This window comes from Aneurinibacillus thermoaerophilus, assembly GCF_019603355.1.
In the GTDB taxonomy this organism is placed as follows: Bacteria; Bacillota; Bacilli; order Aneurinibacillales; family Aneurinibacillaceae; genus Aneurinibacillus; species Aneurinibacillus thermoaerophilus.
In genome coordinates, this window is sequence record NZ_CP080764.1 from 1257163 (window position 1) to 1372505 (window position 115343).

Genomic DNA, 115343 nt, shown 5'->3' on the forward strand with positions numbered 1-115343 from the left:
TTTTCGCGGTGCTATTATCACCATGCGCGGCGCAAAGCTCAGCAAGCAGAAGTCATCGTAACGAATCACTCACTTTTATTCACCGACATGAATTCGGAGCATCGAATTGTTCCATCGTATAAGTATGCGGTTATTGATGAAGCGCATCACTTTGACGACGTAGCAAGTCGTCATTTAGGGGATACTATCTCTTCCTACCAACTGGAGGGTATGCTGCATCATCTGCACCCGGATCGCGGTGTGGGGCTGCTTGAAGAAGTAGAAGAGGCGGTACGGGCTTGGAGTATAGCTGATTATGAGGAAAGCAAACATCTTATTGAGGCGGCGTATCAGCAAATTCGCGAAGGAAAAGAAACGATCCGTGAGATGTACAATTTGCTTTATCAGTGGTCCCACCAGCGGGCGAAAGAAAGTGAAGAAATCGGGCATACGGTGCTTCGTTATAAACAGGAGCACTTAACGAGCCGCTGGGGACGCGCCGTTGTTTCTGCCGTGCGTAACAGCGTGGACTTATTGCTTGCCATCGGCAAGAGGTTGGAGGCGATTTACGCAAACATTCAAAGCGATGACGCGCCGATTGGCATGAAAGGACTTTTGACTGATTTAAACGGGGCTGTGCAGGATTGTCTCGAATACGCGGAGCTATTGCATCATATGTTGCTTACAGAAGATGAAGAGCATGTCTATTGGATTGAACTTGACACGCGCACAACCCGCAAAACGATTTATTTGCACCGCGTGCCGATCGATGTATCGAGCACGTTGCGCGAGCGTTTTTTCAACAAAAAAGAATCTGTCATTCTTACTTCGGCTACGCTAAGCGTCAATTCTTCTTTTGCTTACGCGACGGAACGGTTCGGGCTTGCGGACTTGCTCGCGGAGAACAAAGTAAGTACCATCGTGCTTTCCTCTCCGTTTAACTATAAGCAACAGATGCTCGTTTGCATCCCGAGTGAGGTACCGAATATCAAAGGTTCCTCGGAAGAACAATTTATCCGCGCGCTAATAGATTCACTGGCACGGGTGGCCGTTGCAACGAAAGGGCGAATGCTTGTCTTGTTTACTTCATATGCGATGTTGCGCGGCGTATATGAACATTTGAAAGAAAGGTTAAAAGAAGCGAACATTACTGTTCTGGGACACGGGGTGGACAGCGGTAGCCGCAGCAAATTAACCAAGCAGTTTCGCTCCCTGGAAGCCTGTGTATTGCTTGGCACGAGCAGCTTTTGGGAGGGTGTTGATATTCCTGGCGACGATCTATCCTGCCTTGCAATTGTTCGCCTTCCATTCGTCCCGCCGAATCATCCGCTTGTTGAAGCGCGTAACCAGCAGCTGGAGCAGCAAAACAAAAATGCTTTCATGCAGTTGTCCGTGCCTCAAGCGCTCATCCGGTTTAAGCAAGGATTCGGTCGCCTTGTGCGGACAGGAACGGACCGGGGGGTCGTGCTTATCTATGATCGACGCGTTATCGATGCTCGCTATGGCCGGCTATTTCTTCAGTCGTTACCTGAGACAAACGTAATTGTGAAGCCAACGGAAGATTTATTACCCGAAATTTCGGATTGGCTCGCAAGAACAAAAAGCGCAGAAAGAAACAGCAAGGAGGAAGCGACCGAGCCAAAACAGTGGGGGTAAGGTAAGAAGGAGAGGACAAAAAGTGAAAGTGCCAAAAATATCCGAAGCCGTTGTTAGAAGGCTTCCCGTTTATTTGCGTTATTTGAACAATTTAAAAGCAATGAACGTTCGTACCGTTTCATCGCAGCAGCTTGGCGAAGCGCTTGATTTAAACCCGGCACAAATTCGCAAGGATCTTGCCTGCTTTGGCGAGTTCGGCCGCAAGGGGATTGGCTATGAGGTTAACTATCTTGTGGAAAAAATCAAAAGCATTCTTAAGCTTGACAAGCAGGTTAACGTTTTGTTGGTCGGAGCGGGGCATCTTGGACATGCGATTAGCAATTACAACGCTTATTTAAAAGATAGTATGCGAATTGTCGCTATTTTTGATGCAGATCCGCATAAAATCGGTAAAAAAATCGTAAATATGATGATTCAACCATTGGAAGAATTGGCGAATACGGTAAAAGAAAAGAATATCCGCATTGCCATTATTGCGGTGCCAGCGGACGCAGCACAGGCGGTGGCCGATCGCCTTGTCGCCGCCGGTATTACTGGCATTCTAAATTTCGCACCAACGAATTTACGCGTGCCGGAAAACGTTCGCGTCCATGATGCGGATGTAACGATGGAACTGCATAGCTTGGCGTATTATTTATAAAAAATAGAGTAAGGAGGGAAGGCGCGCTTCCCGCGCGCCTCACATATTATGAAAACAATTATCATTCATGCAACAGTGCTTACAGTGAATAACACGAATGAAGTCATCTATGACGGAGCCATCGCATTTGAAAATGGGGTTCTTACATATGTAGGGCCAACGCCGGAAGAATTGGACACATACGGTGAAGTGATTGACGCGCAGGGTCGGATTGTTATGCCGGGCCTTGTGAATACGCATGGGCATACCGGCATGTCGCTTTTGCGTGGATATGCCGATGATCTGCCGCTACAGGAGTGGCTGGAGACGAAAATGTGGCCGCTGGAAGCGCAATTTACCGAAGAACATGTGCGCTGGGGCACTTCTTTGTCTATTGTTGAGATGCTGAAGACGGGTACGACGACATTTGTGGACATGTATGATCATATGGACATAGTAGCTGAGCTTACCGTCGCATCCGGCATGCGTGCCCGTTTGTGCCGCGGCGTTATCGGACTTTGCCCGCCGGAAGAACAAACGAGAAAACTCGAAGAGGCGAGTGCTTTTGCCGCGAAGTGGAACGGTGCGGCAAACGGGCGCGTTATGACAATGATGGCGCCGCACGGAGCTTACACTTGTCCTCCGGATTATATTGAGCGGATTGTGGCACGCGCCCATGAATTGGACTTGCCGGTGCATATTCATATGTCCGAGACGGAATGGGAAGTACAGCAAAATGTGAACGATTACGGCACCCGTCCGGTAGAGCATCTGGAGAAGCTTGGTGTATTTAACAGGCCGACGCTCGTTGCGCACGCTGTTCATTTAACGGATGAGGAATTGGATACGCTGGCGAAATATGATGTAAAAGTATCACACAATCCGATCAGTAATTTGAAGCTGGGCAGCGGTATTGCACGCGTGCCGGACATGATGGAACGGGGGATTTGTGTTTCGCTTGGAACGGATAGTTCTGCAAGCAATAATAACCTTGATTTATTTGAGGAAATGAAAATGGTGGCGCTTTTGCACAAGGGTCACCGCCAGAATCCGGTGCTCGTTCCGGCGACGGAGGCGCTGCGTATGGCAACGATTTATGGCGCAGAAGCGGTTTTTATGGAGGATCGAATTGGATCGTTGGAAGTCGGCAAACAGGCAGATTTTATTATTCTCGACTCCGGCAGGGTGTTTTTCCATCCGTCGCATGATCCGATTTCGCATGTGGTATACGCGGCGAGCGGGCGGGATGTAAAAGACGTATTCGTTCAAGGCGTGCAACTGGTGAAAGACGGCAGATGTTTGACGATGGATGAGGAAGCGGTTATTGAAAACGCAAACCGGATGTTTGCCAGACTGGAGAAAAAGTAAGGGAAAGAAAAAATTCCCCGCCGTTTGCGGCAGGGACAATGGAAGATGGATAGGTAGGGGAATTAAAATGCGAATCCTTGCCTGTGGTTTAAGGCCGTTCCATTATGATCCAAGAATGAAGGTTCGGCTGACGGAGAGATGCAAAATCATCTTCTCCCGCATGGCGAAACGGGGAGGAGAGAAGCATCCATGAAGGATTTCGTTCATCCGACAATAGCCTGGCCACTTCTTCCGGCAATTGTTCAAAAAGACGCGCAAGGTGCGGTTGCTTCACACCCGCTCACCTCCTCCTGCGCTTACGCTTAGTATTTCCGGGGGGGAAAGGCAGTATGTTTAGCATTTTTTGATTCCCCTGCCGCGCTCCGGCGTGGAACATCTTTGAAAATACGGAAAACAGGTAAGGGTAAACTTATGAAAAAGTTTTGGCTATATGGGCTGTTTGTTTTACTTGTTGCGGCATTGTGCGTGGCGACTTTCATTTATTTGCATCTGCGCGGACAGCAACATGCCATTATTGAGCGTGGAACGGAACTTGCGTTGACACGGACGCAGATAAATGAGGTCACTTCCGTTGACGTGTATTACGGAACAGAAGATTATATTGTTGTCAGAGGAAAGACGCAAACAGGAGAAAAACTTGTGGCCTGGTTTCAGGGGGAGCAAGGGGAAGTGGAGAAAATGTCCCGTCTCATCCCTGAAGAGAATGTTATCGAAGCATTAACTAAACAATACCCGAACTTCCAGCTTATCCATATCATTCCAGCCAAGCAGGGGAAGCAGAAGATGTGGGAAGTATTATTTGAAGATGGAGACAATAGTTTGAACTATTACTACATTGATATGTATACCGGTAAATTTTTGAAGGTATATCGAGTGCCCATTGCAGAAGGTGATTTTTAACATAACACGCGAGAAGTCCCCTTCCTCCACGCCTCCGGCGTAGGTGGGGGATGAATCGCGCTTCTTTTTCCCTTCTATTCGTTGTATAATAGGAATGTACGTTCGTAGTGAGAAAGAAGGGGATTCGAATGATTCGAACTGCAAAAGTCGCTTTTACTGCATCCCGCTCCACCATAGATGCCCTGTTTGCTTTAAATCGCTTCTCGGCAGAGGTGTGGAATATGTGCTTGGCTGAAGCGAAAGTCTACCACCAGCAAACCGGGCAGTGGATCGGTAAAACCGAACTACAAAAACGCTTGAAGCGTCGTTTTCCAATGCACAGCCAGAGCATACAAGCTGTGTGCCACAAATATCTTTGGGCGCGAGATAGCGCACATCAGGCCCGAAAGGAAGGGTACACGAACGTCCGCTATCCATATAAGCAAAAGAAGTATTTCAACACAAAGTGGGCGGCGGACGGTTTTACCATTCATCCCAACGGGCGCATTTCGTTGAGTCGCGGCATCTGGGAAGGCAAGCGTCAAGCACCGCTCGTTGTTCGTGTGACTCAGTTACCCGCTGGAACTGTAAAAGAGATTGAACTCGTCTACGACCGGGGCCTGCATCTGTGTCTTACCTACGACGATGGCAAGAAAGCACCGAACCCGCCGGGTTCGCATACATGCGCCATTGACCCGGGTGAAATTCATACGCTTGCAGCCGTCGCAACAACTGGAGACAGTCTCATTGTGACCGGACGAAAAATCCGAAGCATTCACCGCCTGCGTAACAAGAAGCTTGCAGAGCTTCAGCGAAAAATGAGCAAGTGCCAGAAATACAGCCGTCAGTGGAAGCGGTACAATCGGGCGAAACAATATCTTCTTTCTAAAAGTAAACGCCAGTTACAGGATGCCTTGCACAAAACGACGAAACAGTTTGTCGAATGGGTGGTCGCCCAGCAAGTGAACGAAGTCTACCTTGGAGACGTCGAAGGTGTCCAGCGAAAGAAGAAAAAGAAACGTTCTCGCTGCCACAATCAGCGAATGAGCCAGTGGCAGTTTGGGAAAGTAAAGAAGTACCTAACGTACAAACTGAAGGCGGAAGGCATCATGCTCCACAAGCGCGAGGAACGTTATACATCGCAAACCTGTCCGGTTTGCGGGGCGAAAAAGAACGTGCGTGGGCGTATGTATCGCTGTTCGTGCGGCTATACCCAACATCGGGACATTCACGGTGCGGCGAATCTACTGTCCAAAGTGTTGTATGAAAATCAGATTCAGTCCTTGCCGTTTGAAATTCAGAAACCCACGTATCTACGGATCGCCTAAGCGAGAAGTAGTAGATGGTTTGTTCCGACCCACGCCCGTAAGGATGTGTTGCTGAATGATTCCCCTCGCAGACGGCACGTGTCTGTGAGATCAGCGACAACCCGCTGATCGCCTGTTCTATCGAGGTGGATAGTTCAGAAACCCCCACTTCAACCTATGGTAAATGGGGGAGGTTCATCATTATTCCGGAAAAAAAAGCTTGTCCAAATGGGGATATATTTGTGATATACTACGTGATATACAAAGTATATATCACTTCTGTAGAAAGGGGTGGGTAGGGAATGAAGGTACGTGCATTACCCATCTTTTTATCCGTTTTAGTGAGCAGCTTGCTGTTATTTGGGGGTTGGTATGTCTTTCAAAATCAATTTGTGAAAAAACCAATCTCCAATGAAATTGCAGCAATGCAAAGCGTAAAGCTAAACAACATTACTGTCGGCCGTGATGCCATTACCCTTAATGTTTCGTTTAATGATCCGGAGAAGTTTGCCGAAGATTATAAAACGATAAAGAAAATTGCATCGGATAAGGCAAACGGAAAAACGGTAAAAATAGAATGTTATTCTCCAAATATTTCCTTGCAGAAGATTTGGGAGGAGAACGCTTTTGCCGTTGCGGAGGCGATGGAACTTCACACATATTCAAAAATTCCCATCGCGCTTGAAGAAATGAAAAAAAAGCATCGTTTAAAGAATGCAACTTCTTATATGGACGAGCAGAATGTGTACATTTATTTGAATGACGGCAAAGGTCCGTATTATGCGGTATTGCCGCGCGAGCGAGAGGTGAGCCGGAATGGTTAAAGAGATCATCATCGGTGCGGTACCGGTTATCATCGTGTTTCTTGTATTTCTTGGTATCAATGTAGCTCCGTTAATTATTGTAGCGATGGTTATTAGTTTTATTGCGTTTCTGATAATGAGACAAGGCGGCATGCCTATTGCACAGAAGAAAAGCGCGCTGGATACGCCAAAAACGACAGTAAAATTTAAGCAAATCGGCGGACAGGAGCGCGCGAAGAAAGAGTTGATGGAGGCGCTTGATTTCCTGATTCACAAAGATGCGTTAAAAGAATACGGAATTCGTCCGCTGAAAGGCATACTTTTGACCGGACCTCCAGGCACCGGGAAAACGTTGATGGCCAAAGCGGCAGCGAATTATACGAACTCTGCGTTCGTCGCGGCTTCCGGCTCCCAGTTCGTTGAAATGTACGTCGGAGTCGGCGCGCAGCGCATTCGCGATTTGTTTAAAGAGGCAAAGCAAAAAGCCGAAAAGAATAATCAGGACAGCGCGATTATTTTTATCGACGAGATTGACGTGCTGGGCGGGAAACGCGAAGGGAACCAGCATCGCGAATATGACCAGACGCTTAACCAGTTATTAACAGAGATGGATGGTATTACGACTTCTGAAAATCCACGCATTCTGATGATTGCGGCTACCAACCGGGTGGACATGCTAGATGACGCGCTTTTGCGCCCGGGACGTTTCGACCGGCAAATTGTAGTCGATCTTCCGGATATGAAAGCGCGTAAGCAAATTCTCGAGATTCATGTGAAAAATAAGCCGCTCGCAGACGATGTGGATATTGAAGCGATCGCACGCGATACGTTTAATTTTTCCGGTGCTCAGTTAGAAAGTGTAACCAATGAAGCGGCGATTTATGCATTCCGTGAGAAAAGCAAAGTAATTACGCAGCGTCACTTTGCTCAGGCAATTGATAAGGTAATGATGGGTGAACAGACGGACAGAGAATCAACTGCGGAAGAACGGGAACGTGTGGCCAACCATGAGCTCGGACATGCGATTGTCTCCGAAGTTGTTCGTCCGTTATCCGTGTCCCAGGTATCTCTGCGTCCGCGCGGCCAAGCGCTGGGATATGTGCGCCAAAGTCCGCAGCAGGATCGCTACCTGTACACCTTGGAGAACCTTGAACAACAGATTATGATTGCGCTCGGTGGCGCGGTGGCGGAAGAGATGATTTACGGCGGCCGTAGCACCGGTTCCCGTAACGATTTTGAACAGGCGCTTCGTTTGGTGAACACAATTATTGACAGTGGCTTGTCGGAGCTTGGCATTGTAAAAATGGAGATGGTCAGCAAAGAGGCGCTGCATGAAGAGCGTCAGCGCATCTTGAATGATTTATTAGAGCGTACGCGCCAAATTTTGAGCGATTATTTCCCGGTCTTTTCTCATGCGCTACATCATTTACTGCGCGAGGAAGTGCTTAACGGTGATCAATTTCGCGCGATGCTCGAAGAAGCGCGCGCCTTGCCGAAACAAAATAAAATCGAGGAATTGGAGGCTCACCGCCTTAAGGCATAGAACAAAGAAGAAAGGCTAATTCAATCGGATTAGCCTTTTTTCTTTGCTGGTTCAGATGTTTTACGGGTCAGCCTGCTGTGACACAAAACGGTTGTTTCTGCTACATGAGCAGGAAAAGAAGAAATGAGTAGTGTCTACAAGTCTCTCTTACTACTTGTATTTTTCTGCAAGAGAGTTACAATGAAAAGGTATTGAAAAAATAAAATTGTTGCATATTTTGTTGTGGCAGTAGAGGAGGGTTTATTTATGAAAGTAGCGAAGCGCGTGGCGCAAATTACGCCATCTAAGACGCTCGCCATCACCGCTAAAGCGAAGGAATTGCGGAGTCAGGGGTATGACGTGGTTGGCTTGGGAGCAGGCGAACCGGATTTTAATACACCAAAGCATATTATCGATGCTGCTGTACAGGCGATGGAAGAAGGACAGACGAAATATACGGCCGCTGCCGGCATTCCAGAGTTGAAAAAAGCAATTTGTGAAAAGTTAAAACGCGATAATCATCTTACATACAAACCATCACAAATTGTCGTATGCAATGGTGCAAAGCATGCTTTATATAACTTATTTCAAGCAATTGTTGACCCGGGCGACGAAGTTATTGTCCCGATTCCATACTGGGTGAGCTATCCGGAAATGATTACGCTTGCTGATGGGGTTCCGGTATTCGTAGAAGGAAAAGAGGAAAATGAATTTAAAATTACGCCGGAACAGTTGCGCCAGGCGATCACAGATAAAACGCGCGCAGTTATTCTTAACTCTCCGAGCAACCCGACCGGAAGCGTTTATGCTCGCGAGGAACTGGAGGCGCTCGCGCAAGTATGCATTGAAAAGAAAATTCTCATCGTATCCGATGAAATATACGAAAAACTTATTTATGACGGAGAAGAACATGTAAGTATTGCAAGCCTGAGTCCGGAAGCGTATGAGCTGACGATTGTGATCAATGGTATGTCTAAACCGTATTCCATGACCGGCTGGCGCATCGGTTATGCCGCAGGAAACGAAGAAATCATCAAAGCGATGGCGAATCTCTCCAGCCACAGTACATCCAATCCGACAACATTTGCGCAGTATGGTGCATTAGCAGCGCTCACAGGAACGCAGGAGCCGCTTGAAATGATGAAAGCGGAGTTTGACAAGCGCCGCAAAGCGGTTGTCAAACTGATGAACGAAATCGACGGCATTCATTGTGTGGAGCCGAAAGGCGCTTTTTATCTTTTTGCGAACGTAAGCGAAGCCATGAGAAAAGGCGGATATAACGATGTGGACGAATGGGCGCAGGCGTTGCTTGAAAAAGAGTACGTAGCCCTTATTCCGGGTTCCGGTTTTGGCGCGCCGAATCATATCCGTATTTCTTATGCCACTTCTTTGGAGCAATTGGAAAAAGGCATTGCCCGCATCAAAAAATTTGTAGAAGGCAGGTAAGCAAAAAGCTCGGAGCCGACTGTTACGGCAGTCTCCGGGCTTTTTTTGAGAAAAAAAGCGGCGGGCAGAAAACCCTCCGCTTTTGGATTTATAGCAGTTTGAATGAAGTTTTAATTTGGGCGTACATATCATTTAACATATCGGAAATTTCTGTTACTTCCTGATCGCCCACAAAAAGCGTTTCAGATGGAAACAAGGCTGCATACACTGTGCTGTCCCGTTTGGCCAATTTTAAATAAAGGGACTCGTTATAGTCTTCGCTATTCCATACTTTCTCGGGAATTTTTACAATTTCTAATAATTCAAATGAGTGCTTGGTATCCGAAAAAATGACAGCCGGAAATCCATCCCAGTTTTTATCCGTTTGTTCTGTGCGATACTTTCCTTCCCATGAAGCAGGCATATGAAGCGAAAAGCCCATCTCTTCATTGGTGTATACGTTTTTCTCTTTTGCTTCTTCAGCGGAAACGACAGAGACCGGAGTAGTCTGTTGCCCGGTTGGTTGAGATGAGGGAATGTCATCTGCGCGCACGTCCGGTTGTATGATGGCAAGGGCGCTTGCCGTACCGAGCACGCAAATCCCTAGCATGAAGGCCAACAGCTTCGTAGAAAGTTTCATCGCTGCATCTCCTACTTTCTAAATGAAATGTCAAATGTCACTTAACTTTTACCACCGGTTTATTGTTTTCATGCTGCATTTCCCCTTTTTCTGCGCTATACTTTCTCTGGAAATACTTATGATATAGTTATTGTAACAGGTTATTTTTATTTTTTCCTCCGCCTTAAGGCCGAGAGAATAAAGGAAATTCTTACGGCAAAGGAGGAAAGACAGCGTCTTTTGAACCGACTCTACCCATAAGCGAAAAACAAAACTTTTGCAAGACTAAACTTGTCGCGCCAGTCCTGCTATAATCGTTCATACATGAGAGGTGGATTTCAATGAGTGATGTCATAGCGAGGATGCTTGCGGCTGGTACGACTTCGCTTTCCAATCTGGTTTTGCAAAATTACCGGAAGCTCGGTCTTTCTGATGAGGAGATGATGCTAGTTATTCATCTCCTTGGCTTTAAGGCAGAAGGTAAACCATTTCCGACGATTGGTGAACTAGAGGAGAGAATGTCCGCTGACGCCTCAGTCATTATCAAAATGCTGCAGCGTCTGGTGCAACAGGGATATCTTTCAATTGAGGAAACGGTCGATCCTGTAACTGGGGTGCGTTCTGAATGGTACTGTTTTACGCCTTTATATAAAAAAATTGCCGCCTGTCTAGAGAAAGGACAGACAGATAGAGAAAAGCAAGAACGCAGAGATATTAAAAATTTGTACGCGATTTTCGAAGAGGAATTTGGGCGGCCCCTGTCGCCGATTGAATGCGAGAATTTGGCGATGTGGCTTGATCAGGATGGGTATAGTGAAGCGCTTATTATGGCGGCGCTTCGAGAAGCGGTTATTTCCGGCAAACTGTTTTTCCGTTATATTGACCGGATTTTATTTGAATGGCACCGTAACAACATACGGACGCCACAGCAGGCGCGCGAGTACAGCCTTAAGTTCCGCAAGCACCAGCATCGCGGCGAACGTTCTGGAACTGTTTTACAACAAGGTATATCGGGGGCGACCGCGGACGCGTTGCCGCAGGAATTTTCTTTTTACAACTGGTTGGAAGAAGAAAATGATTCATAGATGAGAGCGGTTAATTAACGATGATTTTCCACTGATTTTTATTTAGTAAAGAACGGTCGATGTCATACATATTTGGAAACGATGTGGGAGGCGGACGAATGAGCAACCTGGATGATTTGTTTTTATATACAAATCCGACGCGGCGTGACGTGAAAAATATTTATCGTGAGGAAAAATATGCACGGGGCATTCTGTTGAAAAATGGTGATATGATCGTCTGGAACGGTGATATTATGCATACAAAAGTGATGCCGTTTATTACCGAAACAGGTGTTCATTTTAGCCTGTTCAATGATAAGCTGGAGATTTGCTGGCAGTTCGAATCATGGGCGGAGATTCAGAGGCGACTGGTAGCAGCTAAGCCGTATTTTGACAACTTAGAGTTTCCAGAAGATGGGCGGATTGTGATTGATACGCGCTATTATACACATACTGATGTGTCGTTTCCGGAAATCCGTTATTATCAATTGTTTGAAGAAGGTTTTGAATTAGCGCCGTTAGAATAGAGAAATGTAAAAACCCGGAATTCATCGACCGAGTGGTCTTACCCCTGTCAAGTAGACAGTGTTAAAAAAGCCTATATTTTTATGCGTCCATTTTTTCCCGATATTCGATCGGCGACAGATAGCCGAGTTTTTTCTGGAACCGTTCACTGTTGTAAAAAGTCATATATTGCCCAATGGCTTGATGAAGTTCGTCCATTGACGTACACTTATCCATGTACAACTTTTCTGTTTTGAGATGCGAAAAGAACGATTCGATGCAGGCGTTGTCTAGGCAGTTTCCTTTGCGAGAGTGGCTGCCCACCATGCCCCACTGCTCGATTCGTCTGTTGTACGAACGAGACGTGTATTGGAATCCTTGATCGGAGTGGATCATGGTTCCAGTCACGTTTCTTTTTCTTTTTGCTTTATCCAATGTATCCAGGACAAGCTTGAGGTCATTTCGTTCGGAAATATGATAGGCAACAATTTCGTTATTATATAAATCCTGTATGGCAGACAAGTAAAGAAACTGGTTTTGGAAAGGAAGATACGTAATGTCGGTTACCCATTTTTGATTTGGTGCTTCTGCCTTAAACTGGCGTGCAAGAAGGTTTGGGTACACTACGGATGGTTGTTTGCCAAAGAAACGTCTCTTCTTACGGATCACCGACCGAAGGTCGAGATCTTTCATTAAGCGGTAGACACGTTTGTGATTGACATCGTATCCTTCTTTTCGTAAAGCAACGGTCATACGTGGATAGCCATAAAACGGACATATGGTATATATGGCTATGATGTGCGCCTTGAGCTCCTCTTCTAACTGTTTACGTCTCGCTTTATGTTCCCCTGGTTTCAGCCATTTATGGTATCCCTGACGGGATACCTTTGCAATCTCAAGCAACCAACATAAACGGTAGGTAGAGCGCAGGGTATGGATGATTTCAAATCGCTTCTCTTTTGGAATCACTCCTTGTGTAGATTTGGATATCGCTTTTTTAGGTAATCACGCTCCGCTTTCACATACGCCAGTTCTTCCTCTACACTTTTAAACTTCGTCTTTGGTCGTCCTTTTCTCCAGGCTGTTGATTCCCCTCTTTTATCTTTAAAATCTTCTCCGTTGCGGTACTTTTTCACCCATCGCTTCACCTGTGTATTGCTTCGAATCTCCAGTCGCTCTGCCACTGCTTGATAACTCATTCCCTCTTCTTCATACAGTCGAACCGCTTCCGCCTTAAGCTCCGGTGTGTAGTGTTGAAACTTCTGTCCCTTTTTAGCCATAAAAAATCCCCTCCAGTTAACAGTGAAAATCCATTGTAACACAGGGCTTTTTTACACTGTCAACCACAAGGGGATAATATCAGAGTTTAGTCAGAATCCGGGTTTTTTCTTTTGCCCGTGGCATGCCCACGAGTTTTTCTCATGAATTAGTTGCCATTGATTGCTTGTTGTCGGCGCATACGAATGGCAGCCTGGGCAGCAGCGATGCGCGCGGCGGGAACACGTGGCGGGAGTGAGGAAATAAAGTTTATGCCAACGTTCTGAAGGAACAGTACAGAATGTTTTTCACTAGTGTGCTCGCCGCACACGCCGATGGGCAGATTTGGTTTACGTTTCCGGCCCTTTGCAATGGCAATTTCAATCAGCTTGCCTACGCCTTCTTCGTCAAGATACACGAACGGATTTTCTGGCAAAATATTGTGATCCAGATAGTGAGCTAGATATTTGCCTTCTGCATCGTCGCGGCTGAATCCGTAAGTAGACTGCGTCAAATCATTTGTGCCGAAGGTAATAAAGTCAGCGTATTCAACCATTTTATCAGCGGTTATGCAAGCGCGCGGCAACTCAATAAACGCTCCGATCGGAATATCGATTCGATCGCGGTAGACGCTGAATACCTGTTCGAGCGTTTCTTCCACGGTTTCGCGTACAGCTTTCATTTCGCGCCAGTCACTTACAAGAGGCACGATAATGTTCGGGTAAACGGTCATGCCTTCCGCTTTCAGTTCAAGCGCCGCTTCCGCAATGGCACGGGTCTGGACTTCGTAAATTTCCGGATACGTGATGCCGATTCGGCAACCACGGTGCCCAAATGAAGGATTCAGTTCGTGCAGCATTTCGATCCGTTGCTGTAGCGCTTCTTTTTCGGCGAGCAGTTCTTCATCACCTGCTAGGCGCGCCCGTTCGATTTCGAGCGCAACGGTTGTCGGATGCGGCAAGAACTCGTGCAGCGGCGGGTCAATGAGACGTATTGTAACTTGCTTGCCTTCCATCGCCCGAAAAATGCCGATGAAATCCGATTTTTGTAGCGGAATCAGTTGCTGTAGCGCTTTTTTACGCTCGCGCGAAGTGCGGGCAAGAATCATCCGAGTAACCCGTGGCAGGCGTTCCGGGTCCATAAACATTAATTCCGTGCGGCAGAGTCCGACTCCTTCAGCGCCCATTTTGCGCGCCAGTTTGGCTTCCTGTGGCGTATTGACGCTGCTGTAGACAGCAAGCGTTTTATATTCATTGGTCCATTCGAGAAGGGTGCAGAATTCTTTCGAGAATTTTGGTGGTACCAGCGGAACTTCCCCGAGGATGACACGCCCGGTGGAGCCGCAGATGGTAATGACGTCACCTTCTTTGAGGATAACGGTTCCGGTGTGAAGCTCGCGCCGTTCCATATCAACGGTAAACGATTCGCAGCCGACGACCGAAGGCGTGCCCAAATCGCGTGCTACAACCGCCGCGTGACTGGTTACGCCGCCGCGCGTTGTCAGCACGCCAGCGCTGGCGAGGATGCCATGAATATCTTCTGGGGTCGTTTCCTGACGGACAAGAATGACAGAATGACCGGTACGGTGCTGCCGCTCCGCTTCTTCCGCATCAAACACAATAATTCCCGTGGCCGCTCCGGAACTGGCATCGAGCCCTTTGCCGATAATGTTAAGTTCGGCATTCGGATCGATTGTGTACTGCATGAGCGGTGCAAGCGATGCTGGGTCAACTCGCATAATGGCTTCTTCACGCGTGATAAGCCCTTCATTTGCCATATCGACTGCGATTTTAATATTTGCTTCGGCGGTTCGTTTGGCGGAACGGGTCTGCAGGATGTACAGCTTGCCTTCTTCTACCGTAAATTCGATATCCTGCACGTCACGATAGTGTTTCTCAAGGTTATAGGCAATTTCTTTGAATTGCTCGAATGTTTCGGGCAGCCGCTCCTGGAGGACGGTTAGCTGCTGTGGTGTGCGGATGCCAGCCACAATATCCTCGCCTTGCGCGTTAAACATGAATTCGCCGAACAGTTCGTTTTCTCCGGTGGAAGGGTGACGGGTAAACGCGATGCCTGTACCGGAGTTTGGCCCCAGATTGCCGAACACCATTTGTTGAATGGTAACGGCCGTTCCAATATATTCCGGAATTTTTTGAATTCGTCGGTAAATCATCGCGCGCTGGTTGTACCAGGAATCGAATACTGCGCCGATGGCGGTGATAAGTTGCTGTTTTGGGTCTTGCGGGAATTTATGTCCTGTTTCTTTGAAAACAATTTCTTTGAAAATGAGAATCAAATCAAGAAGATGGTCGCAGCTTAATTGTGAATCCTGCTCTACGCCTGCCTGTTTTTTTATTCGTTCCAGTTCGTCTTCGAATTGTCTTTCATCCACGCCCAGGACGATGGAGCTAAACATTTGAATAAACCGGCGATAGGAATCATAAGCGAAACGCTTATTTTCCTTATGCGCTGCCAGAGCGGCGACCGTATAATCGTTTAGACCGAGATTGAGGATGGTATCCATCATACCGGGCATGGAAATGGATGAGCCGGAACGGACCGATACGAGCAGCGGGCTACTCGGATGACCGAAGCGCTTGCCTGCTGTTTCTTCAAGCGTATGCAGCGCCCAATAGATTTCCTGTTCAATCTCTGGATGGATGTTTTTTCCTTCCTCATAAAAGCGACGGCAGGCGCTTGTTGTAATGGTGAAACCCGGAGGGACGGGGAGCCCAAGCCCGGTCATTTCGGCCAGATTGGCTCCTTTCCTTCCGAGAAGATCATTCATTGTTGCATTGCCTTCGTGAAACAAGTAGACGTATTTTTTACTCATCATTGTCGCCTTTAAGTGGCGGGCACCTCCGATTCAAGTAGCCAATTTGTACATTTTGCTTCCTTTTTACACTATTATAATTACGTATCATAGCGAATACGCCATGACTTGTGAACAAATATTGACTTTATTTTCAGGCATTTGCTACGATATAAAGCGACGAATTCAAATCGTTCTTTATAAAATAATGCTTATTTTTCAGAAAATTAAAACCTGAGCTTCTTGTCAGCAGAAGGCTTGTCCGATATACATAATTCACTTCGAGACAGACAAAAAAATTCCTGCCAAAAGCGGTGCATGATCGTACAGAAATTCAGGGGAGAGTGAAGGATACGGTGGACATGGTAGTTTCTGTTTCGTGGTTAGCAGAACATTTGCATGATGAAAAGCTGGCGGTGGTGGACTGTCGATTTGTGCTGGGACAGCCAGAGAAAGGAAGGGACGGATATAAAACTGAACACATTCCGGGTGCGATTTATTTCGATCTGGAACAGGATTTATCAGCGCCGAAAGCTGTACACGGTGGACGTCATCCCTGGCCGGATGCGGACGTGTTCGCGACTAAGCTTGGCCAAGTAGGGATAGACAATGATACAGCGATTGTGTTGTACGATGAGCAACAAGGGGTGATGGCTGCTCGTGCATACTGGGTATTGCGCTATGTTGGGCATGAAAAGCTGGCGCTTCTTAACGGCGGATTTCCGGCGTGGAAAGCAGCAGGGTATCCAGTAACCGCGGAAATGCCGAAGCGTAGTTCTGCTACATACGTACCCCGCGTCAGGAAGGATTTGCTTCGCAATGTGGACGATGTGCGTCGCCATGTAAAGGGCGGGCAAGCTCTCTTGGTTGATTCACGAGCACATAACCGTTATACCGGGGAAGTGGAAACGATAGATCCGGTTGGCGGCCATATTCCGGGCGCAGTGAATTATGAGTGGCAGTGTGTTGTTGACGAAACCGGGAAATGGAAGGATGAGAAAGTGTTGCGTGAGCATTTTTCCGAATTGCCACGGGATCGGGAAGTGATTGTCTACTGTGGTTCAGGTGTCACCGCCTGCGCGAATTTGTTTGCGCTTGAACGTTTAGGATACGAAAATGCCAAGCTGTATGCTGGCAGCTGGAGCGATTGGATTTCTTACCCCGACAACCCGGTAGCTACGGGCAACGGATGAAAAATCAGGAGACGGGCACTCTGAGTACAGATCTTTATTCGATTCAAGCGACGCCAATCATCCGAACGAAATCTTCGCTCGGCAATTATAAATAACGATAAGATAAAAAGCTTGCCCTTGACGTTACGTCAGGGGCTATAATTTTTGGTAAGCAAGGAGTTAGAAAGAGATGACATACGAACCATTGATTACGAGTTTGTTTGAAAGGAAAGAAATTTCTGTTGAACGAGAGGGAGAAATCGAATGAGGAACTCGAACAAGTTAGCCAATCCTGAAGCTGTTCAGGGTAAAAGAATGGGTTTGCCCAAATGGGGGGATTTCTGGTCTTTATTAAGTAAGCACAGGCCAGCTCTTTGGATTATAATCGTTGCTGTTGTGCTAGGTCTCGGGGAGACGCTTCTTTCCTTGCTTATTCCTTTGTTTACGATGGATATGGTGAATCAATTGTCAGCAGCAAGTCTGCAAGGAACTACAATTGTTTCAATGATAAGCGTCTTTTTATTTCAGGCGTTGATGTCAGGTTGTTCGATTTACACGATGTCTTATGTCGGTCAATATGTCGTAGCCCGGTTGCGCAGTGAGGTATGGCAACGGGTGCTGAAGCTACCTGTTTCGTTTTTTGACCGCAATACTTCAGGGGAAGTGATGAGCCGGATTACCAACGATACGAATGTCATCAAAGATTTTATTACAGCTCATGTTATTTCCTTCTTTTCCGGACTCCTTTCCATTATCGGAGCCGTCATTTTATTGCTCATGATCGATTGGAAAATCACGCTGTTTATGTTGCTCGCTGTGCCTGTAGCCTTGCTCATTTTATGGCCGATCGGTGCCAGAATGTTCGGGGTTTCCAAGAAGATGCAGGACGAAACCGCGCTGTTTCAAGGGGATCTTGGCCGCGTGTTATCGGAAATTCGCCTTGTCAAAGCGTCTCTGGCAGAACCGCTGGAACGAGAGCGGGGGGATAAGAGAATAACCCATCTGTTTCGTTACGGTTTGAAGGAAGCCAGGATTACGGCAATTTTGTCACCTCTAATGATGAGTATTATGATGCTTCTGCTTGTTATGTTGATCGGCTATGGAGGAGTGCGGGTTGCTGAAGGATCGTTAACCGGCGGTGAATTGGTAGCGATTATTTTGTATATGTTTCAAGTTGTTGTTCCTTTCACGCAACTGGCTTCGTTTTTCACTCAATTCCAGAAAGCGATGGGGGCTTCTGAACGGATCATTGAAATTTTACGGGAAGAACTAGAGGAGTCACACCCGCAGGTGATCGAGCAACCGCTGCGTGAGCAAGCGAGTGATCGGCAAAAGTCGCTCCGGTTTGATACAGTCAGCTTCGGTTATGCTCCGGACAAGTTCATCTTACGTGATTTGTCTATGACGATAGAAGCAGGACAAATGACTGCCTTCGTCGGTCCGAGCGGAGCAGGGAAGACGACGTTGTTCTCGCTGATCGAGAGATTTTATGAGCCGTCAGCAGGAACTATTTTTTATGGTTCTATGCCTCTCTCATCCTTACGTATTCAGGATTGGCGAAGTCGTATTGCGTATGTGTCACAGGAAAGTCCGATGATGGGCGGCACGATCCGCGACAATTTGACGTATGGCCTGGAAGAAGTTGACGAAGCAAAAATGAAAGAAGCGGTGGAACAGGCGAATCTGAGCGCGTTTATCAGCTCGTTGGAGAAGGGATATGACACGGAGGTCGGAGAAAGAGGAGTAAAATTATCGGGTGGGCAACGCCAACGCCTTGCGATTGCCCGGGCGATATTGCGCGACCCGGAAATATTGCTCCTTGATGAGGCAACAGCCCATCTGGACAGTGCTTCTGAGCAGTTGGTGCAGGAAGCGCTACGAGTGTTAATGCAAGGTCGAACCACGCTGGTCATTGCCCACCGTCTATCCACAGTACGCAATGCAGACAAGATCTTTGTTCTTGAAAAAGGAGTGATAACAGGGCATGGTACTCACGATGAACTGTTAGTAACTCACGAATTCTACAGAAAGCTGGTGCAACAGCAATTTGATCAAACCGGATGAACTCCGGTTTTTTTGTTAGAACCTTTTTTCCTGTTGTTCTAAAAAATCTTGAATATCTCGCTCAAGTTCTGCCGTTGTTGCGTACGGCGTATCAAGCTGGAGCATTCGCCGCAAAATCCGCACAGTCGCTGGAGTAAGCGTCAATTCTTCTTCCCAGATTCGCTCCGCCTCTCCTGCTTTGGCTTCATACGTACTGTATAGCATAAACAGCATAAAATGGCCGAGCGCGTATATATCGCTCCGTGGGTGGACTTCGCGTTTCAGCCTTTTTTCCGGCCAGTAATGGTCATTCGTTGTTTCCAGGTAAGAAGGGGAGTCGTCCAGATAGCGGGCAAGTCCGAAATCAAGCAGATATATTCCGTCGTCGTTCCAGATGACATTTGGAATGCGTACGTCACGGTGGATGATTCGCCGTTCGTGCAGGTGTTTTATAAGCGCGAGAAGTTCGAGAATGATTTCCCAAGCTTCACGTTCCCCGAATTTCCGGTTTTCCTCAAATAGCAAATCCTCCAGTGTCTTTCCCTGTATATAGTTCATTACGTAATAAAGCTGTCCGTTTTCTTCAAATGAGTCAAATAAACGGGGCATTCGCGGATGGCGCAGCGCGGCAAGCATATTTATTTCATATTCATACAGCGTTTTGCCTTTAGGACTGTTTAGACGGCTTGGACGCATCTGCTTCAGCACTCTCTTTTCTTTTGCTTTATGGTCAAAGACAAGGTAGGAAATGCCGTAGCTACCCATCCCCAGCACATGAATAATTTCATAGTTGCCTTTAATAACAGCGCCGGACGGGTGTGGCCGATCCAGCCACCATTCTTTGATTCGTTGCCGCCATCGTTTGATTATATTCACTGTTCCATACCCCTTTTTTTGAAGCTTGACTTTTGGAGTTTGTTCAGAGTACTTCGCTTTTCTATCTTGTTTATACGTAAATTAGGATTTACAGGTTTCAATCAGCGCGGAATGCCTGGGAAATATGATACATTTTGCTAGATAAAAACGAAAACTTTTTGCTTTTTCCATGACAAGATTAGACAAAATCTATGGGACGCTATTTGTATAATAAATATAACAATAATAGAAAAAGAAGGAGGGGCTTTGTTGTGTTTCGTAATGAATTTTTGCAAGTTGTCTGGGAGAAGGGGTGGGTTGATGTGCAAGAACTGGCCAGGCTGCTAAATACGACAGAGGATTTAATTGAAGCAGAGGCAGGGGTGTGTGCGGCGCACGGTTGGATTCGTATGCTAGATTCTCTTATCGTGGCAACGCCTGCGAGTTTTTTTATTTTCATGATGCAATTTATTTTGACACTCCACATGGCTGAAGCCGTGGGATTCTTAAGTCATTAGCGTCCACAGTTCGTTTTGGACAATACCAGAACCTCATACCATGACGTTCAAAGGAACATGTGACCTACTACCAGCAGGATGAGCACCGCTCATGGATTTGATTCTATAGGAAATGGTTGCTCTAAGTCATCCCATGAAGGGATGGTTGAGCAGCACCGCCTTTTATTCCACAATTCAAACGGTAGGCTTTTAGACGGCATTTTTGTAAGCATAAAGATAGACGGAAAATTCTATTTTTAGACAGTATGGCCTGTCTCTTTTTCCCCTATTTTTTCATAATATGGAATATAAAGGTGAAGGAAGGAGGGACAGGTCATGGAGATCGACATTACCGCGATTACGGCACTTGGCATGGCGCTAACTCCCGTTGTTGCACAGTACTTAAAAGTTCCTAAAAAATTGCGTTCTTTTCTCACCGTTATATTAATCACACTTTTAAATATGGGGAATGCTTGGTTGTATGGCGATGACAATTTGCTTGCAGCAAGCAAGGAAGGAATCATTGCAGGATTGATGGCGGTTGGGATTTATTCCACGGGCAAAAACGCAATCGAGCAAACACAGCAAAGGCGCAGGAAATTATAATGTGAAGCGGACATAAAACTCCTTTCTAGGTACAGACTACGAATAGTACCGGATGAGAAAGGGGTTTTTTTATGTGGAAATGTCCTTATTGCGGAAGTGAATATGGGATGCCTTATCGAGACAGTAATTTAACGGGAATGCTTTGTCTTGAGGAAAGATGCGGCCGGTTTCATACGATGACGGAGGAAGAAAGCCAGAGGGAAGAAAGGCATGTCTATGAGTCCGATATGTAAGCGTTTGTTGGTATCGTTTGCTAAATCGGGTACAATAGAAAGAAAGCTGAAAGGAGCGAAGATATGAGCAAACTAACGTTCGTAAGTCGCGAGCAAGACGGGCTTAGTATTCACGTATTGCCCACAGAAAAATTTAAAACGACGACCATTCTTATACATATTCAATTGCCGCTGCAAGAGGATCTTGTTACAAAGGGAGCATTATTGCCGAACGTGCTCCAGCGCGGGACAGCAACCTATCCCAATCCAGCCCAACTGCAGCGGCATCTGGATTCATTGTACGGTGCTATTTTTAGTGCGGGTGTTATGAAGCGTGGGGAGAAGCAAATTCTCCAGTTTTACCTTGAAATCGCGAACGAAAAGTTTCTCGCCGATTCCCGACCATTGCTTGAAGACGGCATGCGTTTCCTGGGGGAAGTGTTGACGCGTCCGTTGCTTGAAAACGGAGCATTTACAAAGAAAATAGTGGAGTTGGAAAAAGAAACTCTTGCTAAGCGGATTGAAGGGCTCATCGATGATAAAATGCGGTATGCCAACCAGCGGTTGACGGAAGAGATGTGCAAAGATGAGCCGTATCGGTTGCTGGCATACGGGATTCATGAACAAATCCCGGGAATCACTCCGGAAGATTTGTACGGATTTTACCAAGAGGCGCTTACTTCTTATCCGATTGACATGTATATTATCGGGGACGTGAATCCGGAGGATGCGGTAGGACTTATACGGAACTACATTCCGCTGACCCTTTCCAGGGTGAAGCAGCTTGCGCCGACCCCATACAAAAAAGAGGTACGGGAAGAGCGGATCGTAACAGAAGAAATGAACGTGGTGCAAGGCAAGCTTAATATCGGGATGCGCACTCAGATTAGCTACGCAGATGACAATTATGTGCATTTGATGATGTATAACGGGGTGCTGGGCGGCTTTCCGCACTCCAAGCTGTTTATGAATGTGCGTGAAAAGGCGTCGCTTGCTTACTATGCAGTGTCACAGTTAGAGACACAAAAAGGGCTTTGCATGATTATGTCTGGAATTGAGACAGCGAACTATGATAAAGCGCTTGCCATTATTAAAGAGCAGCTGGAAATGATGAAGCAAGGCGAAATTACGGACGTCGAGCTGAACCAGACGAAAGCGACGCTGTCAAACCAGTTGCGTGAAACCCAGGACAGCGCTTCTGCTATCGCCAGCATGGATTACAGCGGACGTTTGGCGGGACGCCACCGTACGTTAGAAGAGACGCTTGCCGCCATTGAAAGTACGACGAAAGAAGATATTGCGCGCGTAGCACAAAAGGTAGAAATTGATACCATTTATTTTTTACGTGGAAAGGGGGAGACGAAGTAAATGAAAACTCGCCATTATGATCGGTTGAATGAGACAATTTATTATGACCGTTTGGATAACGGTCTTGAGGTTTACATTTTGCCTAAGCAAGGCTTCAGCAAAACGTACGCTACGTTTACAACCCGTTATGGATCGATCGACAATGAATTTCGTGTACCAGGAAAAGAGAGAGTAAAAGTGCCGGATGGCATTGCTCATTTCCTTGAGCACAAAATGTTTGAAGAAAAGGAAGGGGATGTGTTTACAGAATTTGCCGCGCACGGGGCGTCCGCGAATGCGTTCACCAGCTTTGATCGCACAGCCTATTTGTTTTCCAGTACACAGGATGTGTCTCATAATGTGGAGACATTATTGAATTTTGTGCAGAGCCCATATTTTACTGATCAAAGTGTAGAGAAGGAAAAAGGCATCATCGGTCAGGAAATCCGCATGTACGATGACGACCCGGACTGGCGGGTATACTTCGGACTAATATCAAATTATTATCATGACCATCCTGTGAAAATCGATATCGCAGGCACGGTTGAGTCCATTAGCAAAATTACGAAAGAAATGTTGTACGAGTGCTATGAGACGTTTTATCATCCGTCCAACATGCTGCTTTTTATTGTAGGTGCGGTAAACCCGGAGGAAATAATGGAACTTGTGCGACAGAATCAGGCACAAAAAACGTACGGTCAGCAACCTCCGATCGAGCGTTTTTATCCAGAAGAGCCGGAAGGTGTAGCCAAGAAGCGCTCGGTAGTCCATCTTCCGGTTGGCATTGCGAAGTGCTTGTTCGGTTTTAAAGACAAGAGGGCTGGGCTGGAAGGCGAAGCGTTGTTAAAACGGGAAGTAGCGACCGAAATTCTGCTTGATGTGCTCTTTAGCCCAAGTTCGGATTTGTATCAGAAGTTATACGAACAAGGACTGATTAACAGCGGGTTTGGCGCCGATTATTCAGGTGAGACGCAGTACGGATTTTCTATTATTGGGGGCGACACGAAAGATCCGGATGCGCTTGTTTCCATTGTTGAAAGCGAGCTGAACGATGCGCTTGCACGCGGCATTGCCGAAGAGTCTTTTATTCTTTCAAAAAAGAAGAAGACAGGCGAATTTCTTCGTGCGCTGAATTCGGTGGAATTTATCGCTAATTCATTTACAAAATACCGGTTTGCCGGGACGGATTTATTCGCGCGTGCAGACATGCTAGAAACGATGACGCTGGATGATGTAAACGCACGCTTTAGGGAGCATATTGATTTCGAACAGTTTTCTGTATCGATCGTGACATCGCCTGAAAAACAGTAAAATATACGGGAAAGGAAGAACATGATGAAAGAACGCAAGCAGGCGTGCGTGACTGGAGCAAGCCGCGGCATTGGAGCTGCGATTGCCCTTAGACTTGCACGAGCCGGCTGCAATGTTACGCTGCATTATCATTCTTCAGCGCGTGAAGCGGAACAGGTAGCTGAGCAGTGTCGCGCTGAAGGGGTGGAAGTAACGCTTGTGCAGGCAGATTTGACAGCAGTAGATGGAGTTGAACAACTGTTTGATCAGATACTCAAATCACCAGATGTTCTCGTATTGAATGCAGGGCTTAGTTCTTACGGTCTGATTCAGGATGTGACGCCAGATGAGTGGGAGAAGATGATGAATGTGCATGTACGGGCGCCGTTTTTCTGCGCCCGTCTTGCGCTTCCACATATGCTGCGCCAGGGATGGGGACGCATTATTACCATATCTTCTATCTGGGGAATAACGGGCGCAAGTTTTGAAGTGTTGTATTCGACTGCTAAGGGTGCGGTCGTCTCGTTTACGAAGGCGCTGGCGAAAGAAGTGGCGCCTGCAGGGATTACTGTTAACTGCATCGCTCCCGGTATGGTTCGCACGGAAATGATGACGGGTGCGTTCAGCGAAGAAGAGCTTGCGGGGATTGTAGAAGAGATTCCGGCTGGCCGCATGGGCACACCGGAAGAAATCGCCGCGCTTGCCGCGTTTCTTGTCGGCGATGAAGCTGGGTATATCAACGGTCAGGTTATTAGCCCGAACGGGGCATGGTATTGCTAAAATGAAAGGAGCTATGCATAAAACTGTCCCAAGCTGTGCATCTTAAACGTGAAGGGCAAATATGCCCTTGTATACGCAAAACGAAGGAGGAAGACGATATGTCAGTCTTGGAAAACTTTCAGGATTGGAAAACGTTTTTGGCGCAACGCGTGACCCAGGCGGCAAGTGCTGGAATGGAAAAACAAACAATGGAAAATATAGCATATCAAATCGGCGAATATCTTTCCAATCATGTTGACCCGAAAAACGAACAAGAACGCCTCCTGAAAGAGTTGTGGGATGCCGGTACGGAAGAGCAGCGTCATGCGATGGCGGGCGCTATGATTAATTATGTACAGAACAGGAAGCAATAACGTATTTTTTATCTTAATCCCCTCTTCGTTGAGGGGATTTTCTATTTCTATCTGTTTTTTATTCATTTGCTGTTTTTTGTGTTGGAAGAATTTTATTTTTTAGTGTAGAATAGTGTCGTTACGGAAGAAGAATCAAGCAGGGAAAGGGCGTTTTACTCAAGATGGAAACAGAAAAACAAGATTGGTATCTTGAATACGAAATTCACAAAAATCGGCCCGGATTGTTAGGGGATATCGCTTCCATTCTTGGGATGCTGAAAATTAACATCGTGACGATTAACGGTGTCGAATCGCTGAATGGGAAGATTAATCGCCGACGCGGTTTACTGATTCGCACTGATGATGCAAAAAAAATCGAATTATTGGGCAGCATACTGGAGAAAGTTGAAAATATAACACTGCGCAAACTGCGTCAACCTACAATTTTGGACTTGCTTGCCGTGCGCCATGGACGCTACATTGAGCGTGACGCGGAAGACAAGCGGACGTTTCGCTTTGTGCGAGAAGAAATTGGGGTACTGGTTGACTTTATGGCTGAGATTTTCAAGCGGGAAGGTAACCAACTTATCGGCATTAGGGGCATGCCTCGTGTGGGCAAAACCGAATCAACGGTGGCGGCGTGTGTGTCTGCCAACAAGCGCTGGACATTTATTTCTTCCACGCTCTTGCGCCAGACTGTACGAAATCAGCTCACGGTGGAGGAAATGAACGGAAGCAAGCATGTGTATTTAATTGATGGCATTGTGTCAACCATGCGCAGCACCGAACGCCACGCGATGCTCATGCGTGAAGTTTTACGTATGCCGTGCACAAAAGTTATTGAACATCCGGATATTTTCGTGCGGGAAACCGAATATGAATTGTCTGATTTCGATTATATTATCGAGTTGCGTAACGATCCTGATGAGGAGATTACATATGAAAATATAGAAACAGGATTCTCCGGGTTCGACATTCCGTAGGGAGTTCCCGGAGTGGCAGGAGGTGGATGATTTGTCTGAGCTCGCAGAAGTTTTACGAAAAGCCAGACAGGCAAAAGGAATGTCGCTTGCTGAAATACAAGAGACAACTAAAATACAGCGCCGCTATCTGGAGGCGATTGAGAACGGAAATTTTGATGTGTTACCGGGGCATTTTTATGTCCGTGCGTTTATAAAAAGCTATGCCGAAGCGGTTGGACTTAATCCTGATGAATTAATTAGTCAGTATAGTTCCGAGCTTCCAGACCCGCCAAAGGTAGAGGAGTCTCCCCCACCGCTAAGGCAAAATCGGCACGGGCGTAAGGAGCGAGACGGCGCCAGCAGCAAATGGATGTCGCGTATTTTGCTTTATTTGTTCGCCATTCTTGTCATCGGGGTGATTGCGGCCGGAATTCATTATGCCCTGAAGAATCAGGGAGCCAATCCGGCTCTGCCACAGACGGAACCGAAAGAAGGGACGACTCCGGCAAAGAAAGAAATTATCGTTCCGCCACCGGATACGCCTGAAACGAAGCAACCGCCTCAGCAGCAACAGCCGCCGGTTGCGAACGGAAAGCTTACACCTGCACCGAAAACCGGCTCAGTTATTAATTATGAATTGACAGGTGCCGACAAAATTGTTGTAAAAGTAACGGCCAAGAAGGGCGATCACTGGATGGATGTATCCGGAACGAACGGTCGAGTTGGCATGAAAACGCTGAAAGAAGGTGAAAGCCAAACGTTTGAAGTGACGGAAGGAAACATGGCGCTTATCCGTGTTGTACGGGCGCGCGATGTCGAAGTGTTCGTCAATGGACAGCCTGTCGATACATCGGAAGCGAAGAAAAGCGGTACACAAAGAATTAAGATTGTTCGTAAATAGTCCCTGAAGTATCAGGGGCTTTTCTTTTGACACCTTTTTTTCAGTATATTATACTGATAAATGGAAAAATGGACGCTTGTGTCTACTGGACGGAGGAAATAGAGTGGATAAAACAGCAACAACAGAGAAAGTAGCGATCATCACGCTCGGATGCGAGAAGAACCTTGTTGACTCCGACATTATGTCACAGTTGATTGATGAGCGAGGCTACCTTCTTGTGGACGATCCGCAGAAAGCCGATGTCGTGATTGTAAATACGTGCGGCTTTATTGATGCGGCGAAAGAAGAGTCGATTAATACGATTCTCGAAGTTGCCGATCTGAAAGAACACGGGAACTTGAAATCTTTAATTGTAGCCGGCTGTCTTACGCAGCGCTATAAAGAAGTATTAATGCAGGAAATGCCAGAAATTGATGGGATTGTCGGAACCGGCGATTTTGATAAAATCACCCGGATTATCGAGGAATCGCTGGAGGGCAAAAAACCAGTTTTTGTTGGAAATCCGGTTTTTTCCTATGAGAATGCAACACGTCGCAGAGTTGAGAAAGGAACATATTCCGCGTATATTAAAATTGCGGAAGGTTGTGATAACAAGTGTACATTCTGTATTATTCCGCAACTTCGGGGCGCGTTCCGGAGCCGCACCATTGAATCCATCGTGGACGAAGCAAAAGAACTTGCTGCTCAAGGTGTGAAAGAGGTTAATCTGATTGCTCAGGATTCCACAAATTATGGGTTTGACATTTATGGTGAACGTGTGTTGCATAAGTTGTTGCGCAAAGTATCGGAAGTCGAAGGGATCGAATGGATTCGCCTTCACTATGCATATCCAGGATATTTTACCGATGAATTGATCCAAGAATTCGCGACCAATCCGAAAGTATGTAAATATATCGACATGCCACTACAGCATAGCGAAGACCGGGTGTTGAAACGCATGTTGCGCCCAGGACGCCAGCGTGATGTGCGTGAGCTTATCGCCAAAATCCGGTCAGCTGTGCCGGATGTGGCGCTTCGTACGTCCATCATTGTCGGTTTTCCGGGAGAAACGGAAGAAGAGTTTGAGAATCTTAAAGCGTTTTTACGGGAGATTCAGTTTGACCGTTTGGGCGTCTTTACGTATTCACAGGAGGAAGGAACGGCGGCCGCAAGATTGCCGGAACAGATCCCGGCGGATATTATCGAACGTCGAGCCAACGAATTGATGGAAGTTCAACGGGAGGTGGCCAGCGAACGCAACGGACGTTTTGTCGGTAAAGTGATTTCTGTGCTGATTGAAGCATATGATGGCAAGAATGATGTATACATTGGCCGTTCACAGTATGATGCGAGCGAAATTGACGGCGAAGTGTTTGTCACCGGCTATAAAGGCGAACTGGGACAAATCGTTCCGGTGCGTATCACCCATTCGTACGACTTTGATCTTGCGGGGGAGGTTATCTAGTTGAACCTGGCCAACCGGATTACGCTGGCACGAATTTTTCTTGTGCCAGTAGTTATGATTTTTTTGCTCGTGCGGTTTGATGATTTCGGATCGGTTAAAGTTGGAGGCGTGCAGATTACATACAGTGAAATGATCGCCGCGCTTATTTTTATTGTTGCCGCCGCGACGGATGGGCTTGACGGCTACATTGCCCGCTCCCGCAAAATGGTAACCAACTTGGGAAAATTTCTTGATCCGCTCGCTGACAAGCTTTTGATTTCCGCGGCTCTCATTTCGCTTGTGGAAATGCAGCGGCTGGACGCTTGGATAGCCGTGGTCATTATTAGTCGTGAATTTGCTGTAACGGGACTGCGTCTGGTAGCCGCGGCAGAAGGATTGGTTATTGCTGCAAGCAGGCTTGGCAAATGGAAGACGGTATTTCAGATTATCGCCGTAGCCGCGCTTATTTTGCAGAATTTCCCGTTTGAAACATGGCATTTTCCGTTTGCCACAATTATGGTTTGGGCGGCCGTGATTATGACAATTGTTTCCGGTGTGGAATACTTTGTAAAAAATAAAAAAGTGATTCCGCTCGCGTAACGTTCACCCGCCATTTTCGGCGGTTGATTTATTTGGGAGGCGTTTTACATATGAGAGCAGAAATTATTGCGGTCGGAACGGAGTTATTGCTTGGGCAAATCGCCAATACAAACGCCCAGTTCCTCTCGCAAAAGTTAGCGGAAATTGGAATCGGTGTCTATTACCATACTGTCGTCGGCGACAATGCTGATCGGCTGTACGTACAGATTCAAGAAGCGCTCAACCGTTCGGATTTGCTTATTTTTTCTGGAGGATTAGGGCCTACCAAAGATGACCTGACAAAAGAGACAGTTGCCAGAGCTGTCGGGAAGCCATTGGTGCATGACGAACAGGCGCTTGCGCGCATTATCGCTTACTTTAAACAGCGCGGCATGACGATGACGGAGAACAACCGTAAGCAGGCGCTTGTGGTGGAAGGAAGCCATGTATTGCCGAACGACCATGGCATGGCACCGGGGATGGTTATTGAACATAAAGGTAAACATCTCATGATGCTACCAGGGCCTCCGCGTGAATTGCATCCGATGTTTAACACGTATGGAATCCCCTACCTTTTGTCACTGATGGGTGGCAAAAACGTGGTGCACTCCAAAGTGCTTCGTTTTTTCGGTATTGGTGAGTCGGCCCTTGAAGAAGAGTTGATAGATTTAATTGATTCTCAAACGAATCCGACGATTGCGCCGCTTGCGGCTGAAGGGGAAGTCACGATTCGCTTGACCGCTAAAGCCAAAAGTGTGGTGGAAGCAGAGACGATGATCCGTTCCGTTGAAGAACAAATCGAAGCGCGCGTCGGACAATTTATTTATGGATATGACGATGATTCGCTCGCTTCGGTGCTGGTGCGTGAGTTAAGCGTACGTGGTGAAACGGTGGCATTTGCGGAGAGTGTGACAGGAGGTTTGGCGAGTCATTTACTCACTTCTATTCCGGGCAGTTCGGCCGCGCTGAAAGGTTCTATCATTTGCTATACAAATGAAGTAAAGGAAAAGCAACTAGGCGTGCCGCGGGATGTGCTTCAGACCACGGGAGCGGTGAGTGGCGACGCAGCGCGTATTATGGCGGAGCAAGTGCGTCTTAGAATCGGAAGTACATATGGAATTGCGATTACAGGAGAAGCTGGCCCACACGCGTCGGAGAAGTCTATAGGTCTCGTCTATATTGGCGCAAGCGATGGAAAACATACGAATGTCAGGGAACTTCGCCTATCCGGTCAGCGTGCCGCAATCCAGCTTCGTGCGGCAAAACATGCAATATTTACAATGCTTGAACGAATAAAAAAAGGTGGTTTTTAATATATGGCAAATTTTTCAGACTTCGCTTTACACAGGACGATTCAGCAAGCCATTTACGATATGGGCTTCGAAGAACCGTCGCCAATTCAAGAACAGTGTATTCCGAAAATTCTTGAAGGATACGATTTAATTGGACAGGCACAGACCGGAACGGGGAAAACCGCCGCGTTCGGTTTGCCGCTAATTGAGAAAGTAACAAACCGTAACGCTGTGCAGGCGATTGTCCTCACACCGACGCGAGAGTTGGCGATTCAGGTGTCCGGAGAACTGCGCAAAATCGCTAAATATAAGCGGATACGTACGCTTCCTATTTATGGTGGACAGTCCATTGGACACCAGATTCGTGCGCTGAAGCAGGGGGTACAGGTCGTCATTGGCACGCCGGGACGAGTGTTGGATCATTTGCGTCGTAAAACGTTACGTTTGGATCAGATCAGCATGCTGGTGTTGGACGAGGCGGATGAGATGCTCGATATGGGCTTCCAGGATGATATTGAGGCAATTATTAAAGAAACGCCATCTGATCGCCAGACGCTCCTTTTTTCGGCGACTATGCCACAGGAAATCCTGAGGCTTGCTCATAAATACATGAGCAACCCGAAGACGGTATCCATCAGCCGCAAAGAAGTGACCGCTCCGACGATTGAACAAGTGTATTACAAAGTATTTGAACGCAGCAAGCTTGAAAGTTTGTGTCGTATTCTAGACAGTGAAGAAATTGAACTCGGCATTGTATTTTGCCGTACGAAGCGCGGTGTGGATGAACTTACGGAAGCGCTTCAAGAGCGTGGATATCTGGCAAGCGGTTTGCATGGTGATTTAAGTCAGGCCCAGCGCGACAAAGTTATGCAGGCATTCCGCGACTCTACAATTGAGCTGCTTGTGGCGACTGATGTTGCAGCGCGTGGTATTGATGTGGGAAATGTGTCCCATGTCGTGAACTATGATATTCCGCAGGATCCGGAAAGCTATGTACATCGTATTGGTCGTACCGGCCGCGCCGGTCGGAAAGGCATCGCGATGACACTGGTAACCCCGCGCGAGATGAAGCAGTTGCGTACGATTGAAAAAATCGCGAAAACGACATTGGAGTCCCGTAATGTACCTTCATTTGAGGAAGTGATGGAACGCCAGCAAAGCATTTGGAAAGAACAGTTGATCTCCCTGTTAGAAAGCGATAGCGATTTGGCGCCGTTTATGGAAATGGTCGAGCAGCTGAAAGAAGAATACACGCTGGAAAAAGTGACAGCGGCCGCCCTTTCGCTTGCATTTGCACCGTCCGTTTCTTCGGTGGAAGAAGAGATGTACGACTTTGGCGAAACGGGTGCTTCCAAGGGAATGGTTCGCTTCTTTATGAACGTCGGCCGTAGCCTTGATCTCCGTCCTCCGGATTTGGTGAAAGAGATTTCCGAGCTGGTTGGTATCCCGAGTAAGGCAATTGGTCGGATTGATATTTTTGATAACTTCACGTTTATTGAAGTAGCGCAAGATATCGCACCGTTCGTGTATGAAGCGTTGCGTCATTCCCGCATCAAAGGAAAACGGGTGAATATTGAACCCGCCAAACCGCGCACCAAGCGATAAAACAAAGCTGAAAAAGCGCAAGCCCTCCCGCTTGGCATACTTGTCAGACAGGAGGGCTGTTTTATTGGATGAAGAACAGCAACGCTCGCGAGCTTTTTTCAGTGAATCATTGACCGCTTATCGGCAGGAAGCGTATGCCTGCGCTGTCACTGTTTTAATCGCTTCGTACGTAATATCAGTCAGCTGTTCTAATTCTTCCAAGCTCATCGAAAGAATCGGCATTAGCACGATTACCGGGCCTAGCGGGCGGATGATGGCGCCGTTTTGCCGTGCGTGCAGAATAACGTTATGCTCTACTTGCATATGCATGGGGAATGTTTTTTTGCTATCTTTATCTTGTACAAGTTCGATCCCGACCATCATGCCGCGTTGCCGCACGTCGCCGACGTGTGGAAGAGTGTGGAATTTTTCTAAATTCTGCGCAAGACACTCGATTTTTGCCACAAGGGAATCGATAAGCTTTTCGCGCTCGATAAGTTCAATGTTTTTAAGCGCGACCGCACAGGCAAGCTGATTTCCGGTATACGTATGTCCGTGGAAAAACGTGCGCAACTCTTCCGGTTCGCCCAGAAACGCTTCGTAAATTTCTTCCCGCACGAGCGTGGCCGCCAGAGGTAAGTAGCCGGCTGTCAATCCTTTGGCTACGCAGAGAAAGTCCGGCTCTACATTTTCTTGCTCGCAGGCGAATAGAGTGCCTGTACGACCGAAACCGACCGCCACTTCGTCGGCGATCATAAGTACGTTATAGCGGGTGCAAAGTTCGCGCACGCCGCGTAAAAACCCGTCTGGAGCGGTAATCATGCCGGCGGCTCCCTGTACAAGCGGCTCGATAATGAGCCCGGCAATTTCCTCATGATGTTCTCTTAACATCGTGTCCAAAGCTTTCAGGCACAACATTTTACACGCTTCCGCGTCGTTGTTTTCCGTAAGGCGGTACGTATACGGTGCCGGGGCTTCCAGACGTTCGAATAGCAGCGGCTTAAAGATATGGTGAAATGTTTCCATGCCTCCGACGCTAACCGAGCCGATCGTATCTCCATGATATGCTTCGCGCAGGGATATGAACTTGTTCTTTTTTCCGGCATACCGAATCGGATCTTTCAGCTGCCAGTATTGGTAGGCCATTTTCAGCGCGATTTCTACTGAGGTAGACCCTGAATCAGAGTAGAAAACTTTTGTTAGTCCTTTCGGGGTAATTTCTACTAACTTTTTTGCCAGCAGAATGGAGGGGACGTTTGCTGCTCCGAGCAGCGTTGAATGCGCTATTTTTCCCGCCTGCTGAATCAATGCCTCGTTCAGTTCTGGGTGGTTGTGGCCGTGCACGTTCACCCAGAGCGAAGAGTAACCGTCCAAATATTTGTTTCCTTCTACATCGTACAAGTAGCTTCCTTCGCCGCGTTCGATAATGAGCGGCTTTTCCCGGCGGTACGTTTTCATCTGGGTAAATGGATGCCACACATACTCTTTGTCCCACATCTCAAGGCTTTGAACTTCTTTTTTCTGCACAATTATCCCTCCTATTGTGATGATTGCGATACTATTATTTCTGCCCGTCTCAGACGTTCAAGCAGCAACGTAAGACGCAAGCTGCGCCCGATTTCAGGAAGTCGTTCACGTATCCGCTCAGGCTTAAAGTCCGTTATGTCAGGCAGCATACCGAGCACGGGCAGGTTCGTGAGGCTGCTTATGATTCGCACATTATCTTGCATCATTTCGCTTGGATTGTCCGGCATACGGTTTACAAGCAAGCCGAGGATCGGGATGCGGCAGGCCCGGGCATACTCAACGGTTAATATCGTATGGTTAATAGTACCAAGACCCGGATGCGTCACAATCAGCAGGGGTAGCCGGAGGTCGCGAATCAAATCCGCGGTCATGTACACCTCTTGCTTCTCTTCCATAATGGGTACTGCAAGCCCGCCTGCGCCTTCCACCAGTACAACATCATGCTTTTTCCTTAAGGTAGACAATTGCTGAGCGATGTGCCCCGGATTAATGCGTGTTCCGGTTTGGCGGGCCGCAAGATGGGGCGAGACGGCGGGCTCCATACAGTACGTACAGAGCGTATTCTGTTCATACGGGAGAGAATGAAGCGAACGGTAAAACGTCACATCTTCCGCAACAAGTCCTCCATCGCCCTGCACGCCTCCGCTTTGGATTGGCTTGTAAGGCACCGCGTCGTATCCGCACATGGATAAAAAAGCTGTCAGGCAGCCTGTAACCATTGTTTTGCCAACTCCCGTATCTGTTCCGGTGACGAAAAACGAAAGCCCCTGTTTCATGCTTTCACCGTCCAAGTAAAACGTCCTTTTAGCGGAGCGATTTGTTTATATACTTTGACAGCAATAATGGAGGCTATGATACAGAGTAAAAGATCGCCAGGCACTGCCAGCAGGAATCCGTAGAGAAACGTTTGCCAGAGCGTGAACGTTTTGCCTGCAATTATGTTCATGGCAATGTAGAGATAGGCTGTCCCCATCATGTATACGATGAATAGCCCGGCGAAATGGGCAAGGATGAAATCACGCAGATTCGGGTTCGTTTTTTTTTCGACAAAATGCCCAATTGTATAGGCGGCAATAGCAAATCCAACAAGGTAACCGAACGTAGGCTTCAGCACATATCCGAGTCCGCCGCCTTCGGTAAATACGGGTGCTCCGGCCAATCCAACGGCCAGATATACGAGTTGGCTGATCAGCCCGAGACGGCTACCAAGCAGTGAGCCGGCAAAGTAGACAAACAGAATTTGCAACGTAAACGGGACGACCGGCACGGGAATTTTGATGAATGCACCGATGGCGGTAAGCGCCGCGAACATGGCAGCGAGGATGAGGCCTGTTGTTGGAAGACCTGTTTTTTGTTTCATAGTTGCATTCCTCCTTCATGTAATCATTTTTTAGAAAAATGTTTCACCACGGTATGTATGTCGAAACATCAAAGGAAATGGACGAAGAACCGTGTTATTGTCAGAGTAAAAGCAATTCCTATCAATTGTCAACCTTTTTAATTTTTTAGTTAACAAATATATGGAAATAAATTCAAAATAAACTTGTGAAGCGAATGAGTGTTCGTAAAAAATGCTTGGCAAACATCTAAAAAAGAGGTAAAATAAATTACGTTGATAGGATGCTTATCAGTAGAATTGATATAAATATGAACGAAGGGAGCGATGGCTTTGTCCGATCGCAAAGCTGCTTTAGATATGGCCCTGCGCCAAATTGAAAAACAATTTGGCAAAGGTTCGGTAATGAAATTAGGAGAAATGGCTGCGACACAGCAAGTTGCCACTGTATCAAGCGGTTCAATTGCGCTTGATATTGCGCTCGGTATCGGTGGATACCCACGCGGTCGCATTATTGAGATATACGGTCCGGAGTCTTCCGGTAAGACGACGGTTGCACTACACGCCATCGCTGAAGTGCAGAAAACGGGCGGCACCGCCGCCTTCATTGATGCGGAGCACGCACTTGATCCGGTATATGCGCGCAAGTTGGGCGTAAATATCGACGAATTGCTTCTGTCTCAGCCGGATACGGGAGAGCAGGCGCTGGAGATTGCGGAAGCGCTCGTGCGCTCCGGTGCAATCGACATCATTGTCGTAGACTCTGTCGCCGCGCTTGTTCCGAAAGCGGAAATCGAAGGCGAGATGGGAGATTCACATGTCGGTTTGCAGGCTCGCCTGATGTCTCAGGCATTGCGCAAATTAGCTGGCGCAATTAATAAATCGAAAACGATTGCTATTTTTATCAATCAGCTCCGTGAGAAAGTGGGCGTTATGTTTGGTAACCCGGAGACAACACCGGGCGGACGCGCTCTAAAATTCTATTCGAGCGTGCGGCTTGATGTCCGCCGTGTTGAAACACTGAAACAGGGGAACGACATGGTAGGGAACCGCACGAAAATTAAAGTCGTGAAAAATAAAGTGGCGCCGCCGTTCAAAACGTGCGAAGTGGATATTATGTATGGCGAGGGAATTTCTCGCGAAGGAAGTTTGCTTGATATTGGAACTGAGCTGGATATTGTCAGCAAGAGCGGGGCTTGGTACTCCTACAATGATGAACGACTCGGTCAAGGCCGGGAGAACGCTAAACAATTCCTTAAGGACAATCCGGATATTGCGCACGCTATTGAGATGAAAATTCGCGATCATTTTGAATTGAACCAGAGCGTATCCTTGCCAACTGCGGAAGAAGACAACAAGGACGAAGAGTTTGTACTGGATTTCGAATAGGTGACGCATGTCTCTATTTAAAACGAAAGAAAGTTTAATTGCTTTATTTGTGTAAAGCTTTTAAACTTTCTTTTTTTTCTCATGGTATGGGAAAGCATATGCTGCTTTGTTTCGGTCGTTAAAGAATAAAAGAGTGCCTTTAGTAGCAAGTTGCTACCCACTGGTTTTCTCTTAGCTTGATTCTATCACAGAAAGGAGGGGCAGGGGGGAATATCGGACAACGGAACAGGCAGGAACTTGTTCTTGTCCGAAGCCTATTCCTTCCCCACCTATAGAGGTAGGGATCTCCTGCGCGAATACGATGAATGAAGAGGTACGGAAGGTGGCCGTTATTACACGGCTGGAACGCCAAAAAAAGAACCGGCACCGGATCAATGTGTATTTGAATGGAGAATATGCATTTGCTATCCATGAAGACGTTCTGATCAAGTACCGGCTAAATAAAGGGTGTGAGCTGGACGAGGCGGAGATGAGAGATGTGTTGGAGGCCGAAGAAAAGAACAGGGCCGAGCAGTATGGTTTACGATATATCAGCCACAGGCCACGCACGACGGAAGAAGTCCGGCAGCATTTGCTAGCGGGAGGCTTTCCACGTGAAGTGGTTGAGGAAGTAGTACAGGGCTTTATTCAAATGAAGTATTTGGATGATGCGCGGTACGCCCAACAGTGGGTTGAAGAGCGAATGCGGCTTAAGCCTCGGGGACGTCATCTGCTTCGGCAAGAACTGCAAAGGCGTGGTGTCGACGCGCGTCTGATAGAGGAAGCTTTTCATAATATGGAACAGGACGTGGAGGAGTCTGCTTGTCTGGAAGTCGCGCGGAAAAAATATGCTCGCCAGCATTTTGCATCGTATACGGAAATGCGGAATAAAATTGGTCCTTTTCTTCAGCGTAAGGGGTTTCCGCTCGACATTATCGCAAAAACGCTTGAAAAGCTGAAGAATGAGCGGCTAGAGAGAGAAAGATAACATCAATTGCTCATTCTTGACATTCTTGCGGTATGATGGCAAAATAAATTTGTATATTCTTCTTTATCGTGGTCCTCTATTTTTTCGCTAGCCTCGATTTGGAATATACACATATGTTTTACAGCGGAGAGATTGGGAAGCGATCTCGTTTTTTAACTAAATCGGTACTTGCTACAATTGTAACAAGACAAAAGACCTCAGATGCAAGGAGGTGACAGAAAGATGAACTTAGTACCTGCAATTCTCATTGCACTTGCATCTCTGGTGGTCGGAGCGGGAATTGGTTATTTTGTTCGTAAATCGTTGGCGGAGGCGAAGATTTCAAGCGCGGAAGAAGCCGCCCGCCAAATTGTAGACCAAGCCGAAAAAGAAGCGGAAGCACTGAAAAAGGAAAAAGTGCTTGAAGCGAAGGACGAAGTTCACAAACTGCGAACGGATGCCGAGAAAGACTTACGTGAAAGACGGAACGAGATCCAGCGCCTTGAGAAGCGCGTGTTGCAAAAAGAGGAATCGCTTGACCGGAAAATGGAGCTTTATGAACGGAAAGAAGCGGAGATTGAGCGCCGTGAGCAGGCGGTTAATGAAATGCACGCCAAAGCGGAAGAGTATCTGCAAGCTCAGGTAATAGAACTGGAACGTGTGTCCAATCTGACACGCGAAGAAGCGCGCGAAATTATCCTGCAGCAGGTAGAACAGGAAGTGCGTCATGAAGCGGCCATGATGGCTAAAGACATTGAACAGCAGGCGCGGGAAGAAGCGGACAAGAAAGCGCGCGAAATTATCACCACCGCAATTCAGCGTTGTGCTGCGGATCATGTGGCTGAAACGACCGTTTCGGTTGTCTCGCTACCAAACGATGAAATGAAAGGCCGCATTATCGGTCGAGAGGGACGAAATATACGCGCTTTGGAGACGCTTACGGGTATCGACTTGATTATTGATGATACTCCGGAAGCTGTTATCTTATCGGGTTTTGATCCCGTTCGTCGTGAAATTGCGCGAACCGCACTGGAGAAGCTTGTGGCAGATGGACGCATCCATCCTGCGCGCATTGAAGAAATGGTGGAGAAAGCGCGCCGTGAAGTGGATGAACGTATCCGTGAGTACGGCGAGCAAGCGACGTTTGAGACGGGGATTCACGGGCTTCATCCTGACCTTATCAAAATTCTGGGCCGTTTGAAGTACCGTACAAGTTATGGACAGAACGTGCTGAAACATTCCATTGAAGTTGCCCATTTGTGCGGCTTGATGGCTGCGGAACTAGGCGAAGACCAGACGCTGGCGAAGCGAGCCGGTCTTCTGCATGATATCGGCAAGGCGATCGATCATGAAGTCGAAGGTTCACATGTTGAAATTGGGGTCGAATTAGCGAAAAAGTATAAAGAACATCCTGTTGTTATTAACGGAATTGCCTCACACCATGGGGATTGCGAACCAACATCGGTTATTGCGATGCTGGTGGCCGCGGCAGACGCTTTGTCCGCCGCTCGTCCAGGGGCGCGCCGCGAAACACTTGAGACGTATATTCGTCGTCTAGAGAAACTTGAAGAAATTTCCGAGTCGTTTGAAGGCGTGGAAAAATCGTATGCGATTCAGGCAGGACGCGAAGTCCGCATTATGGTGAAGCCGGAGCAAATCGATGATTTGGAAGCGCATCGGTTGGCGCGCAACATTACTAAGAAAATTGAAAGCGAGCTCGACTACCCGGGACACATTAAAGTTACGGTTATTCGGGAAACCCGGGCAGTTGAATATGCAAAATAAGAGACAAAAGCTTCTCCGAGCGATCGGCAGAAGCTTTTGTTTGCATCGGCCCATGAAAGGAGAGACTACATGAGATTGTTGTTTATCGGTGATGTGGTGGGGGCTCCTGGCCGCAAGATGCTTCAGGAAATGTTGCCGCGCTTGAAAAATAAATACAATCCGCATTTTACGATAGTAAATGGAGAAAACGCGGCATCAGGGCGAGGCATTACACCGAAAATTGCAAACGAGTTTTACGAGTGGGGGGCCGGCGTCATTACGCTTGGCAACCATTCATTTGACAACAAGGAAGTGTTCGAGTTTATTGATGATGAACCGCGCATTGTGCGACCGGCAAACTATGCGCCTGGCGCGCCCGGACGCGGCGTCACATTCTTGAAAGGCGCGGCGGGAGGAGAACTTGCGGTAATTAATTTGCAGGGGCGTACGTTTTTGCCTCCGTCCGATTGCCCGTTCCGCACAGCCGAACAAATCGTGGAACAGGTGCGGAAACGCACACCATATATTTTCGTCGATTTCCACGCAGAGGCGACGTCGGAGAAACAAGCGATGGGCTGGTTTCTGAATGGTAAAGTAAGCGCTGTGGTTGGAACCCATACGCATGTACAGACCGCGGATGAAAGAATTCTTCCTGGGGGTACGGCGTATTTGACCGATGTCGGGATGGTTGGTCCGCGCGATAGTATTTTGGGAATGGAGCGCGAAGCGGTGCTGAAGAAATTTTTGACTGGTTTGCCCGTACGATTTGAAGTGGCCATGGTTAAAGCGCAATTAAACGGGGTAATTATTGATATGGAAAAAAACACCGGTCGTGCGATCTCTATTCAGCGGATTATGATTGACGAAGCTCACCCGTTCATGGAGTAGTTGGTTTTGAATTTTCGTATTTTTTTCTCCCAAAATAGTAAGGAACAGGAATGATTTGTACCTTCGCCGAATAGAGTAATTGTGGTAATTATCAATCTATCTAAGGAGGTACTTGAGATGGAGGTATTAAAAGTTTCAGCAAAGTCCAACCCTAATTCTGTCGCTGGTGCCCTGGCCGGTGTTCTGCGCGAACGCGGCGCAGCTGAGCTTCAAGCCATCGGAGCGGGTGCACTTAACCAAGCAATTAAAGCCGTAGCGATCGCAAGAGGGTTTGTAGCACCGAGTGGTGTTGACTTAATCTGCATCCCCGCCTTCACCGATATTATGATAGAAGGCGAAGAACGAACCGCGATTAAATTAATCGTCGAACCTAGATAGTTGAATAACCACACCGGTCTTCTATTAGCTGTGCCTGTTTATTCATTAGAATAAGCAGGCTTTTTTTCGTCGTATAGGAAAGGATATGTTGCTTTAAAATATTTCCGAAGGAGAGGATCGTGTTTTAGCATTGCCGAAAAGGGTGTTAAGCGGAGAAAAAGACAGAATTTCGTTTTTTTATTTGATTTTTTTTTATGTTTTTTCATATTAGGGAAAGGGAAAGTTAATTTTGTTAGAATAAATCTTTAAGGAAGGGTTGAAATTTACATGAGAGAGGACTACAATGATAAAAGTTTGAAGTACACAATTTGTTCATATTTTTTAAATAGATACATACAGTAATGACCTGACCAGTGGAAAAGGGCTCAACACTTAGTGTATCTGTTTAAAAAATGATACACTTTTCAGCTGAAAAGATCGATTTATCGTCTTGAAGGGGTGGAGTTCATGATTAGTCAACTTTCTTGGAAAGTTGGAGGACAACAAGGTGAAGGGATTGACAGTACGGGCGAGATTTTTGCGATTGCGCTCAATCGTCTCGGGTATTACTTGTATGGGTACCGCCATTTCTCTTCCCGCATCAAAGGTGGTCACACCAATAATAAAATTCGCGTAAGCACAAAGCCTCTAGGAGGAATTTCTGACAAGCTCGATATTTTGGTTGCGTTCGACCAGGAAACGATCGACGTTAACAGCCCTGAGCTTCGCAAAGGCGGCGTGATTATTGGCGATTCCAAGTTTAACCCGAAAGCGCCTGAAGGAATGGATGTTCGTCTATTCTCTGTACCTTTCACTGAGATTGCCGAAGAACTCGGAACGTCTCTAATGAAAAACATGGTAGCCATCGGAGCTTCCAGCGCCCTGTTAGGTCTGCCGGTAGAATCGTTCACTGAAGTGGTGGATGAACTGTTCGGCAAAAAAGGTCAAAAAGTTGTAGAGAAAAACATGGAAGCCATTAAGCGTGGTGCCGAGTTTGTAGATAAAGAAGCGGGCGGTCCGATTGAAGATCTGCGCCTAGAAGCTGCTGACGGCAAAAAGCGCATGTTCATGATCGGTAACGACGCCATTGCGCTTGGCGCACTTGTGGCAGGCTGTCGTTTTATGCCGGCCTATCCGATTACTCCAGCATCAGAAATTATGGAATACTTGGTTAAGAAGCTGCCTGAATTCGGTGGTACGGTTATTCAAACCGAAGACGAGATCGCTGCTGTAACAATGGCGATTGGCGCCAACTACGGCGGTGTACGTGCGATGACAGCCTCCGCCGGTCCTGGTCTTTCCCTGATGGCGGAAGCGATTGGTCTGGCCGGTATTACGGAAACACCGCTTGTTATCGTGAATACGCAACGTGGTGGCCCGTCCACAGGTATGCCGACCAAGCAAGAACAGTCCGATGTAAACGCGATGATTTATAACACACACGGCGAAATTCCGAAAGTTGTAATTGCGCCGAGCACGGCGGAAGAAGCGTTCTATGATACAGTGGAAGCATTCAATATTGCTGAAGAATATCAGGTGCCGGTCATCGTGCTTTCCGATTTGCAACTATCTCTTGGTAAGCAAACAGTTGAGCCGCTTGATTTGAATCGTGTGGAAATTCGCCGCGGTAAGTTTCTCGGCGGACAAGACATTCCAGAGCAGGAAGGCGAACTTTTTAAGCGCTATGAGGTAACGGAAGACGGCATTTCGCCGCGCGTAATTCCGGGACAGAAAAACGGTATTCACCACGTAACGGGCGTTGAGCATACCGACACAGGACGTCCAACGGAAGATCCGGTACTTCGTATGAAGCAAATGGATAAGCGTCTCCGTAAGCTGAAAAACCTGAAAGTAGATACGCCAGTATACAAAGACGTACAGCACGAAGAAGCTGATGTGTTGCTGGTGGCGATGGGCGGTACGCGCGGTGCCGTTATGGAAGCGAAAGAACGCCTCGCGGCTGAAGGCGTAAAAATTAATTATGCCCATGTTCGTCTTATCCATCCGTTCCCAGTGGCTGAGATGAAGAAATTGGTGGAGAAAGCGAAGAAAGTAATTGTTATCGAGCACAACGCAACCGGTCAATTAGCTGACCAGCTCAAACTGCATGTGGGAATGGCCGAGAAGATTAACAGCATTCTGAAGTATGACGGCAATCCGTTCCTGCCTGGCGAAATCTACAATAAATGCAAGGAGCTGTTGTAAGATGGCAACATTTAAAGATTTCCGCAATAGCGTTAAACCTAACTGGTGTCCGGGATGCGGAGATTTCTCCGTACAGGCGGCGATTCAACGTGCTGCGGCCAACGTAGGGCTCGAACCTGAGAATCTTGCAGTTATTTCCGGTATCGGATGTTCCGGACGTATTTCCGGTTATATCAATGCATACGGCGTGCACGGTATTCACGGGCGTGCGCTTCCGATCGCGCAGGGACTGAAAATGGCCAACCGCGAATTGACGGTTATCGCTGCCGGTGGTGACGGCGATGGTTTTGCGATCGGAATGAGCCATACGATTCATGCGATCCGCCGTAATATGGACATTACGTATATCGTAATGGATAACCAAATCTATGGCCTGACGAAAGGTCAAACCTCTCCTCGTTCGGCTGAAGGATTTGTGACGAAATCCACGCCAAAAGGCTCTATCGAGCCTGCAATGAAGCCGCTGGAACTGGCGCTTGCATCCGGCGCGACATTCGTGGCACAAACAATGTCCAGCGATCTGAAAGGTATGACCAGCTTAATCGAACAAGGTATTAAGCATAAAGGCTTTGCGCTGATCAACGTATTTAGCCCATGCGTAACATTCAACAAAATCAACACGTACGATTGGTTCAAAGAGCATGTGAAAAACCTGAGCGATATCGAAGGTTACGATCCGCATGACCGCATTGCCGCAATGCGTGTGCTTATGGAAACAGACGGTCTGGTAAATGGTCTGATTTACCAAAACACGGAACGTGAATCGTATGAAGCGCTGGTACCTGGCTTCCGCGAAGAAGGTCTTGCGAAACAGGAACTCAAAATCGACGAAGCGAAATTCCAAAAGCTTGTCAGCGAGTTTATGTAATCATAAGCGAAATCAAGCACCGACTGCCGTATGGCGCTCGGTGCTTTTTTTTTATCTCTGTTGCACAAAAAAACATGGAATTGGCAATGCGTTGTCTGCTTTTGTTATCATAAGTGTGCAGGAGAAAAACGAAAGGATGGGCAAAGAATGAGGCTTACGGTATTAGGCTTTGAGTCACCGGCCCCAGGTCCGGGCGGAGCGACCCCTGGGTATCTGCTGGAAACAGCGGCAGGAAAGCTATTAATTGATTGCGGAAGCGGTGTGTACGCACAATTGATGAAGCATATTCGGATAGAGGAATTGTCTGCGGTTGTGCTTTCTCATTATCATCATGATCATATTTGCGATATGCCGATTTTGCAGTACGGCGTTATGATGGCCTCCATTTTTGGCAAGCGAAATGGTACGTTTCCGGTATACGGTCCGGCCGAGCCGCAGGATTGGGCGCATAAGATGACATATCACCAGTATACAGTTCTACACACGGTAATGGAGAATAGTGTGCTGCATCTGGCCGGCGTTGAGATTTCGTTTTTACGCACCGATCATCCGATCATGTGTTATGCGATGAAAATAACGGATGGGAGGAAGACGATTGTATACGGGGCTGACACCGGGCCAGGCACAAATTGGGACATCTTTGCGGTGGATTGCGATTTGTTTATTTGCGAAAGTACGTTTACAACGGAATATGTGCCACGGGGAAAGCGTGCCCATCTTTCTGCCCGGGAAGCAGCACAGATGGCGGAGCGCATTCGGGCCAAACAATTGCTACTTACGCATTTGTCGCCTGACATCCCACGGAAGAAGTATGAGGACGACGCGGCGGCAGGAAGGTATTCCGGCTGCTGGCAGCTTGCCGAAATCGGGCAGGTGATTGAGATATGAACACGATGGAGGCGCATAACCGCGCGCGCTTGCCGCGTATTACGGAGATGGCGCACCGTCTTTTGGCTGAGCGTGTAAAGGCGGGGGATACGGTTGTCGATGCAACGGCCGGCAACGGGCATGACACGCTGTTTTTAGCCGGGCTAGTTGGAGAGACAGGTATGGTACACGCCTACGATATTCAGGAAGCCGCCATTCAAGCGACTGCCGCGCGCTTGGAGAAAGCGGGCATGAGCGACTGCGTTGTTCTGCATCATGCTTCCCACACCGAGATCTCAGCGCTTGCCGCTCCGTTACAAGCCGTCATTTTCAACCTAGGGTATCTCCCTGGTTCTAATAAAACGATCATTACGCGCGCTGATTCAACGTTACAGGCTGTTCAGGCGGCGTTGTCCCGCCTTGTATCCGGTGGCATCGTACTGTTGGTTGTATATCGCGGTCACGCGGGCGGAGAAGAGGAAGCAGCCGTCTTGGAAGCGTATGTACGCAAATTGCCAGCGCGAGAATTTCTTGTTCTCAAATATGAATACATAAACCCGGAGAATCAGCCACCATATATTTTAGCCATTGAAAAAAAATGAGTGCAAAGAGGGGTACGCAAACGCGTATCCCTCATTTATTTTATGCCCGGTTCCCTGGCAGACCAGCTTTTCGTTGGAAGGGGACTTTGACATTTTTGAAGCCGGCGTTATGCGGTGTGGGTTGATGTTGCTGTGTGTGAGCTTCTCGAGCGCGTGGTTTTCCGGGCGGCTTATACAGTTCCGTTGCGAATTCAGCTCGTGCAAAGTCCCGTTTGTTGCGAAAAATGTCATGATGATTCGGCATTTTGGTCACCTCCAGGTTTTTTCGGGGCGTAATTGTAGTATATCCGTCATAAAGAGGGACATAGATGTTAATATTTTCAACGCTTATTTGCGAATTTTATAGGTAAAAAAGTATGATTTGTATTTTTTTCTAGGAACTTCCTCATCTTTTTTGTTGAAAGTTATTTTACAAATGGGTATAATTGCCTAGTAAAGAATTATCTCGCTATGTAAAAAAAAGCAGAATAAATAAGCTGATTTTAATTGTGGATGGCGTTTCATTGATACGCATGATGTGATGAAAGGCTTTTTAACATAAGTAGCGAGAAGCCCCCTTTTTCTATAGGCGGGAGATGGATTGTTCTTTCTTTTGTATTTACAAAAAGTATGTTTCGTAAATGGGAAGAACGGCTACACATTTTGTACACATTACATGAGATATATGGGGGATGGAGAAGCATGCAAGCAGATCAAGTGAACGCGATTCTTTGTGGGACGCGAAGCGTGCTGGAAAATCATTTGGGAATGCAAGTTGTACCTGGCAAACCTTCTTTGCAGGTGAATCCGATCTTTTCTGGCCAGATATCTGTCATCGTCGGAATGACTGGATCGTTGAAAGTGGATTTGATCCTTGGAATGACGCAAAAAATGGTTTGTTCCATCATTGGACGGATGTTTGGTGGTATAGAAATAAATGAAATCGACGAAATGGGATGGAGCGCGTTTTCTGAATTTGGGAACTGGGTAGGTGCGGCATGTTGTACAGAATTGGCGAATAACGGTTACAGCGTTAATATTACGCCGCCGATTATCAACGAAGGGGAAAGCAAATTCCGTTCTGTGCATAAGTTTATCAGCATTCCATTCTGTGTCGAAGGAAGCGAAATCATGGTACACATAAGCGCACAAGGATAGGAAAAAGGGAACAGGCGGATAAGCGGAGGACCTACTTTTCGCTCACCCGCCTGTTTTTTATGGCAAATGGGTTTCGTCATTTACGGGCCAGGAGGCGTTATGGTCGTTATAAAAACCATGTTGGCTAAACCTTCCTTTGTATGTAAAGGATTTTTATTTTATAATTAATTACTTGACTTTTCCTTTGTTTTTATGCTGTTAGTTATGTATAATTCTAGTCGTATCAATATTAAATCATTATTTTTTACGGAGGTTATTATGACACAAGAAGTAAAAAACAATGCATCTTCTTCCGTGGACTTAAAATCCACCAAGAAGGAGAAGGATTACAGCAAATATTTCATCGGTACGCCGCCGAGTTTGAAAGAAGCGAAAAAACGGACGAAAAACGGAATCGCCTACAATCAATTCGAAGGCATTCCAGATGACCTAAAAGATCTGGGGAAAGGCCGCATGTTTCTCATTCGCACGTACGGATGCCAGGCCAACGAACATGACACAGAGACAATTATCGGCCTGCTTCAGGCAATGAGCTTTACACCGACGGAAGATGAGAAGGAAGCGGACATTATCCTGTACAATACTTGTGCAGTTCGCGAAAATGCGGAAGATAAAGTATTTGGTGAGCTGGGCCGTCTGAAGCCATTGAAGAAGGAAAAGCCTGAGCTTATTCTTGGCGTGTGCGGCTGTATGTCACAGGAGGAAGCGGTTGTGAACCGCATCCTGAAAAACTTCCAGCATGTCGATCTTATTTTTGGTACGCACAATATTCACCGCCTGCCGGTGCTTTTGCGTGACGCATTCTTTAACAAGGAAATGGTCGTTGAAGTGTGGTCCAAAGAGGGCGACGTTGTAGAGAATTTGCCGAAAGTCCGCAAAGAAGGCTTACGCGCATGGGTAAATATCATGTATGGCTGTGATAAGTTCTGTACGTACTGTATCGTGCCGTATACGCGCGGAAAAGAGCGCAGCCGCCGTCCGGAAGACGTGATTGCGGAAGTACGGGATCTGGCGCGCCAGGGCTACAAGGAAATCTATCTCCTTGGTCAAAACGTAAACGCCTACGGCAAGGATTTTACGGATATTGAGTTTGGTTTTGGCGACTTGATGGATGAAGTGCGCAAAATCGACGTGCCGCGTATTCGTTTTACGACAAGCCATCCACGTGACTTTGATGACCACCTGATCGAAGTGCTTGCCAAGCGCGGCAATCTTGTAGAACATATTCACCTGCCCGTGCAATCCGGCAATAATGAAATTCTAAAAAAGATGGCACGTAAATATACGCGTGAACAATACCTCGAACTTGTGCGCAAAATCAAAGAAGCGATTCCGGACGTTGTGCTGACGACGGACATTATCGTCGGCTTCCCGGGCGAAACAGAAGAGCAGTTTGAGGATACGCTGTCGCTTGTGGAAGAAGTTGGATTTGATTCCGCCTACACGTTTATTTATTCGCCGCGTCATGGCACACCAGCCGCAGGCATGGAAGACAACGTAAGCGAAGAAGAAAAGAAAGAGCGTTTGCAACGCTTGATTAATCTGGTACAGCGCATCGGACGGGAGAAAAATGAAGCGCTCCGCGGCAAAGTTGTAGAAGTATTGGTAGAAGGCCCAAGCAAAAACAATCCAGATATGATGACTGGCCGCACGCGTACAAACAAAATTGTCCATTTTAAAGGAACTGAAGACTGTATCGGACAGTTGATTCATGTTAAAATAACAGAGCCACAAACTTGGACATTATACGGTGAGGTCGTCACCAAAGTAGAGGTGTAGCGTGCTGATGGAAGAGAAACAGGAACGTACGTATGACTACTCGTCCATTATTGAGTCGGCAAAAGAACTGGCTGCGCTCATTGCAAACTCAGAAGAAGTCGAGCGGTTTAAGCAGGCGGAGAAAAAAATCAGCGCCAACGGACGGGTGCAGGGATTAATTATGCAAATTAAACAGAAGCAAAAGCGCATTGTTAAGCTGGAGCACAGCCGCCAGTACGATCAAATCCCGGAAATCGAAAAAGAAATCGACGCGTTACAGGATGAACTGGACACAATTCCGATTGTCCAGGAATTTAAGCAAACGCAGCAGGACATTAATGAGTTGTTGCAAATGGTTACGAGCGTTATTGCCAATAAAGTGTCCGAAAATATTATCGTATCTACCGGCGGTGATCCGCTGTACAACGACACCGGATACCCGAAGGCCAGGCCAGAAGGCATCAGCGACGGCTGCGGCGGCTGTGCGTAAGCGAGAAAGAAAAATGCATCGAAGTTTGATAAATCAAGGAGCCAGCTACATTTATAAAGCTGGCTCCTTTTTCAGCTCTTTCTATGGTTTTATGAACAAAATACAATTTTTTATAGATCTCGGGCTGTAAACTTGCGTATTGCCAGAAGAAGGGCTGCGATACCATATAGTGCAGTGTATGCCAGCATAATATTGCTCGGGGCAGACAGGCTGCCGAATAAACCCTGGGCAGCGAAAGATAGTGGATTGTCTGCTGTGTCAAACAAGTAGATCGTCATTTTGCGGAAGAGAGAGTCCATTGGGAAAAGTAGGCTGGAGATGATTCCGATATTCATCATTGCTGTTTTCTCCATGAGAACGCCTAGCTGCTCTACAAATCCACCGATAAAGCTAATTCCATATAGAATAATAAGAACAATTCCGCCGTTTACTGTCGTCATCATACTACTGCACAAAAGAGCTACAGCGACAAGAATGAGTGGCTGCACGATGAAGATTCCCAGTGCTTTAATAGCTTGTGAAAACGTAATTTCGACGCGGAGTATGTCACCACCAATCAACTGGTTAATGAGTAGAATCCCAAGAAACAAGCAAGCAGCATATCCAGCAAGCAAGAGACTTAACCCGATGAATTTGCCGCAAATGACGGTACGCCGGGAAATAGGCCTGGCGAGCAGCGTATCAATCTGATGGCTTTCGATTTCGCTGGCGATGCTGCCCACGCTGCTCAAAATGGCGAGCAACGCTGTGATAAATGTAGCGAAATATAAACCGATCCCGAGAATTTGCGTTGCGAAAAATGTTTCTACTATTACGAAGTCAGGCGAATTTATCACTCGTCCTGCTTTTGCTGTCGCTTCCTGGGCCGCAAAATAGGTAGCTATTCCGTAAAACAGGAGAAACGCAAGCGACATGAGTACGGTAATATAAAAAATTCGTTTGTATAAAATTTCTTTACATGTTAGTTTCGCGATTGTCCACATGAGCTGTTTGCGCCTCCTTTTTGTTCACCCAATACATAAATACATCTTCGAGATGCGGCTGACGGGGAGTTGCTTGGTAAATTGCAATTCCTTTGTCGCTCAGATGACGAATCATAACAGGAATATTCTCTTCCTGTTTCAGTGTAAGCAGCCAGTGGGTACGCCCTTCGTCTGTAAAACCAGTGCATTCTTTCTGGATAATAAAGGGGGACAGTTCATCCCATATCGCTGAGGGAGCTGGCCCGATTGTCATATCCACTTGGGGTTTCACAGCGGACAACTTGCGCCAGTCCCCTTGAACAACAAGTTCACTTTTATGAATAATGGCCACATGGTCACATACGCTTTCTACTTCACTGAGCAGGTGGCTGTTCAAGAAAACCGTTTTGCCTTCGTTACGTAATTCATCCATTAGTTCACGGACTTCACGGCGGCCAATGGGATCAAGTGCTGATGTTGGCTCATCGAGAAAAACAACCTCCGGGTCAGAGAGAAGGGCACAGGCCAGGCCGATACGCTGCTGCATGCCTTTGGAGTAGCTCCGAATTTTTTCATCTCCACGTCCATGCAGCCCTACTCGCTCCAACAGGTATGGGATTCGTGTTTTGCGTTCTGTGCGTGAAAGGCCGCATAAGTCTGCGTGGGTTTCTAACAGTTGGCGACCTGTTAGCCATTCAGGATAGCGGAATAATTCTGGAAGATAACCGACTCGCTTTCTTGATTCGATGCTTCCAATAGGAGCGCCGAGAATGGTTCCTTTCCCGCTTGTTGGAATAAGCAGGCCGAGCAAAGTTCGAACAAATGTACTTTTTCCAGCACCATTCGGGCCAAGAAAGCCAAAAACGACTCCGCGAGGTACCTGAAGCGTGATGTTGCGGCATCCAGCTTTTCCATCGTATTGCTTTGTTAGTCGTTGTGTTTCAATTACATACTCCGATTTCAATCTTTTTCCTCCTAACGCACAAAGAGAGCACCTCCTTGTTACAGGAGCCGCTCTTTGCTACTTACTTTACTTCATTTGATTTGCCAGTGAGAGTAAGGCATCTGTATGCGTTTCGTTCTTGCTGTCATATGCGTTCATGTAATGAAGTTTACCGTCTTTTTGCCAGATAAGGAATGTCTGGTTTTCCGCTTCATATATGATCCCCTTTGCACCTTGCACGGTTACTTCGCGTGTTTGGTGTTTTTCATCTATAATATACGGAATAGGCAGAGTACGCTGCCAGTCCTGGATGCTTGCGAGCTGCTGTTTTACGTTCTGCGGGATGAATGGCAAGGACAGAACGGTTTCACGAAGCTGGTTCAAGTCTACATCCTTTGGTACTTGTATTTGCGGAGCACCACTTTCCATATATGAAATGTGTGCAGACGGGTGTGCTTTTTTCGTGTCAGCATTCGCAGGCACCAATTCTATATGAACGGCTTCCGGTACTGTCAGTGAGAATGGTTTGTTGTCCAGTTTTTCGTCAAATTCTACATTGGCTTTCAACTGATGCAGCAAGGCATTTGTTTTCTTCGTATCCAGTTGCATGTGCAGTGTAAAGCTTGGAGACACAAAAATGTTTTCCGTTTTGTATCCTTCCGGTATTGCAGGGAGCGCGTAACCTGCCTTTATAGCATCCTCTCTCTTTTCAAAAGTACGTGTTCCACGGTCTCCATTTTGTTCTCCTACCCATATTTTACCGATCCCTTTAATCTCTTTCATTCCTTTTTCATTTCCCGCGACCCATCTTTCGATCTCTTGTAAATCGGATTGGGTCAGCTTAATCATTTCTACTTTATCCATGCGGAAAATGGAGAGGAACTGGCTTGCAGCCACTTGTACTTGTGGGATAGCCAGAGAGCCAAGAAGCACAGCAGCAGCAGCTGTACCTGCCATGAGTTTTTTGTATGGTTTCTTCATGTTTATCCATCCTTTTCGTTTGGTTTTTACAGGTTTAAGTTCGTGTTGCAAACGCTGTTCAAAGCGTTCCCAGGCTGCATCTGTGTCAATGGAGAGATGGGAAAGCTTTGGCTCGGTAAAAGCCTCTTGTATTGCCGTTTCTGCCCATTGTTCTAGTTTTTTTGCCTGTTCCAGCGAGGTGCGGCAATTTGGACAATGCTCCAGATGGGCAGAGAATGCTTTGCGCATATCACGGTTTATTTCTCCGTCTATGTAAGCCTGAATAAACCCGATATCCGGACATTTCATTCAGCATACCCCCTTATATGTTTGTACATGTTGCGAAATTTTGTTTTAGCCCGCGCGAGCAATGTGCCGACAGATGATTGTTCCACGTTGACAGCCTGTGCTAGTTCTTTATAGGTAAAGCCAGAATATTTCATAAGGAGAAGAGTACGCTCACGTTCTTCCATATTCATGAGTACCTGTCGTACAGATGCAATTTCTTCTTGTTGAAACCATTTTTCTTCCGAAGAAGGACTATACGTTTCTGCTTCGATATTTTGCTTTTTATCTCGCGCAGTGCGTCGCTTTTCTGAGCGTAAGCTGTTATAGGCAGCATATATGGCGGCTTTGGTTAGCCAGGCTGGAATGTTTTGAATGACAGTGCGATCTGTGTGATAAAGCTGAAGGAATACTTCTTGTGCGATGTCCTCTGCTTGAGATTGATCCTTTATGATGCGCATAATTTGCCACACAACGTAAGGATAGTAGGCTTTGAACAGGTCTTTGAAATTATCGGACGCAGCCGAAGAAGTTTGCTTTTTTATCAAGGTTGCTCGAACCTCCATTTTTTCCCTCCTTTCTCGTCCGTTCACTTTATAGAAACCGCTCGCGTGGTTTTTGTGACACGTGACGTGGAAAAAATAATGAACAAACTTTCACTTCAGTGTAAACTTTCCAAGCTCTGCTTTTAATTCGTTTGAAAGAATCGTCGTTTCTTCAGCACCGGCCGCCATTTCTTCAATCGTAGCCGACTGTTGCTGTGCGGCGGTAGCCACCTCAGAAGCAGTGGAAGACTCCTGAATAATACTGGAGATTTCCTGCCATGCATATAATACATGCTCAATATTTTCACTTATGCAGTCAAGCCTTTTTTTCATACTAATCCTTTTAGACAACGATTCAAAAAAGATAAAGATATGCTTTCTTTGGAAGAATGGTATGATATTAATCTTTTCACCCAAGACGCTTGCCCTGCATACTTATGGATTATCAGTCATGATGCTGATCAGGGTGGCATGGATGAGGTGTGAAAGAAATGGATATGGTTGCACCCGTGATGGTTGCCCTGCATACACATGTAGGGAAACGTTGTATGGAGGAGGTAACAACATGTCGAGTACAAATAAAGAGAAGCAGCGTCGGGAAATCGTCACGAAAGCCGTCTGTGGCCGGGGACGAAAATTTTCCGAAGCCACTCATACCGTTACCCCATCCCACAAAATGGTCACTATCTTAGGTGCTTGGGTTATTAACCATACGTACCGGGCGGATAAGGTAGGTGAAATAGTAGAGGTGAGCGGAACGTACGAAATCAACATCTGGTATTCCTACAATAACAATACGGATGCAACATAATCTTAATTGATAACAAAGAAGCGGCAGATTTTTTGTCTTGCTTGCGTTGGATAACAGAACTAGAATAATATACAATAAAAGTAAAATATGTAAATGGAGGGGGAATCTGTGGAATTAGCCACCCGTGACATCTGTCTTAAAAAGAACACCTTATTAAAGAATACATACAGAATAAAAAACGTTATTTCTTGTAGTGAACTGTCGATTGTCTATACTGGTCGTCATGCAAAGAGTGGGGATATTCAAATTATTAAAGAGTATTTTCCAAAAGCATTAGTATTGCGAGATTTGGATGATAAAACTGTTTTATGTCGGCTTCCCTCTTCTAAAGGGAAGTATTACGAACTGATGGAGTCTTTTTTTAATGAAGCTACTATAATAAAAGAATTATGTCATAAAAACATAGTTAGATATATTGATCACTTTGAAGAGAACGGGACAGGCTATATTGTTATGGAATATTACCCAGGGAAAACGCTTGACAGATATATAGAAGAAAAAGAAGTTTCTATGACAGCCTTTTTTAATAAGACCTTGCTTCCTTTGATGGATGCGTTGGATTTTATACATAAGAAAGGAATTATTCACAGGGACATAAAGCCTGAAAATATTCTTATCAGTACAGACGGACAGCCTATACTTATTGATTTTGGCTCCGCTATTTATTATAAAAATGATCCCAAACATAAAATATTTACGACCCCTGGTTTTTCACCTTTAGAATTTTATTCAGAAAAGTCGAAGTTAGGGAGATATTCGGATATTTATAGTCTTGCGGCTACATTATACTATTATTTGAGCGGAAGGGCCCCTCTGGATGTGTCTGAAAGATTGATCGAGGATAGGATAAAAAATGTAAGGCATTATAATAGGGACGTGACGCCTCTGCTATCAAGCGTGATTATGTGGGGGCTTTCAGTAAATTATAAAAAGAGATGCTACTCACTGAAACTTTTTAAAATTGCTTTTTATCTAGAACATCTCCTTCGGAGAATCAAAAAGTTTATGAATGTATAAGGTGGTTCAAAACAAACAATACATCAATCCCAATTCATCCAGAATCGCACAAGATCCCCCGCCTCTAAGCATTAGCATAGGTGGGGGATGAATCGCGCTTCTTTTTCCTTTCGTTCTTTTTGTATAGAAAATTCTGTTTCTTATTTTGGGAAAGTCTGGTTATTTTTAGTTCGAATCCTCCTAAATATCCTCATGTTTATAGGAAGAAACATTTGCAAGGCGTACACCAGCCTTCCTTTTTTTATGAAGGGCGTGACGTAGATGGCAAATCAGATTAGAAACGCCGCGAGTTGTTTCTGTTTTCTACCCACATGTTAATTTTTTTAACAAAATCTCAATCGGAAATAATAAGAAATATGATAAACGGATATTTTATAAATTTTGTAAATAAAAATGTTTTTTAGGTATTAATAGACGGGGAAATTATACCGAATATATAAGGTGTAATTATCCTTTTTAGGTAAAAAATATAAAATGGGTATTTATAGTTAATCTTTAAAATGGAAATATTTCCTATACTAGTATATACATGTTTGATCAAGATATAAAGAGAGCTTTAAAAGATAGATCAAATAATAGGAAAAATAGCATAAAACAATAGTAGAATTATACTGTTATTTTTTATATTGACACGATACCAAAAAAAGGTTTAATTTATATGCTAGAAGTGCATTCCATATTTTTAAATAAAAGTTTTTTATTATATATATTACAAAATAAAGGTATTTATTTTTGTCGATGCTGATAAGTCATACTTTAAATATGGCTACTCGTATATGTGGATTGTTAAAAAAAGTTTTTTTTTACTATGTTATTCACTAAAAACATAGAAAGGAGGAGGCTATAAAAATTTATAAGTTGACGAGGGTTGTACTATGAAAAATTCTTTATAGTAGCTAGCTGTACAAGTCTTGGATACATAAAGTCCAAAGCGGCTTGTCTGTTTATGGAAATCACTTATAAATTTTTATGGCTGAAGATTATGGATATTATTCATCAGACCAATAGAACGATACTGTTTGAGGAAATTAATCCAGAGAAGCTTGACCTTATTACTCTCGTAGGAGATGTAAAAGGGATTGATAGTTTGAGTGATGACAAAATCAAGGAGATTAACCAGCATTTAGTTGTAAGAAGTTTTGACGAATTTTTGGATAAGTTTTCACCCAAGGTATACTCCTTCTACAATGCAGCTAACCAAAAAGTAATGTATACATTGAAAAAGCCAGAAGGTATCGCAGAAGATTGTATATCTGAAATTCATATCGATCAGAATAATGATTTTTTAAAAATGTTATTTACATTGATTGATACGAAGAGAATACAGGGGATAACCAATGTAGACTTTAAGTTTGAAAACCTACTGGACATGATATCTCCGAAAAAAGTTATGGATGATATCCGACAGGTGAGAAAAGAAATTCACTATTTATACAGTAAGTATGAGGAATTAGACGAAGGAGATCCTAAAAAGCTTGATCTTGGAGACAAGTTAAATCATTTGTTCGAAGATGCAAGTAGAAACTATAACAATGTTATGGCCATGCTGCCACTTGCTATTGATGATATTAAGACAAGACTTTTGCTTGGAGGGGCTCAGGAAGAAAATAAATCTGAAGATATACAGGTTGGTATGCTCACTATCGGTGACAACGGTGAGTTAAAAATCATTGAAGCTCCTAAAAGCGATAGCATGGAACTTATGGTAATTGATGAGAATACCAATGGACTGGCCGCCATTTTTGAAGAAGACTATGATTCTGTCACTGAAACTCCTTCTTCTTATGTGAGAGACCTTGTTGTACGCACCTTTTGCCCATTACCTGCAGTTCAGACTGAAATTGATATTGAAACAGAAGTGCAGAACTACAATACTTACCTTGAATTTTACAAGAATGCAAAAGATGACTTTGTGAAAACGGTCAAGCCTTTAGTGGAAAAGATTTTAGGTGTGAAAATGTTTTTTGACCAATATGCTACAAAAAATAAGGGGATGCAGCCTTCGCTTCTGATTACGAATAATAAGCTTGATATGATGGTTAAGAGTACCAACATAATGAGGCTGGAAACGTATCTAAATACGGTAAACTCAAAGAATGATTTTTCGGATACCGTATGGTTTGGTATAGTTCCTTCCGTAGAATTAGAGTCATCGGGAAATTCCAAAGTAAGTAGAGAGAGATTCAAGGGAAATAAAAAAATTGTAAAACAAGACGGCAATACGATGGAATCTTTGGCGATGTTGCTTCATGCAGTTAAAGATTTTAAAGTACAGATATTTTTTAGTTTTGTGACGGGAGAAGAAACCACTTTTAACAATATGGCTACTTCCGGCATTGATAAGTACATAGATAAATGCCAGGTACTGGTGAGAAAAGAATACAGTGAATTTGCTATTCCATGCCTTCCTAACTTTACGATTATTCCAAAAGATAAATCCGGGGTTGTTATTGATAGTAAGATGTTGAAAACCGAAGATGGAGTGAAGATCTCACATGAGAAGGAAGACATCCTTAAGCTGTGGATTGAGGGTGTCTATGTAGGTGCCAGTTATGTGGCCGCTGGCATTGTAGCGGCATACCAGTGTCCGGAATATTTGAGAGAATACTTTAAGAATGTAAGCAGGGAATATCCTGGAGTACGATTTGACATAGAAGCTGGGGATAACGGCCTCAGAGCCGTGACAACGATGGCCAAGGAAATATCGGGATTCACAAATAATATCAAGGACTCGATTAATAGAAAAAATTTTGGTTTTGTTTTCTCTTCTGAGAATGCACAACTAGAAGGAAAAGATATAAAAAGAATTACTGTTTATAAAGCGAGAAGCCTCGCAATGGCAGAGGATGGATTTGATTCGATCTATAAAACGCTTGTAAGCACTTATATAGAAAGGATTCTCCGATTCCAGACTAACGATTTTAAACATGATAACATTATAAAATTTTTCAGTAATAATCCGAGCAGTCAGAAGAGCAAATGGCTTGGTACGCGGGGGTTCATTAACTCCATTATCCAGGATGGAGACGACATAAACTATATCATTGATGACAAAAACAATTTGTGTCATATCGATCTTGTGTTTAATGGAAATGTGAAGAACCTTGAGGTCACAATAACTAAAGCAACGAGCGCAGCCAAAGCATAAAAAGCTGGTGCTATATTCATAAAGCGATTTTGTTAACGAACTTGTAGAGAATCCAGATGAAGTATTTATTTAGGAAAATAATAAGGATGTTAGAGGTGTGTTTTCAAAAGTACACCTTTAAACATAAACCTCGAAAGCACATCAAGTTTTCGAGAGCAATATTTAATAATGAGGAGGTTACTTCGATGGGATTTAAACTCAGAGTAGAGGGAGCCGAAACAATTGAACTAGGTATGGATAACATCATGACTGTAACTTATGAGACAGATACTCCCAATGATTCGAATGCAAGGTCTACAGATGTAGGCGCTACTCTCCAGATAACAGGAAAAATCATCACAGCGACAGATGGAGATAATGCTGATGACACGATGAAGCTAGCACTGTGGTCTCTGATACCGGCTGAAAAGGCTGATTGTTACAGAAAGGTTACTTTGGAAGTAATCGCTGCAGACCAGGTTGTGCGGAAAATTCATTTCCCTAATGCATTTGTGGTAGATTATTCTGAAAGATTTGGAGATACAGAAGGTGTAGGTGTATTTAATCTTTTAATTAAGCAGAAAAAAGATAAGACGGAGAAAACAACAATTGAAGGTGGATATAGCGTTTAATTATATGATGTGCTTTTAAGGATATCAAATTTCCAGGAAATAGCAGCGAAAATGTTAGAGGTGTGTTTTTAAAAGCACACCTCTAACCATAAAAGTAAACTTTTCTAATAGAGGAAAATACACCTGGGAATTCCTTTGAAAAGTATGGTTGGTAAAAAAGGGTAGCAAGGATGAAGAAAATGAAAAATTATTACGAAATACTAGGGATTGAAAGAAATGCTTCCCGGGAGGAAATAAAAAAGGCGTATAGAAAACTGGCGAAGCGATATCATCCTGATGTGAATTCTGGAAGTAGTGAGTCCGAGAAACTCTTTAAAGAAATTAATGAAGCATATCGTATTCTGTATGACGAGTCATTAAGAAAGACCTATGATGCCAAAATGAACGGTGTAAAGGAAGAAAAATCGAATGGAAAACAAGACTCTGATAAAAAAGCAGAAGTTCACCGAGAACATGGAGGGGATCAGTGGTTTGATATAAAGGATATGGAAAAAAATTTTGAACGTTTTTTTGGTTTTAACCCAAAAACTAAGGAAATGACATTGAAAAATAAGAGTATAAAAAATACAAATAAACATTCTATTAATATAACAAAATTTTTTGAAAGGTATTTCCGAGTAAACAAAAAATAATCATCATTTAAATTTGATTACTTTAAAGTTAGCATTAATTATCAAACGGGGGAATGGATGTGAGGGGTGTAGCGAATTTTTTTAAACGATACATAAGGAATTCAAATGAAACGGAAAGCTCCTTCTGGATAAATATTGTAGATATTTTGATTGTAGTAATAGCAGTAGCTGCCCTTATATATGTGTATGGGTTGAATATGAATACCAGCTTAAAAATAGGTGTTAGTCTTCTTCTTTTAATTGTTACGATAAGGTATGTGATAAAAAAATACCGAGTTTTTACAGTTCAACATGAGGAAAAAAAAGGAATTACAAGACTTGTTCTTTTGGATGAAGAGGGGGAAAGTGTAAAGGAATGGTATATACAGGGGGAAACCTCTTTGCTAATTGGTAAAAATTCAAGCCAAAACGAGGTTGACATCGATTTATCTGATGCTGAATATGCGTCGCTGATCAGCAAACAACATGCTGTGCTGAACTATGCTGCAGGAAATTGGTACATTGAGGATATTGATTCTAAAAATGGAATTGGAGTAAAAAAAGCTAACAAAAGTACAAAGAGAAGATTGGAGAATCAAACACCGTATAGGATTGATTCAGGTGACATTATATACATAGCGAACACACGGATATTGTTCAAATAAGAATACATCGTTTGATTCAAAATAAACGGAGGAATAAATGGTATGAGTCTGGCAAGATGCAAAAATGGACATATGTTTAGTACAAGAAAACACGGCAGCACATGCCCTTATTGCAACATTGTGATAGAGCCAGTCCTAAAGAGTGAAAATAGAAAAATGGTGGCAATGGGTGAAGATGAGAAGACAATGCCATATTTGGGGGAAGTAGAGGGAATCGAGCCTGTAACTGGGTGGTTAGTATGTATAGAAGGACCTCAAATTGGTCAGGATTATAGGATTATGGCAGAAAAGAATTTTATTGGAAGATCTGAAGAAATGCACATACGAATTATCGGAGATAATACGATCTCTAGGCGTAACCATGCTGTTATCGTATACGACCCCAAAAAGAGGAACTTTTTTCTGTTGCCCGGTGATGCGTCAGGACTTGCCTATCATAATAATGAAGCAGTGTATTCGCCTGTAGAATTAACCGCATATGATGTGATACAACTGGGCAGAAGTAAATTTATATTTATTCCTTTATGTGGCTCTCATTTTGAATGGGAAAGCAATGCGGCGGGCAAGGAATGATGATCATCATGGAAGAACAGCAATTGCTACCTTACCTGATAGTACTGGCATTTATCATATCTCTTCTTCTTTTATTTTATGTAAGACGGCTTTTGCTGAATAGGGATGCAAAGCCGAATATCCTGATTGGCAATGGGCAAACCATAGGAAGGCGGGAGGAGCAGGATGATTACTTCTCGACGGCAACGACCGCGAACGGAACGATAGCAGTACTGGCTGATGGAATCAGTGGGCTTGCAAATGGAAGGGTAGCAAGCACCATTGCTGTGACTACATTTATACAGGAGTTTTTAAAATTAAATAATACAAAAAACATCCCCCTTTTTTTTACGAAAGCTTCCCGTTTGAGCAATACAGAGATTCTGCGGAACTTCAAAGGAACAAGGGGGGGAACAACACTCGTTGCTGCTGTCATATCCGATGGCTACCTTTACTGGGGAGCTGTAGGAGATAGCATCATCATGATTTTTAGAGATGGTGAGTTTATCAATATAAATCAAAAGCATATTTTGGAGTCTTTGCTGGAGGAGCGCTATCTTGCGGGAGAAGTTACAAAAGATGATGTACTGGATCATCCGATGAGAAAGAGATTAATTAATTACTTGGGCTATGAAGGTTTTAAGAATATAGAAATTTGTAAAGCACCTATTCCATTACATAAAGGTGATAAGGTGATTTTGTGCAGTGATGGGGTTTACAACAGTGTAACAGAAATAGAATTAGAAAAAATTCTTTCCAAGAACATTTCTCCTTATGATGCTGCTCAGGAAATAATTGAAGCTGTGGAATATAAAAGACTGAGGAACCAGGATAATGCAACAGTTATCATACTAGAAAATGGCTGGTAGAATTCGGGGTTGCAGATAAAATTCTGAATGAAAAGGAGGAGTGGAGTGTACGAATGAGAAAGGACAACAGCGAGTTTAAAACAGCATTCCTATCTGAAGCAGGTACTTTCATAAATAACAAAGACTATTTTGCATTTACGGAACTTGACGATATGGCCTGCTGGGTGATAGCACACGGACTCGATTCGGATAGGGAAGTAGAAAGTGCTGAAATGGCAGTCAAAAGCATATTGGGGAATTTTATGAATAATCCTACGATGTCCAGAATGAGAATAAAAAAATACATACAGGAAGCTCACAGATTGTTGCAAGATGAGAGCAGAAGGGTAAGGCTTAAAGCGAGTCTGCTAATGGTAGTAACGGATTATTCAAAAATGATTTGGGCCGTTGCAGGCAACACGAGGCTGTACCATTTTAGGAACGGGAGACTCAATTTTAAAAGCAAGGATCAGAGTCTTGCGCAAATGATGGCAGATGAAGAGAAGATACCGGAAGATGAAATTGAAGAGCATGAAGAAAGAAACAACCTGCTGAACTATATGGGAAAACCCCATGATTTTGAACCTTTTGTATCGAAAAAGTATCAATTGATAGACGGAGATGTGATGGTGCTGTGTACCTCCGGGTTATGGGAGGGGGTAAGTGGCATCGAAATGCTGGATGCAATGGAAGAGGTAAAAGAACCTTCGGAATTGGTTGACATTCTGGAAGACGTTCTTTTGAGTAAACAGAAAAAGATAGTAAATAATTATACCGCAGTCGCAATTTTTGTAAACAAGACCTATCAAGAAGATCCCACAAAAAAAATAAGAGTAATAAAAAGAATCTCATTAGCACTGTTGCTTCTTGCATTAGTTGGGGGAGGAGCGATCGTATATAAGATACAGAACACGAAGAAAAAAGCAGAAGCAGTTGCCAGTATGTTCGAGCATGAGAAAAATGGGGATATTTTCGTGCAGGACGGGGATTATGCGAAAGCCTTAAAAGAATACAGCGAAGCACGGAATGCAGCTATAAAGATTAAAGATAAGATACATGCTCAGTTGCTCGGTAAGAAACAAAGGATAACACAGCTTATCACAGATGGGGACGCTTCCTTTAAGGAAGGCGATTACGCGAAAGCGGTAAGCAAGTATGAGAAGGCGCAAAAAGAAATGCAAGGTCGTAAAGATTTTAACATGAAAGAATTAGAGGAGAAAATACATAAATCTCAATCTTTTATCCAAGTCTTAAATTTGAAGAAAGATGGGGATATGAAATTTGAAAGACAAGATTACCAAGGAGCAAAGAATACATATCAAAAAGCAAGGAAAGCGGCAATTGCAGTTTCCTTTGCTAATGGGGAAAAAGAGATAAAAGCAAAATTGGATGAAGTTGAGGAAAAAATATCCAATCTGGAAAAGGAAAAAAAGCAGCTGGATGGCGAAAAGTTAGAAAAAAAAGGGGATAAGAGCTATTCCTCACAGGATTTTGAGAAAGCCATTGAGTCCTATACTATGGCCCAGGAGGTTTATCAGGAGATTGACATGCTCGAAAAAGTTCTAAGCATAGAACGGAAGATAATGAAAGCCGAGGAAAAGCTAAATCCGATTCCAAAGGCCGGCTTAGCGGGTTCAGATGCTACTCCTAATGGCCAAGCACTCAATAATGACATGGGAGAAGCGGATGCAGTACCTAATAAAGCGGGAGGAATCAAGTAAATGGTCATGAAAGACATTGTAATGGAAAGGTTAAGTAAGATGGAAGACCTTGAGCAACGTAGATTGCTGAAAAATATTATCACAGGGGTTTTTTTAAATCTGGTGGAATATCAGGAAGAAATGAACAGGAAGTTGGAGGAACGGGTCTTTAACGAGGTGAGAGATAGCGAGGAGAAATATGATGTTTATGTGACAGTATGCTCTAGAGATAAATTGGATCCAGTCCATGAATTTCTATACCCGATGATACCTGAAGATGTAGAAGAGAAGACTTATGATATGAAGAGTTTGGCATGCAAAGTAGATCGAAAGGAAGAGGTTCGTCTACTGACGATATTTTTACAGTGCAACTTCATGAAAATAAAAAAACTTATAGATAGCCAGAGAATATTTTCAGGAGAGATAATCACCACAGGAGGACGTTATAGGATCGAGGTACGTCTTCAACAGAACGAAGCTTATATGCACGAAATAGAGAAATTATACAATATTTTCTTGATAAATGGAATTCATTGGAGAACTATAAACCATCCGTACGCGAATAAATTTTTTGATGTCATGTTGGTGGGATGTGAGGGAACGCTAAAGGAAGAGGAAGAAATACTGGAAATAACAATCGATCTGGAAGAATATGAAAAATATAAAAAACTCGATATGATCCCTTTATGGAATATAGAAAGGCTGCCTTTAAAAAACATCGGCTTTCCAGTTCCGGCTACTGACAAGGTAAATTTCGAACATGTGTTATCACTGCGAAAAATGGGCACAAAACATGGTTACCTTGTGGAGGGGAACGAGGAGATAATACGCTACATCAAACGAACGCCAGAGGAGCTTATTATTGTGTCACCTAGGGAAAAATCAGAGGTATGGAATGTGCTTAAAATCACACAACCTGTAGAAACAAACATCGGCAGGATAGAATACGAGCTGGTATCAAACAAGCGAGAAAACAGCTTCGTTAGCGGATTTGCCCGGAAGCAAGCAGTGAGCGTCAGAGCGAAAGGGGAAATTGTGAGGATCATAAACTCGTTTGAAGTCTCCAGGTACCTTGAATTAAAGCATATAGAAATTAGCAAACGGGCGCATGGAATGGAACAAACCTACGGGATGAACCGATTCATAAACGATAATATGGGAGTTGAAAGCGATAAAAAAATTATGCGGCTTCGATTCAAGGCACGCGAAAGCAGCAGCTTTATCCTCTATGATCTTATGAGCTTTCTAGTATCAGAGGTACAACTGTATTTTCCGGAATACAAATGTGAAGGAGCGTTATCTTGAATTACATATGGGACTTAATCATAAAGGCGGAACAGTCTGGCATCGAGAAACAGTATATCCGTTTCGTTCCTGCTAAAGTGTATTCGCCCTATATGGAGCTAAGCAATGAATTGATTAATACGCGGGTTATTGAACAAAAGGTAGAAATCAATCCTTACTATAGATTTTACGACATTTTCCGCGATCTGTTCGATGCCAATAACAACGATGATATAGAGTTAAGGGACACTTTGTTTGATATCATTATTCACTTTTTAGCGGATATTGATCTTATACAGGGGATGAACAAGCGGGAGTATTATATCAAGTTTGTACTCAGGGATATTGAAAGGGGTCTTCTCGGAAACAGTGTTAGAGAAAAAATAAGACGATTTAATAGAGAAGAAAGGGAAGTGCTCGCTCATAATATTTTGCGGCTATATGAAACAGGCGAGGCGTTATATCTGTTTAGAGATACGATGCGAAAAATATTTAAGAGTTGCATCATTTACGCAAATTGTGAAGAAAAGGATGAGTTGCTTATTTACATCGGTCAGGAAGAAAATGAGACAACTCAAGCAAAGCTTGAGCTTATTCAAGAAATTTTTCTCCCTGTGCGTTTTCATACGGAAATTTACTGGAAAAACCACTTTGGTATTATCGGTGTCGCGGAAACCATGCGAATGGACAACATTGCGCTCTACTAATTAGGCAGGCAAGGGAGGCAGGTTGCTATGAACACATATTCATACAGGCTGTATATAAATAAAAATAGCCGAGAAGGGGAACGAAATGCAGTAAGGTACACACGGGATGAACTGTTGGAGATGACGACATTTCAACTGAGAAACATATGTTACAAGGAAAAGTTAGTCAAAGGATTGATCAATACGTTAGACAGGGAGAGTCTAATTGATACTATCTTAAAGTTTAGAAGTGCCGAAGAAAGCTTGTTGATAAAGAGCTTTAAAAAAGACGGGTTTGAAAGAATAGAGTCCGCCCTTAAAAAATATTTGAATACACCGCTGTCGGATAACGGAAATATAAAAATTCCAGCGAAAATGACCATATATACTGGGTTAAAGGTAGACAAGCTGGATCAATATCGTGTGGAGGTTGGACATGACATTGTTGAATCTAATGTACTGCTTGTGAATGATGCTCTCGAATTGTGTGCGATTCTCAATCTCGTAAAAGACGATGTTGGGGATTATTACCTGTCTACGGAAAAAGAAGTTGAAATAAGAAGAACCGGAAACAGAAATTACAGCTTTTTGTTTTTTAGAAAGCAAGATTCAGAATATATTTATAAAACCTACTATGAGGACAGACCCCTTCCTCCTACAAACTTACACTACTATAAGATACCGATTGCAGATTTGGAGATTAGAGAGCTTGAGGAAACAGAGACAGCGCTGGCGATAGATTTTGGAACTTCCAACACAACAGCCGGAGCTTTTCTTGATAACGGATATATATCTTCTCCTTGCAGTAATGATTTGTTAAATGGAAGGATAAGGTTGAATAGCATTAATTTTGTTATGTTTCCTGATACGACTTCCAAGGAGGAATGGATAGAGCTTCTACCGACAGTAGTGAGTGTGATAGATTGCTCCGACCCTCAAGACATCAAGTATAATTTCGGCTATGAAGCACTGAAATATATGAAAAAGAACGGATACAGCGGTCATGCTACAACATTTCATGGGATCAAGAGATGGGTAAACAGCTATACGAAGATAGAGGAAGTAATGGATGGTCAGGGAAACACAGCGCAAGTGAAAAGAAGCGATATTCTAAGAGCGTATATCATGTATGTGATAAAGATGGCAGAGCACCAGTTTAAGTGCCGTTTTAAAAATCTACATATATCCAGCCCGGTAAAATTAAAAACACAGTTTATCGAGATGTTTACTGAAATATTGCCGGAGTATCACATTGAATCCGAAAATGCACTGGATGAAGGCATGGCGGTGCTTTTTAATACGATCGCTGATCAGATAGAGAAAAATAATTTTATAGATGGAGAAGAATACAAAGCTCTTGTCATTGATTGTGGTGGGGGTACCACTGATCTTTCCTCCTGCTTGTTTCGAATTGAAGATGGGCACATCTCTTATAAAATTGATATTCATACAAACTATGAAAACGGGGATACGAATTTCGGAGGAAATAACATCACCTATCGGATTTTACAATTTATGAAGATCGTATTTGCAGACTATTACAGTAATGGAAAGAGCGCAATTGATATCGACAGCTTAATTGATATTCCTGGAACGGATATTTTTCGGCATGTAGATGAGTTTGGGGTTCGATCAGTATATGAGAAATTTGAAGCTTACTACCGTGCAGCGGAAAAAATAATTCCGACCCGATTTAAGGAGTATGAGAACAGAACATTAGATGAATATCAGAGGGTAAGAAATAATTTTTATTTTTTGTGGGAAATTGCAGAGGATATGAAAAAAGAATTTTTTCGGAAAACCGGTATTTTGAGAAACCGGTTTTATTCTGAAACTAAGAACTATCGCGAAAATGACCTTAAAATCACAGCAGTGGATCGCTGGTTCTTATCAGTGTGGGAAAATGGACGATGTAAGGATGTGTATGATGTTCCAGATGTAGTCTTTAATATAAAAGAGATTAATCAGCTTATTAAAGCGGATATTTATGAAATCGTTCGTAAGTTTCTCGAAGACTTTTACCAGGAGGGAAGGCTTCAGGAATATTCAATCATAAAACTCACAGGTCAGTCATGCAGAATTGACGTTTTCCGAGAAGCGTTAAAGGAATTTGTCCCAGGAAGGAGTATCGAATTCAGACAGAAATCAGAAGATACGGGAAAGGTGCCGGACTTAAAGTTATCCTGCTTGAGAGGAGCCTTGCGATATCTCAATGCCCAAAAAGCGGGATATATCGAGGCCAGCATCACAAATCATGCCCCGGTAGTTCCTTATTCGTTAACTGCATTTACACATAATCGGCAGGAGAAAGTGTTGATCAGAAACCAGGAAAGACTGAGCCAGGTTCAGGGATCCATATCCAGGCCGATTGGGGTTACAGAGATCGAATTCTACTTAAAAGGAAACGAGGGAAGTATACGGCACAAGTATGTATACATAAATTGTGCTGAAAACTATAAGCCTGTATTGTACCGGAACATCGCCGAGAAATATGGTGGAAATATACCTCAGGACGATACGGATTCCATTGTAAATGGAGAAGTGAAATTTTTTGTGTTTGCTGACAAAGACAATTGGGGCTTTCATGTCGTTCCCGTTGCAAGACAAAATGAACAACTTTATTTAGGCAAGAAGAAATTTTTCGCCTTTGAAAACGACCTCTCGGAATTGGATTACTTTGATGGATGGAAATAATGAAATATAGAGGAAAGGGGAGGCGTCATTGTTTTTAGATCTTTATCCAAACTTCAAGAAAGGAAGAATCTTGAAGAAAGAGATGTTGGAGAGTCTAAGGGATTATCCCAGGAACTTCATCGACATTCGGTTTAAAGATTATTCGGATGGGGTTGTTGTAGGGGCTGAGATCCTCATTGAGGAAGACTGCCTTACCATCACAAGCGGAATCGTGAAGCACGGAGGCAGAATGTATATGCTTGAAAATGATTGCCAAATCCCTTACCGTGCTACAGGGGAAGAGATCTTAATTAAAATACAGTTTAAAAAAGAAGATGTACACGCAGATTTCATTTCTTATGGTACAGAAATATTTCTGGATGAAGATGTGCGGATAAAACAGGATGAACTGGAACTGGGACGGTTTAAATTAAAGCCAGGAGCCAGATTACGATCAGAATACCAGAGTTTTGCCGACTTTGCTACAGAATACAATACTGTGAATATCATCCATGTGAAATATTCCGGTTTTAGAAAAAGTACCCTTAACCCCGCTATCCTAAGGTACTTTGCAACCGAAATATTAAAAAGTGGCAGTGTAAACCCAAACCCTTATGACATCGCATTTTCTATGCAGTGCATGAACCAGGGCATTGTGGACAGGGAACTCATTCTTCACTATATAGCAAACAGGTTGGGAAAAGGATACAAGGAATACTCGAATGGACAGATACATAAATATTTGGGAAGCATTTTGGAAGAGGTCAAAGGTGGGAGCAAAGCGAAGCCAGGGCTTAGACCTGGCGGACCTCAGAGAGTGATTGTGGATTAAGTATAGCAAGGAATGGTGAGTCTGATGGAATATATGGATGAAAAAATTATTGAATTGATGAATGAAAAGCAGGAGGAACTCGCTCGAATTTTCAAGGAAAATAATGGTTATGAAGGAACTGTACGGCAGGATGTGCAAACAGACTTTATTGAAATAAACGATGAAATCATCCCATTTGAGGAAAAAAGTGTACTGAAGGATAAGGTCAAGCTACGTTTGCCTGAGACGTTTATCGTCATGCCTCCTGAAATTGCGTCTTTGAAATACCCTTCTGAAAGAAGGCCGAATCTGATCTACACAAATGAAAGTGCCTCCATTAACATTGCCTTCAACCATACACAAAGCCCGCTACATGATACAAATATGGAGGCGTTCAAAAAAAGCATGGTGCAAGTCATCAAAAAGACGCAGCCACTGGCCCGATGGTTTGAAGAAGGTGTAAGAAATGTGAACGGAAGAAACATTGGGTTCTGTGATTTTCTAGCTCCGGCATTGGACGTAAACATTTATAACTTACTATTTTTTGCTGAGCTGGAGGGAAGAGCCCTCCTGTGTACATTCAATTGCACGGAAGAAGAGATGAAGGATTGGAAACCTGTAGCAATGGGAATTATGGACTCGGTGAAAATAGTCCGATGAGAAAGGGGAAACTGATATATGAGTCTATCTGTTATTACATATAACAATTTGCAGGTATCTCCATATAAGCTCGTCAACCTGCTGGAGTTAAAAATCACGAAGAAAATCAATGATCATGCTAGATTGTACTTTACGGGAATTGTACCGGAGGAGCTAAAGGATAGTTATGTCGAGATGACTGATACTCACACACAGATCCAGATCAATCAGATAGATGAACAGTCCAACAGTACCCCTCTCTTTACTGGAATGGTATTAAGTATTGAAGTGAAAGCAGTTAGAGATATTTACTATATAGAGGTGGAAGCTGTATCCCATACGTATCGTTTAGATGTTAAACGGAAAAGCCGCTCTTTTCAAAACAAGGACATGCCTTATTCCGCTTTGCTACAAAAAGTAGCTTCTGACTATCCAGGTGTGGATGTTATGGATGTAGCTTCAAAAGCCGCTCGTATCGAAAAGTTCACCATGCAGTATCAGGAGACAGATTGGCAGTTTTTAAAAAGAATGGCCTCCCGTTTTAACACGGGGCTGGTACCGGCATCTACTTTCGACAGGCCCAAGTTTTACTTCGGGGTGCCAGAAGGCGGCTCAAAAGGAAAGCTGGAGGACTTTCACTACAGTGTAAGAAAAAAAATATCAGATTTCCGGAATGCTTCAGAGAACTACATCCAGAGTGTTGATGAAAACGACTTCATCTACTATGAAGCAGAGACAGATCAAGTGCTTGACATTGGCAGCAGGGTAGATTTCAAAGGAAAAAGTCTATTCGTTTGCGAAGCATATACACAGATGAAAAACGGCCTGTTAAAGCATCAGTACATCTTATGTTCAAAAAAAGGGATGAGTCAGAACACCTTCTATCATTCAGGAATTACAGGACTGTCTCTTCAGGGAAAGGTAATCGACGTAGAAAAAGACAATGTCAAGGTTCATCTTGACATTGATCCGGAACAAAGCGTAGCCGAAGCATACTGGTTCCCTTATTCATCGGTATATACAGCAGAAGGAAACACCGGCTGGTATTGTATGCCGGAAATAAATGACTATGTCCGCATTTATTTTCCAAGCAAGAAAGAAGAAGAAGGGATTGCGATCAGTTCGGTACGGAAAGATTCGGAGATCAGAGAAAAGAATAAGCTTGAAAATCCTGGCATTAAATATTTCAGAACGGCGGCCGGTAAAGAAATAATGCTTAGCCCGGAAGAGATTGTCATTACCGGAAAAGATGGAGAAATCTTCATCAAATTAAGTGAAAAAGACGGAATTCAAATCTTCAGCAAAAAAAATATCAAAATTGTCTCGCAGGAAGATATCTCGATGAGCGCGGGAAAGAAAATTGTCATGTCTGCTAAAGAAGAGATCAATATAACTTGTAAGGAAAGCAACATCAAGATGGATGGCAACACAAGCATCACAGGTAAGGAAGTAAAAACAAACTAAGCGCTATAGAATGAGGAGGGAGAAAGAGAATGGTTAAAGAGGAAGTAGTGCAGCAGTTCATAGAAAACGATGTAGAAAGCAAAAGTCTTGAAAGCCTGTTCGCTTTGGAAGAATACTTTCAAATGCATAAAGATGCACTCGCTCAGGGGTTTATCCAATCTTTTAAGCAACTATGCCTAAAAATAAAAGAAATGCAAGCACAAGGAGAAAAGAATAACATCGGATATATTACGTATTCCATGTTGCGTACGGAAATTTTGGAAGGAAGACATATTTATTTACTAGAGGCTTTTGATAATACCTGGTTTTTTGATCGAAAGGAATGCCAGATCGAATATGATGCTAGCTGGGCGTTTCAATTTCTAGATCGATTAGAAAGTGAACTGGAAAAAAGAAGTAAAACATACATGGGAGCCATCACAAAACCGGATATTGAGAAGATAAAGCTGAGAGAGGCTAAAAAATACAATCTGTATGTTGTCAGTCTTGCCAAGTATGCGATGTCACAGGCAACCGCATTGCCCGAATATTCGGATATCGAGAGAGAAGAGGAATTGGAAGTGCGGGTCGGAGAATACCTGGATATTAGCGAAATTGTCTATAAAGAGGATACAAGAGTAAAAGATTCCATAGAGATGAAAGAATGGCTAGAAGAAAAGCTAGAGTATGAGTACGCGTATGAAGTATTCTCCAACCTTGATTTGTCCCACGGGGATTATGAAGGCATTGACTTACGATATGCAGATGTAAAGCACAGTAACGTATCAAAAAGTAATTTGCGTGGGTGTATATTGCTTGGTACAAAATTTACTCATTGTAATTTGCAAGGAACGGATTTTAGCCACAGCCTAATTAGTGAAGCCGACTTTAGCCAAAGTAATCTAAAAGGTGCCATATTTCGTGATGTTGAAGGGTTAAGTGGTTTAATTGATTCAACCTATTGGGAAATGCCAGGACTTACTGCGGTGAACTTTGAAGGAGCAGACCTTGAGGGAGCTGACTTTGAAAATGCAAATCTCAAAGGCGCTGTGTTTGTAGGAGCCAACCTTACCGCTACTAACTTCAAAGGGGCTAATCTTGAAAATGCGGTATTCTCTGTGGAAGATATTGAAAAAGTAAGACTCGATAACAGTCAAAGGGAAAGCATTATTTTGAAATTCTAACTTCCAGGGAAGGGGACAAAGGATGAACTATTTTATCATTTCGCAGGATGAAAGGATACAGGATGCTGTCCAGCCGATGGGTATATCCCAGGTGATTACAAAAGAGATGTTGACAAAAAAGAAAGTCCGTGACATGGACAAGTTGAATCTTCAGTTTCAAATTAGGGAACAAGATACAACAGAATATGTAGACTTTATTGAAAAGCCTATTCCGTTGCTATCTGATAGAGGCAAGCAAATCATAGAAAAGTATGTGCCGAAGCTGTATTTTAAATCTGTTATGCTAAAGGACATGAAACGGTTGAGACAGGAGCTATACTGGCTGATTGTGCCGCCTCGTATAGATTGTCTGTCCGAGCAAACTGAATTTCATAAAGACGGTACGTTAAAAAGGCTAGTGATTGATGAAAGCAAAGCAGCGCCTTATAAAATTTTCAAAATAAAAGGGATTATGGAAGAGTACATTCTTATTAGTCTGGATGTGGCAGAAAGCTTATTGCGGAGAGATTTTACGGGGATTCGGCTCAAAAAAGTAGAAAAGGAAATCGTTGAAGAGAGGGGATAACCTATGGACGTCAAAATTTTTGATAGTAACGGGGAAGGGCAAAGCTATGTAGTGGCAGGGGCGGTGTTATCCTGCAGTTATGGAAGTACGAAGAGCAAACTGCAAGCTCCTTTCAGTCATGGCGTATACAGCAGGGGCAAGGCACAGTTGAACATTATGGATTATAAGCCAAACATTAACATCATGCCTTTCGGCTTGTGCAGCAGTATGGCCAACCCGGCAGTAGCGGCGGCCACAGCGGCCAATAAAGGTGTGCTTACAAGAATACTTTGCACGCCAGTTGTGACGATGCCATGGATAAACGGGAAACAGAATGTCCTGATCGGGAAATATCCCGCACTTCTCAACAAATGCACGAACCAGTGTATGTATGCTGGGATCATCAGTATTGTAGATGATGGACAGGAGTAAGAAATGGAAGGTAGATGTAGCGGGGACTGAAGAAGGAACATGTCACTTTATTATGGACTTCACAGGAAAAGTAAAGGAGGGGTGAGGTGGAAATGAGGGCAGGGTATGGAAATGTTGAGCTTATATCTCCTTATGAGGTGCAACGTCTAAATGAAATTAAAATTGTGAAAACAGTAAATGACCATGCGAAACTCTATGTCACAGGGATAATCCCGGAAGAACAACAAGACTTCTATATTGAAATGGCAAACAGTACGGATACGGTGAAAGTTAACCAGGTGGAAAATGGTCGCATCGTACGGCCACTTTTTAGCGGACAGGTGTCCCATATCGAGATCAAGGCTGTTAGAGGTATCTATTACATAGAACTGGAAGCCAGATCCCATACGTGCAGGATGGATGTGAAGCGGAAAAGCCGCTCCTTTCAAAATAAAGACATGCTATACACTGACTTGATCGAGACAATCCTCGCCAATTATTCTGGTTCTGACTATATTGATACTGTTTCGGAGACTTCCAAACTTAGGAAATGCATCATACAATATGAAGAGACAGACTGGCAGTTTCTGAAACGAATGGCCTCCCATTTTGGTGCGGTTCTTCTTCCAGAAGCGACGGCAGATGCACCAAAGTTTTGGTTCGGCATGCCGGAAGGAAGACCGGGAGAGCTATGGGAGCATCAATACAGCGTGAAGAAAACCCTTCCCATCTATATGAAAACAACAGAGAACGATTATGCAGCAGGGTTGAGCGGGAACGATTTTTTGTACTATCGAATAGAAAGCGAAGCCTATTTCAATCTTGGAGACAGAATAACCTACAAAGGGAAGGAGCGAGTGGTTGCTGAGTCTACGGCTGTGATGAAAAACGGCACCATGACCTACGAATACATATTAGCATCGGAAAAAGGCATCCGGCAAAACCTGATTTTTAACGATCAGATTACAGGGGCATCCCTGGAAGGCAAAATCCTCGATGTAGCCAAAGACACCGTCAAAATTCACCTCGATATCGATAAAACCCAGGACAAAAACGAAGCCTGCTGGTTTCCGTATTCCACACCCTACACCGCTGAAAGCAACAGTGGCTGGTACTGCATGCCGGAGCTAGGAGATACTGTGAAGCTGTACATCCCGGGCAACCGGGAAGAAGAAGCGGTAGCCATTTGCTCCATTCGCAGAGGACAAGACCGTTCTCCCAAGGTAGAAGACCCCACTATCAAATACTGGGGAACGCCGCATGGCAAAGAGATGATGCTGGGGGGACAGGAACTTATTTTTACCGCCAAGGAAGAGGGAATCTTCCTCAAGCTGCATGAAGAAGATGGCATCGAAATCCACAGCGAAAAACCGATCGTCTTTACCTCGGAAAAAGACCTGAAAATCGATGCAGGTAATGAGCTAAGTGTCCAGGCACAGGAAGCTGTCTACATGGTATGCGGTGCAAGCAGTATGATGCTGGATGGCATCACCGATATTCAGGGTTTGCGAGTGGAAATGGAAGGTACGGTGAAAGGGCCAGTTGTTGTAGACGATTTGATAGAAGAAGAGGAAGCTCCACAGAAAGAATGGGAGGGAGACAGGACGGAACTCGCCCAGCACGTAGCAGGATTGATCCCGGGATCAGGAGATGCGGACGGGAATCTTCAGGAAGGCGGGAAAGACATCGCTCGCACTATTGCGGCATGTGTCCCTTTTGTTGGTGAGGTGGCCGCACGAGCGAAAATGGCGCTAAAAGCAGTCAAAGCTAAGAAAGCTGGGCGGAAGACATGAGCTGGTGGGGGACATTAAAAAAGAAGGCAGGACTGCAAATAAGGAAGTTTTCACAGTCGGTGTCAAGAGCGACAGCCGCCGTGCAGCGAACAGTGTCACGAGGAGTAACAGCGATAAAAAAAACGGCATCAAAAACAGGAACAGCCATAAAGAGAACGGTATCCAAGCTCACAACGACCATTAAACAGAATGGGGTAAAGGTACAAAAGTTTATAACATCGGCTGTGAAAGCAACAAAAATGGCTATAAAGAAGGGAATAAAAGTAGCCAAAACAGCAGTAAAGAAGATTGTAAAAGCGGGGAAAAAGATAGGGAAAGCAGCAAAAGCATTCGCAAAGAAGGCAGTATTACAAACACAAAAATTTTTGAATTCGATGGCAAGGGCAACGAAAGCATTTACAAAGAAGACAAAAGGGACATTGGAAGCAGCGAAACAAAAAGCGACTGCATTCGTAAAGCGTGAAGGGGGAAAGGTTGTTACCCAGGCAAGGAAGATAAAGAATAACCTCAGCCAGAATGAAAGGGTTAAGCGATTAAAAAATGACATGCGAAAGGCCCTTGTACTATCTAAAAGTTTTGGAAAGGGAGTTTGGGATGGTGGAAAAGAAGCGTTCACAGATACAGTGGAGTTAGCAAAACAACTTTGGTATAATCCAGAGCAAACGGTACAAAATATTGGTCAATCCCTGAGGGGAGAGTATAGCAAGGCAAAAAAATTTGCTGGACAAATGGTGAGTGACCCGTTCGGAACAACGAACAAAGTTATCCTTGGCATAGAGAAAGAATATGATGAATTTCAGAAATTGAGCCCTGAGCAGCGAGCTTATGTGATTGGGAAATTTGGGGGGAATAAGGTTGTAAACTTAGTAGGCGACAAAGGTTTATCGGTTGTTACTAAGCAAATGGCAAAGGCAGCAATGAGATTACCCCCCCATGTGATAAATGTTATAAATAATGAAAGAGGCTCAATATCAATTGGAGGAAGCAACAGGAATAAAACTACTCAGGGGACGGAAAAAGCTACACCTTCGAAACCTCCTACCAAGGTGAACTATGGTGACCATTATACAAGAGATGAAAAAAGAAGAAAGGTATTAAAACCGAACGTCGAATATACAACTCCATCGGGACACACCTACAAAACCGATGATAAGGGGCGTATAGTAAGTTGTGAAGGAAAACTTAATTTAGAACAAGGAAAAAGAAATACCCATGCTCAGAAGGTGGTGGGTAGAGAAGATAGACTACCAGACGATGAAGGCGGACATTTAATAGCAACTATATTTAAAGGTTCGGGTGGTCTTGACAACCTAGTTCCTATGAATGGTAATCTGAACAAAGGTGAATGGAAGAAACTTGAGAACATGTGGGCAAAGGCTTTAGAACAAAAAAAATCAGTAGAGGTAAAAATTAAGCCTAAGTATTTAGATGGCTCTCAACGTCCTGATAGCTTTGAAATAAAATATAAGATTGGAAAAGGCAGATGGGTAAAAGTCGATTTTGAAAATGTTTCGGGAGGGAAATCAGGTGGATGAAGCTAAACTAGGCAGTATATATCAAGCAATTGCACAGAATATTATTGAAACAATACCGGAGGATTGGGATAAAGTTTATTTGTATGCCGAATTAACTGAGGGAGTGCGTAAATCTTATTTCTTTTATTACCCAGTTGAGAGTGATGAACCTGTATATAGTCATGATATTCCTGAGTTGTTTGATATTAATGAAAACGAGTATGATCAATTGTGGTATCAATTATTAGATTTATTAAAAGAACTATGGGATGAATTTAAAGTTAATTCAAATCAACCTTGGTCAAATCTTACTTTGATACTTGATAATGAAGGTAATTTTAAAATTGATTACAGTTATAATGATCTTTCTAAGGCTGATCCTCATGAGCAGCAAATAATTTGGGAACATAAGTATCTAGGACTCATTCCAGAGGATGACGATGATAGGGAATTTTTAGAAGAATATCTAAAAAGTATTGAAGATAAAACTGAATGATTAGAACTATTATCTACCCCAAACGAGTATTCAAAGCTCGTCTGGGGTATTTTTTCGCCTAAAACCTTCATACACAAACCCCATGCAAGTTACGGAGGAATAGAATCATGATGCGAGGACAAACAACCATCTGCGGTGCGTTAACCCGAAAGGGGACAAGTTGCCAAAACATCCCGATGAAAAACGGGAGATGTCGGATGCACGGTGGAAAAAGTACAGGACCAAAAGACCGGAAAAAGTTGTGTAGAAACCAAAACGCCGCAGGCAACAAAGCAAGGGTTACAACCGGGGAGTATGAAACCATAACGTGGGAGACGTTGACAGCGCAAGAACAAAACAAGTTGCGGCAACACTATGGCTTACAACCTTACCAACGGATAAATAACCCATATGTCATGGAAGACGTGCGTATAGCAAGAATGCTACAGCGAAGCAGAGAGGAGACAGAGGATATCCGCTGGATTCAGATTGAAGAAGCCTTGACAAGGACACAAGGGAAAAGGTTTAAACAAATTTGCAGTATGTTACAGCGATAACCTACGAGAATCGGGTATGCTGCCATTCTACAAGGAATCCCACTGAATACACCGGACAGGGGAAGAGAACGGCATGAGCGAAAGCGCTCGTAGGCATACATGTTATTCTTGATGCCAAACGGGATATGTGTCATACTTTTGCCCATATCATACGCCTGTGCGTAGCTTGCGGATTGTCCGCATCCTTTGAAACCTTCTACACTTGCGAAAACTTATTATACAAACAAACTTCGAGCACTTGATTACCTTCTGGGTAATGCAGGTGCTTTTTTTGTTGTTGAGCCGGGAGAATGGGGAGGGGAAAATATAATGATATAGTCCAATAAGTGTTAAGTTTTTTATATATCCTACGAAAAAATTTGGTAAACAAGGGGGAGAACAAGGATGACGCCAACCGTTTCAGTAGACAAACTTGTGCTGGAATACAAAGACGTGCCGCTGTCTGTATTTTATCGGTTTTTTATGCGTGTGCTGTTGCAGAAGTACAAGGTACGCTGGAGAGTATATCGAAAATTATACTGTTATCAATTTCATATACGGATGGGAAAGGGGGAATATCTACATGTGTTTTACAAGAACTTTCGGGAGAAGGAAGGATTTTTACATACGTTGCGCCTGGAGACACGACCGGAATATTACGAACGACTGAGTGAGATATGGGAATGGTTGCGACAGAAAGCAAGCAGAGTAGAATTTGTAAGCTGTGACATTGCGTATGACGTGCCGTTTTCGCTAGAGAATGTAGTGGTGATGAGCCGCGATATACGGCGATCTTTACACTTGTATAAAACGACTCGATACTTCGGAGTGCCGCATCAGCGAAAACAAAATGGTTACTGTCGGGTGTATGATAAGAAGCAGGAGCTTTGGGACAGGCATGGGATACAAATGGAAGGGGAATTGACACGCATTGAGATTGTGTATAAGCCAGCCGAAAATATTGAACTGACACATATACGAGACTGTCCGCCGGAACAGAACAAGCAGTATTATGCGGCAGTGATAACAGACTGGGCAGCGATGAAACCGAAAAAGGCAGAACAAATACGAAACATACAGAACGGAACAAATCTATACACCCGGTATATACGAGAAGGAGTGAAAAAAGAACTTGCCAGCCAGTATGTGTTGGATTTCAACGGGCTGGCAAGGAAAGAGTGGGAGAGAATACTTGAACCTGTGTATACGGCGGTGCTAGGAGTGGCTTAGTGTTTCTCTAGAACAAGCAAGTCACTGATGGATACGTCAAGTGTTTCACAGAGAGAAGCGAGTGTACGTAGATAAATGCGCTGAACCGGTTGATTGCATAACGTACTGACAGTAGAAGGACGCAGACCAGCTTGGTGGGCAAGCTGTTTTCGCGTCTTTTTTTGTTCGGCAAGAATTTCGTTGAGACGAAGACGAACGGTATAGGACATAAGGGGACACCTCCTCTTGTATGAAATAACGGTTGCGTATAGTGTACGGTCTTCTGGTGAAGAAAACGAGCATAAAATTACGGGTTGTGCAGATTTTGGATGAGGTCGTATACTACGCATCAACGGTAAACCGTTACGAAAATTACAATTTTCTTTACGGGAGGGGAAATACATGCGACAGAAAGTCGTGGGATATGTACGGGTAAGTACCATAGGACAGGTAAAAGACGGGTACAGCCTCGCCTATCAGGTGGAAGAAATTGAACGATACTGTGAAGCGAACGGGCTTGACCTTATGCATATGTATGAGGACAGAGGAATAAGCGGCGCAAAAGTAGATGAAGAGGAGTTAACGATTGAACGGGAAGGGTTACAGGACATGTTGTATGACCTGCGATGGCGAGAAGTAGAGGGCATTGTTGTACTGAATACGTCGAGACTATGGCGTTCGGATATGGTGAAAGTAGTAGTGCAACGAGAGTTGCGCCGCTATAACGTAGATGTGAAGGCGATTGAACAGCCGAACTACAGCATTTATACGAAAGACCCGAACGATTTTTTGGTGAACGGAATGCTAGAACTGTTAGACCAGTATCAGAAGATGGAAATTGCGATGAAACTGGGAAAAGGCAGAACGAAGAAAGCGAAGGAAGGAGGGTATGCTGGAGGCAGAGTCCCGTTTGGCTATACGGCAAGAAAAGGACAAAAGAAGATACAAGTTCATGACGAACAGGCAACCATTGTTCGCCGATTGTTTGCGCTTAGAGAAACAAACTCATTATGGTCGCTGTCGCAGTTGGCGGAACAGCTAAACAGCGAAGGCTATCGTACACAACAAGGCAAACGGTTTACAAAAGTGCAGGTGAAAAATATGCTGGATCGCAAGGCGTTTTACCAGGGCTTCTATACATACGGTGGCATCCAAGCAGTTGGACAGCACGAAGCCATTTTATAAAAAGTTTTCTGCGGTATTTAAAAAATAGAACCTTTTTATTATAGATTAGGCAGGTTACGTTGAGCGAGAAATAAACGGATAGGCTGGCGTCCCAATGCGGGTCTTTAGACGAACGCTTGAACTCAGGTTGCCGACGTTTATTGTTGTTTGACACCATTCATAAACAGGGGAGATGGCTTTTTCATGCACTATAAGCAGAAGCATATTTATGTAGGAGTTGACCTGCATAAGAAAACCCATACGGCTGTGGTCATAAACTGCTGGAATGAAAAACTGGGGGAATGTACCTTTGAAAATAAACCTGCCGCTTTCCATGAACTGATGGCATATGTAAAGTCGTTTACGAAAAAAGGCATGACCCCTGTGTATGGGTTGGAAGATGTAGGTGGATATGGTCGCTCGTTAGCGGTGTACTTGTTGGAAAATAACCAAAAGGTGAAAGAAGTAAACTCCGCCTTTTCGTATGCCGAGCGCAAAAGCTACCCGACCACACAAAAAAGTGATAGCTGGGATGCGGAATGTGTAGCGAAAATCCTGTTAAACAAGCTGGACATATTGCCCGATGCAAACCCGCAAGACGTGTACTGGACGATTGGTCAACTGGTGACGAGAAGGAATGGCTTGGTGAAAGCATTGGTAGCGCTCAAAAACCAGTTGCACATGCAGCTGAGTTATCACTACCCCAGCTACCGAAAGTTTTTTAGTGACATTGACGGCAAGTGTGCGCTGGCGTTTTGGCAGAAGTACCCCGCCCCACATTTACTCGAAGGTGTTTCGGTAGAAACATTGGCGGCATTTTTACGGAAGTCTAGCCATAACGCCTGTTCTACAAGGAAAGCAGAGGACATTCTCTCACTTGTACGAGCAGATGGTGACACGACAAGAAGCTATCAGGAACAACGAGACTTTTTAATTCAAAGCCATGTGCGAGATATAAAATTCAAAAAGCAGGAAATCCAGTATGTAGAAAACGAAGTAAGTAGGATGATGGATAGGCTAGACTACAAACTGGAAACGATGCCGGGGATTGATTTGGTAACAGCATCGGCGTTAGTGGCGGAAATTGGCGACATCAACCGCTTTGCCAGTGCAGACAAACTGGCACGTTTTGCAGGAATAGCGCCTGTCAATTTCAGTTCTGGCGGGAAAGGTACGAACCAAAAAAGTAGACAGGGAAACAGGGTACTGCATGGCTTGTTTTACAATCTAGCAGTACAGCAAGTACAAGTATCCAAAGGCAGCAAAAAGCCTCGCAACCCATTATTTTATGAATACTTCAACCGTAAGAAAGAAGAAGGAAAAACGCCAACCCAAGCGTTGGTATGTGTCATGCGCCGTTTAGTCAACATTATTTACGGCATGATGAAAAACAAAACCGCCTTTCGTATGCCCGAACAGGTGGAACAACGGGTAAGCTAATCCAGCCAAAGGTGGCGTTGTTCATAACAAACAATAGCCGCCATTCGTTGTAGATCGCCAGCTTTACAACATAGGGGACGGGTAAAGCTCCTAATAAGACTTTTGTCGATAATCCATTTGATGATGCAGGGAAACTTAAACCGAATGTGAAGTATAAAGCTGGTGAGCACCAATATGATTATGAAACAGATCATCTTGGTAGAATTGAAAAGTTTAGTGCTGATGATTTAAAATTGACTACAAGAGATAAACGATTACCGCATGCTTCAAATACACCAGGTAAACAGCCAGGAGACCATGCAGGTCATCTGGCGGGAGATAGGTTCGGTGGTTCTCCTGAGTTAGACAATCTTGTCTCGCAATCAAGTGAAGTAAACTTGAGTAAATATAAAAAGCTTGAAAATAAATGGGCAAAAGCAATAAAAAACGGAAAAAATGTAAAAGTTGAGGTTAAAATTAAGTATGACGGTGAAAATCCTAGACCTACAGAATTTGAAGTGATTTATGAAATTGATGGAGCTATTGATAAGCTTGTTATAAAAAATTAAGGAGTGATTCTATTGACTAAGAGTTTTGAAGATTACTTTTCAGAGTTACAGGCTGATATGGTATCTGTATGTTTAGAATACGTAGACCATAAAGCAGAGGATATTTATTTATATTGTTCTTATGAACCAGAGACTTATTATTTCAATGTGTTTTATAGGATTAATAAGACATTTGTACTAAAACATAAGGTTAACGACGCCGTTAGATTAGTAAATGGAACACAAGAATATAATTATGATGTTTCAAGAGATAGACAATTAGGGCTCTTAAATATTTGTATTGAGGATTTAAAGAAAATACATGAGGTATGTAATGCTTTCAATCGAGAGATGCCGACTGAAATGAAATTGCATTATAACGTAGAAAAAAATAGTTTAGTGGCAAATTATAAATATGAGTTAGTATATTCAAATGATGATGAATTACTTCCAGATGATCTATTTGAACAATGGTTTGAAGAGATTAGTAAATCACAAGCGTAGTACACTTCAAGTTTGTAAAATATTTTGTTCAAGTGAAATAATGTATTGAGTATTGAAAATGAGAAAAGGATAGGTTAAGTTTCTAATTTTTATTCGCCGGGTTTACATTTTAGAGGCAGGATCGTACAATCTTATAAACACTTGATAAACTTTCAAAGGCTTATTCCAACTCGAACAATGAGGAGGAGTAAGCCTTTTTTGCATGTGAAAAAATGAGGAAGAAAAATATGGTGTAACCGTCAAGTACCTTTGAACAAAATTCGCTAATCTATTTTCAACAACACACCAGCCTGATCGATACCATCATAGCGGATTACCCCGGGGTGTTAAAGCCGATGATAAAATCCCCAATATAGCCGGAATAAAATTCCCCAACCTACAATAAGAACCATAGACATCTGAGAGGAGCTATGGTTCATGATTACGAGAGGGGAATTTTTTATGATCAAGGAGTTATACCGGAAAGGAATGTCTATCTCTGACATTGCCCGGCAGTTGGGGATTGATCGAAAAACAGTTCGTAAGTATCTTGGGGAAAACTCCCCGCCTTTGAAAAAGAAACGAACGAGCCGAGGAAGTAAACTAGACCGCTATAAAGACTACTTGCATAAACGCATGATAGAAGATGGTGTGTTTAACAGCGAGAAACTGTATGGAGAAATCCAGAGCCTTGGTTATACAGGGGGAAGAACGATCCTGAAAGACTACATCAAGCCCTTTCGGGATACGCATAGAGCGAAGTATACCGTACGGTATGAAACGTTGCCTGGAGAACAGATGCAGGTAGACTGGAAAGAAATTGGCACCGTGATCCTACATGGCGAACCAGTCAAGCTGACAATGTTCGTTGCCGTATTAGGATACTCCAGAATGAAGTATGCAGAAGTGACAACGTCTCAAGACCAGGAGCACTTGATGCAGTGTCTCATTCATAGTTTCAAGTATTTTGGCGGTGTTCCGCAACATATCTTGTTTGACAACATGAAGACTGTGACAGATGGACGGGAACAAGGTGTGGTGAAGTGGAATGAACGATTTGCGGAGTTTGCCTCTTACTACTCCTTCACTCCGAAGGCTTGTAAGCCCTACAGGGCTCAAACAAAGGGCAAAGTAGAGCGAGCCATTCAGTACATTATAAATTCATTCTATGTAGGGACATCTTACGATTCGGTAGAGGATCTGAACCAACAGCTTCTTCGATGGCTGGATCGCGTTGGAAACCGCAAGAAAAACGATACGACAGGGGTTTCTCCGCAAGAGCGTTGGGCAGAAGAAAAGCTTCAGCCGATTCTCCAGAAAGCGGACTATGACACAAGTTATCGTTCCTATCGCAAGACGCATTTCGACGGGACGTTCTCCTATCGTGGCGTGAAATGGATTGTGGATCCAGAGTACTCACAAAAAGAGATACTGGTCAAAGAGTCCCTAGATGGACAAGTGACAGCCTACTATCAAGGAGTGCGCATCTCGTGCAAACAGCTTCACGAGAACGTGATTTTCCTTCCGCAAAAGCAAAATGAGAAACAGGACATTGGAGTTGGCCGCTCTCAACCCGCTTCTCATTTTGAGGTACATACTCGTTCGCTTTCTGAATATGACGAGCTCACCGGAGGTGAGATGTCATGATGGAGAAAATCGAAGAGTACTGTCAAAGATTAAATTTACCGACCATATGCGATATGTGGTCGGAAGCAGCAGAACAAGCTGCCAAGAATAATGTACCATACTCTGCGTTTTTATTCAGCCTTCTAGAAGCAGAAATTGCGCAGAAGCATCAACGTACAACGGAAACGTTACTCAAGTTGGCGAAACTACCGTTTCGCAAAACGTTGGACGAGTTTGACTTCTCTGTGCAGACTTCTGTAGATGAACGGCGTATTCGAGAATTGATGACCCTTTCATTCTTGAAACACAAAGAGAACCTCATCTTTCTTGGTCCTCCCGGCATTGGGAAAACACATCTTGCCGTTTCCATCGCTCTTGAGGCAATTGGACAAGGGCATAAGGTATATTTCATTACAGCACAGGAGCTAATCTCCCAGTTACGAAAAGCGGACCAAGAAGGAAAGTTGGAGAAAAAGCTTCGCACATTCGTAAAGCCAAGTTTACTCATTGTGGATGAGATGGGTTATATGCATCTAGAGCACGGAAGTGCCCACTATCTTTTTCAAGTCATCTCTCGCCGCTATGAACGTGGTTCTATCATCATGACCTCCAACAAGTCATTTGGTGAATGGGGAGAAGTATTGGGAGATCCAGTTATTGCGACAGCGATGTTGGATCGACTTCTGCATCATTCTCGTATCTTTAACATGAAAGGTGAAAGCTACAGATTACGGGAAAAGAAGGCTGCATCACGAAAACAGAAGGGTTCGTGAGGAGCCCTTCTGGGGAATTTTAAAACGGCGATTTTGGGGAAGTTATAGCCGGCCTTGACACGGGGCAGACTATATCGATCAAGCGTCGGAATCTTTTCAATTGGGTAAGTGTATCATTCAATATGATGAAACAGACTGGCAGTTTCTGAAACGAATGGCGTCCCATTTTGGGGCCGTTCTGCTGCCGGAAGCGGCGGCGGACATGCCCAAGTTCTGGTTTGGCATGCCGGAAGGAAGGCCGGCGGAGCTGTCAGATACACATTACTGCGTGAAGAAAAACTTGTCCGAGTTCATGGAAACGAGCGAAAACTACTTCGCAGGACTGGACGAAAAAGCCTTTATGTGTCATGTCGTAGAGACAGACCGCTATGTGAATATAGGGGATCGGGTTACCTTTAAGGGAAAAGAATGGATGGTTGCCCGCTCCACAGCCGAGATGAAAAACGGCATCTTGAGATACGAATACATACTGGTCCAAGAAAAAGGCATCCGGCAAAACTTGATCCACAACGAAGCCCTCGTTGGCGATTGGCGCTTCGCTGGAAGGAAAGATCATCGATGTCGCCAAAGATACCGTCCGGATCCATCTGGACATCGACAAGGAACAGAAGAAAAGCGAGGCATATTGGTTCTCGTATTCCACCTTTTACACCGCCGAAGGGCACAGCGGCACTGCATGCCCCAACTCGGTGACGCGGTAAAGCTGTACTTCCCCGGCAGCCGGGAAGAAGAAGCGCTGGCCATCAGCTCGGTGCGAAAGGGAGGGGGAAGCTCTCCCAAGATGGCGAATCCTAGCGTGAAGTACTGGGGGACCCCTCACGGCAAAGAGATGATGATGGCCGGAAAGGAACTGGTCTTCACCGCGAAACAGAGCGAGGAAGGAAACATTTTTCTCAAGCTGCATGAAGAGGCCGGAATCGAGATTCACAGCATGAAGCCCATCGTCTTTGCGGCGGAAAAGGATGTGGAAATCCAGGTGGAGAAGAAGGTAAGCATCCAGGCGCAGGAGGGGATCTACCTCTTGTGCGGCGCAAGCAGCATCGTGCTGGATGGAACCTCAGACATACAGGCGCCGCGGCTCGAGATGGAAGGTTCGTACAAAGCGCCTGTAGTGGTGGAAGACCTGCCGCAGGAGGAAGAACTGGAAACGGAGCCGCCACAGCAGGAGGAAGAGTCCGGCTTTTGGGGCAATCTCCTGGACGGCGTGCAGCTCGCCCTGGACGTGGTCGGCTTGATCCCCGGCGTGGGCGAAATCGCGGACGTGGCCAACGGAATCATCTCCTTGGCCAGAGGGAACTACGCGGATGCCGCATTATTGTTTGCCGCCTGCATCCCCTTTGCCGGAGCCGCAGCTACGGGTGCCAAGTTCGCCAAACGGGCCATGAAAGCGGCGAAAACGGCGAAAATCGAGAAAAAGATGGTCAAGGCAGCGGACAAGGCGAAGGATTTTGCTAGATTGGCGAAGAAGGCAATCGACCCGTTGAAGGGGAAAGTGCTGACGGCGGCGCGGACGATTAGGAAAGTCGGTAAGGAAATTGCAGCCGCGATTGCGAAATTGAAAAAACGCATTAAGGATGCGATACTAGCGGCAAAAGCCGCTATCAGAAAGATAGCAAAGAGCGTCAAGGATAAGATTAAGCGGGATATTCAAGATATTCGTACAGGGTAGAGGTCAGGGCAGTAGATACCGGAACTGGCTCCCAATTCCCTACTGTGATGTTCATTAAAAAAGAAGGGAAGGATGCCGCGACAGGGGGAGCTGAGAGGGTAGCTAAGGGGACGGCAAAAGCTACACCTTCGAAACCTCCTACTAAGGTAAACTATGGTGACCATTATACAAGAGATGAAAAAAGAAGAAAGGTATTAAAACCGAACGTCGAATATACAACTCCATCGGGACACACTTACAAAACCGATGATAAGGGGCGTATAGTAAGTTGTGAAGGAAAACTTAATTTAGAACAAGGAAAAAGAAATACCCATGCTCAGAAGGTGGTGGGTAGAGAAGATAGACTACCAGACGATGAAGGCGGACATTTAATAGCAACTATATTTAAAGGTTCGGGTAGTCTTGACAACCTAGTTCCTATGAATGGTAATCTGAATAAAGGTGAGTGGAAGAAACTTGAGAATATGTAGGCGAAGGCTCTAAATAGTAAGCCACCTAAGTCTGTAGAGGTAAAAATTAATCCAGTATACAAAGGTGATTCACAGCGCCCAGTAAGTTTTGAAATAGAGTATAAGATTGGAAACAAGAAGTGGGTACCTGTACGATTTAATAATAAGCCAGGAGGCAAATAAATGGACGAGAACAAATTGGGAAGTTTGTATACAAAAATTGCTCAAACGGTTATCCAAATGATTCCGGAAGATTGGAAAAAGGTTTATTTATACGGAGAAATTACCGAAGATGTGGGGAAAACGTTTTTTTATTACTATCCAGAAGGAGAAGAAAAACCAGTATATTTCTATGATGTTCCTGAGTTGTTCAATATAGATAAAGAGCAATTTAAATTACTGTGGCATCAATTGTTAGACGAACTTCAGGAATTATGGGAAGAATTTAAAAATGCTGGACAAGATCCATGGACAAATCTTACTTTAATTTTTGACAATCAAGGCGAATTTAAAATTAATTATAATTATCAAGACTTATCAGATGCTGATGATAACGAGAGAAGTATTGTTTGGGAGTACGAATATCTAGGCTTTGTGCCTGAGGATGAAGATGATAAGAGATTCTTAGAAGAATATTTAAACAGCATTAAAGAGAATGATGAATGATATTTTTACCGGGTTTACAGCTTAGCAACAGGAGATCGTACAATACCACCAACAAACCAAACACTAAAAACTTGACAAACACTGATAAATTTTCAAAGGCTTTATTTTAACTTGAAATCTGAGCAGATTAACCCAAAACGAGTACTTTAAAGTTCGTCTGGGGTATTTTTTCGTCTAAAATCTTCAAACACAAACCCCATGCAAGTTACGGAGGGATTAGAACAATGATGCGAGGACAAACAACCATCTGCGGTGCGTTAACCCGAAAGGGGACAAGTTGCCAAAACATCCCGATGAAAAACGGGAGATGTCGGATGCACGGTGGAAAAAGTACAGGACCAAAAGATCGGAACAAGCTGTGTAGAAACCAAAACGCCGCAGGCAACAAAGCAAGGGTTACAACCGGGAAGTATGAAACCATAACGTGGGAGACGTTGACAGCGCAAGAACAAAACAAGTTGCGGCAACACTATGGCTTACAACCTCACCAGCGGATCAATAACCCGTACGTCATGGAAGACGTGCGTATAGCAAGAATGCTACAGCGAAGCAGAGAGGAGACAGAGGATATCCGCTGGATTCAGATTGAAGAAGCCTTGACAAGGACACAAGGGAAAAGATGTAAACAAATTTGCAGTATGTTACAGCGATAGTAAGATACGGAGATTTAGTAGAATGGGTTTGGGGCCCTGTATTCCTCTATAAGTTGGTGTAAAGCCCTTTTTGTGGTCAAAAAATCCTTGCGGCTCTAAGAGCAAAAATTATGCAAAACGCCCGATTACATAACCTTCCCAATTTCGCTCATTTTCTTCATATCGAGAATCTGAATCTTCCGTCCTGTGATTTCAATCAATCCCTGCTGTTTCCATTTCTGAAAAGTTTTATTTACAGTGATGCGTGAAGTCCCAATATATTGAGCAAACGATGTTTGGTCAATTGAAATATTCCCATTTTCGTGCACTAACTTTAGTAAATAGTAAGCCATCTGGTGTTCTATTCCACTATCAAGGAGGGATATAATTTCCGCTAGTATCCTAAATTTGTAGATGAGAGAATGGGTAAATATCGTTGCAGCATTTGGATGATCCGCACAGACTTTTGATAAATCTTCATCAGAGAAGTAATACAAAACAGAAGGAGAGGTAGTAACTGCCGTAGTTAGATAATTCTCTTTATGAACTCCATGTTCTCCTAACAACATCCCTACCGGAACGTAGTTAATAATCCTTTCGTTCCCTTGATCTGAGAGAAATAAAATTTTGACCCCTCCCTTACTCAAATAGTAGAAACCTTTTCCACTCTCTCCTTGGAGGTAGATTACGGTGTTCTTTTTCAACTCAAGTTTTTGTCCATAGTCTAAAAAGGGTTCCCATGTGTAGCGAAGTTCTAACATTCGATCACCTATTTTCGATCACCTATTCTAGTATGTTAATTATTTATAGAGTGAAATCCAAATCCAGAGTATGCATTGAAGTTATAACAAATGATTCCTGCTAAAAAACTACATTTTTCTTCAATATGATAAAGGACAGATGATCTTCGCTCAACTTCAATTTCTAAATTAAATACGAATAAAAATGAATGAAAATTCTTCACATATTTTTTTCTTCTTACCCTAAATGATCAAACATTTTTACTTAAGCTATGTGAGGGCTCCTTTACAAGCCTTTTTAATAGTTCCGGTCTTTTGATAATAAATCTGCGATTTTGGATCTGTATAATTTTATCTTCTCTCCATTGTTTTAGTATTTTGTATACGGTGATTCTGGTTAGACCTGTACAGTTTGCAAGATCTTGTTGTGATAGAGGAACTTTTATAGTGCCCCAATCTAAAATGCGACGATAAGATGTGTAGAGGTATCCCTTTTGATATAATCATAGCTAACAGGAGGGAACGGAACATGAAACGTCGCAAATGGTCAGCAGAGGAGAAAATGAATATTGTGATGGAGGGGCTGAAGGGGGAACAATCCATCGCCGAGATTTGCCGACAACATAACATTAGCCAGACTCTGTATTACCGTTGGAAAGATGAGTTCATCCAAGGAGGAATGGCTGCCCTTTCGGGTAAACAACGTAAGACAGCAAAAGAAGACGCTGCCGTTCAAGCAAAGTTGGACGAGTATGAGCAACTTATTGGTAAGTTGACTGTAAAACTTTCAAAGCTAAAAAAAACGTTCGACATCTAAGCGAAGAACACTGGGCATTTATCTTTGAGGTAGTGGAAGATTCTCACCTATCGGTGGAAGAAGTATGCCGTCTTCTTGGTGTGCACAAAAGTACGTTTTACCGTCAAAAAGCAAAGGCAACTTTCTCCCAACCAAGTGCTCGTCAACGACCAAAACAGGCAGTGATTCAAGAGAAAGTGCGTGTTCTTTGTCAACAGCATCCTACCTACGGATATCGTAGAATTTGGGCTTTACTAAAGCGCCAGGGAATCGAAGTAAACCAGAAAACCGTTTACTCTGTGATGAAAGCCGAAGGCTTAACACAAAAGCAAAAGCGATATGAAGCCAAGCGCACCTATCAGCCTGTCGATTTTCAAATCAACTCCTCCAATCAAGTTTGGCATATTGACATGACGAAGATTTGGACAAGTGAGGGATGGAAGTATCTTGTGAGCATCATCGATGCCTATGACCGCCGTATTGTAGCCTGGAGTCTCGACAACTACTGCCGTGATGATGAAGCTATCAGTGTGCTGGAGAAAGCGGTGAATGAAGCTTTTCCATATGGTGTGAGAGAGCAAGGGATAAAATTAGTGCAGGATAACGGGAGTCAGTTTACCAGTCGTGATTTTGTCTCCACGTTGAAGATATTGGGAATTGAGCAAATTCGAACGTCATACAAGCATCCACAAAGCAACGGAAAGATGGAACGTTGGTATCGCACATTAAAAGAAGAAGAGGTCTGGGCAAACGAATACCAGAACCTAGAAGAAGCGCGAGCTTCCATCGGCACTTATATTACCTTGTATAACGAACAGCGCCCTCATTCCGCTTTGGGATATCGGGCGCCATTGGAAGTATATATGGGAGAATACTCTACAAAAGCTGCTTGATTTTCGTCGCTTTTTGAGGGTAGCATTACACTTTATAGTTTTTAAAATCATCATAAATATTTAGGAGGAGTATGGCGATTTGCTGTTCGGATGAAAGCGTGTTCAATTTTATGCCTTCAAGAAGAATACGCATTTTGTGAATGATAGTTTGAGCAAAGAGATTTCGTAGATCGGGATATATCATTATTAAATCCTTAAATTGATCGCGAGGAAAATAATAGAGTACACAATCTTTTACGGTTACAGCTGTTGTAAAATGAGCGTACTGATCCAGGGATTGAATTCCTAAAATTTGGCCGGGAACTACAATGTTTAATATCCGTTTTCTCCCTTTTACTGTTGAAGTCACAATTCTCACTAAGCCTTTGTGAAGATAATAGAACCCGTCCCCAATGGAACCCTGGTTGTATATCACTGTTTTTCTTTTTACAAATTGCCTTGTTCCATATTTTAAATAAGGTTCCCAATTGTATTCGGTTTCAAATATAGTTGCCATCATATCACCCCTAAAATATGAATTTTATAATATTATCTAAAAAATAGAAATTCTTAAATTTATTATAATTATTTTTCAAATATTTACAATAATTATATTGATAAAAGTATTTTTTCTCTTCTATGGCGAGCGGGAGTCAATGTTACAGAATTAGTAAAGAATACGATGTCTATGTTTCTACTTGGTAGGAATATTTATGCTGCTTATCATTACTTACCGGGGAAGTGCTGTCCTGCACATTTCTGGATGTTAGGATTATAAACACAGTGCTGAACGAGCATTGAAGCATTAGAGGATTCAAAATTAGATCCCTTGTTTGGAACTCTAGGGTTTTGAATCATAAAGTTTGATGAATGTATCTCATCAGGTTTATGTATGATCTTATGTTTTAGTATGATTTAAAAAAAATTATAAAATACGTTAATGAGTTTACAGTTATTCTGACGATCCAATATTATAATGCAGCTATAAGGTACGAAATAAAAATATAAGTTAAGGATAAAACCGAAAGGAGATAAGAAACGAAAAAACAAGATTTTACTTCTAATTTAAAATGTAAGTGTTTTCAAATGCCGAATATGGGAGGGATCATGATGGGAATTCGTACAGGTGAGCAGTACATTAATGCAGTGAAATCACGAAAGCCTGAGGTTTGGCTGGCAGGAAAAAAGGTTGAAAACGTATTTGATGAACCTGTATTAAGACAGACAGTAATTGAAATCGCAAAGCTATATGATATGCAACATGATCCGGAATATCAAGATAAGATTACTCATTTCTGTGAAGAAACTGGGGAAAGAGTGAACAATGCGTTTTTGATTCCGAAGAATTACGAAGATTTAATTAAGCGTAGAGCGGCGTTTGAAGCTTTTGCGAAGGCTACTTTTGGTTTAATGGGAAGATCTCCGGACTTTTTAAACGTAGTAATTACCTCCATGTACAGCCATTCTAGTTTCTTTGAAAAGTACAATAAGCAATGGGCTGAAAACATACGCAGATATTATCGATTGGTTCGTGATAATGACTTGTTTTTAACACATGCCATCATCAATCCTCAAAATGATCGAAGCAAATCCTCTCATGAGCAACAGGATATGTTTACTCATTTAGGAGCTGTGAAAGAGACACCGGAAGGACTTGTTGTGAGAGGTGCTAAATTTTTGGCTACACTCGCTCCTGTGGCAGATGAAGTTATTATTTACACCTTCCCAGGATATAAACCCGGTGATGAACGTTATGCGCTAGCATTCGCGCTACCAATTGATACGCCAGGCCTTCGAATTATTTGTCGTGAACCGATGCAGGATGGAAAACGTCCGTTGTTTGATCATCCATTGGCATCACGCTTTGAAGAAATAGATGCGTTGTTAGTCTTTAAGGATGTTTTAGTTCCCTGGGATCGAGTGTTTATTTATAACAATGTGGAAGCCGCAAACCTCCTTTATCCAAAAACAGGAATCGCCCAGCAGCCAGCTCATCAGTCTGCAGTGAGAGGACTCTTAAAACTTCAATTTGCTACAGAAGTAACATGTAGGTTAGCTGACTCAATTGGAGTAGATGTATTTTTACATGTTCAGGAAAGCCTTGGTGAGTTAATCCAAGCTGTAGAATCTATAAGGGCATTATTGCGTATTGCAGAGCATGAGTATGAAGTTACTCCTGAGGGTGAGGCTATGCCAAATTGGGTACCCCTTGAAACGATTCGAGGTTTATTACCAAAGATGTATCCACGTGCTATTGAACTGATGCAAACCATAGGAGCTGGTGGATTATTACTGTCTCCAACTGGTGCTGATTTTGAAAATCCGGAATTAAGAGAAGATATAGAACGTTACTATATTGGAAGAGCGGGTGTATCTGCAACGGATCGTGTAAGCGTATTCAAGCTTGCTTGGGATTTGTGCGGCGAAGCTTTCGGTCAGCGCTTACTTCAATATGAACGTTATTATACAGGCGACCCAATCCGGAAGAAAGCTATATTTTACAATTCAATTAAACGTCAGCGTACGTTTGACATGGTTGATGACGCATTACAGGTAAGCAAGTTGAAAGAACTAGTAACAAATAAATAATATGAAATATTTGATCTTCCGTATAGAAATCTAAGGACATTTTTGAACAATATCAATCAGCTTTAAAAAATGGCAAAAGACTTTACCATCATTTTACCATAATTGAATCAACCACACCACCAAATCTTTTTAGGCGCACATATTTTGACTCCTGTTCAAAAAAACGGGTTCGATTAGAACAGCTGGAAATAGATCATGTGATCATTGCACGGTTTGAAGAATGATATGCTAGCCGCTGTCCTCATAAAGGGACAAACAATGCAACCATTATTAAATGATGGGAGGAGTGTATAAAACAATGAGCGCGTTCGTACCGATCCATTTGTGGAATTTTATCGAGGAAAATAAAGACCTGTTAAAACCTCCGGTAAATAATAAAGTGATTTGGAAAGATGCAGAATTGATGGTTCAGGTGATCGGAGGGCCGAATAAACGGCGCGATTTTCATGTGGACCCGTCTGAAGAAGTGTTCTATCAAATAAAAGGAGATTGTTATGTTGAAGTGATGAATTCAGAGGGAAAGCGTGAGGTAGTAACGGTAAAAGAGGGGGAAATGTTTTTGTTACCGCCGAATGTTCCTCACTCTCCGCATCGGGTATCAAATACGATTGGTATTGTTATTGAACGTAGCAGGGCTGAAGGAGAATTGGAGGATTTTATATGGTTTTGTGATCAATGCAATCATGAAATGCATCGCGTAACCGTTCAGTTAACCAATATTGAAATTCAGGTAAAAGAAGCTATCAACGGATTTAATAATAATTTGGATCTTCGCACGTGCAAAAATTGCGGATATGTGATGCCGCCGGAAGCGAGTGAGTGGAAGTGCGAGTAGATTTCCATACGCATATTATTCCCGAAGACATTTCCCATTTGACTGAAAAACTCCAAGGTGACCGCTGGCCTATTCTTAACAGGACATGCACATGCGGCGCCAATATCATGGTTGCAGGAAAGGTGTTCCGTGAAGTAACAGATCAGGTATGGGACCCTGCGAAACGTATTCATGATATGGAACGGGAAAATGTAGACATACAGGTACTATCCCCCATCCCAGTTACGTTTTCTTATTGGGCACCTGTTGAAGAAGCGGAAGTGATGGTTCGCATCCAAAATGATTTTATCGCAGAAACGGTAAGGCAAAATCCGGAGCGTTTTATTGGACTTGGTACGGTTCCCTTGCAAAACACGGAAATAGCGATACACGAAATGGATCGCTGCATGAACGAACTAGGATTAAAAGGGATTGAAATCGGTACGAATGTGAACGGAAAAAATCTCGACGATCCATATTTGATAGAATTTTTTGAAATGTGCGATCAGTGGAAAGTCCCCATTTTTATTCACCCGTGGGAAACATTGGGCAGAGAACGGATGCCTCGTCACAACTTAATGTATACCGTAGGCATGCCAAGCGAAACCTCCTTAGCTGCGGCAAGTTTAATCCTGGGCGGCGTGATAGAAAAATTCCCTCGGCTAAAAATTTGCTTTGCTCATGGGGGAGGCTCATTCCCTTATATTCTTCCTCGTCTTGACAAAGGGTGGAGGGTTTGGCCACATCTGAGGTTAATTGAGCAGCCGCCGAGCTATTATGCTAAAAACTTTTATTTTGATTCGTTAGTAAACGACCCTTTAAATATTCAATATCTGGTTGATCGTTTTGGATATGACAGGATTTTAATGGGATCGGACTACCCCTTCTTGTTAAGGGAAAGTCCTCCAGGCGAAGTCATTGACAAAACGTTGGCGATAACAGAAGAACAAAAACGGGCCATGCTGGGAGAAAATGCTCTTCGTTTTTTAAATATCAAATAAAAAAAGGGATGAAATCATGAATCGTATTGAGGTTACACCTGAACAAAAATTACAGGAACTAGGCTTAACCTTGCCCACCCCGCGTCAAGCCGTCGGAAATTACATCGGTTGCGTCCGAACGGGGAACCTCATATTTACGGCTGGTCAAGGCACGGATGAATACCGCGGCAAGCTTGGTGAAGATGTAACGGTTGAGGTAGGATATCAAGCGGCCAGGCAGTGCATGCTAAATCTTTTGGCGGTCGTAAAACAAGAAATCGGAGAACTCAGCAAAGTAAAGCGTATTGTCAAAATCCTCGGGTTTGTGAACAGTGCCCCTGATTTCACAGAACAACCTAAGGTGATGAATGGTGCTTCAGATCTGTTGGTACAAGTATTTGGGGAGAGGGGAAAACACGGACGATCCGCTGTTGGAATGGCCCAGCTTCCAAACAATAATGCGGTTGAAGTGGAAATGATTTTAGAGATTGAGGATTGGGAGGAGAAATAATATGAGTAAGATTTTAGAAAATCAAATGAAAGTCAAGGATGCAAAGCTATTCATTAATGGCGAATATACAGATGCGATTTCCGGGGAGACGTTTGATACGATTGATCCTTCGACCAATCGAAAGCTAGCATCCGTAGCGAATGCGAATGAGCGAGATGTGCAAAGAGCGATCGAAGTGGCTCAGCGCACGTTTGAAAGCGGTGTTTGGAGCGATATGCCGGTTGAAGAGAGAGCGAAGATTCTTTGCAGAATGTCCGACCTTGTGATGGAACGTGTCGAGGAGCTGGCCCTTGTGGAAACGATGGATGTTGGAAAGCCGATTAAAGAGAGCCGGGGCTTTGATATTCCCAGAGCGGCCTCCAATCTGCGTTTCTTTGCCGAAATGGCCAAATATATCAATTACGAACATTATGATCAATCCAAGCACATGAGCTATTCGAAATATGCGCCAGCAGGTGTAACAAGCTTAATCATTCCATGGAATCTTCCTTTTATGCAAATGACCTGGAAGGCATCCGCAGCACTGGCTGCCGGGAATACCGTGGTTGTGAAGCCAGCTTCTTATACTCCGCTCAGTGCCGTGATGTTAGGGGAAATCGCCAATGAAGCAGGTCTTCCTCCGGGGGTACTGAACATTATTACCGGTCCAGGCAGAACAGTCGGTACAGCAATGACGACCCATCCTTATGTTCGACGTATCTCTTTTGTTGGGGAAACGACCACTGGGAAAACGGTGATGAAAAATGCTGCCTCTCAATTAATCCCTGTATCGCTGGAATTAGGCGGAAAGTCAGCCAATATTGTTTTTGAAGATGCTGATCTGGATGAGGCAGTAAAAGGTTCGATTGAGGCCATTTTTAGGAATCAAGGAGAAATTTGCTTGGCTGGCTCCCGCTTATTAGTACAAGAAAAGATTTATGATAAATTTCTGGAAAATTTTATTGATAATGTAAAAAAGATTAAGGTTGGCAACCCTCTGGATGAAGATACAGATATGGGAGCCCTGGTTTCGAGAAGTCATTTGGAAACCATTGAAAATTATGTGCAAATCGGAATATCGGAAGGTGCGAAGCTTGCTATTGGCGGTAAGCGGGTTGAAGGATTGGCGGAGGGCAATTTCTATGAGCCAACTGTTTTTTATGATGTAGAGAACAAGATGAGGATAGCTCAGGAAGAAATATTTGGTCCGGTACTTGTTGTGATTCCTTTTAAAACGGAAGAAGAGGCAGTGAAAATTGCTAATGATTCGATGTACGGTCTTGCGGGTGTAGTCTGGACCAATGATCTGCGGCGTGCCCATCGTGTAGCTTCTCGAGTAACTTCAGGTTTGCTATGGATCAATTGCTGGTATCACAGAGATTTAAGAACTCCTTTCGGAGGATCGAAGGCGAGCGGAATCGGCCGTGAAGGTGGACGCCATAGTTTTGAATTCTATACCGAAGCGAAAACTATTACGATGAAATTATAGCGGTAGGTTGTAAAGAGTGGCTCAAGAGTCACTCTTTATGTATCCAAGGAGAAAAGGAAGGAGCAGGCTTATGAATTTATTATTAGAAGTAATTGCTAATGAATTGATAGAAGCAGAGCGAAGCAAGCGACCAGTGCTCCCTCTTACACAGCGATATACTGAATTGAATGTAACAGATGCCTATCAAATTCAGCTGGAAGTCATAAAGAAAAAGAGAACAGAAGGACGTCAGGTTATTGGGAAAAAAGTAGGACTTACCAGTGTAGCTATGCAGAAAATGCTTGGGGTTAATGAGCCGGACTATGGACATTTGCTAGATGATATGCGGGTATCCGATGGAGCAACCGTAAAAATTAGCGATTTGGTTAGTCCGAAAGTCGAAGCAGAAATAGGGTTCGTCCTTGCTCAAGATTTAACTGGCCCGAACATTAACTATCTGGATGTATTAATGGCTACCAAATATGTAGTACCAACGATAGAGATTATTGATAGCCGCATTGCGAATTGGAAGATTCAATTAATTGATACCGTCGCAGACAATGGTTCTTCAGCGAAAGTGGTTGTGGGAAACAAGCTGAGTAGGGTGGATGGTTTGGATTTGCGGAGTGTAGGGATGGTTCTTTATAACAATGGGGAACTTATGGCAACCGGTTCTGGAGCTGCCGTTCTTGGACATCCGGCACAGGCGATTGCATGGTTAGCGAATAAATTGCATGAGTTTGGCATTCAGCTTAAAGCAGGAGAATTGATTCTTTCGGGAGCTTTTTCCGGGGCATTGACTGTTAAACAAGGGGATACGATTTCAGCTCATTTTGGATCGCTAGGTTCTGTATCCGTAACCTTTCAGTAAAGGAGGTTGTTAATGTGAGTAAAATGAAAGCAGCTATTATTGGTTCTGGCAATATTGGTACAGACCTCATGTATAAGTTGGAAAGAAGTGAAGTCATCGAATTAACTACTATGATTGGGATTGATCCTGAATCTGACGGATTAAAACGTGCGAAAGATCGAGGGTATCAGGTGTGCTCAAACGGGATTCAAGCCATCATCGATAGTCCTGATTTGGCAGATATTGTTTTTGATGCGACATCAGCCAAAACACATGTAAGACATGCAAAAGTCCTAAAGGAATTGGGAAAATTGACGATTGATCTTACCCCTGCTGCCAGGGGACCGTTTGTGAGTCCGGCCGTTAATTTGGGTGCCAACCTTCATGCTAAGAATGTCAATATGATTACATGTGGCGGACAGGCAACAATTCCTATTGTCCATGCCGTTAATCGTGTGGCTGACGTATCCTATGCAGAAATTGTGGCTACGATTTCAAGCAAAAGCGCAGGTCCGGGAACACGTGCCAACATTGATGAGTTTACGATTACTACAAGCCGAGGAATTGAACAAGTGGGCGGTGCTGATCGGGGAAAGGCCATTATCATCCTCAATCCGGCCGAGCCTCCCATTCTCATGCGCGACACTGTCTATTGCGAAGTAAAGAATATGGATCAAGAAGCGATTCGCAGATCCATTTATGACATGGTAGAAATCGTGCAGCAATATGTGCCGGGTTATCGACTCAAACAGGCCCCCCTTTTTGATGAAAATCGCGTGACGGTTTTCCTTGAAGTAGAAGGAGCAGGGGATTACTTCCCGAAATATGCAGGGAATTTAGATATTATGACTGCTGCAGCGACACGCGTAGCTGAGGATTTTGCCCGTAATATTTTAAATTAGGCAACAGTCGAAATGGCTGCAAGTGAAGAATAGACAGAAAGGAAGAGGTGAGTACAGATGAAGCGCAAAAGTGACAAACCTATTAAAGTCACAGAAGTATGCTTACGTGACGGAAGTCACGTTATGGCACATCAATATACGGAAGAACAGGTTCGCAAAGTTACACGCGCATTGGATGATGCAGGCATGCACTATATTGAGGTCAGTCACGGCGATGGCTTAGGAGGTTCGACACTTCAATACGGTCGTTCTCTTATTGATGAAATGAAATTGATTGAAGCTGCCGTAGAAGAGTGTAAACAGGCAACAGTGGCGGTTCTTTTGCTGCCCGGAATTGGTACCGTTCATGATCTGAAACAGGCACGACAGCTCGGAGCAGGATTGGTTAGGGTTGCGACGCATGTAACAGAAGCGGATGTATCGGCTCAGCATATTAGCGTGGCACGCGAATTGGGAATGGAAACATTAGGATTTCTTATGATGGCCCATATGGCTCCTGTAGAGAAGTTGGTGGAACAAGCCAAACTGATGGAAAGTTATGGTGCGCAAGCGGTGTATGTAACCGATTCGGCTGGTGCTCTTTTGCCTGATCAAGTTCGTGAGCGAATCAGCGCCCTTCGTAATTCCTTAGATATTGAGGTTGGTTTTCACGGACATAATAATTTATCTGTTGCCGTTGCCAATACGCTTGTGGCCATTGAAGAGGGGGCCACGCGGATTGATGGCAGCATTCGTTGTTTAGGAGCAGGTGCGGGAAATACACAGACGGAAGTCTTATTAGCTGTATTGGATCGAATGGGAATTGATGTAGGAATCGATCTTTACAAAACAATGGATGTTGCTGAGAATATTGTCGGACCGATGCTTCCTCGACCACAAGAGATTAATAAAGGAAGCTTGGTTCTGGGGTATGCGGGCGTTTATTCTAGCTTTCTCCTTCACGCGGAGCGGGCGAGCGAGCGGTTTGGCCTTGATCCACGGGATATCCTGATTGAACTTGGAAAGAGAAACGTGGTTGGGGGGCAAGAAGACATGATCCTTGACGTAGCAGCCGAATTGGCCAGAGCTCAAAAAGTGGAGGCGTAAAGATGGAAATTGTGCAAGGATGGAAATTGTTGATTATCTTTTGTCAGCGGAGAAGGAACGGCGGGAAGTCGTAAAAGTCACGGATAAATACCCGAATTTGACTTTTGAGGAAGCGTATGTCTTACAGGAAAAATTGATTCAAAAAAAAGAACAAGAGGGTGCTCGACGAATTGGGTTGAAACTTGGTCTAACAAGTAAGGCCAAGCAGCAAATGATGGGGGTTCACGAGGCCATTTACGGATATTTGATGGATAATATGCTGGCTTTGGAATGGGAACCCATTGATTTCAATCAACTCATCCATCCAAAAGCGGAACCGGAAATCGCGTTTTTCATCGGAGAAGATCTTCAAGGAACCAATATTACTGCAGCGGATGTTTTGCAGGTAACCCAATATGTAGCACCAGCAATCGAAGTTATTGACAGCCGCTACTTAGATTTTAAATTCACTCTTGCGGATGTAATTGCAGATAATTGTTCTTCAGCACGTTTTGTAGTAGGAAGCAAATGGATGTCTCCTGCCGGACTGGATTTGGGAAATTTAGGAATGATCATGTCCAAGAATGGGGAACTGTCTACAGTAGGAGCAGGTGCTGCCGTTTTGGGACATCCTGCTACCTCGGTTGCTTGGGCGGTGAACAAGCTTGGAGAGATCGGAAAAGGCTTAAAGAAAGGGGATATTGTGCTGAGTGGCGCCATATCCGAAGCGATCTCCTTCCAGCCGGGCGATTCGATTCTCGTTCAGTTTGCGGAATTGGGGAGCGTTTCATTTACATGTAAATAAATCAAAAAATTTAGCATGTAGATAAATGGAATAGTGCTCTATCAAATTTGTCGGCGTTTAGTAGAAACTGCTAAGCGCTGTTCCGATTGCTGCTAATTAATATCATTCAACTGAACCGGGCGAATGCCCGGTTTTTCTTATTCTTCATCTAGTAACATGCCAGTTATATATACCATACGGAAGGCCATGTGGTAAGAGCTAGCCACCTCCCTCTAATTAAGCGAAAAATTCGCGGGAATTTTGTGTCTGCTTTATTAACCTAATATCACATGCTCTGTAGTAAGTCATTTTCATAAAACATGTAACTAAAATAAGTACAGGCATAAAAAGTCGTACAAGATATTTTAGTAAATCCTTCACCATAAAGATAATATCGGGTGATGCTTATGATTCGAATTCTTAACATTGAATACGGCAATGAACCCATTTCACAATATTTCATTGAGCAAATCCTTATCTTTCATAAGGAGAGATATGGAAATGATGTGGAAGTCGAAATTTTTGAGCCGTCTGCGTGACGGTCTTTTTTTGTAGGTTGGCGGGCACACCGGGAAGTGACATTACAATAAAAGGGTGATGACATGATACCTGTTGCCATCTATGCCAGAGTTTCCACTGATCAGCAAGGGGACTCCATTGAGCATCAGATTTCTTTAATGAAGGACTACATGAGTCGAAACTTCACTTCGGATTATTATACGAATGAAAGTTTTATCTATGTAGACGAGGGATATAGCGGATACTACACGACGATTCTGGAACGGCCGGCGATGAAGCAGCTACTCGAAGATGCGAAAAGTGGGAAATTTAAAGTTGTATTATTTAAAGAAATTACGCGGATGGGACGTGACGAGGAAGAAAATCTGAAAATCGTGCGGATTCTGGAAGCATCTGGTGTCCGAATTAAATCGAATGACGGGTATGATTCAGAACGCCCGGAATCGAAGCTACTATTCAAGATTAGCAACTTTATGGCAGAAGTGGAATCTGAGCGCATCAGCAGTCGTGTATCAGCGGGGTTTAGGGAAAAGGCACGTTCAGGTAAATGGCCAGCTTCCAAAATTCCGTTCGGATATGTACGTAATGCGGATACACATCGTCTGGAAATTGATGACGTGCAGGCAGAAGTTGTTCGAATGATTTTCAATTTGTATGTAAACGACAGAATTGGCACGCTTACTATTGCCAATCGATTAAATGAGATGGGGTACAAGACAGCCAACAATAACCGTTTCCAGCAAGCTACGATCCGCAAAATACTGGAGAACCCAGTGTATACCGGTGATGTCGTATATGGAACAAAACGGGCAAAGCTGGAGCGGGTATATGATTCAAATCAGAATCTTGTGAAAAAGAATCGAAAATATGTTGAAACCGGAAATCCTGTTATTGCGAAAGATGCGCATCCTGCGATTATTGATCGCACTACATTTTTAAAAGCGCAAGAAATTATGAAAGAGCGGCAGGCCAGGGTAGGACAAACATCAAACCGGGCCAAGTATCCGTTGTCAGGCATTCTGTATTGTGCCAAGTGCGGAGCAGGGATGGTGTCGATTCGTTCTACAAAGCCATATAACGAAAAGTACAATTATCGCTATTACAAATGCGGAAGGAATCATAAATACGGAAATACCGTTTGCGTACATGATCCGGTTCCGGCTCAGAATTTAGAGAGGACGATTTTTGAGTTACTTATGAATGAGCTTAAAAAATCCACAAAGCAGTCATTTCGTTCACGGAACAAAACGAAAAGTAATGCTTTGGAGGCTAAATTGCAGGCCTTGCAAGAGCAGAGAAAGAAGCTACAGAAAAAGCAGGTGAATATCGCTGCGAGCAGTGACTTGTTCGATGCAGAAGCCTTTCGTGAAGTTTTGTCAGGATTAAAAAGCCAGATGAAGACGGTGGATCAGCAGATAGAGACTGCCCGTAAACAGATGGAAGAAAACGAGAAAGCAGAAAACAGGGTGTATACATTAAATGAAGTGCTGGATAACCGTCATAACATTGATCTTAATGATATCCAGGCACTGCGTGCGCTGTTCCATAGATTGATCGAGCGAATCGATATTTACGATAAGACGAGGATAATGAACGTAAAGTTTAAATTTGATTTATACAATTAGAGTACTAACAGAGAAACAACCGTGTTGAAGGAAACCGTGAAGTTTGTGGATGTCGTTCCCCTTTCCTACTACGACCACAATTGCCGTGGAGATGTGGAGGTAACGGCGCGCGTGACACAGGAGCCGAACTGTGTGGAGGCGAAGGTAAAGCCCGGCGGGGGGATCGTGGTCACGGTTGAGCGTGAATACGCGGTAGAGGTGATCGGTGAGACTAAGCTTTGCGTCTTTGTTTGCGATTTGTGCGACGATGACGACAAAGACGACATATTCATCGATGAATTCGAAGAACTGGACGACTTTACGGACTTAGATCCTGATACATTCCTCGATTAAACCGCGCATAAGGAGCTTATAACCGTGGGAGGGAACGTCCTCCCTTTTTCTTTTTCAATCATTATTATTGGGAAAGGGGCCATAGCATGGACTGTTTTTTGCTGTATCCGAATGATAGGCAGCCTGATGCCGCTTTGCTTGTTCAGTGGAAGGGTAAAAGCGGCTCTGTCGTACCTTCCTCTTGCCCAGATATTATATTACAGTGGGAAGACGCGGGATTGTCGTGCCTAGAAACGTACGTTGTCGTGCTAAATGGACGGGAAGCGCTCCACAATGCTTCACAGCCGGAAACGAAACGAGCGATGCTTACGGCGGCAGACATTCCATATATTCATAATGTATCTGCTGCAAAAGAGAAAGATATTTCCGCCACAATCAGGCGTTACATAGCGATCGTGTTTCAGCAGGAGATAGTGAGCCTGTATCGCTCCTCCGGCCGTAGTCTTTGGCTGAACCATCGCATTCGTGAAGGGGAGGACAAATATCGGGAGATAGAGGTCAACCAGAAAATCAGGGAAATCCGGCGTGTTACGCAATACGCGGTACAAAGTGTATATGCACTTGGCCTCGATTTTGCGGCGGTATATTTCGGGGTAGATTTGCGTGGAAGAATATATGTGCTGGATGTTGCTCCTACTTTTCGTATGACACATACGTTGGCACGCAAGTTTATAGCGTGTGTGGAACGTTTTTGTCAGGGATACGCATGTGATGCAGTCGATATTACGCTTGGTGCTGATGTGGAATTTGTACTGCGGAACGCCGAGGGAAAAGCGGTCATGGCGTCCAGTTACCTTCCGAAAGAAGGGGTTGTCGGGTGTGACAGGATCTTGTTGAGAAGTGATCTTACTCATAAACATTTGCCTTTGGCTGAAATCCGGCCTGAGCCGGGGGCGGATGCCAGGGAGCTGTTTCGCAATATATATCACGCTATGATGATAGGTATCCGTAAAATTGGCTCGGAGCAAATTGAGTGGGTGGCAGGCGGGATGCCGCTCTCCGGCTATCCGATCGGCGGACATGTGCATTTTGGCGGGCTGCCCCCAAATTCGCAATTGCTGCGCGCGCTGGACACGTATCTGGCGCTTCCAGTTTTTATGATCGAGAGCTCTCGTTCGCTATTGCGCCGCCCGAAGTATGGGTGTTTGGGAGATATGCGGTTCCAGTTTCATGGAGGTTTTGAGTATCGCACGCTACCAAGCTGGCTTACGTCTCCGAAGGTGGCGCGCGGCGTGCTGGCATTAAGTCATGTGATTGCGCTGTCATATCGGAAACTGCGCCAATTGCCATTGCTTGATCCGGAGATGTACCGGGCGTTTTACAACGGCGATCGTGAGGCGCTGGCGCCGCTGCTCCCGTTTCTCTGGAACGATTTACGTCTTCTGGAATCCTACGCAAGATATGAATCGTATCTCGAACCGTTCGCGCAGCTTGTACTATCCCGTGTTGAATGGGAAGAGTTTGCTGACATCCGCCCTGTTTGGAAGCTTCCGCCGTTTCATCCGGAGTTGACGGCCAGTCGAGCGTACGAGCATAGTGTGTTATAATAAAACAAGAGAAAAAGCAGACACAGGAGAGAAGAAACCGATGAAATATACTCCGATGATTCAGCAATACCTCGCGATTAAAGCCCAGTACAAAGACGCATTTCTGTTCTTTAGGCTGGGTGATTTTTATGAGTTGTTTTTTGAGGATGCGCTCACCGCTTCTCGGGAGTTGGAAATTACGTTGACCGGACGGGACGGGGGCGGCGAGGAGCGAATTCCGATGTGCGGTGTTCCGTATCATTCGGTTGACACATATATTGCTCAATTGATTGAAAAAGGGTATAAAGTCGCCATATGCGAACAGGTGGAAGACCCGAAGCAGGCCAAAGGTGTTGTGCGTCGTGAAGTGACACGCGTGATTACGCCGGGGACGGTAATGGAAGGCAAGTTCTTGCAGGATAAAGAAAACAACTATCTGGTGTCTGTCTTCCAGAAGGATGGTGTGTACGCCCTTGCGGCGTGCGATATTTCTACCGGGGAATTTTATACGACAGAAGTGGGAACGCGGTCGCTTCTGCTTGATGAAATGATGCAGTATCGCCCGTCAGAAGTCGTGCTGTTGACGGGAAGGGAAGAGGACGACGAGCTGGGAGAAATGCTTGTGCTTTATCCGATCGTAGTGACGAAGCGGCCGCCGGATGTCGCAGAGGATGGGGAAGATGTCCGTGCAGGCTTTGCAGCGTTATTTAGTGAAGTGAAAGGAACGAAGGAAAGCACGCCAGCGATGCTGACGGCGACACGCGGCCTGCTTTCCTATTTGCGCGAGACACAGAAACGTTCGCTTGAGCATCTGCATCAAGTTACGCTGTATGAAGCGGCTTCGTTCATGGTGCTTGACCAGTTCACTCGCCGTAACCTTGAACTGGTGGAAACAATCAGGGACAAGTCCAAGAAAGGTTCGCTTCTCTGGTTGCTGGATCAGACGGTGACGGCAATGGGAGGGCGCTTATTGCGCCGTTGGATTGACAAACCGCTGCTCAGCAAAAGCGAAATCGAGAAGCGGCAAGCGGCAGTGCAGGCGCTTCTGGACGGCTGGATGGCACGGGATGAAGTGCGCGCATGCTTAAAAGAGGTGTACGACTTAGAACGGCTTGCGGGGCGCATTGCATACGGAACAGCCAGTCCGCGTGATTTGGTGCAACTGAAAACATCGCTGCTCGCGATTCCGGCACTTAAACAGGCGCTGCGCGAAGTGGCAAATGATTCTGCTGCGTTGCAGGAAGTTCTGGATGGGCTGGATGAATGCCCGGATGTGATCGAAACGATCGACCGCGGCATTGTCGACGATCCGCCGGTTGCTGTAAAAGAAGGCGGATTGATTAAAGAAGGATATCACGAGTATTTGGACAAGCTTCGTACCGCAAGCCGTGAAGGCAAGCAATGGATTGCGGCCCTTGAACAGCAGGAACGTCAGGCGACAGGTATCCGTTCGCTTAAAGTCGGCTATAACAAAGTGTTTGGCTACTATATCGAAGTGACGAAAGCAAACCTTTCGTTGCTTCCAGAAGGACGTTACGAGCGCAAGCAAACGCTTGCCAACGCGGAGCGTTTTATTACGCCGGAGCTAAAAGAAAAAGAAGCCCTTATTCTTGAGGCGGAGGAAAAGCGATCAGAACTGGAGTACCAGCTGTTTGTAGAAATCCGGGAAAAAGTAGCGCGCGAAGTCAAACGGTTGCAGGCGCTGGCTCTTAAGGTGGCCACGGTCGATGTCTTGCAGTCGCTCGCGACAGTAGCGCAGGACAACCGCTATGTCAGGCCAGAAATTCTTACGGAGGGCCCGCTTGTGATTCGGGACGGCCGTCATCCAGTAGTAGAGGCGGTGCTGCATGGCGAACCGTTTGTGCCGAATGACACAGAACTTGGTACCCATCAGCAAATCCTGCTTATTACCGGGCCGAACATGGCCGGGAAGAGCACCTATATGCGCCAGGTTGCTTTAATTGTGATTATGGCGCAGATGGGCAGTTTTGTGCCGGCTGAATTTGCGCAGATTACGCCGGTAGACCGTATTTTTACCCGCATCGGCGCCGCGGATGACCTAGTGGGTGGCCAGAGCACGTTTATGGTAGAAATGAAAGAGATTGAAGTGACGCTGACCAATGCGACAGAACGTAGCCTTGTGATTATTGATGAATTGGGCCGGGGCACATCAACATCGGAAGGGATGTCCATTGCCCAAGCGGTTATCGAATATTTGCATAATGATATTGGCTGTAAAACGCTTGTTTCTACCCACTATCATGAACTGTCTCATTTGGAGACGACGCTGGATAGACTGAAAAATTTCCACATGGCGGTCAACGAGACGGACAACAACGTGATTTTCCTGCGTAAGCTTGTCAGCGGCCCGGCGGATAAAAGTTACGGTATTTACTGTGCACAAATTGCCGGTTTGCCGCAGCGTATTATTGATCGGGCGAACCGGTTGCTGGAGGAGTATGAGGGCGCAGTAGTGCGGGAAGCTGCGCCGGAAGAAGCGGCGAACAGGAACAAGATGTCCGGCCCGGAACAGGAACATATGTCGGTGACGGCTTTTGCGGCGGCCGAAGAGCCGCAGCAACTCGCTTTGTTCAGCGAGCCGGTTCAGCCGAAACCGGAGAAAAAATCCGGCGTTGCTACGCTGGGGCGCGCAGAAGAAAAAGTGCTGAAAAAACTGCGGGAAGCCGATTTGCTGAATATGACGCCCATGCAGGCGATGAACTTTTTATTCGAGTTAAAGCAACAAGTGTAATGATATGTTTTGGTTATTTCAGCACTTATATTGTCGTAGAGAACAGGAGTCTATATTTAGGGAGTGATGCCGATGGCGGTTATACAGGTCATGGATACCCAATTAGCTAATCTGATTGCGGCTGGTGAGGTAGTTGAGCGCCCGGCTTCCGTTGTAAAGGAATTGGTAGAAAACGCGATTGATGCAGGAAGCACACGCATTGAGGTACATCTGGAGGAAGGCGGGCTTGCTTCGATCCGGGTTGTGGATAACGGCTGCGGCATGGCGAAAGAAGACTGCCGCTTGGCATTTGAGAGGCACGCTACCAGCAAGCTGAAACGGGAACGAGACCTTGCCCGCATTCGAACGCTTGGATTTCGCGGCGAGGCACTGCCGAGCATCGCGGCCGTCTCCCGCGTGGAACTGAAAAGCACGCCCAAAGATGGGACAGGCGGAACGCGCATTCGCATCGCGGGCGGCAAGGAGGAAGGATACGAGCCGGTTGCCCATCCACGTGGTACGGAAGTGATTGTGTCAGATTTGTTTTACAACACGCCGGCCCGCCTGAAATATATGAAGACAATTCATACGGAAGTCGGCCATGTGTCTGATGTAATGAATCGGCTTGCGCTGTCGCATCCGGATATCGCATTTTTACTGACGCATAACCAGAAGCAGTTGTTGCGCACATCGGGCAACGGAGACTTGTTGCAGGTGATCGCTGCGGTGTACGGTATGAACGTCGCCCGCAATATGGTCAAAATTGAGGCGGCATCCCTTGATTTTACGCTGTTTGGCTACCTTGCCAAACCGGAGATTACCCGTGCCAGCCGAACGTATATTTCTACATTGGTGAACGGGCGCTATATTCGGAATATGGGGCTTGTGAACGCGATTCTGCGCGGCTACCATACGCTCTTGCCGATTAACCGCTACCCGATTGCGGTACTTGCGCTTGAAATGGAGCCTACGCTTGTGGATGTGAATGTACATCCGGCGAAGCTGGAAGTGCGTTTCAGTAAAGACCAAGAATTGTACGGATTTGTCGAGCAGGAAGTGAAGAATGTCTGGAGCCGGGAGCGTCTTATTCCGGAGCCGGGGCGCCAGCGTCCGACATCCTTTGGGCCGCGTCCGAAAAAAAACGAGTACCAAGCGTCGATGGATTGGTCCTTATTTGTGCCAGCGCAAGATGAACGGAAGGAAGCCGGAAATCATGTTGGGGTTATGGACAGCGGGAATATTTTTTCCGATCGGGAGAAGGCATGGAACCGGGAAGAGGAACGCGCCTTCAAGTGGTCGGAGCAGCCGGAAAAGCGTGATCTGGAATGGAAGCGGGAAATGGTCAAAGCACGGGACGAGGATGAAGTGGCAACATACTCTTCGCAGGATGGTTTGTCTTATGATGGATATCAGTCGGACCGAGATGCGGATTATGTGTCCGAACACCGAACCTCGACAGATGTGTTATCGGAAGAGGAGCGTCAAGTGTTTCCGTCCAATCTTGCGGAACCACATCGAAGCGAGTACGGAAAACATGAATGCAAGGAAGTAGAGTCACAGGAAGCGTGTGAGGGTAGTATGCGGGTGCCGGAGATGTATCCGCTCGGACAGTTGCATGGTACCTATATTCTTGCGCAAAATCCGGACGGCATGTTTATGATTGATCAGCATGCGGCACAGGAGCGGATTTTTTACGAGTATTTCCTTGATAAGTTGCGAGAAGAAGCGGTGGAGAGCCAGGAGCTTTTGATTCCAATTACGTTGGAGCTGACAGCGGTAGAAGCGGCGGCGGTGGAAGAGTATCGCGACTGGTTTGAGCGCGTTGGTGTGCATATGGAGCCGTTCGGTACGAACAGTTATATTATTCGTTCCCATCCCCGCTGGTTGCCGCGCGGCGAAGAAGAAGCCATCCTGCGAGAGATGGTGGAAATGGTGCTAATGACGAAAAAGGTGGATGTAGTGAAGCTAAGGGAAGCGGCGGCGATTACGATGTCGTGCAAGGCTGCCATCAAAGCCAACCGTTACCTGACGCACGCAGAAATGGAAGCACTTATTGAGCGCCTTCGCCGTACGACAAGCCCGTTTACCTGCCCGCATGGCCGACCGATCATTATTCATTTCTCAACGTATGACATTGAGAAGATGTTTAAAAGAGTCATGTAAACATATCTGTAGTGAATAAAAAAGAGGGGATGCAGAAAATCCAGTATTATCAAGGGTTTTCTGCTTTTTTAATCTTTTCTCTTATTCCTTGAAAGGTTCAATTGCTAACATTTTGCTAACCTTTATTGTGCTAAAGTGATTGCTTGTAGTGTTTTATAGCTTGTTCAAAACGGTCGGACGCTTCTTTCTGCATATCCAGTGTGACATGGCTGTAAGTATTTAATGTCATTTGAATACTCGAATGACCAAGACGTTCAGAAACAATTTTAGGATGTTCACCAAGCTTCAGCATAATGGTAGCGTGTGTATGTCGTAAATCATGAAAGCGAATGGGAGGAACATTTGCTTTTTGAAGCAATTTCTTAAAATGATTAAAGATATAATTAGGATTAATCGGTTTGCCGTTTTCTTTGGAGATAATATATCCGTTATCCTGATAAGCATTTCCAAGCCTAAGTTTCATTTTTTGCTGATACAAGCGATACCTCTTCAATTCCTCAATCAGCATTTCGGATATAGAAACGATTCGATTGGAACGCCCTGTTAAACAATGCCCTGTCCTTTTATATAAGAGAGCGTTTTGCTAACGCTAATCTTTCCTTCATCAAGCATACAATCTTTCCAGCGAAGTGCTAAGATTTCTCCTCTTCGCATACCCGTAAAGATAGCAAGGAGATAAAGCATATAAAAATGGGGTTTTGTTTTCTTAGCTTCTTCTAAAAAACGTATAGCCTCTTCAAGTGTCCATACTTGCATTTCTTTTCTCTTGCGGCGCGGGCGATCTACATTGGTCATAATATTATTTTTAAGCAGCCCCCATTTTACCGCAGTATTAAAAGAATTTGTGAGAATGCTGTGGATATATTAAACAAATTCTTCTGAAATTCCCTCATCTAATAAAGAACTATAAAACTTCATAACTTGCACTGGCTTAATATCTATTAACTTTTTGTTTCCAAACGCAGGGATAAGGCGACTTTGAATTGCGCTTTTATATCCAGTATAAGTGGTTGCTCGTAAAGTGGGTTTAGCAACTGTTTTTAACCATTCCTGAATAAAGTCTTTAAAAGCAATTTTGCTTTCTTTGAAGTATTTTCCATTCTCAATTTGCGCAATCATTTCAGCACAGGCTTTTTCTGCTTCTTTTTTTGTCTTGTAGCCTGAAAACCACTTTTGTTTTCTTTTTCCTGTTTTCTCATCTCGTCCGATGTCAAGAATAAAAGTCCATTTGCTTCCACGTTTAACAAAATGCCCTTTCATTGTGCTTCACCTTCTTTTTCCGTTATCATACAAGATCCGTAAGATGAATAATGAGGAAAAAGAGCTTTGTCTCTTTCTGCATGTGAGATGTGGCAGACTGGCACAATTACATGGAGCCGCTTTTTAATCTGTCACAATCGTAATAGGGTAGGGAATGATTATAACGGCCCTACCTTTGAAATTCTTCTATGTAGTCATCAGATAACAAGGTCAGAGTAGACTCGTTCCATTTAATTTGATACCCACTGTGGCCATTTCGCACAAACGGAAATTCTTCACCGTACTCTTTTGAATCATTTGAATCACCTCGATAAACAAAATATCATGTTAATAAACAATAGTCTGTTTACTTTTGTTTCATATTGTACATAATGATAAAAATTTGGTCAATGACAAAATGAACAACATATTGTTTATTATGAAGTGTATATGGTATTTTAAATACGAGGTGTTATTCATGATAAAGTGTAATTTAGCTGTTTTAATGGCAGAGAGAGGACTAAAAATCGCCGATATTGCCAGTGGAACGGGGATGTCCCGAACGACAATCAGCTCCCTGATGAACCACAATGCGAAAGGAATTCAGTACGACACGTTTAATACACTGTGCGAATTCCTCAAAGTGTCACCGGGGGAACTGTTCATCTACGAGCCATTTAAATTTAGCTTCGAGGTAAAAGAAGTAGAGGAGAGGGAGAACGACTTCCTGTTTAAACTGGATGCGGACATTACATACAAAAAGCAGGTGTTACAGGAAGTGATACCGGCCCGTGTGATCCTCGACATGGATGAAAAAGACGAGCTCTGTTATGTTGGGATTGAAGTCAACTATTCCGAGGAAATGACGCAGCTGATCGCCCCGATTCCTCGCATGTTCCATAAGGATATGGAGGAGGAAATCAAAGAGACGATTACGGAGAAGCTGGCTCAGACGTACTCTTTTGCAGAGGATATCGTCGTTACATTGAAGTAGCAGGAGGGTAAATGTTTGGAGAGAAAGGTATAATGAAACCAAGGGGGTATAGGAACAGAGTAGGAGGAAGAGTATGCGTGAATTTAACATAGACGAGTTCTTTAAAGAAATCGATGAAAAGCAACAAGAGGTAAATGAACGGGCCTATAAATTATTTCGCGGGAATGGGCGTAAGACACGGGTCCGACCACGAGACAAAGATGAACAGCGTTGTTTGGATATAATTTGCCGGGAAAAATGGATGCGAGCTGTTGAAGAAGGAAAGGTTCGCTATATCAATGACAGGGAGATGGATTATTTTGTCGATTGAATCGTATCGGGCAGAAGTATATGGATTGAAGGGAAAGCCTAAAACAGAAAAAATGCTCCTGTTCTCGGCAATTTTGACAGAGATACTAGAGTCTTTGAATGTAGAGCCCATCATCGTAGGTGGATTCTCTGTTGAGCTCTACACCCGGAATAGTTATTTAACAGAGGACATTGATTTTGTATTGAACGGTCGAGATAAAGCGAACCAGGTACTATTAGATCTTGGATTTGAAAAACAGGGAAAGGACTGGTATCACAAGGAAGTTGGGTTGATTGTAGAGATACCGGATAACTGGTTAGACGGTGATTACAGCCGGGTTACAAAGCTCAATATCGGGAATGGACGCTATGTTAAAGTAATCGGGATTGAAGATATTATTTGTGATCGGTTGCGTGCTTGTAAGTTTTGGCGTTCCCAAAGTGATTGCGAGTGGGCATTCCGTTTGTATTATGCCCATAGAGAGCGGATCGACATGAAGTATCTGAAGCAGAAAGCAACAAAGGACGGAACGTATGAAATTGTGGAAGAGTGGATAGAAAAAAATAATGAGTAAATCGTAAACCAGAGTAGGAATAGAAAGATTTCTGCGGAGCAAAAACAATGCTTGCGAAGCCTGTTGTAGTGTTTTGGCAATAAAAAGGGGTGGATTTCAAGGAGTCCCCCCTTTTTATATTCTAAAAATTAGCAGTATCTCAATCGCGAAAGATAACGTCCAGGTTGAATTTTTTGTAATGATTTCATGAGAAAAGGGAGTAGGCTTTGGGAAGTTTATTCCCTTTTGTTGAACTAACGTGCAGTTATCTTTAACAAAACCGTTTAAAAAAAGGATTTCACAACATGAATCACGAAATATGGATGTACTTGTAATCAAAAATTTTAAAAAAGGGTGGTATTTATGATTCGTGATGTGGAGGAATTTGTAAAGTTTTTAGATGGATTACGAAAGCGTACCATGCAGTATGTTAAGGTTGTACCGAATTCTATCTTAGAATGGAAACCAGCTGAAGATAAATTTTCAACGGGAGATTTGCTTCGACATCTAGGTTCCTCTCAACTCATGTTCTTAAATGTATTTGAGCATGGAAAATGGATCTATCCAGGCCATGAAAGTAGTAAAGGGGAAAAGATAGAGGAAATTGTTCATTACCTAGAAGTGTGTCATGCAAGGTTAACGGAGGGTTTATTAACTTTAGGAAATGATCTATTGGCAAAAAAGGTTCCAACCCTACATGGACATGAGGTAAGCTCCTGGAGGATCATGATGGCATTGGCGGAACATGAGATGCATCATCGTGGTCAATTATCAACATATCTTCAGATGAATGGAATAGAACCACCTCAAATTTTCGGTCTAAAAATCGAACAAGTTGAAAAAGGTTAATATAAATTATTTATATTGGTTTAGTTTCTCCAAACATGGGTTAAAGAAAAATAAATTTGATACAAATGATTTGTCAAAATTGCCAGGAAGAGATGCAAAATCTGAAGTAGGTATATGAAAAGCTACCAAGTAAGTAACCAGGTAGCTTTTTTTAATTTGGTTTGCTGGAGTTGCCTCAAGATATATTTTTTATATTGTATCTTATTTCCTATTTTTGTATTCTATATACATTCCAATTGACAGTTTAACAGCCAATACGACCAATACGACGTAGTACTCGTTCTGGACAAGATTGTGTAAAGTCTAAAAATCGCTGAACCGCCTGTTCAATCTCCGATTGATTTTTGTGAAACACGTTTGAAATGACACTATCTTTAAGCCAGCGCCAAAGCTTTTCAATTGGATTTAGATTGGGTGAATACGGCGGCAAAAACAATAAGTAGAGTCTCTATAAAAAGAAGGAAGCAAGAGGATATATGGTGGAGTCTTGCTTCCTTGGTTAGAAGGTGATAGGTGAAGAGAGCACCTGTCAGCACTTTTTCATGTACGCAAATAGTATGCCAATGTAACAAAAAAGACGAATTCCTTTGAATCTGTGTATTCTCATGAAATGTTGCATAAATAAGGAAATTTTTCAATGTATAATTGCATAGAAAAATTCCTTTTTGCATTGAAGATAAACAAACACCCCTCCCGGTCGCCACAACCGGAGAGGGGTCCCTGCTTCTGATAACTGTAAGAATATTTTACCACAGAGCAGGGGGAGTAGCTATGCAAATGTCATTTTTGCCTAAAATCGACTGGAAGGCTACACAGAAGCGTGTAGAGGAAGCTTTGGAGACGGCACGTATTTATCGCCAAATTGGTTTTGTTCGCCGTGAAATCGGGATGACGCCTGCTTATGAAGCTTGGTATCACGGTGCGACAAACAAGACAAGTGACCAGGTGGCTGAGTGCGCGACGTGGAATGCGGACGAGGAAGAAAGGATTCGGCAATTGACGGAGCGCGTAGAATGGGCGGTAAGTCGGTTGTCCAAGAAGGAAGAAGAGATTATTCGGAAGCGATATCTGGAAGATGAGAGCTTTGATTATATTGTGGCTGGAGAGGTAGGACTGAGCGAACGGACGTATACCAGGGTGAAGGCTCGGGCGTTTTATAAGTTGGCATTTATGCTGAAGCTGGAAGTGCTGGCTGAAGATCCGGGCCCTGTTCCGGCATGAGTGAGGAAATTAAACAATGGAAAACCAACGAGAGAGGCGGTTCCGAAAAGGAATTGCCTTTTGTATTTTTAGAAGATATCCGATAGCTTGGTTTATGGAAACAGGAATATTTAAAGTTAAAAATAATTATTCAGATAATCATGCTTTTTCTTTATTTTATAAAGGTGTAGTATAAAAGGATTATATTTCTTGAAAAATGTAATTTTTGTGTTTTTCCTATGCTGAGCGGGAAAGAATATAAAAAAGTATTAGAAGGAGAAAAAGCATGGTAACCAAATTAAAACGATTTTTAATTGGACGACCGATGAAGACAGATGAACTTACAGAAGAAAAATTAAGTAAATTAAAAGCGCTGGCTGTTCTTTCTTCCGATGCTTTATCTTCTGTTGCATACGGAACAGAACAAATTCTTTTAGTGTTAATTACCGTTGGTGCAGCAGCGTTATGGTATTCCATCCCGATTTCATTTGCTGTTCTTGGTCTGTTAACAGTACTAATTTTGTCTTATCGCCAAACCATTTATGCTTATCCAACAGGCGGTGGTGCGTATATTGTAGCTAAAGACAACTTGGGCACTTCCGTTGGCCTAGTTGCTGGTGGATCTTTGCTGGTAGATTACATCTTAACCGTAGCAGTGAGCTCCTCAGCTGGTACAGATGCTATTACATCAGCTTTTCCAACATTTCATGAGCATCGTGTTATGATTGCGCTATTAATGATTTTAACGTTAACGATTTTAAATTTACGCGGGATTACAGAATCTGCAACCATACTAATGTATCCCGTTTATTTGTTTGTTTTCGCTGTTTTTCTTCTAATTATCGGTGGTGGGTATCAATGGATGACAGGGAATGTGCATGCTCAGGCTCCCGCTTATGGAGTAGCCGTTCCAGGGATTACCTTATTCCTGCTGTTAAAAGCGTTTAGTTCAGGCTGTTCTGCTTTAACAGGGGTAGAAGCGGTATCAAATGCGATTCCTAATTTTAGAGACTCAGCCCCTAGAAATGCGGCAATAACTCTGATCATAATGGGAGTTATCCTTGGCATTATGTTCATTAGTATTAGCCTTCTGGCTTATGTATACGGCATTGCTCCTAAAGCAGATGAAACAGTCGTATCCCAGATCGCATCAGCCGTATTTGGACGAGGAATTATTTATTACTTTATTCAGGCTGTAACATCACTGATTTTATTCCTCGCTGCAAACACTGCATTCGCAGCATTTCCATTACTTGCATTTATGCTATCAAAAGACAGATTTTTACCGAATATGTTTATGGTTCGAGGAGATCGTCTTGGTTTTTCAAATGGAATCATTTTCTTAGGTATCTTTTCAGCACTCTTGATTATTGTTTCTGAAGGAGATACAGAAAATCTAATCCCTCTTTACGCGATAGGGGTGTTCGTTCCCTTTACCTTATCTCAAACAGGGATGATGAAACGATGGATTACGAAAAAGCCAGCGGGATGGCTTCTCCCTTTTGTTATTAATACGGTTGGGATGCTGACTACGCTTACAATTACCCTTATTTTCTTGATTACAAAATTCTCGCAAGTATGGATGATTTTCTTGTTCCTTCCTGCTGTTATCTTTGCTTTTAAGAAAGTAAACCAGCATTATCGCGACCTTGCGGAACAATTACGCATTGATCTTTCTACAGATAAGCCGGAGAAAAAGGGAAGCGTGATTGTGATTCCTGTAGCGGGTATTACGCAGGTTGTTCGAAATACCATCAGCTACGCTCAATCACTGTCAGATGATATCGTAGCCGTTTATGTTGGATTTGATGAAGAAGAAATTAAAAAAATGGAGGAGAAGTGGGAAGAGTGGAATCCGGGTGTACGTCTTATTACCTTGCGTTCCCGCTATCGCAGTATTGTACGCCCCTTATCTAAATTTATTGATACGGTGGAATGGAAAACTTCAGCCACCGATCATGTAACGGTTATGATTCCACAATTTATTACGAAGCGTTGGTGGCATAATTTGCTGCATAACCAGACGAGTTTATTGCTACGTGCTTATTTATTTGCACGACAAGACGTTAAGATAACGACTGTTCCTTATCGATTAAAAAAATAAGGTTGAATGCCTAACGATTAAAGTAGTCGTTCTCTGAAGAGGAACGGCTTTATGTTCGTCTGCATGCTGCTTTAATGTACGTGCTAAGGCTTGAGGATCGTTTTTTTATTATCGCGTCAAACTGTATCACCAAGTATTGGTGGAACAGTATTAATAATTGTTGCAGTTCTTATTTGGAAATGGGCTGTATGGATGGATAATCAATACGCAAAGAGAAATAAGTCATAAAGTGTTATTAATGCTTTTTATTTGTAAAAAAGTTTGGCGTGAAGATGGCGTAATTTTGGCCAGATATTGGTGCGCCGTTTTGAGATAGGGGTAGTATGATGATAGTGTCAGAAGATAAGCGAAGGGGCCGTTCCGAGGGGAGCGGTCCTTTTTTGGTTGCATAAAAAAAGAGAGACACACGAAGTGACACGAACGTAAGGTGAAGAGGGTGTACCGTACACAAGAGCGCGGAAATTAAAGCATGAGGTCATAAAAAATCTAGCTTGGATTATCTATGATGAGCAAAAGAAAGGAATAGGTGCTCTCTTCATGAGAACGCCTTTTTTAAGTTCGATAACTTGGTTTATGTCTATTTAACAAATAAATGTAGGTTGTTACCCATTGGAACATTTATGCATATCTTATTCTGAAAGTTTATTTTAGGAGGCTTGTTCATGTCCAATGGATTTGTTGCTCGCTCGTTAGATGAGGTTCGTTTCTGGTCCCGTATTATGAAAGAACACTCGTTGTTTATTACATTGGGCCTTC

114 protein-coding genes and 2 pseudogenes (2 of these 116 only partly in view) are annotated in these 115343 nt (G+C 44.1%); 94 read left to right on the forward strand and 22 right to left on the reverse strand.

The features are described from left to right. The 3 genes in view from dinG to K3F53_RS06765 are tightly spaced (at most 45 nt apart) and all read left to right on the forward strand, a layout consistent with a single transcriptional unit that may run on beyond the window. Window positions 1–1635 carry the 3' portion of an ATP-dependent DNA helicase DinG gene (gene dinG / locus K3F53_RS06755; RefSeq protein WP_220559908.1) on the forward strand. It extends 1269 nt beyond the left edge of the window, so 1635 of the gene's 2904 nt are visible here — the last part of the coding sequence; its start codon lies off the left edge, out of view; its stop codon occupies window positions 1633–1635. Continuing rightward, window positions 1562–2275, forward strand: coding sequence for a redox-sensing transcriptional repressor Rex (locus K3F53_RS06760; RefSeq protein ID WP_082706042.1), 714 nt, complete (start codon window positions 1562–1564; stop codon window positions 2273–2275). Before dinG ends, K3F53_RS06760 begins: the two co-directional genes overlap by 74 nt. A 45-nt stretch (window positions 2276–2320) precedes the next feature. Then, on the forward strand, window positions 2321–3622 hold the full coding sequence (locus K3F53_RS06765) for an amidohydrolase family protein (protein WP_057899262.1): 1302 nt from the start codon (window positions 2321–2323) through the stop codon (window positions 3620–3622). Between the two features lie 88 nt (window positions 3623–3710). Here the strand turns inward: K3F53_RS06765 and K3F53_RS06770 are convergent, their stop codons facing one another. After that, window positions 3711–3896 carry a hypothetical protein gene (locus K3F53_RS06770; RefSeq protein WP_057899261.1) on the reverse strand — a complete coding sequence of 62 codons (186 nt, stop codon included), beginning with the start codon at window positions 3894–3896 and terminating at the stop codon, window positions 3711–3713. A 137-nt stretch (window positions 3897–4033) separates the two neighbouring features. Here K3F53_RS06770 and K3F53_RS06775 point away from each other — a divergent pair, with 137 nt between their 5' ends. The 5 genes from K3F53_RS06775 (at window position 4034) to K3F53_RS06795 (ending at window position 9579) form a co-directional block, all read left to right on the forward strand. Next, on the forward strand, window positions 4034–4522 hold the full coding sequence (locus K3F53_RS06775) for a cell wall elongation regulator TseB-like domain-containing protein (RefSeq protein ID WP_057899260.1): 489 nt from the start codon (window positions 4034–4036) through the stop codon (window positions 4520–4522). A 128-nt stretch (window positions 4523–4650) separates the two neighbouring features. Further along, the gene (locus K3F53_RS06780) at window positions 4651–5829 is read left to right on the forward strand and encodes an RNA-guided endonuclease InsQ/TnpB family protein (protein ID WP_057899259.1); all 1179 of its coding nucleotides are present in this window, start codon (window positions 4651–4653) and stop codon (window positions 5827–5829) included. Between the two features lie 281 nt (window positions 5830–6110). Further along, window positions 6111–6632 carry a hypothetical protein gene (locus K3F53_RS06785; RefSeq protein WP_057899258.1) on the forward strand — a complete coding sequence of 174 codons (522 nt, stop codon included), beginning with the start codon at window positions 6111–6113 and terminating at the stop codon, window positions 6630–6632. Continuing rightward, window positions 6625–8154 carry an AAA family ATPase gene (locus tag K3F53_RS06790; RefSeq protein ID WP_057899257.1) on the forward strand — a complete coding sequence of 510 codons (1530 nt, stop codon included), beginning with the start codon at window positions 6625–6627 and terminating at the stop codon, window positions 8152–8154. The genes K3F53_RS06785 and K3F53_RS06790 overlap by 8 nt, the downstream gene beginning before the upstream one ends. A gap of 246 nt (window positions 8155–8400) precedes the next feature. Next, a complete protein-coding gene (locus K3F53_RS06795) occupies window positions 8401–9579 on the forward strand; it encodes a pyridoxal phosphate-dependent aminotransferase (RefSeq protein WP_057899256.1) in 1179 nt (392 codons plus the stop codon). 88 nt (window positions 9580–9667) lie between these two features. Here the strand turns inward: K3F53_RS06795 and K3F53_RS06800 are convergent, their stop codons facing one another. Next, window positions 9668–10198, reverse strand: a complete 531-nt coding sequence (locus tag K3F53_RS06800; RefSeq protein WP_057899255.1) for a hypothetical protein — start codon at window positions 10196–10198, stop codon at window positions 9668–9670. A 320-nt stretch (window positions 10199–10518) separates the two neighbouring features. Here K3F53_RS06800 and K3F53_RS06805 point away from each other — a divergent pair, with 320 nt between their 5' ends. Both K3F53_RS06805 and K3F53_RS06810 read left to right on the forward strand, forming a co-directional pair. Further along, on the forward strand, window positions 10519–11262 hold the full coding sequence (locus K3F53_RS06805) for a DnaD domain-containing protein (protein WP_057899254.1): 744 nt from the start codon (window positions 10519–10521) through the stop codon (window positions 11260–11262). Between the two features lie 98 nt (window positions 11263–11360). Next, entirely contained in the window at window positions 11361–11768 is a 408-nt protein-coding gene (locus tag K3F53_RS06810) for a hypothetical protein (RefSeq protein WP_057899253.1), read from the forward strand. 79 nt (window positions 11769–11847) lie between these two features. On the opposite strand, the gene K3F53_RS06815 is transcribed toward K3F53_RS06810, so the two are convergent. Continuing rightward, window positions 11848–13025, reverse strand: a protein-coding gene (locus tag K3F53_RS06815; RefSeq protein WP_408863293.1) for an IS3 family transposase whose coding sequence is annotated in 2 segments (ribosomal slippage) — window positions 11848–12749 and window positions 12749–13025 — 1179 coding nt in all. Because the reading frame shifts where the segments join, the coding sequence is not laid out codon by codon here. 146 nt (window positions 13026–13171) lie between these two features. Further along, window positions 13172–15838 (reverse strand): pyruvate, phosphate dikinase, encoded by a 2667-nt coding sequence (gene ppdK, locus K3F53_RS06820; protein ID WP_057899251.1) that lies wholly within the window; start codon window positions 15836–15838, stop codon window positions 13172–13174. Between the two features lie 338 nt (window positions 15839–16176). Between ppdK and K3F53_RS06825 the strand changes: the two genes are divergently transcribed. Beyond that, window positions 16177–17007, forward strand: a complete 831-nt coding sequence (locus tag K3F53_RS06825; protein WP_327850951.1) for a sulfurtransferase — start codon at window positions 16177–16179, stop codon at window positions 17005–17007. Between the two features lie 243 nt (window positions 17008–17250). Continuing rightward, window positions 17251–19050, forward strand: a complete 1800-nt coding sequence (locus tag K3F53_RS06830; protein ID WP_281423724.1) for an ABC transporter ATP-binding protein — start codon at window positions 17251–17253, stop codon at window positions 19048–19050. 15 nt (window positions 19051–19065) lie between these two features. Here K3F53_RS06830 and K3F53_RS06835 read toward each other — a convergent pair whose 3' ends face one another. Further along, entirely contained in the window at window positions 19066–19905 is an 840-nt protein-coding gene (locus K3F53_RS06835; protein WP_082706040.1) for a serine/threonine protein kinase, read from the reverse strand. Between the two features lie 251 nt (window positions 19906–20156). On the opposite strand from K3F53_RS06835, the gene K3F53_RS06840 reads away from it, so the two are divergent. The 12 genes from K3F53_RS06840 to K3F53_RS06895 all read left to right on the forward strand — a co-directional run bounded on the left by K3F53_RS06840 (window position 20157) and on the right by K3F53_RS06895 (window position 31710). Next, the gene (locus K3F53_RS06840) at window positions 20157–20402 is read left to right on the forward strand and encodes a hypothetical protein (protein ID WP_091260534.1); all 246 of its coding nucleotides are present in this window, start codon (window positions 20157–20159) and stop codon (window positions 20400–20402) included. Window positions 20403–20717: 315 nt separating this feature from the next. After that, entirely contained in the window at window positions 20718–20987 is a 270-nt protein-coding gene (locus K3F53_RS06845; protein WP_091260533.1) for a hypothetical protein, read from the forward strand. Window positions 20988–21283: 296 nt separating this feature from the next. After that, window positions 21284–22567: an EF-P 5-aminopentanol modification-associated protein YfmF gene (gene yfmF, locus K3F53_RS06850; RefSeq protein WP_057899247.1), complete on the forward strand. Its 1284-nt coding sequence runs from the start codon at window positions 21284–21286 to the stop codon at window positions 22565–22567. Then, entirely contained in the window at window positions 22568–23857 is a 1290-nt protein-coding gene (yfmH, locus tag K3F53_RS06855; protein ID WP_057899246.1) for an EF-P 5-aminopentanol modification-associated protein YfmH, read from the forward strand. A 21-nt stretch (window positions 23858–23878) separates the two neighbouring features. Continuing rightward, complete coding sequence (gene ymfI / locus K3F53_RS06860; protein WP_343211526.1) at window positions 23879–24616, forward strand: elongation factor P 5-aminopentanone reductase; 738 nt, start codon at window positions 23879–23881, stop codon at window positions 24614–24616. A 98-nt stretch (window positions 24617–24714) separates the two neighbouring features. Beyond that, complete coding sequence (locus K3F53_RS06865) at window positions 24715–24969, forward strand: DUF3243 domain-containing protein (protein WP_057899244.1); 255 nt, start codon at window positions 24715–24717, stop codon at window positions 24967–24969. A 161-nt stretch (window positions 24970–25130) separates the two neighbouring features. Continuing rightward, window positions 25131–25931 carry a DUF3388 domain-containing protein gene (locus tag K3F53_RS06870; RefSeq protein ID WP_057899243.1) on the forward strand — a complete coding sequence of 267 codons (801 nt, stop codon included), beginning with the start codon at window positions 25131–25133 and terminating at the stop codon, window positions 25929–25931. Window positions 25932–25962: 31 nt separating this feature from the next. Next, entirely contained in the window at window positions 25963–26811 is an 849-nt protein-coding gene (locus K3F53_RS06875) for a helix-turn-helix domain-containing protein (protein WP_091260527.1), read from the forward strand. A gap of 103 nt (window positions 26812–26914) precedes the next feature. Further along, on the forward strand, window positions 26915–28255 hold the full coding sequence (gene rimO, locus K3F53_RS06880; RefSeq protein WP_057899241.1) for a 30S ribosomal protein S12 methylthiotransferase RimO: 1341 nt from the start codon (window positions 26915–26917) through the stop codon (window positions 28253–28255). Beyond that, window positions 28256–28834: a CDP-diacylglycerol--glycerol-3-phosphate 3-phosphatidyltransferase gene (gene pgsA, locus K3F53_RS06885; protein ID WP_057899240.1), complete on the forward strand. Its 579-nt coding sequence runs from the start codon at window positions 28256–28258 to the stop codon at window positions 28832–28834. 50 nt (window positions 28835–28884) lie between these two features. Beyond that, a complete protein-coding gene (locus K3F53_RS06890; RefSeq protein ID WP_057899239.1) occupies window positions 28885–30126 on the forward strand; it encodes a competence/damage-inducible protein A in 1242 nt (413 codons plus the stop codon). Window positions 30127–30129: 3 nt separating this feature from the next. Next, window positions 30130–31710: a DEAD/DEAH box helicase gene (locus K3F53_RS06895; RefSeq protein ID WP_091260525.1), complete on the forward strand. Its 1581-nt coding sequence runs from the start codon at window positions 30130–30132 to the stop codon at window positions 31708–31710. Window positions 31711–31827: 117 nt separating this feature from the next. Here the strand turns inward: K3F53_RS06895 and bioA are convergent, their stop codons facing one another. The 3 genes from bioA to K3F53_RS06910 are packed head-to-tail and all read right to left on the reverse strand — an operon-like array spanning window position 31828 to window position 34576. Next, complete coding sequence (bioA, locus tag K3F53_RS06900) at window positions 31828–33186, reverse strand: adenosylmethionine--8-amino-7-oxononanoate transaminase (protein ID WP_057900362.1); 1359 nt, start codon at window positions 33184–33186, stop codon at window positions 31828–31830. A 41-nt stretch (window positions 33187–33227) separates the two neighbouring features. Further along, entirely contained in the window at window positions 33228–34007 is a 780-nt protein-coding gene (gene bioD, locus K3F53_RS06905) for a dethiobiotin synthase (protein ID WP_091260523.1), read from the reverse strand. Further along, window positions 33989–34576: a biotin transporter BioY gene (locus tag K3F53_RS06910; RefSeq protein ID WP_057899236.1), complete on the reverse strand. Its 588-nt coding sequence runs from the start codon at window positions 34574–34576 to the stop codon at window positions 33989–33991. Before K3F53_RS06910 ends, bioD begins: the two co-directional genes overlap by 19 nt. 309 nt (window positions 34577–34885) lie before the next feature. Between K3F53_RS06910 and recA the strand changes: the two genes are divergently transcribed. The 9 genes from recA to K3F53_RS06955 all read left to right on the forward strand — a co-directional run bounded on the left by recA (window position 34886) and on the right by K3F53_RS06955 (window position 44438). Beyond that, window positions 34886–35941 carry a recombinase RecA gene (gene recA / locus K3F53_RS06915; protein ID WP_057899235.1) on the forward strand — a complete coding sequence of 352 codons (1056 nt, stop codon included), beginning with the start codon at window positions 34886–34888 and terminating at the stop codon, window positions 35939–35941. Window positions 35942–36263: 322 nt separating this feature from the next. Beyond that, the gene (locus K3F53_RS06920) at window positions 36264–36908 is read left to right on the forward strand and encodes a RecX family transcriptional regulator (protein WP_057899234.1); all 645 of its coding nucleotides are present in this window, start codon (window positions 36264–36266) and stop codon (window positions 36906–36908) included. 222 nt (window positions 36909–37130) lie between these two features. After that, on the forward strand, window positions 37131–38672 hold the full coding sequence (rny, locus tag K3F53_RS06925; protein ID WP_057899233.1) for a ribonuclease Y: 1542 nt from the start codon (window positions 37131–37133) through the stop codon (window positions 38670–38672). A gap of 69 nt (window positions 38673–38741) precedes the next feature. Next, window positions 38742–39539 (forward strand): TIGR00282 family metallophosphoesterase, encoded by a 798-nt coding sequence (locus K3F53_RS06930; RefSeq protein WP_057899232.1) that lies wholly within the window; start codon window positions 38742–38744, stop codon window positions 39537–39539. Between the two features lie 117 nt (window positions 39540–39656). Next, complete coding sequence (locus tag K3F53_RS06935; protein WP_057899231.1) at window positions 39657–39917, forward strand: stage V sporulation protein S; 261 nt, start codon at window positions 39657–39659, stop codon at window positions 39915–39917. Between the two features lie 447 nt (window positions 39918–40364). Further along, window positions 40365–42101 (forward strand): 2-oxoacid:acceptor oxidoreductase subunit alpha, encoded by a 1737-nt coding sequence (locus K3F53_RS06940; protein WP_057899230.1) that lies wholly within the window; start codon window positions 40365–40367, stop codon window positions 42099–42101. A 1-nt stretch (window position 42102) separates the two neighbouring features. Next, window positions 42103–42969, forward strand: a complete 867-nt coding sequence (locus tag K3F53_RS06945; protein WP_057899229.1) for a 2-oxoacid:ferredoxin oxidoreductase subunit beta — start codon at window positions 42103–42105, stop codon at window positions 42967–42969. A 147-nt stretch (window positions 42970–43116) separates the two neighbouring features. Beyond that, window positions 43117–43857: an MBL fold metallo-hydrolase gene (locus K3F53_RS06950; RefSeq protein ID WP_057899228.1), complete on the forward strand. Its 741-nt coding sequence runs from the start codon at window positions 43117–43119 to the stop codon at window positions 43855–43857. Further along, window positions 43854–44438 (forward strand): tRNA 5-(aminomethyl)-2-thiouridylate-methyltransferase MnmM, encoded by a 585-nt coding sequence (locus K3F53_RS06955; RefSeq protein WP_236781878.1) that lies wholly within the window; start codon window positions 43854–43856, stop codon window positions 44436–44438. Before K3F53_RS06950 ends, K3F53_RS06955 begins: the two co-directional genes overlap by 4 nt. 40 nt (window positions 44439–44478) lie before the next feature. Here K3F53_RS06955 and K3F53_RS06960 read toward each other — a convergent pair whose 3' ends face one another. Next, complete coding sequence (locus K3F53_RS06960) at window positions 44479–44682, reverse strand: hypothetical protein (RefSeq protein WP_057899227.1); 204 nt, start codon at window positions 44680–44682, stop codon at window positions 44479–44481. 437 nt (window positions 44683–45119) lie between these two features. On the opposite strand from K3F53_RS06960, the gene K3F53_RS06965 reads away from it, so the two are divergent. The 3 genes from K3F53_RS06965 to K3F53_RS06975 all read left to right on the forward strand — a co-directional run bounded on the left by K3F53_RS06965 (window position 45120) and on the right by K3F53_RS06975 (window position 47823). Next, window positions 45120–45575 (forward strand): chemotaxis protein CheX, encoded by a 456-nt coding sequence (locus K3F53_RS06965; RefSeq protein WP_057899226.1) that lies wholly within the window; start codon window positions 45120–45122, stop codon window positions 45573–45575. Between the two features lie 258 nt (window positions 45576–45833). Next, window positions 45834–47354, forward strand: coding sequence for a tRNA (N6-isopentenyl adenosine(37)-C2)-methylthiotransferase MiaB (gene miaB / locus K3F53_RS06970; protein ID WP_091260517.1), 1521 nt, complete (start codon window positions 45834–45836; stop codon window positions 47352–47354). Window positions 47355–47361: 7 nt separating this feature from the next. Beyond that, window positions 47362–47823, forward strand: coding sequence for a YlbF/YmcA family competence regulator (locus K3F53_RS06975; protein WP_091260538.1), 462 nt, complete (start codon window positions 47362–47364; stop codon window positions 47821–47823). 110 nt (window positions 47824–47933) lie between these two features. Here K3F53_RS06975 and K3F53_RS06980 read toward each other — a convergent pair whose 3' ends face one another. The 5 genes from K3F53_RS06980 to K3F53_RS07000 all read right to left on the reverse strand — a co-directional run bounded on the left by K3F53_RS06980 (window position 47934) and on the right by K3F53_RS07000 (window position 51851). Then, a complete protein-coding gene (locus K3F53_RS06980; RefSeq protein ID WP_057900358.1) occupies window positions 47934–48806 on the reverse strand; it encodes an ABC transporter permease in 873 nt (290 codons plus the stop codon). Beyond that, entirely contained in the window at window positions 48778–49749 is a 972-nt protein-coding gene (locus tag K3F53_RS06985; RefSeq protein ID WP_057899225.1) for an ABC transporter ATP-binding protein, read from the reverse strand. The genes K3F53_RS06980 and K3F53_RS06985 overlap by 29 nt, the downstream gene beginning before the upstream one ends. A 66-nt stretch (window positions 49750–49815) precedes the next feature. Next, complete coding sequence (locus tag K3F53_RS06990) at window positions 49816–50997, reverse strand: anti-sigma factor family protein (RefSeq protein WP_220559919.1); 1182 nt, start codon at window positions 50995–50997, stop codon at window positions 49816–49818. Beyond that, a complete protein-coding gene (locus tag K3F53_RS06995; protein ID WP_057899223.1) occupies window positions 50994–51539 on the reverse strand; it encodes an RNA polymerase sigma factor SigX in 546 nt (181 codons plus the stop codon). The genes K3F53_RS06990 and K3F53_RS06995 overlap by 4 nt, the downstream gene beginning before the upstream one ends. Before the next feature lie 90 nt (window positions 51540–51629). Further along, the gene (locus K3F53_RS07000) at window positions 51630–51851 is read right to left on the reverse strand and encodes a hypothetical protein (protein WP_057899222.1); all 222 of its coding nucleotides are present in this window, start codon (window positions 51849–51851) and stop codon (window positions 51630–51632) included. A gap of 232 nt (window positions 51852–52083) precedes the next feature. Between K3F53_RS07000 and cotE (K3F53_RS07005) the strand changes: the two genes are divergently transcribed. The 23 genes from cotE (K3F53_RS07005) (at window position 52084) to K3F53_RS07115 (ending at window position 76704) form a co-directional block, all read left to right on the forward strand. Further along, window positions 52084–52329 (forward strand): outer spore coat protein CotE, encoded by a 246-nt coding sequence (cotE, locus tag K3F53_RS07005; protein ID WP_057899221.1) that lies wholly within the window; start codon window positions 52084–52086, stop codon window positions 52327–52329. Between the two features lie 108 nt (window positions 52330–52437). Beyond that, window positions 52438–53346, forward strand: a complete 909-nt coding sequence (locus tag K3F53_RS07010; protein ID WP_236781877.1) for a serine/threonine protein kinase — start codon at window positions 52438–52440, stop codon at window positions 53344–53346. Window positions 53347–54328: 982 nt separating this feature from the next. Continuing rightward, the gene (locus K3F53_RS07015) at window positions 54329–56494 is read left to right on the forward strand and encodes a hypothetical protein (RefSeq protein WP_057900357.1); all 2166 of its coding nucleotides are present in this window, start codon (window positions 54329–54331) and stop codon (window positions 56492–56494) included. A 185-nt stretch (window positions 56495–56679) separates the two neighbouring features. Beyond that, window positions 56680–57105: a membrane-associated protease 1 gene (locus tag K3F53_RS07020; RefSeq protein ID WP_091260513.1), complete on the forward strand. Its 426-nt coding sequence runs from the start codon at window positions 56680–56682 to the stop codon at window positions 57103–57105. Window positions 57106–57284: 179 nt separating this feature from the next. Next, a complete protein-coding gene (locus K3F53_RS07025) occupies window positions 57285–57737 on the forward strand; it encodes a J domain-containing protein (RefSeq protein WP_091260511.1) in 453 nt (150 codons plus the stop codon). A 53-nt stretch (window positions 57738–57790) separates the two neighbouring features. After that, the gene (locus K3F53_RS07030) at window positions 57791–58381 is read left to right on the forward strand and encodes an FHA domain-containing protein (RefSeq protein ID WP_057899217.1); all 591 of its coding nucleotides are present in this window, start codon (window positions 57791–57793) and stop codon (window positions 58379–58381) included. Window positions 58382–58423: 42 nt separating this feature from the next. Then, a complete protein-coding gene (locus K3F53_RS07035) occupies window positions 58424–58954 on the forward strand; it encodes an FHA domain-containing protein (RefSeq protein WP_057899216.1) in 531 nt (176 codons plus the stop codon). Further along, the gene (locus K3F53_RS07040) at window positions 58951–59802 is read left to right on the forward strand and encodes a PP2C family protein-serine/threonine phosphatase (RefSeq protein WP_057899215.1); all 852 of its coding nucleotides are present in this window, start codon (window positions 58951–58953) and stop codon (window positions 59800–59802) included. Before K3F53_RS07035 ends, K3F53_RS07040 begins: the two co-directional genes overlap by 4 nt. Before the next feature lie 53 nt (window positions 59803–59855). Further along, complete coding sequence (locus K3F53_RS07045; RefSeq protein WP_091260509.1) at window positions 59856–61502, forward strand: PP2C family protein-serine/threonine phosphatase; 1647 nt, start codon at window positions 59856–59858, stop codon at window positions 61500–61502. Window positions 61503–61508: 6 nt separating this feature from the next. Further along, window positions 61509–62786, forward strand: coding sequence for a hypothetical protein (locus K3F53_RS07050; protein ID WP_057900356.1), 1278 nt, complete (start codon window positions 61509–61511; stop codon window positions 62784–62786). Then, the gene (locus tag K3F53_RS07055; protein ID WP_057899213.1) at window positions 62783–63472 is read left to right on the forward strand and encodes a hypothetical protein; all 690 of its coding nucleotides are present in this window, start codon (window positions 62783–62785) and stop codon (window positions 63470–63472) included. Before K3F53_RS07050 ends, K3F53_RS07055 begins: the two co-directional genes overlap by 4 nt. 27 nt (window positions 63473–63499) lie before the next feature. Then, entirely contained in the window at window positions 63500–66145 is a 2646-nt protein-coding gene (locus K3F53_RS07060; RefSeq protein ID WP_220559927.1) for an Hsp70 family protein, read from the forward strand. Between the two features lie 28 nt (window positions 66146–66173). Next, window positions 66174–66956: a hypothetical protein gene (locus tag K3F53_RS07065; protein ID WP_057899211.1), complete on the forward strand. Its 783-nt coding sequence runs from the start codon at window positions 66174–66176 to the stop codon at window positions 66954–66956. Window positions 66957–66980: 24 nt separating this feature from the next. Next, on the forward strand, window positions 66981–67595 hold the full coding sequence (locus tag K3F53_RS07070) for a hypothetical protein (protein WP_246615691.1): 615 nt from the start codon (window positions 66981–66983) through the stop codon (window positions 67593–67595). An 18-nt stretch (window positions 67596–67613) separates the two neighbouring features. Further along, on the forward strand, window positions 67614–69038 hold the full coding sequence (locus K3F53_RS07075) for a contractile injection system protein, VgrG/Pvc8 family (protein ID WP_057899209.1): 1425 nt from the start codon (window positions 67614–67616) through the stop codon (window positions 69036–69038). Between the two features lie 29 nt (window positions 69039–69067). After that, a complete protein-coding gene (locus K3F53_RS07080; protein WP_057899208.1) occupies window positions 69068–70201 on the forward strand; it encodes a pentapeptide repeat-containing protein in 1134 nt (377 codons plus the stop codon). A gap of 22 nt (window positions 70202–70223) precedes the next feature. Beyond that, window positions 70224–70766: a hypothetical protein gene (locus K3F53_RS07085; protein WP_057899207.1), complete on the forward strand. Its 543-nt coding sequence runs from the start codon at window positions 70224–70226 to the stop codon at window positions 70764–70766. Window positions 70767–70769: 3 nt separating this feature from the next. After that, window positions 70770–71177 (forward strand): DUF4280 domain-containing protein, encoded by a 408-nt coding sequence (locus K3F53_RS07090; RefSeq protein WP_057899206.1) that lies wholly within the window; start codon window positions 70770–70772, stop codon window positions 71175–71177. A 92-nt stretch (window positions 71178–71269) separates the two neighbouring features. Continuing rightward, complete coding sequence (locus K3F53_RS07095) at window positions 71270–72949, forward strand: contractile injection system protein, VgrG/Pvc8 family (protein ID WP_246615711.1); 1680 nt, start codon at window positions 71270–71272, stop codon at window positions 72947–72949. Further along, complete coding sequence (locus K3F53_RS07100) at window positions 72946–74484, forward strand: DNA/RNA non-specific endonuclease (protein WP_082706035.1); 1539 nt, start codon at window positions 72946–72948, stop codon at window positions 74482–74484. Before K3F53_RS07095 ends, K3F53_RS07100 begins: the two co-directional genes overlap by 4 nt. Then, a complete protein-coding gene (locus K3F53_RS07105) occupies window positions 74477–74959 on the forward strand; it encodes an antitoxin YezG family protein (RefSeq protein WP_057899204.1) in 483 nt (160 codons plus the stop codon). The genes K3F53_RS07100 and K3F53_RS07105 overlap by 8 nt, the downstream gene beginning before the upstream one ends. A gap of 107 nt (window positions 74960–75066) precedes the next feature. After that, a complete protein-coding gene (locus tag K3F53_RS07110) occupies window positions 75067–75495 on the forward strand; it encodes an HGGxSTG domain-containing protein (protein ID WP_057899203.1) in 429 nt (142 codons plus the stop codon). A gap of 384 nt (window positions 75496–75879) precedes the next feature. Beyond that, window positions 75880–76704 (forward strand): hypothetical protein, encoded by an 825-nt coding sequence (locus K3F53_RS07115; RefSeq protein ID WP_057899202.1) that lies wholly within the window; start codon window positions 75880–75882, stop codon window positions 76702–76704. On the opposite strand, the gene K3F53_RS07120 is transcribed toward K3F53_RS07115, so the two are convergent. Further along, complete coding sequence (locus K3F53_RS07120) at window positions 76701–76913, reverse strand: helix-turn-helix domain-containing protein (protein ID WP_057899201.1); 213 nt, start codon at window positions 76911–76913, stop codon at window positions 76701–76703. The genes K3F53_RS07115 and K3F53_RS07120 overlap by 4 nt on opposite strands. A gap of 172 nt (window positions 76914–77085) precedes the next feature. Between K3F53_RS07120 and K3F53_RS07125 the strand changes: the two genes are divergently transcribed. From K3F53_RS07125 to K3F53_RS07170, 10 genes and pseudogenes are all read left to right on the forward strand, one after another. Continuing rightward, a complete protein-coding gene (locus tag K3F53_RS07125; RefSeq protein WP_057899200.1) occupies window positions 77086–77868 on the forward strand; it encodes a recombinase family protein in 783 nt (260 codons plus the stop codon). Between the two features lie 183 nt (window positions 77869–78051). Then, entirely contained in the window at window positions 78052–79287 is a 1236-nt protein-coding gene (locus K3F53_RS07130; RefSeq protein WP_057899199.1) for an IS110 family RNA-guided transposase, read from the forward strand. Window positions 79288–79433: 146 nt separating this feature from the next. Continuing rightward, a complete protein-coding gene (locus K3F53_RS07135) occupies window positions 79434–79835 on the forward strand; it encodes a DNA/RNA non-specific endonuclease (protein WP_091260491.1) in 402 nt (133 codons plus the stop codon). A 12-nt stretch (window positions 79836–79847) separates the two neighbouring features. Then, the gene (locus K3F53_RS07140) at window positions 79848–80318 is read left to right on the forward strand and encodes a hypothetical protein (protein ID WP_057899198.1); all 471 of its coding nucleotides are present in this window, start codon (window positions 79848–79850) and stop codon (window positions 80316–80318) included. 417 nt (window positions 80319–80735) lie between these two features. Continuing rightward, complete coding sequence (gene istA / locus K3F53_RS07145) at window positions 80736–81944, forward strand: IS21 family transposase (protein ID WP_057897356.1); 1209 nt, start codon at window positions 80736–80738, stop codon at window positions 81942–81944. Further along, window positions 81941–82696: an IS21-like element helper ATPase IstB gene (gene istB, locus K3F53_RS07150; RefSeq protein ID WP_057897355.1), complete on the forward strand. Its 756-nt coding sequence runs from the start codon at window positions 81941–81943 to the stop codon at window positions 82694–82696. The genes istA and istB overlap by 4 nt, the downstream gene beginning before the upstream one ends. A gap of 100 nt (window positions 82697–82796) precedes the next feature. Then, window positions 82797–84365, forward strand: coding sequence for a hypothetical protein (locus K3F53_RS07155; protein WP_057899197.1), 1569 nt, complete (start codon window positions 82797–82799; stop codon window positions 84363–84365). A gap of 47 nt (window positions 84366–84412) precedes the next feature. Next, window positions 84413–84997: pseudogene (locus tag K3F53_RS07160) on the forward strand (DNA/RNA non-specific endonuclease). Next, window positions 84998–85480, forward strand: a complete 483-nt coding sequence (locus K3F53_RS07165; protein WP_057899195.1) for an antitoxin YezG family protein — start codon at window positions 84998–85000, stop codon at window positions 85478–85480. 224 nt (window positions 85481–85704) lie between these two features. After that, window positions 85705–86133 carry an HGGxSTG domain-containing protein gene (locus K3F53_RS07170; protein ID WP_220559970.1) on the forward strand — a complete coding sequence of 143 codons (429 nt, stop codon included), beginning with the start codon at window positions 85705–85707 and terminating at the stop codon, window positions 86131–86133. A 125-nt stretch (window positions 86134–86258) separates the two neighbouring features. Here the strand turns inward: K3F53_RS07170 and K3F53_RS07175 are convergent, their stop codons facing one another. Continuing rightward, window positions 86259–86873, reverse strand: coding sequence for a Crp/Fnr family transcriptional regulator (locus K3F53_RS07175; protein ID WP_057899193.1), 615 nt, complete (start codon window positions 86871–86873; stop codon window positions 86259–86261). Between the two features lie 230 nt (window positions 86874–87103). After that, a complete protein-coding gene (locus K3F53_RS07180; protein ID WP_220560826.1) occupies window positions 87104–87316 on the reverse strand; it encodes a Crp/Fnr family transcriptional regulator in 213 nt (70 codons plus the stop codon). A 65-nt stretch (window positions 87317–87381) separates the two neighbouring features. On the opposite strand from K3F53_RS07180, the gene K3F53_RS07185 reads away from it, so the two are divergent. Continuing rightward, window positions 87382–87669: a transposase gene (locus tag K3F53_RS07185; RefSeq protein WP_220558938.1), complete on the forward strand. Its 288-nt coding sequence runs from the start codon at window positions 87382–87384 to the stop codon at window positions 87667–87669. A 32-nt stretch (window positions 87670–87701) separates the two neighbouring features. Next, window positions 87702–88541 carry an IS3 family transposase gene (locus K3F53_RS07190; RefSeq protein WP_220558939.1) on the forward strand — a complete coding sequence of 280 codons (840 nt, stop codon included), beginning with the start codon at window positions 87702–87704 and terminating at the stop codon, window positions 88539–88541. Window positions 88542–88566: 25 nt separating this feature from the next. Here K3F53_RS07190 and K3F53_RS07195 read toward each other — a convergent pair whose 3' ends face one another. After that, entirely contained in the window at window positions 88567–89040 is a 474-nt protein-coding gene (locus K3F53_RS07195) for a Crp/Fnr family transcriptional regulator (protein ID WP_246615692.1), read from the reverse strand. Between the two features lie 590 nt (window positions 89041–89630). Between K3F53_RS07195 and K3F53_RS07200 the strand changes: the two genes are divergently transcribed. The 15 genes and pseudogenes from K3F53_RS07200 to mutL all read left to right on the forward strand — a co-directional run bounded on the left by K3F53_RS07200 (window position 89631) and on the right by mutL (window position 107359). Then, on the forward strand, window positions 89631–91109 hold the full coding sequence (locus tag K3F53_RS07200; protein WP_057899191.1) for a 4-hydroxyphenylacetate 3-hydroxylase family protein: 1479 nt from the start codon (window positions 89631–89633) through the stop codon (window positions 91107–91109). Between the two features lie 298 nt (window positions 91110–91407). Further along, window positions 91408–91944: a 3-hydroxyanthranilate 3,4-dioxygenase gene (locus K3F53_RS07205; protein ID WP_057899190.1), complete on the forward strand. Its 537-nt coding sequence runs from the start codon at window positions 91408–91410 to the stop codon at window positions 91942–91944. Then, the gene (locus tag K3F53_RS07210) at window positions 91929–92924 is read left to right on the forward strand and encodes an amidohydrolase family protein (RefSeq protein WP_091261067.1); all 996 of its coding nucleotides are present in this window, start codon (window positions 91929–91931) and stop codon (window positions 92922–92924) included. Before K3F53_RS07205 ends, K3F53_RS07210 begins: the two co-directional genes overlap by 16 nt. Window positions 92925–92940: 16 nt before the next feature. After that, window positions 92941–93414 carry a RidA family protein gene (locus tag K3F53_RS07215; RefSeq protein WP_057899188.1) on the forward strand — a complete coding sequence of 158 codons (474 nt, stop codon included), beginning with the start codon at window positions 92941–92943 and terminating at the stop codon, window positions 93412–93414. Between the two features lies 1 nt (window position 93415). Then, the gene (locus K3F53_RS07220; RefSeq protein WP_057899187.1) at window positions 93416–94882 is read left to right on the forward strand and encodes an aldehyde dehydrogenase; all 1467 of its coding nucleotides are present in this window, start codon (window positions 93416–93418) and stop codon (window positions 94880–94882) included. 70 nt (window positions 94883–94952) lie between these two features. Beyond that, window positions 94953–95732, forward strand: coding sequence for a 2-keto-4-pentenoate hydratase (locus K3F53_RS07225; RefSeq protein WP_220559978.1), 780 nt, complete (start codon window positions 94953–94955; stop codon window positions 95730–95732). 14 nt (window positions 95733–95746) lie between these two features. Then, a complete protein-coding gene (locus K3F53_RS07230) occupies window positions 95747–96613 on the forward strand; it encodes an acetaldehyde dehydrogenase (acetylating) (protein ID WP_057899185.1) in 867 nt (288 codons plus the stop codon). A gap of 57 nt (window positions 96614–96670) precedes the next feature. Beyond that, window positions 96671–97699: a 4-hydroxy-2-oxovalerate aldolase gene (gene dmpG / locus K3F53_RS07235; protein WP_057899184.1), complete on the forward strand. Its 1029-nt coding sequence runs from the start codon at window positions 96671–96673 to the stop codon at window positions 97697–97699. Between the two features lie 19 nt (window positions 97700–97718). Further along, window positions 97719–98483 (forward strand): 2-keto-4-pentenoate hydratase, encoded by a 765-nt coding sequence (locus tag K3F53_RS07240; RefSeq protein WP_220559988.1) that lies wholly within the window; start codon window positions 97719–97721, stop codon window positions 98481–98483. A gap of 386 nt (window positions 98484–98869) precedes the next feature. Next, window positions 98870–99001, forward strand: a complete 132-nt coding sequence (locus K3F53_RS19620) for a hypothetical protein (protein WP_257721571.1) — start codon at window positions 98870–98872, stop codon at window positions 98999–99001. Between the two features lie 63 nt (window positions 99002–99064). Further along, the gene (locus K3F53_RS07245; protein ID WP_057899182.1) at window positions 99065–100606 is read left to right on the forward strand and encodes a recombinase family protein; all 1542 of its coding nucleotides are present in this window, start codon (window positions 99065–99067) and stop codon (window positions 100604–100606) included. 15 nt (window positions 100607–100621) lie between these two features. Then, window positions 100622–100939, forward strand: a pseudogene (cotE, locus tag K3F53_RS07250) (outer spore coat protein CotE); the annotation flags it as partial. Window positions 100940–101025: 86 nt separating this feature from the next. Then, window positions 101026–102486, forward strand: a complete 1461-nt coding sequence (locus K3F53_RS07255; protein ID WP_057899180.1) for a putative amidoligase domain-containing protein — start codon at window positions 101026–101028, stop codon at window positions 102484–102486. Window positions 102487–102526: 40 nt separating this feature from the next. Further along, complete coding sequence (gene mutS / locus K3F53_RS07260; protein WP_057899179.1) at window positions 102527–105217, forward strand: DNA mismatch repair protein MutS; 2691 nt, start codon at window positions 102527–102529, stop codon at window positions 105215–105217. A gap of 72 nt (window positions 105218–105289) precedes the next feature. After that, window positions 105290–107359 carry a DNA mismatch repair endonuclease MutL gene (gene mutL / locus K3F53_RS07265; protein WP_057899178.1) on the forward strand — a complete coding sequence of 690 codons (2070 nt, stop codon included), beginning with the start codon at window positions 105290–105292 and terminating at the stop codon, window positions 107357–107359. A 130-nt stretch (window positions 107360–107489) separates the two neighbouring features. Here mutL and K3F53_RS19350 read toward each other — a convergent pair whose 3' ends face one another. The 3 genes from K3F53_RS19350 to K3F53_RS19355 form a co-directional block, all read right to left on the reverse strand. Then, window positions 107490–107867: a tyrosine-type recombinase/integrase gene (locus tag K3F53_RS19350; protein WP_281423725.1), complete on the reverse strand. Its 378-nt coding sequence runs from the start codon at window positions 107865–107867 to the stop codon at window positions 107490–107492. A gap of 35 nt (window positions 107868–107902) precedes the next feature. Then, a complete protein-coding gene (locus K3F53_RS19625) occupies window positions 107903–108115 on the reverse strand; it encodes a site-specific integrase (RefSeq protein ID WP_250636707.1) in 213 nt (70 codons plus the stop codon). A 108-nt stretch (window positions 108116–108223) separates the two neighbouring features. Next, the gene (locus K3F53_RS19355) at window positions 108224–108619 is read right to left on the reverse strand and encodes a tyrosine-type recombinase/integrase (RefSeq protein ID WP_236781874.1); all 396 of its coding nucleotides are present in this window, start codon (window positions 108617–108619) and stop codon (window positions 108224–108226) included. A gap of 457 nt (window positions 108620–109076) precedes the next feature. On the opposite strand from K3F53_RS19355, the gene K3F53_RS07275 reads away from it, so the two are divergent. From K3F53_RS07275 to K3F53_RS07290, 4 genes are all read left to right on the forward strand, one after another. Beyond that, window positions 109077–109592 (forward strand): helix-turn-helix domain-containing protein, encoded by a 516-nt coding sequence (locus tag K3F53_RS07275; RefSeq protein ID WP_057899177.1) that lies wholly within the window; start codon window positions 109077–109079, stop codon window positions 109590–109592. A gap of 73 nt (window positions 109593–109665) precedes the next feature. Beyond that, entirely contained in the window at window positions 109666–109902 is a 237-nt protein-coding gene (locus tag K3F53_RS07280) for a hypothetical protein (RefSeq protein ID WP_057899176.1), read from the forward strand. After that, window positions 109892–110455 carry a hypothetical protein gene (locus tag K3F53_RS07285; protein ID WP_057899175.1) on the forward strand — a complete coding sequence of 188 codons (564 nt, stop codon included), beginning with the start codon at window positions 109892–109894 and terminating at the stop codon, window positions 110453–110455. The genes K3F53_RS07280 and K3F53_RS07285 overlap by 11 nt, the downstream gene beginning before the upstream one ends. A 342-nt stretch (window positions 110456–110797) precedes the next feature. Continuing rightward, a complete protein-coding gene (locus K3F53_RS07290; protein ID WP_057899174.1) occupies window positions 110798–111283 on the forward strand; it encodes a DinB family protein in 486 nt (161 codons plus the stop codon). Between the two features lie 244 nt (window positions 111284–111527). Here K3F53_RS07290 and K3F53_RS19360 read toward each other — a convergent pair whose 3' ends face one another. Next, window positions 111528–111719, reverse strand: coding sequence for a transposase (locus tag K3F53_RS19360; protein WP_082706032.1), 192 nt, complete (start codon window positions 111717–111719; stop codon window positions 111528–111530). 335 nt (window positions 111720–112054) lie between these two features. Between K3F53_RS19360 and K3F53_RS07300 the strand changes: the two genes are divergently transcribed. The 4 genes from K3F53_RS07300 to K3F53_RS07315 all read left to right on the forward strand — a co-directional run. After that, on the forward strand, window positions 112055–112504 hold the full coding sequence (locus K3F53_RS07300) for an ArpU family phage packaging/lysis transcriptional regulator (RefSeq protein ID WP_057899173.1): 450 nt from the start codon (window positions 112055–112057) through the stop codon (window positions 112502–112504). 16 nt (window positions 112505–112520) lie between these two features. After that, window positions 112521–112679, forward strand: a complete 159-nt coding sequence (locus K3F53_RS07305) for a hypothetical protein (protein WP_156424072.1) — start codon at window positions 112521–112523, stop codon at window positions 112677–112679. 90 nt (window positions 112680–112769) lie between these two features. Then, window positions 112770–114587: an APC family permease gene (locus K3F53_RS07310; protein ID WP_220559990.1), complete on the forward strand. Its 1818-nt coding sequence runs from the start codon at window positions 112770–112772 to the stop codon at window positions 114585–114587. A gap of 662 nt (window positions 114588–115249) precedes the next feature. Continuing rightward, window positions 115250–115343: the 5' end (the start) of a DUF2935 domain-containing protein gene (locus K3F53_RS07315; RefSeq protein ID WP_057899172.1), read on the forward strand. Its footprint extends 716 nt past the window's final position; 94 of the gene's 810 nt are visible here — the first part of the coding sequence; its start codon is at window positions 115250–115252; the stop codon falls past the right edge of the window.

Coding starts and splice junctions, on each gene's coding strand:
- K3F53_RS06960 (WP_057899227.1), bottom strand. CDS start 44,682: ATGCCGAATCATCATGACATTTTTCGCAACAAACGGGACTTTGCACGA.
- K3F53_RS06910 (WP_057899236.1), bottom strand. CDS start 34,576: ATGAAACAAAAAACAGGTCTTCCAACAACAGGCCTCATCCTCGCTGCC.
- K3F53_RS07175 (WP_057899193.1), bottom strand. CDS start 86,873: ATGTTAGAACTTCGCTACACATGGGAACCCTTTTTAGACTATGGACAA.
- K3F53_RS07280 (WP_057899176.1), top strand. CDS start 109,666: ATGCGTGAATTTAACATAGACGAGTTCTTTAAAGAAATCGATGAAAAG.
- K3F53_RS06825 (WP_327850951.1), top strand. CDS start 16,177: ATGGTAGTTTCTGTTTCGTGGTTAGCAGAACATTTGCATGATGAAAAG.
- K3F53_RS06980 (WP_057900358.1), bottom strand. CDS start 48,806: ATGTGGACAATCGCGAAACTAACATGTAAAGAAATTTTATACAAACGA.
- K3F53_RS19355 (WP_236781874.1), bottom strand. CDS start 108,619: ATGAAAGGGCATTTTGTTAAACGTGGAAGCAAATGGACTTTTATTCTT.
- K3F53_RS07115 (WP_057899202.1), top strand. CDS start 75,880: ATGACGCCAACCGTTTCAGTAGACAAACTTGTGCTGGAATACAAAGAC.
- K3F53_RS07095 (WP_246615711.1), top strand. CDS start 71,270: ATGAGGGCAGGGTATGGAAATGTTGAGCTTATATCTCCTTATGAGGTG.
- istA (WP_057897356.1), top strand. CDS start 80,736: ATGATTACGAGAGGGGAATTTTTTATGATCAAGGAGTTATACCGGAAA.
- K3F53_RS07195 (WP_246615692.1), bottom strand. CDS start 89,040: ATGATGGCAACTATATTTGAAACCGAATACAATTGGGAACCTTATTTA.
- K3F53_RS06810 (WP_057899253.1), top strand. CDS start 11,361: ATGAGCAACCTGGATGATTTGTTTTTATATACAAATCCGACGCGGCGT.
- bioA (WP_057900362.1), bottom strand. CDS start 33,186: ATGTGGGACAAAGAGTATGTGTGGCATCCATTTACCCAGATGAAAACG.
- K3F53_RS07050 (WP_057900356.1), top strand. CDS start 61,509: ATGAAAGACATTGTAATGGAAAGGTTAAGTAAGATGGAAGACCTTGAG.
- K3F53_RS07075 (WP_057899209.1), top strand. CDS start 67,614: ATGAGTCTATCTGTTATTACATATAACAATTTGCAGGTATCTCCATAT.
- K3F53_RS07300 (WP_057899173.1), top strand. CDS start 112,055: ATGCAAATGTCATTTTTGCCTAAAATCGACTGGAAGGCTACACAGAAG.
- K3F53_RS06805 (WP_057899254.1), top strand. CDS start 10,519: ATGAGTGATGTCATAGCGAGGATGCTTGCGGCTGGTACGACTTCGCTT.
- K3F53_RS07305 (WP_156424072.1), top strand. CDS start 112,521: ATGGAAAACCAACGAGAGAGGCGGTTCCGAAAAGGAATTGCCTTTTGT.
- K3F53_RS07090 (WP_057899206.1), top strand. CDS start 70,770: ATGGACGTCAAAATTTTTGATAGTAACGGGGAAGGGCAAAGCTATGTA.
- K3F53_RS07100 (WP_082706035.1), top strand. CDS start 72,946: ATGAGCTGGTGGGGGACATTAAAAAAGAAGGCAGGACTGCAAATAAGG.
- K3F53_RS07310 (WP_220559990.1), top strand. CDS start 112,770: ATGGTAACCAAATTAAAACGATTTTTAATTGGACGACCGATGAAGACA.
- K3F53_RS07035 (WP_057899216.1), top strand. CDS start 58,424: ATGAGTCTGGCAAGATGCAAAAATGGACATATGTTTAGTACAAGAAAA.
- K3F53_RS07170 (WP_220559970.1), top strand. CDS start 85,705: ATGATGCGAGGACAAACAACCATCTGCGGTGCGTTAACCCGAAAGGGG.
- K3F53_RS06955 (WP_236781878.1), top strand. CDS start 43,854: ATGAACACGATGGAGGCGCATAACCGCGCGCGCTTGCCGCGTATTACG.
- K3F53_RS06845 (WP_091260533.1), top strand. CDS start 20,718: ATGGAGATCGACATTACCGCGATTACGGCACTTGGCATGGCGCTAACT.
- K3F53_RS07255 (WP_057899180.1), top strand. CDS start 101,026: ATGGACTGTTTTTTGCTGTATCCGAATGATAGGCAGCCTGATGCCGCT.
- K3F53_RS19620 (WP_257721571.1), top strand. CDS start 98,870: ATGATTCGAATTCTTAACATTGAATACGGCAATGAACCCATTTCACAA.
- K3F53_RS07200 (WP_057899191.1), top strand. CDS start 89,631: ATGGGAATTCGTACAGGTGAGCAGTACATTAATGCAGTGAAATCACGA.
- K3F53_RS07290 (WP_057899174.1), top strand. CDS start 110,798: ATGATTCGTGATGTGGAGGAATTTGTAAAGTTTTTAGATGGATTACGA.
- K3F53_RS07275 (WP_057899177.1), top strand. CDS start 109,077: ATGATAAAGTGTAATTTAGCTGTTTTAATGGCAGAGAGAGGACTAAAA.
- cotE (WP_057899221.1), top strand. CDS start 52,084: ATGTCGAGTACAAATAAAGAGAAGCAGCGTCGGGAAATCGTCACGAAA.
- K3F53_RS07000 (WP_057899222.1), bottom strand. CDS start 51,851: ATGAAAAAAAGGCTTGACTGCATAAGTGAAAATATTGAGCATGTATTA.
- K3F53_RS07185 (WP_220558938.1), top strand. CDS start 87,382: ATGAAACGTCGCAAATGGTCAGCAGAGGAGAAAATGAATATTGTGATG.
- K3F53_RS07205 (WP_057899190.1), top strand. CDS start 91,408: ATGAGCGCGTTCGTACCGATCCATTTGTGGAATTTTATCGAGGAAAAT.
- K3F53_RS07110 (WP_057899203.1), top strand. CDS start 75,067: ATGATGCGAGGACAAACAACCATCTGCGGTGCGTTAACCCGAAAGGGG.
- K3F53_RS06780 (WP_057899259.1), top strand. CDS start 4,651: ATGATTCGAACTGCAAAAGTCGCTTTTACTGCATCCCGCTCCACCATA.
- K3F53_RS06830 (WP_281423724.1), top strand. CDS start 17,251: ATGAGGAACTCGAACAAGTTAGCCAATCCTGAAGCTGTTCAGGGTAAA.
- K3F53_RS06775 (WP_057899260.1), top strand. CDS start 4,034: ATGAAAAAGTTTTGGCTATATGGGCTGTTTGTTTTACTTGTTGCGGCA.
- K3F53_RS07070 (WP_246615691.1), top strand. CDS start 66,981: ATGGAATATATGGATGAAAAAATTATTGAATTGATGAATGAAAAGCAG.
- K3F53_RS07060 (WP_220559927.1), top strand. CDS start 63,500: ATGAACACATATTCATACAGGCTGTATATAAATAAAAATAGCCGAGAA.
- K3F53_RS07225 (WP_220559978.1), top strand. CDS start 94,953: ATGAATTTATTATTAGAAGTAATTGCTAATGAATTGATAGAAGCAGAG.
- K3F53_RS06975 (WP_091260538.1), top strand. CDS start 47,362: ATGGAAGAGAAACAGGAACGTACGTATGACTACTCGTCCATTATTGAG.
- K3F53_RS06995 (WP_057899223.1), bottom strand. CDS start 51,539: ATGGAGGTTCGAGCAACCTTGATAAAAAAGCAAACTTCTTCGGCTGCG.
- K3F53_RS06935 (WP_057899231.1), top strand. CDS start 39,657: ATGGAGGTATTAAAAGTTTCAGCAAAGTCCAACCCTAATTCTGTCGCT.
- K3F53_RS07165 (WP_057899195.1), top strand. CDS start 84,998: ATGGACGAGAACAAATTGGGAAGTTTGTATACAAAAATTGCTCAAACG.
- K3F53_RS06895 (WP_091260525.1), top strand. CDS start 30,130: ATGGCAAATTTTTCAGACTTCGCTTTACACAGGACGATTCAGCAAGCC.
- K3F53_RS06790 (WP_057899257.1), top strand. CDS start 6,625: ATGGTTAAAGAGATCATCATCGGTGCGGTACCGGTTATCATCGTGTTT.
- K3F53_RS07025 (WP_091260511.1), top strand. CDS start 57,285: ATGAAAAATTATTACGAAATACTAGGGATTGAAAGAAATGCTTCCCGG.
- yfmH (WP_057899246.1), top strand. CDS start 22,568: ATGAAAACTCGCCATTATGATCGGTTGAATGAGACAATTTATTATGAC.
- rny (WP_057899233.1), top strand. CDS start 37,131: ATGAACTTAGTACCTGCAATTCTCATTGCACTTGCATCTCTGGTGGTC.
- K3F53_RS07015 (WP_057900357.1), top strand. CDS start 54,329: ATGGATATTATTCATCAGACCAATAGAACGATACTGTTTGAGGAAATT.
- ymfI (WP_343211526.1), top strand. CDS start 23,879: ATGATGAAAGAACGCAAGCAGGCGTGCGTGACTGGAGCAAGCCGCGGC.
- mutS (WP_057899179.1), top strand. CDS start 102,527: ATGAAATATACTCCGATGATTCAGCAATACCTCGCGATTAAAGCCCAG.
- K3F53_RS07030 (WP_057899217.1), top strand. CDS start 57,791: ATGGATGTGAGGGGTGTAGCGAATTTTTTTAAACGATACATAAGGAAT.
- yfmF (WP_057899247.1), top strand. CDS start 21,284: ATGAGCAAACTAACGTTCGTAAGTCGCGAGCAAGACGGGCTTAGTATT.
- K3F53_RS19625 (WP_250636707.1), bottom strand. CDS start 108,115: ATGCAAGTATGGACACTTGAAGAGGCTATACGTTTTTTAGAAGAAGCT.
- K3F53_RS06930 (WP_057899232.1), top strand. CDS start 38,742: ATGAGATTGTTGTTTATCGGTGATGTGGTGGGGGCTCCTGGCCGCAAG.
- K3F53_RS07220 (WP_057899187.1), top strand. CDS start 93,416: ATGAGTAAGATTTTAGAAAATCAAATGAAAGTCAAGGATGCAAAGCTA.
- miaB (WP_091260517.1), top strand. CDS start 45,834: ATGACACAAGAAGTAAAAAACAATGCATCTTCTTCCGTGGACTTAAAA.
- K3F53_RS07245 (WP_057899182.1), top strand. CDS start 99,065: ATGATACCTGTTGCCATCTATGCCAGAGTTTCCACTGATCAGCAAGGG.
- K3F53_RS06865 (WP_057899244.1), top strand. CDS start 24,715: ATGTCAGTCTTGGAAAACTTTCAGGATTGGAAAACGTTTTTGGCGCAA.
- K3F53_RS07120 (WP_057899201.1), bottom strand. CDS start 76,913: ATGTCCTATACCGTTCGTCTTCGTCTCAACGAAATTCTTGCCGAACAA.
- K3F53_RS06870 (WP_057899243.1), top strand. CDS start 25,131: ATGGAAACAGAAAAACAAGATTGGTATCTTGAATACGAAATTCACAAA.
- K3F53_RS06950 (WP_057899228.1), top strand. CDS start 43,117: ATGAGGCTTACGGTATTAGGCTTTGAGTCACCGGCCCCAGGTCCGGGC.
- mutL (WP_057899178.1), top strand. CDS start 105,290: ATGGCGGTTATACAGGTCATGGATACCCAATTAGCTAATCTGATTGCG.
- K3F53_RS06890 (WP_057899239.1), top strand. CDS start 28,885: ATGAGAGCAGAAATTATTGCGGTCGGAACGGAGTTATTGCTTGGGCAA.
- K3F53_RS06965 (WP_057899226.1), top strand. CDS start 45,120: ATGCAAGCAGATCAAGTGAACGCGATTCTTTGTGGGACGCGAAGCGTG.
- K3F53_RS06940 (WP_057899230.1), top strand. CDS start 40,365: ATGATTAGTCAACTTTCTTGGAAAGTTGGAGGACAACAAGGTGAAGGG.
- istB (WP_057897355.1), top strand. CDS start 81,941: ATGATGGAGAAAATCGAAGAGTACTGTCAAAGATTAAATTTACCGACC.
- K3F53_RS07215 (WP_057899188.1), top strand. CDS start 92,941: ATGAATCGTATTGAGGTTACACCTGAACAAAAATTACAGGAACTAGGC.
- K3F53_RS06945 (WP_057899229.1), top strand. CDS start 42,103: ATGGCAACATTTAAAGATTTCCGCAATAGCGTTAAACCTAACTGGTGT.
- K3F53_RS06795 (WP_057899256.1), top strand. CDS start 8,401: ATGAAAGTAGCGAAGCGCGTGGCGCAAATTACGCCATCTAAGACGCTC.
- K3F53_RS06800 (WP_057899255.1), bottom strand. CDS start 10,198: ATGAAACTTTCTACGAAGCTGTTGGCCTTCATGCTAGGGATTTGCGTG.
- K3F53_RS07080 (WP_057899208.1), top strand. CDS start 69,068: ATGGTTAAAGAGGAAGTAGTGCAGCAGTTCATAGAAAACGATGTAGAA.
- K3F53_RS07240 (WP_220559988.1), top strand. CDS start 97,719: ATGGAAATTGTTGATTATCTTTTGTCAGCGGAGAAGGAACGGCGGGAA.
- K3F53_RS19350 (WP_281423725.1), bottom strand. CDS start 107,867: ATGCTGATTGAGGAATTGAAGAGGTATCGCTTGTATCAGCAAAAAATG.
- ppdK (WP_057899251.1), bottom strand. CDS start 15,838: ATGATGAGTAAAAAATACGTCTACTTGTTTCACGAAGGCAATGCAACA.
- dmpG (WP_057899184.1), top strand. CDS start 96,671: ATGAAGCGCAAAAGTGACAAACCTATTAAAGTCACAGAAGTATGCTTA.
- K3F53_RS07125 (WP_057899200.1), top strand. CDS start 77,086: ATGCGACAGAAAGTCGTGGGATATGTACGGGTAAGTACCATAGGACAG.
- K3F53_RS07085 (WP_057899207.1), top strand. CDS start 70,224: ATGAACTATTTTATCATTTCGCAGGATGAAAGGATACAGGATGCTGTC.
- K3F53_RS07130 (WP_057899199.1), top strand. CDS start 78,052: ATGCACTATAAGCAGAAGCATATTTATGTAGGAGTTGACCTGCATAAG.
- K3F53_RS07045 (WP_091260509.1), top strand. CDS start 59,856: ATGAGAAAGGACAACAGCGAGTTTAAAACAGCATTCCTATCTGAAGCA.
- K3F53_RS07020 (WP_091260513.1), top strand. CDS start 56,680: ATGGGATTTAAACTCAGAGTAGAGGGAGCCGAAACAATTGAACTAGGT.
- K3F53_RS06785 (WP_057899258.1), top strand. CDS start 6,111: ATGAAGGTACGTGCATTACCCATCTTTTTATCCGTTTTAGTGAGCAGC.
- K3F53_RS06990 (WP_220559919.1), bottom strand. CDS start 50,997: ATGAAATGTCCGGATATCGGGTTTATTCAGGCTTACATAGACGGAGAA.
- K3F53_RS07040 (WP_057899215.1), top strand. CDS start 58,951: ATGATGATCATCATGGAAGAACAGCAATTGCTACCTTACCTGATAGTA.